Below are 115,343 nucleotides of genomic sequence, written 5' to 3'. Positions count from 1 at the left end.
TAATCATAATAGCTTTTGACAACATCGCACCTTTTTGCTCGATGTCTTTACGCTGCATACAGGCAATCGCACTATGACATGCAGAAATAGCGCCATCGTAGAGCATCACAATTAATTTAACCGGACTCGCCGCCAGCACGCCAGTTTCCACACCAACTTTAGCGTATCCGTTAACACCTTTTTGGTTTAGTCCAAACATAACGACAACCTCTTCTGTTGATTATTTTGCATTAAGTGCTGCTATTTGCTGTGTAAGGAAAGTGCTGGTAGACGACATACTTGTGAGTAGAACATCCAACCTAGCGTACTGTGCTCTGTAACGATCTTCAATTGCCGTCAAACGGGAAGTAATGCGCTCAGTTTGCGTGTCTAAACGTTTTATCGAGCTATTAATACCGTCAGTTCTCGCAGCCAAGATGCCATCGTCACTCAGCAAGCTATCTAATAGCGTACTCAACTTGGAAGCGTATCCTTGGCTAAAATTAACAGTGCCGCGTGCACCTAATGCACCACCGGCCACATTAATGGTTAAGCCTTCACTATCATCACCTAATGCGCCTCGCAACGTGGTGGTGCTACCTGTAGCAGTTGCACCGTTAATTGTCCCTTGCGCATTCAGTAAAGTAGTCCCAAGTTGCGTTACTGAAATAGCATAAGTACCCTCTTTTGTTTTAGAGGTGCTACTTACAAAACTCACTTGAGGATCTGTCGCCCTAGCGGTAGCAGCAAACAAGCTTGCAATATCATTAAAGTTGCTGCTTACAGCACTAGCGAATTTAGTGCTGTCTAAACTCAATTTACCATCGCGCTGAAAGGTCACACCAATCTGTGTCAGTGAATTGATCGAACTGCCGTTAGCCACTGCCGTATTCATCACAGCACGGATCTGATTAATCACAGAACGTGCAGTAGAGTCACCCAATAAAGCACCATTCGCCTGACCAGTTTCATCAAACTTTGTCAGGTTACGTAATGTGGTGTCTAACTTATTGAAAGCGTCTACAAAAGAAGTCACTGACGTTTTAATCGCATCTTGATTCGTTGCGACAGATAAATTCAATGCGCTGCCAGAGGTCAATCCAACTAGATTCAGGGTCACACCCTCAATTGCGTCAGTGATTGAGTTGCTGGACTTTACAATATCAATGCCATCAATTTTTAAAATAGCATTCTTAGCATCTTGCAATACGGATAAATTTTTACCGCTGCCGGCAGTTGCCTGCGGGTCATATGCCAGTTTAGATAAACCTGATGCGTCAAGATTATTTCCATCGCCATCAGTGACAGCAATTTTAAGGCTGTTAACCTCGCCGGTATCTTTTGAAGTAATCACCAAGCGATTGGTGGTGCCATCATTCACAATAGTAGCAGTCACACTAGCGTCAGCTGCGTTAATCGCATCACGTACGCCAGCCAATGTGTTGTTAGAACTATCAATTGTGATATTAAGGTCTGCTTTAGCCGCGTTCGGTGTAAAAGAACTCGCAGTAAACGGAACAGCTACTTCAGGTGTAAACGTACCGAACGAAATGGTAAGACTGCCGGTGCCAACCACATCAGAAACACTGGAAAAACCGCCAACACTTAATTTCTGGGACTTTGCTAACTGACTGACGCTGATGTCATAACTACCAACTGTTGCACTGCCACTTGAGGTAGCGGTCAGTACGCTGGTGTTACTCGATGTTACGCTCTGTGCATTGAATTTAGACAGGCTTGAAAGTGCGTTTACAGAGGTTTGGAACGTAGACAATGCACTTTTAAGCGTACCGTATGCTGAAATTTGTGATTGATATGCCGTTTTTTGTGTAGCAACTTTCGTTAAAGGAGCCTTTTCAACATTCATCAAGCTAGTAACGATGCCATTAACATCAAGGACAGAACCTATTCCTGAAGTTGTAGCCATATTGATTCTCCTCGTTAAAATTACTCGTTAAATGTTTGTCACATTTCGCACACTAAACAACACAAATACATTTAATTTAACAAGCATAGTTTATAAACAATAATTCATTTACCTAATAAAGCATCAAAATAAGCTTCTTATTACAAATTAGGCTTGTTCTCTCACTACTAGACCTTGCAATCTACCTAAAGTTTTAGAAAACGCTAAGACTTCTTCATTTGGTATTTGCCTTAATACTTTATCGGTTGCAGTATCAACAACTTGAACAATCACACGATCTGATTCTTCATCCATTTTAAACTGAACCGTTTGCAATGCTGGCGCAACAAGCTCATTCAGCTTATTGACGGCATTTGATAATGCTGTTTTGTCAACTTCCGCTGACTGCTTGATTTCTGGTTTGACACTTCCAGCTGCCTTAGCACCTGTCACCCCTGAAATGGCATTTTGGCCCCCGGCAATATTTTGCACGGCGGCCTGATTTTTTACTGCACCATAACCATCTATTGGTGTACTAAACATGATTTATCCTCCTAAAAATCCCACAGGATGATCAGTCCTGTGGGTGATAAGGGCTTTTACGCTACTAAAACTTAACCTCTTAACAGTGATAACACGTTGTTAGGTAGTGAGTTTGCTTGGGCTAACATCGCTGTACCTGCTTGTTGCAAGATTTGACCACGTGTCAAGTTAGCTGTTTCTGCCGCAAAGTCAGCATCCATGATGCGTGATTTAGCTGAAGATTGGTTTTCTACTGAAATTTGTAGGTTGCTTACTACAGATTCAAAGCGGTTTTGAATCGCACCCAGTGTTGCACGGCTAGTATTTGCAGCAGTTAGCGCAGCATCAATCGCGGTAATCGCAGTAGATGCAGAAGCCACTGATGAAACGTTACCTGTGATGGTAGCTGCAGATACAGATGCAGTAGTAATCGTATCGCCAGCATCAGCACCAACTTGGAAAGTTTGAGCAGCACCGAATACTGAAGTACCGTTGAATTTTGTAGCTGTTGAAAGACGTGAAACCTCAGCTGACAACTGTGTAAACTCAGCATCTAAGTTTGCACGGTCTGTACTTGTGTTTGTACCGTTGATTGATTGAACAGCTAGTTCACGCATACGTTGCAATGCGTCAGTTTGTTTTGACAAACCACCCTCAGCAACTTGTGCAAAAGAGATCGCGTCATTCGCGTTACGGATCGCTACTTGTTGACCACGTACTTGTGAATCCATACGTGTAGCAATTGCCAAGCCAGCAGCATCATCTTTAGAGCTGTTGATACGCAAGCCTGATGACAAACGTTGTAATGATGTGTTTAATGAACTTTGTGAAGCTGATAAGTTACGTTGTGTGTTTAATGACGCAAGGTTTGTATTGATAACTGAAGCCATGTTAATTCTCCTAATATTTAGTTAATTACAACTACATCTTATTGCCGTTAGCTTTGCAGATTCAGTTCAATTTGCGCTGCTGTTACTTCTTTTATCGGACAGTTTTTTAGAAAGTTTAGGGTCAGATTTAAATATTTTTTAAACTCTGAATTTCCTTAATTACACTTTCTTTATCAGCTGTTGAATAAGCAATCCTGATGTTTAGGATATCGGTTCAATTAGAAAAATCTTTAATATGGATTTAACTAGAATATAAATTACCATGGGAAAAATGACACATTAGATACATTTAAAATGTTGATTATTAATGTTAAATAAATAAATTTAGTCTTGACTAATCTGGCGTTCTGAATGAGATAGCAGGTTGATTATTGCACCACCTAGCCCACATAGAGCGTAGCGCTAAGGTTAAATTATCACTGATAAGCTTGGGCTGATTGAGTGCAGAATCATTAAATTTCTTGCGCAAAGCTACACGAATCTCAGATAAATATTGCAAATGTTCTGCCAAATAAATGCCTTTACTAATGAAATCGTCATGCGATTTCACTACAAACTCAGGCAAACCTAAATGCAACATCACAGCCATTGCGCCACGACTCATCAAACTCTGCCCCTCCATGCACAAAGTTGGCACCCCCATCCATGCAGCGTGGCAGGTCGTGGTCACCCCGTTGGATGGAAATGTATCTAAGCAAACATCAACTAACTCATGTAGCTTTAGATAATTCTCCATATTGCTGCGATGGTGAATAATTAGCCTATCCACACCAACTGAAAGGCTGGCAAGCTGTTTAATCACACCGTCGTAACTACCATCTTTAGGCATTGCGCCCAATAAGAGTTTTGAATTTGGTACTGCATTTAATAAACTTGCCCATAACTTAATGACACTGGGTGTGATTTTCTCCACGCGATTAAAACAGCCAAAGGTGGTAAATCCGTTATCAAGTGCAGGCAGAGCTTGTACTTCCGGTGATAATGCGAACGGAGTGAACGGTGCATTTGCTGGCAGCTGGACAATATTTTCCGTAAACTGCCGATCAAACATGCCTGACGGCAGAAGGTGCGCATCCGCCAAATAATAATCCATTGCCGTTAAACCTGTGGTGGCGAGATAGCCAAGCCAGCTAATTTGGATGGGTGCGGGTTTCATCGCAAAGCTAATTAGCCTATTGCCTGAGGTATGCCCGTCCAAATCTACGAGAATATCAATTTGATCTGCTCTAACCTTTTCAGCGAGTGCAGCATCTGTTAGTGCATCAATTTTATTCCAGTGTTTAAATTTAGGTTTAAGTCGATGCGTTACTTCATCTTCAATCGCATTGTTTGCATAAGCATGCAATACAATATCTGCCACTTGTGACAGGTGCTCAAGCACAGGCTCAAAGAAGTTTGCTAGAGAGTGCTCCCTAAAATCCGCGGATACAAAACCAACGTTCAGGCACTTAGTTAAATCAAATTGATGCGAGTGTTTTGGCCACGCCGATTTATACACAGCTTCGTACTGAGACCCAAACTTGCGGTGCTCGGCAAACAGGTCTGTAGCACTCACGATATCAGTATGTGCAAGACAAAATAATAAATTACTGTAACAGCTAGCGTAACCAGGGTTGATTTCCAATGCTTTACGGTAATAAACCACAGCCGTCGCCACATCACCCATATCTTTAGTGACGATGCCTAAATTGTTATAAGCCGCAGCGTAATCGGGCTGAAGTTTGATTGCATGCTTAAAAGCAGTTGCGGCATTCACTAAGTCGCCCTGCCCTTTCAACACCAAACCGTAATAGCAATACTCTTGCGCATCATCTTGGTTTAATGCCAAGGCATTACTCGCAGCTAACCTGGCATCCTTTTTTTGCACCAGCAGTATGTCGCTCATCATTTTCCAGCCAATGAGCCACTTTGGGTAAGTTTGCAGTAACTGTTGCAATGCCGCCTCAGCTGCTTGATAACGCTTATTTAAAAACAGTTGAATCAGCTTTTCTTGTATATGTGCAGCCGGCACTTGTTCACCGGCAACGGACGCTAATTGCAAGCTCTCGGCTTGCCGCACTGCTAGCAACTGCTCTAAATGCTGGACTGACTCGCTACCAAGACCAGCATCACGCCCATAGGTAAGTACCAGCTTGGCATCTTCATAATGGCTAGCATCAATCAAGGCGCCGATATAGCTCACCCAGTGCTGTGCTTGCTGAGGGTCATGCTCTAGTGCCGCATTAAAATAGGGTAAGCTTTCTGACGCTCGCAAGCTTTCCAGTAATAGCGACCCTAAATGGTAATTGGCTTGGGTTTGCTGAGGGTTTACCGCCAATATCGTGCGTAATAACTGCTCAGCTTCAAGCAAATCACCGGACTCGTGCAGTTGCGCCGCGCGCTGCAGGCTGTGGGTAATATCTTCAGTGTTTTGAATCATATCAATACATCCATCAGATATTACCATGCGTAGAAATTACTTAGACTTGAGTAGCTCAGCTAGCTCATTCGCTAATACCTGAGCAGTTTCTGGTTGCAGCCCATGTTGCTGACCTAGCGTTAATACATCAGAAATGGAGTGCGTAATACCGGAAAGCATCAAGGCATCGACATAGGATACCCAGTATTGCTCGACGGCTGGGTTGGACTCTACGGCAATCTCCAAACGGGGTAATGCGTCTGCCGCACTTTTCAGATTTGCCTCTATCAAGCCCAAGCCATAGTTGGCTTCCGCATGCCGCGGTTCAATATTTAATATTTCCAAATACAAGGTTTGCGCCTCTGCCAAATTGCCATTTTGCTGATGCGACTGTGCAAGGGTTAACACATCCTGAATTGCCTGCTGCATATCCTGCGTTGCCTGCTCACTTTGGTCTGTAGCAGCAGGCTGTTCTGGCAGGTATTGCCTTGCCAGACTTAACAACTGATCATCACCAATATCTGACACGCAAGCAAGTGCCCATAGATCAAAATAATCTGGCCTACAGGTGCCAACTACTTTGGCAAAGCCTGATGACTCTAAAGTGCCCAGTAACACGTTGAGTATAAAACCGCAGCGGTGTGACATGTAAAGGTTACCCTGGCTCATCGGCGGGCGGTGACCATATAAAATATCTAAGGGTGCAATTGGCCCCGCAGCAGAAATATAAGCAGGTTCAGTTAATTTACCCTGCGCCACTAACGCACAGACTGATTGCAAATCTGGGCAAGTAATCACCACAAAGCCATCAGGGCGGAGCACGCGTTTAAACTCAGCCAAAGCAATTGGCACTTCATGCGGATATAAATGCTCGATGTTATGCGATGAAAAAATAGCATCTACACTGCCTGATGGCACTGCAGACATATCAGTCATGGTACCAACTACATCCGGATTTACGGCCGGGTTAATGTCTAAACGCAATTCATTCCAACTATTGAGATCAAATCCCTGTGGGCGACTAGGCTGCTGCGTCACTGGGTCACGATAAAGAGGACCACAGCCCACATGTAAAAACGTTTTCATTCAAAAATTCTCTTTTTTAAAATTACTGCTATATAAATGGGATTAATAAAAAATTATGATTGGTTTAAGGCAGGACAAGCTGATGTTAATGCCGAGAGCACATGCTCAACATCACCCGCAGCTAAATGCGGCCCCATGGGTAAACTCAGCACTTGCTGTGCTAACCGTTCAGCAACAGGCAAGCTACCGACTTTTATATCAAGTACTTGGTAGGCCTTTTGCAAATGTGGTGGGACTGGGTAATGAATCAAGGTCTGTATGCCAGCTGACGTCAATTGCGATTGCAATGCATCACGCTCAGACGTAGTCACCACATATAAGTGCCACACCGGATCTGCCCACGTTGGCACTTGAGGCAACCCTAATGCTAAACCACCCAAGGCTTGGCTATAAGTTTTTGCGATCGCCTGACGACGTTGATTCCATACATCAAGATGCTTGAGTTTCACCGAAAGCGCTGCCGCCTGAATTGGATCCAATCGGCTATTGACGCCACGCTCTTCATTGTAATATTTAACAGCCGAGCCATAATTACCTAACTCGCGCACCCTTGATGCAATGGCTTCGTTATTGGTAGTAATGGCGCCACCATCACCCAATGCACCTAAATTTTTCCCCGGGTAAAAACTCCAAGCAACAACATCACCATGGCTACCAATTTTTTTGCCGCGTACTTTAGCACCGTGTGCTTGTGCCGCATCTTCAACCACGGCTATGCCATGTTTTTTAGCCAACGCACAAATCGCATCCATATCTACAGGCATGCCATATAAATGCACCGGCATGATAGCCTTGGTACGAGGTGTAATAAAACGCTCGATGCTAGCAACGTCAATGTTATAGCTACCTTCTGCCGGCTCAACAGAAATCGGTTTAGCGCCCACAGCGCTCACAGCTAGCCATGTAGCAATAAAGGTGTGCGAAGGAACAATCACCTCATCACCCGCGCCTATATCTAACGCACGCAATGCCAGCGTTAAGGCGTCTAAGCCATTACCTACACCTACACAGTATTGGGCTTCAGTATAAGCAGCGAAATCTGCTTCAAAGCATTCTACTTCACTGCCGCCTATATACCAGCCGGAGCGGCTAGCTCTAAGCACGGCAGCATCTAGTTCATGCCCCAACTCACTATAAGCGGCTTTAAGATCTAAAAATGGTACACGCATCTCGCTCAATTACTTTACCCATCTGGCTTTCATAAAGTCATCATAATTACGATAGTAGTCGTCTTCACTATATTTATTAGAAGCTAAGACCATCAACACCGAGCCTGATGAAAAATTATCCATTTCTCGCCAAATCATGGGGCATACATATAAGCCGTAATAAGAGCGTGCTAGGTGAAATTTCTTTTTATCTTTACCGTCATCCAGCGTAATGTCAAAACTACCGGACATTGCAATAATCAACTGATGCAACCCTTTATGCGCATGCCCACCGCGGTCTGAGCCACCAGGCACATCATAAACATAATACACGCGCTCTATACCAAAAGGGATGTGGTTATTACTTTCCACAAAAGACAAATTACCACGTGGCTCGTGGATTTTGGGAAGTTCAATGATTCTGCAGTCTTCTAATGGCATAATAATCTCATACTTCTTTATAATTTTTTTAAACACCTGATTAATCGAGTTTTAACTTAATCACTCACTTTTGATACCACACGCTGTTAACCAAACTCAACATTGCAACTAAACATTCGACCTCGCCGTACAGAGTGCATCAACGATTAAAAAGCGGCACTGTAGAATCATACGACATAACGACAGAATATCTTTTTATACCTATTGAATATTTCTAACGTTAAGTCTGAACTTGATATATTTCCAAGTCATCTGCTGAATCAACCTCGCCCCATGGCAGTTCATAAGGAACAGCATCAACAGCAACACGCCCTGCCTGAATGACCATTTGCAAAGTACCTGTCATATGCATACGGTCGCGCTCTGGTTGCGTTAAACCATCGCGAATTCTAACAACCTCACCCCATCCTTCCGGCGTGAAACGTAAAAGCCCCATATACTGCCCCTGCACTTCATCTACAGACTTTGGCTTTTCACCGATTTCAGCCAGCGTATTATCAGGGTTCAGCTTAAATGTTTCAGCATCCACCAGAGGGTCATCAAAGCGTTGCTGCCAGAGCTTTAACCACCCTGGGTCGTAAGTCACTGCCAAACGATGATTCACATCTATCAGAGACTTTACGGCAGAGGCCTCATAAAAAATATCAGAATAACTAACAATACAGGGTTCATTCTTTAGCCATTCATCGGCACTTGTTAATGACGAAACCATATTAGTTTCAGCCCAGCGAGGGTTGTGGAACTCGACTAGACCGTAAGATGCCAATAGCTCGCGTCTGTAGCCAGTAACGATAGCTATTTCACTAACGCCTGCTTTCCGCAATGCTTGCAACTGCCATTCCAGCAGCGTCTTGCCACGCAGCTCAACTAAACATTTTGGCCTCTGATCTGTCAGGTCTTTCATGCGGCTACCACGGCCAGCGGCTAGGATAATGGCTTTCATTTAAACAATGCTTTCAAACAATCAATATCAATAGTATTAAATGGTGCTTCCCGCTCAGGATGCCACATCCAGCCTTCCCATTGTAGGGCGGTATGCTTAATTGCTTCAATTTCACCATCTTCGGCATACGCTGTCACCACAAAATCTTGAGGACACTCAGCCAAACTATACCGGTGGAAGCTATTTACCTCATGTGTAAAGTCCCCTTGCAGTGCATGCCGTTGACGTACATGTCCATCCACAAGCTTCAAGCTGATACCCTTATGTGCAGCCATCATTTGCATGCCTCTACATACACCAAGTACAGGTATCTTGTATTCTGCCGCCCATGCCAAAAGCTGATGCTCTGTTTCATCTCGCATAGGTGACACGCCAAAATCCTCACCGCCAGAAAGAATCAATCGGTTAATGCCCCATTGCTCGCAGTAAGACTTGATTGAATCTCTCCCGACATTTGGCAATGGCATCCAAATCGCTTCTGGCAATGCTGTATTAAGAAAACTCGCCCAAACACTAGCTAAAGCATCTCGCGGCTCATCATAGCCTTCAGCCTGCAGTATGCGCATTGTGATGCCAATACGAAGCTTACTAGTTGACATACAACGGCCTTAATATTTTATCTGCACAGTTCAATTCAACACTTTCTGCTTGCAACACACGTTGAAAGATTTGATCGCCACAACCAATCGCTGCCGGCAAACCTAATTCAGCACAGCGAACTGCCATATGAGAATTTGCCCCGCCAAAACGTGTGATTAATGCCATAGGCTCTTTCGTAAATATCCAATCGAATCCTGGGTCTGCATTTTCAATACAAATAATGCAGTTCTTGATATTAACGGTTGTTGGTGTATTCGCCTCAAGTTGAAAAACACGTCCAGATGCTGCGCCTAGCCCAATAAAGTTTGGAACACTACGATTAAGTGTCGCTACATAAATATCCTGCACACCATAGACGATATGACCCAGTCGGAACGCATGTGCTGCAGACATAGTGCCACGTGCGGATTCTGCAATATCAAGATAATATCTATCGACATCATCCATCACTGGCTGAGTAAGACTTTTCACGATTTGTGGCCATTCCAAATAGGAAATATCATCTCGCGATAAACCATATGACTCACCCCATCGTACGATTTCAGATAAGGCATCAGACAAACTTCTAGTAAACACAAATTTTACATACTCACGTGCAGCAATCGCTTTTTCTGCGTACCTCAATAACATCTCGGGATTAAGCGAGCCAAAACCAGCCTCATGCAGTAACGAATCTATACGCGTACTTTCTGTATCAGATAACTTAAACTCTGGACGAGATATGCTCACAGGCATCGCCATTGCATCTACAAACAAATCATCACGCTCATCATATCTTAGCGAAGTCACCTCATAGGTTCCTGGGCGTAAATGGCCATATTTATTAAAGAATGAAAGCCGAGAGAACTGACCATTACAAACCTGAGCATATTCATCAAGCATACTGCCTGTAATGGTCTGGATACTGCGCTTAAACTCGGTTAATCGTTGATCACTCAGTGCTCCTCGTCTCACTGCTGAGCGCAATAACGCCTCTGCAATAAAAGCATGACGAGCAACTACGGCAAAAGAAGATGTACCAAACTCCTTACATTTTGTTAGCAGAAACTCAGCTCTAGCAAGATGCACATAGCCTTCATCATTTACTCTTCCCATCTCCAGACGCTCTAGCTGTTCTGTAGACCTCAGAGCCAAATATAAAGTATTGTCCGGATGACTCGCTAAACACTGATGAGTAAGCTCGGTTAACGCTTTCCGATACTCCTCAAATTCATCATCATTGAGCAATGCTGGATACCTTGCCTTAAAGTCTTCAGTAAAAAAGAAATCAAGGCAAGTGGGGACTATTTCGAACTCCACCTTGTCATGAAACTCAGGAAATGCTTCCAACCTATCAAGCCATGCATTAACAAGCTTCTCCCCTACCGCCTCAGAGATACTTGCAGGTAAGAAAGAATTAAAACTGTTACGCACATCTATATAAGGGTGGCTGTTGATGAGCAACATCAATTCGGCAGAATCTAGTGCTCTGTACCCCATGCTAGCTCGTGCATTACGCCAAACCGACTTGGTAATCAACTCTCGATATAACGATGCTGCCAAGGGCTTGGGGGTCGTACCAATAATCTCAGCGGGGTTCCAGTCTGGCATCACAGCAAGAATAGTGCGTTCGCCCAAAATGCCATCGCGCCGCTTTGATAAATTTCTTACATAATCTTCAACATGTGCTAATTGCCTTTTCACACGACGCTCAGTCACTGGGTGCCAATGTCGCGCAAGGGCGATTCGCCTCACTTGAAAAAGAAACAGTTGCCCAGCCTTATTCATACCAAACTCAATATCTAAAGCTGCACACTTACAAATAGCTTCTAGCTCTCTAGCCAGGCTTAAAAATTGTGCGATTCTAGGTGACCTAATTAAACTGCTATGGGCATCGCGATAAACAAATAAGCTTTTATGAATTCCGTTTCCACTGGTAACAACATCGGTACGTCCGCTCTCATCATCAAAATCAATACAGAAGTAAGGCGCACCATTCACCATGTCAAATGTCATGATGACGCCGCTTACTTCAATATCACTAATCATTGGCTGTACAAGCACCTGATCGCGAGGGTTGCCTGACATGGACTGCAATACTTGCTCAATGGCCAATGTCAGCTCATCACAATCTCCACTATGTACATTTAGGTTACTTAAAAACGCACCCGCCATTGAACTATTAGCGCCATCTTCATTTAACCCACTAGACCTCACGGCCAAAGTACTATTGCCAAATTGTTGATGAATCTCATCTAGGATGGCTAATTTTGCTGTTGACCATTGATCTCGCGTGAAGAAATATATCTCTGGAACTAACGCTTCAGTGACCAAATCTTTAAGATTCCACAGCGTTTCCGCTTTGGTACCAAATTTAAACGCCTGAGATACCTCTATTTTGTTCATGATGCATTATCTTTCTTCAACGACAATATCGCTAGGTGCTTCAGAATGGGATGAATAACATAGTATGTATCACCTTCATCTAGATGCTGGTCAAAAAGTGAAGGAAACTCACCAGCACTAATATAATTACGCAAAACTTCCACCAATAAATCCGCACGTATCGCTGCATCATAAACACGATCAACATCCATACTAAAAGGCGGGATAGGATAATGTTTCTGTGCCACTACTGGCCCTGTATCAATCATACGATCAAGAAATAATGCCGTCACGCCCGGTTGCTCTTTTTTTAGCAACGCATAATAAAGGGTGGTACTGCCCCGATACTGCGGCAGCCAACCGGAATGCATATGCAGGAACTTTGGCGCCAATGCCAGCGTATGTTCAGACACAATCTGGCCACCAACACCTGAATAAATAATAACAGAAGGCTCGGCATCCAAGATGCAGCTTGCACACTCTTCTGAGTTTACATCGACTGAACTGCATCGGCTTATCTCTATATTTGCTCGATCGCATGTTTGGCTAATAGATTCAGAGAGATTCGGTAACAAAACCCCATGCCAACTAGTATTGGCTAAGCTCTGCTGCTCTAATGAAGGCGTTTCACCCAGTAAAATAACCTTTTCAGGATACAAGCCATTAGCAATCAACGCTTGAATATAAGCCTGAGAACGTGCTGTCTGCGCGGCTAATAACAAAATGCCTTTAAGTTTTATAGGCACAGGTTCAGCTAAAGCTAGGCCACTCTGTCCAATGGCGGCACTTTCCTCGATAGGCTGCCTCTCTAACTTTAAACAAAGCTCATCAACATGCCCTCGCTCTGATACAGCTAAGCTTTGCACGCGACTGCTTTGCGACTCACTTAATTGCCCATACGCAGCCGTCAAGGTATCCATGATCTTAAGCAAGGCGTTTAAATAGGGTAACGACAAAGTAATGGCGTAGGCCAAATTCAAGACTTCTGCAAACCGAACGTAACGGCTCCAGTTTTTATAGTCCGTTGCGTCAACAGGCCTCCAATTAAAATTGTAACGACTATGAAGCCGTTTACTCACCTCAAAGCGCTGTACTAGCCTATTTAAGGTTTGAATGGTTTGATGACCAGTATGATGTTCTGACATTTTTTTGTGCAGCACGTCGATCATGTGCATGGTAGGAGAGCTATCTAAATCACTCGCAGCAGTATCAATAGCGTGCTTTTCAGCAAGCGCCTGCTCACGCTGCGTATGCCATGCTGTTAGAAATGCTTTGTCATGAAACTTTGTATAAAAATAGGTGTTCCTATTTTCCAATAAATCGCCTGAGGCGTAGTCATAAGAAACTGTGTGATTCAAATCAACCCCGCTTGCTCAAGAATGCTTGAGGCTAACTCTTTAATAGTGGCATCATTTTTTGAGGTGTCTATCGTCATGTCTGAGCCAACCGGACGCTCATGGGGAATGTCGATACCCACAACATTCTTTACCTCACCTCTTGCCGCTGACGCATACATCCCTTTTACATCACGCGTCATCAAAACCTCTAAGGGGGCGTCCATAAAAATCTCAAAATATTGACTAAAACGCTTTCTATTTTCTAAGCGCATATCCGGGAAAATCGACAAAATACAACACACGACATGAATACCCTGACTATCCAACATTTCGCATAATGCTACAATTCTTTCAGCATTAATGCGGCGCCCTTGAACCGTGTATGGCTCGTCACCTCGATCATGTGCAAATACCTTACGGATCTCATCGCCATCCAGCAACACAGTATTTGGTTTAATCTCGCGCAGTTGCCTTGCTACCTCATTTCCCAATGTACTTTTACCAGACCCCGAAAGACCTATTAACCAAATTACCATCAGTGGCTTCCGCCTTTCTCAACCATGTGTTTCAAATTAAGTAATGCATTTGCAGCCACGCTGGAAGAAAAGCCATAATAAGGTGCAAAATAACGTTTTCTTAATACATGTCGCATAGACCGCTGCTGCTCCCAAATTGAAGGGTCCGCTAACAGTTTAGCAATAGCTACATCTGCAGGGTTCACATTGACAAGATGTTTCCTGATCGTAATATCAGGTGAGTCTTTACCGGTTAACTCATCATCAATTGCTCCTTCTACATTTAGCAATATAAAGTTTTTATCAGCATAGATTCCTGCTAGAGGCGGCCCACCGTAATCAAACAACATAAAATCAGCAAGCTGATACAGTGGTAAATTGTCACTGCTGTCTGTAATTACATGTGTAAAGTAATGCTGCTGCAGAGCAGCCACCCGCTCTGGCTCACTCTCTGGCATTAATGGATGCAATTTTATAATGACATTATATTGATCAGTAAGCGCACTGATTTCTGCATCAAAATGCGTGACAGAAGACAATGTTTTCCATGTTGGCAACCAAACCACAGTTTTTTTCAACGGGTCGCAACCGTATCTTGAATGCAAGTCAGCTTTGTCTAATTGCTGCGTAAAATATCGATCAAACCTTGGATACCCCATTTGCACCACTACAGCGTCAGTACTCTCTGAAAATATGCCCGCATGATATGGCCCAAAACATAAAATTACATCGTAAAGACTGTTCCATTCTGATAAATTCCAGCCAGACTTTCCTGCTGCATACATAAATCGAACGTTAATATTCGCTAATTGCTTTATTAAAGGTGAGCCAGATAAATTAATTGGGTGATTGGAAACTAAATACTGATATTTGGAGTTTGCATGGATAACCTCATTAGCTTTTACTACATGACATTTCCATGGAGCAAAGAAAGCTAAGTCCGTCGTCTCTGCATCACCGCACAGCACAACATCAAAACTACCTTCTGGCATTAAATCCCATACACAAGCATAGTGATTAACCAGTTCAAGTGTATGCACTAAAAACCCAATACGATTTATATCAAAACTACGCGTAAATTCTGCCGCTAACTTTTTGGCCATGCCAGCGCTAAGACCATACTTCATACCCAACTCCAAAGCATCCACTGCACTATCAATTGCACCTGACTGCATGAGTGTTGTGATATAACTTACCCAATATTGCTCTTGCTCAGGCTTTGCCATCACCGCACGCTCAAATCTAGCCAAAGCAATAGATGCATTTTGAGTGTGCGCTTCAATGACACCTAAACCGTAATTAGCTTCAGCATGTTCGGGCTCTATTTCTAGCACCTCTAAATACAAGCCTACAGCCTGCTTGATACGCCCAGCTTGGTAGTGCTCTTTTGCAGTGGTTAACGCTTCCTCAAGCACAGGATTGATAATAGGCTGATGCTCTAGATACAACCCAAAGCTCTCAAGCGCTGACACAAGCGCCTGAAGGCTAATCTCGAAATCTGCATGGTTAATATCATTCCAATTGCCAGTATCAACGACCTTACCTAAGACATAAGCTAGCTGGTGTCCAACGGCAAAAGCAATATTACTGAAATACCAATAATTGACGACTTTAGCGTCATTCATTAATACAATAACTTTTGCGCCCTCTGGTGCCCAGATCATATTTAATAAGGCAGCACCTGATGCCGCCACAATATATTTTGCTTTACTAAAAGCTCTGATTTGTTCGGTAAAACTTAAAGTGCTAGGGTCAATGCTGACAAAACCCTCTGACTCTAATTTATGCTGAATTGCAGCTTCATTCACCACAGAGCGTGCGTGATATTGCCTACCTGAGAATCTCTTAATGAAAATTCTTTCTGGAGCCGATTCACATTTTTCTTGAGCCACTAATGTCAGAAAAGTATTTCTAGTTGCGACTAAAGCATCGGGGTGAAAAATGGCATGCTGTGGCTCAGCCAGTTGATATAGGGCATCCGAAGAGATAGCATTGGGTCGCTGAAATACGATATTTGCCACGGGGCTCACCCACAACCCTTCAGGGAAGGTATTTAACGACATGGCATCTACTTTAACGAGCTGGTCTTCTGTCACCCCCAATAAAAAAAGTGCCTCTAACATACTGGGGTATGATCTTAAGTCAACCACTATTTTATAGGCCGATAAGTCAAGACCTTGCTCTTTTAGCAATACAAGCTGAGGTAAAAATTCAGTCATCCAGTGGGCATAGTTATATGATCCATTGCCAACCAGATTGATAACGCTACATGTGTAATTGTGTCGCTCTTTTATATTGCGATAGCCGATCATATTTTGATCCTGCTTAATATAACAACTCAATGTAGCTTGTTCTGAGGTTTCCCAATATTCTGTAGAAAAATATTGATGGCAGATGCTTTTATTCTGAATAATGGGGAAAGCTGCGCCGCCTATCAGCTTAAAATCACTAACTACAGCACAATAAATTGCAGGATGCGTTAAGGCATGCGACTCAAATACATCTGCATTTGAGCACGCCTCTCCAAACATGGGAATCGCAGGCGTAACGTAGGTAACTTGCTCTTTTAACTTTATACCGCCAAATTTAGCAACAGTGTCATCAACAGTCCCCAGCTCAAAAATCTCAAATTTTGATTTATCTACATGATTACTCATTTAATGCTAGCCCTTCTTTGGCCTTGCTGGATTGCCGATAACAACCGCATGATCAGCAACATCTTTTGTCACCACTGAGCCCGCACCGACTACTGCGCCGACGCCAATTCGAATGCCGGGCAACAATACGGCACCACCGCCGATAGAGGCGCCTTTGCAAACAGTAGTCTTTTCTAATTTAAATGCGGTGTTTTTCGATTTTGGGTACCTGTCATTAGTGAAGGTGACATTAGGGCCGATGAATGCATCATCTTCTATGGTAATGCCGTCCCATATATAGTTACCACACTTAACTGTAACGTTATTGCCAATCACCACATCATTTTCGATAAAGCAATGCGCGTTAATATTGCAGTTATCACCGATTCTTGCATTAGCTAAAACCACGGTGAACTGCCATATTTGCGTACCAGCGCCGACATGTTCAGATTGGCAGTCGGCGAGCGGATGAATATTTTTCGACATTAATAATCCTAATCACTACTACACATTGTCACTGATATAAATCAATTATAAGAGACAGCTAGTTAAGCCGCATCGCAAAGCTGTATTAACTTTTGCTTAAACATGCCACTGGAGCAATTTGATACATAAAACTGCCTAGATTGCTGAGAGAACCGCGCATGCTCTGCCATGATTGTCCTTAAACCCAAGCTCAGTGTATTTAGCGTAGACCACGTTAAACCAATTTGCGCTTCTGCACCTACATACAGATAACGTGGTGCATCCGCTGGGACATAAGCAAGTAAGGGATACGCAGCACCTGAGGCTTCTAAGTTGGACTTTCCACCAGGCGTTGGTGCAGAACCTAAGAAAATATGCGCATCAATCGCCAGCAAACTCTCCCAGAGAGAGGGTACGTTACCCATGTATACAAATAACGTAGGGTCTATCGATGCTTGTGCCAAGCTAACCTGAATCAGTTGTACTTGCTCAGCAGAAAGCTCACCAAAGTGGTAATGTTTGCCGCCGCAAGTTTTTAAGGACTCTTGAATAATTCCACTCAAACTAAGGTCACCATTCATAGCAAACTTGCCAGCGGAGCCGGCGGTGACAGTAGAAAATTGTTGGATAGGTTGATTAAACGTCTTTGCACCTAAATCATGGGAGGATGTTGGTAAGAAAATCACTGATTTATTTAGATCTTCTGCACACAATTTAGCCATAGGCTCAAATAAATCTACATGGTTAAAATGTGCAATCGTATTACCTAATGCGGGGTTATGGTCTGCATGGTGCACAAAGTAATATTTGGCATCCAATGTCTTCTGGCACGCTGCGATTGCCACGGCATCTTCATGATGCGTTAGTACAAATACATTTTTTGCACAACTATTGATAAAAGCAGCTAACCTTTTTGCCTTGTCTAAATAGGCCTCACTTGGCAAGATCATGACAGGACATGTAAATGACGAGGCAACTTTTTCAAATAAATGATTTTTTGCAAACCGGTCATAGATATCGGTAATGATTAAAATGGGATTATCAACCGATACCAGAATCTCTTGAATTACTTTGGTGTGACCTCCGTAGTCGTACACCTCAGAAGCAATCACGATATTAGCCAGTTTGCGCTCTCTAGCTACTATGTTGCCAAACGCAAAATCTATACTTTCTAATATCTGATCGAAATATGGCGTAAAAACCTTGGTACCGATAAATTCCGGCTGTAGCTTAATGGCACTAATAGACTTATAAATTAGCGACAGAATTTCGTTATGCTGATTATCGCTGAGTAGTGCATTAAATGTGGGCTCGAAAGCAGACAAATCTAAATGTGGAGAAATACTGCTTTTAGTCGATGCGGCATTAATCGCGTTGATATTGGCACTTAATACTTCCATCAGGCACTGCTTGATAACTTCATTTGAGCCTAAAGGGTTAGTTGCAGTGGGCTGTGTTTTGGCATCAACTTGCGCCAGAAAATCCTCAGCAATCAGTTGCGCGGTTTCTGTTGTTAAACCAAACTTCTGCCCCAGCTCCAAAGCCTCTAATACCGTTGCCACATCTGCAGTCTGCATAAGCGCATCAATGTAAGTAACCCAATACTGCTCGTCTTCTGGTTTAGATTGTACGGCTTTTTCAAGTAGCGGTATTGCTTCATTAACTCCCTGTAGGTTAAACGCTACGATACCTAGACGATAATTTGCCTCTGTATTATCCGGTTGAATGTTTAGCACTTCTTGGTATAGAGTTGCCGCTTGCTCTAACTGGCCGTCTGCTTCGTGCTGTTGAGCCATCTGCATCACGCCGTTCATAGCTTCATATAGCGCCTGCTGTTGGGGCGTATTGCTTTCCCACTTATTAAAATATAGCTGGCACTTCTGTGCCCAATGCGGCGAACCAAAGGCGCCTTTACTCTGATGCGTCAACTTGATCGCCCATGTACCCAAACTTAAACCCGCTACTCTGGCACTCCGGCAAAAATCTATATCATATAGGTGAAAGTCAAACTGTGGATCAAATCTCACATGCGCAGCATTGAGTACCGACTTTCTTACAGCAAGAAACACACCGTCTAGTAACTCACATGCGGCCGGCACTTCTCCATAAAATTTATCTTCACCAAAAGCATGTGGCCCATGCCATACCTTGCCACTCAAATACTCATCATCATCCCAAGTGAGTGCGGTATCGGTAAATAACCAAGCTGGCTGGTTGGGCAGTCTACGCTTATTGCCTGCCACTCCAATCACATCAAAATGTGCCAGCCCGGCAATCAGCGTATCAACAAAGTTAGCTTCATCAATCCACACATCGTCATGCACAAATACCAGAATAGCGCGATCATCCGCCTGCCCTATCGCCTGGTTAAACACTGTAGAAAGCCCTAGCGTGTTATTAAAAGCCACTTTTGCAGTAATTCCGCTCTCTTGTTTTAAATGCCTATGTAGGGAAAGACCAAGCGCAGACTTGCTCCAAAAGTCCTGTTCTGAATAGCGGGTAGCACTAATAATTTGCACATAACGCTCTTGTTGCGCTTCCAGTTCTTGAGTTTTCTGTACTTGCGGCACGGTACCACCATGGTCGACTTTATTGATATACGCATGCCACATTTCCAGCATGGCAGTTTCCATATTCATTGCAAAGCGTTCTGCATCAAACAAAGGCGAAGCAAGTACTTGTACTCTAAGCCCTGCTCTTAAATCAGACAGTTTATTCAAGTCACTGCAATGTGCCAACGCTTTATGCAGATACTCAGTTTTAGTCTCCGTTACCCAATCTGCAAGGCCAGCAGCTGTGAGCATACTAGCCCCCTGTCTTGCAATTAGGCTATCGCCCGCCAGTGTCAAGGTGGGCACGCCCATCCATAGTGCCTCACAAGTGGTAGTGCCGCCTGGGTACGGGAAAGTATCCAAAATCAGATCAACATCGTGGTGCGAAACAAAATAAGCCTCACGTGATACCGAGCCTAGCAATGTCAGCCTGTCCGAACCAACGCCTAATTTGGTAAATTTGGCGACCATATTAGCCACCACATCCGCATCTCCAAACGATTTACACTGCCAGCGCAACCTGGAGCTAGGTATAGCACGCATGACCTCTGCCCATAGCGCCAACACTTCGTCGCCGGCTTTTGCTAAGGTTTGAAAGCTGGCAAAAGTAATATAACCACGTGCAAGTGCGGGCAAAGTGGAAACCTCCACCGCAACATGCGGTGCGGTAAAACACAATCTAGTATCAGTCACGTATTTTATTTTTTCAGCAAAGTGCTTTTGATGAGCTGGCGGCACGCCAACTTCATCTGCAATAAAATAATCTACCGCTTTCATTCCTGTCGTTGCAAAGTAACCCAGCCAACTCACTTGAATCGGCGCCGGCTTCCAGGCAAGTATCTGCATACGATTACCTGAGGTATGCCCTGAAAGGTCAAATAAAATATCGATGCCATCTTCATGAATTAACTCAGCAGCGGCCTGATCCGTCATGCCCACTAACGATTTCCAATACGCGAAATTAGGTTTAAGGCGGCCGGTAAACGCATCCTCTCGAATATCTGTCAAATAGGCAGCAAGCTCAAATTTGGAGAAATCAATATTTTTTACCCAATGCTCCAGGAAGTAGGCCACTGGATGCTGACGTAAATCGCCAGACATCAAACCTATGCGTAAGCGCTTAGCTTGAGTATTGGTATGCCAAGCGGTGAACACTTGCTCCACCTTACCGGTAACCATCTTGTCGAACTCAAGCGCCTGCTGTAGACGATACTCGGCACTATGATGCCCAGAATAATTCATGGCGAACAATAAATTACTTCTGGCTTTATTGGAGGCAGGGTCATATTTAAGCGCTTCAAAGCACTCTTGTTCAGCCTCATCCAAACGGCCTTGCGCAATATAATTGGTGCACAAGTTAATATGCGCGTTTACATATTCCGGCAAAATTTCAATCGCTTTAATTAGCGATGCCTCCGCCTTTTTAATTTGCCCAAGTGCAGCTAGCGTTAACCCTAAGTTACTGTAAAGTAAAGCCTCTTCTGGATGCAACGCGATGGCCTGATCAAAAGCCAGCTCTGCTTCCTGATACCTCTCCATACGGTGTAAAGCTAAGCCTAAATTGTTATATGCCAGCCAATAATCTGGAGCTAACTCAATGGCACGGCGGTAACATACCTCAGCTTCTGAGAAGAAACCTTGCTCAGCCTTTGCCAAACCAAGGTCAACATGCACGTCTTTACGTGTTGGATCAATAGACAATGCTTGAATAAAGTATGGAATAGACTCTGGCACTCGGCCCAGCGTCCTTAAGAACACCGCCATTTTGACGTATGCATCAACTGATTGAGGGTGTGCCAGGATTGCCGCATGTATGCAGGCCTCGGCCTCTGCAAGCCGCCCATCAGCATGTAACAGGTCTGCTAGATTGCTATACGCCTCAAATTCGGCACCAATTGCAATCGCCTTATTAAAACCGTCTTCTGCATCTTGCAACTGCCCTAAAGCCTTAGCTACGGCAGCTAAGCCAATATGTGCCGCAACAAAATCCGGTTGTATGGCTAATGCTTTATCGTAATAAGCTTTTGCCTCAGCAAAGCGGCCCTGCTCGTAAAGAACATGCGCTAAATTATCAAAAATCCAAATGTTATTAGCATCAAAACGCAAAGCATTTTTATAGCTTAGTTCTGCCTGCTCTAATAACTCTTGTTTTTTAAATGCGTTGCCTAGATTGTAATGTGCTTGTGCAAAACTAGGGTTAAGCTGAATCGCTTTTTGGTAACAGTTAACTGCCTCATCTAACTGCTGCTGGTCATAAAAGCAATTACCTAGATTGTATTGTGCCTCATAGTCATCTACTAAAAATAACACTGCATTTTTTAATGCCTGCAGCGCTAAATCCACCTCACCCTGATTTTGATAGATAGCACCCAGCACCTTCCAAACAAAACCATGCTTAGGGTACTGTTTCACCATGGATAAAGCTAATGCCAGCGCTTCAGGGAGTTTTCTTTGATTAAACAACGCCAGCAAGGCGTTCATTTCATCTAAAGCAGGATTTGTATTATTTTTAGTTTTAACCATTACCCTAATTCAGCCATAGTTTTAACGAGCAAATAGCAATATAACATGTGATTGCCGCTAATTTTAGATAATGACATTATTCTGAAACTGCTACACGTTTGATACCCGAAACAAATATATAAAAGCAGCTCACTTTGACTAGTTTTGGATTAGTTTCGCATCAACCACATCACCACATCAAGTCAATAAGCGCTAGCCCTAGCTAACCAGATTATGCTTAAAAGCATAATGCGTTAATTCTGCATTGTGTTTAAGTTGCATTTTTTCTAGTAAGCGTGCGCGATACATACTGACCGTTTTCACTGAAAGCGAAAGCTTGTTCGCCACATCCGTCACAGATAAACCGGAAGCAATCATGATAAAGGTCTGGTACTCACGATCGGAGAGTAACTCATGTGGCGCCTTTTGATCATCTCGGCCGACCTGATTAGCCAAGATTTCCGCCACCTCTGGGGTAATGTATTTTTTTCCTCTAGCCACCGTCTGAATAGCATTTACTAATTCTGATGAAGCACTTTGCTTACATAAATAACCCGCAGCGCCGGACTTTAGAGCGCGAATCGCGTATTCATCCTCTCTGTGCATAGAGAGCATCAACACGGCAATATGGCTGTTTTCACGCTTGATATACTTGAGCGCCTCCATGCCGCTTCTATCTGGCAGCGAAATATCCAGCAATAACACATCCGCATCGGGCTGCGAGCCCAGCTTGATGGCTTCGTTTGCATTTTGCGCTTCTGCAATCACCAATATATCATCGGTTTCAGACAGAATTTGCTTGAGGCCAGCCCTTAAAATGGCATGATCATCTGCGATAATGACTTTTATTTTAGGTTTTTTACTCATCATTCACACCATCATTTCCTTCTATGAACAGCAACCCTACTCTATTGGCAAAGTGACCGCAACAACTGTACCTTGATCAGCTAACTGGTCAATGTCAAAACTACCATATAGAGCGGAAACTCGTTCCTGCATACCTCTTAAACCAAAAGAATTAGGCTTGTAAGTATCGGCAGTATTGATACCAATACCATTATCACTAATTTTCATGATTATTTCACCATAATGTAAATTCAAATCTACATGCACTGAGGTCGCATTCGCATGCTTAGCAATATTGGACATCGATTCCTGACATATTCTAAATAAAGTGATGGCCTGATCCGGCGTCACCACGATATCAGCTTGATTCGTAGTGAAAGTGCACGATATTCCCACCTGCTTTTCAAACTCTTTAGCCTGCCATTCAAGCGCCGCCACAATCCCTAAATCTAGTATATTCGGCCTTAAATCACTGGATATTTTATGTATAGCCTCAAATGTGTTGTCTACAATTGATTCCAAGCCTTTGGCCTGCTCAACAGAGACAGGCAGACCAGTAGCCAAGCGATTAATAATGGAGGTTAAGCCAATTTTAATTGCGGTTAAATTCCCACCCAAATCATCGTGTATTTCTCGTGCTATCCGAGTACGCTCTAACTCTTTGATTTGGTTCATATGCGCGGTTAATTGCGCTAACTCATGGCGAGATTCCTGCAATTCAAGCTTTTCATTCTTGCTTTGGGTAATATTAATCATAATACCAACCCATTGAATCACACCATCATTCAACACCTTAGGAATTGCACGCAGATTTATCCACTTATTATCCTGCCAGTCATTAATCCACACCCTTCCCTCCCAATCCAACTGGGTGAGCGCGTCCGCAGACTGGACTAAGCGCTTTCTTAATGATGCTTTATCCCTTGGGTTCATCATCGCAAAAAACAGCTTTGATTCCTGCATCAAGTCAGCGGCATTAAAGCCTAACAAAGCCTTACAGCCCTCACTAAGGTAAGTAAAAACAATATCACCCCGCGGATCGAGCTGTAACTGAAACACCAGCCCCGGTGTATTGGAGATAATCGCCTCTACCCTAGACTCACTATCCATCAGCACCTGATTGAACGTTTGTGCACAATCATGACAATCACTGCCTGAAATGGGTGAAAGATCACTTTTAATCAATAACAAAAATGGAGATTGCTCTGAGGCAATGATTTTAACGCGCAATTGTTCATGGCTAACACGCCCGACCACGGGCGCCTGATCCTGCATTAACCGTAAAAACTTAGCCTCGCCGGCATGTGCCTGTAAATGCGATTGCAGTTTGGTTTTGGAAACACCTAGTACATCGGATAATGGCAGCTTTTGTAGGCAGACCAAGTCATAGCCGGTATTGCTTAATACACTTGCATTTGCGTATACCAACTTCATATCTGGGGCAGCTAGTAGGTAAAATTCATCTGCAACAGTGTGCAGCAACTCATTCAATAACGGCGAACCTTCACTTAAAAATGACGGTAGTGCGATAAGAGGCGGGTTGGCTGAAACAGTCATTTGATTAAACCTTATCTTTTCAATAAGTTATATAAATACAACATCACAACAATAGCCTGCAACAGATAAGTTCATTATACATTTAAGTGCCTATGTAAAAGGGCTAATCCCACACTTAACTTGCTACCACTCAAGCCCAGCTTTATTTTTACATAAATGGCACTTATTCAAAATAGTCCCAATATTCTGTTCTACCGACCCTATTTTAAGACATAATTGCAGGGTGCTTTAATCAATGGCTAATGAAAGAACATGCGCATATTATTAATTGACAACACCGAACTCAATATCACTTTACTAAAGCATCTTATTAAAAAGATCCCAGAATATGAGGCAATCGCATTTACCAATCCGGTTAAGGCGCTGCTATGGTGTAGAGATAATGAGCCAGATTTGGTTGTAGTAGATTATGCCATGCGTGAAATGGACGGCATTCAATTCACCCAGCAATTTAGAGGCTTTGTTAACTACGAAGATATTCCCGTATTGATGGTGACCGCCAATAACGATACATCTATCCGCCAAAAAGCTCTTGGTAGCGGAGTCACCGACTTTTTAAATAAGCCTTTAGATAATATTGAATTCATCACCCGTGCCAGAAACATGCTGGCATTACGCCAAAACCAAAAGAAGCTAATTGACCGTGCAGCATGGTTAACAGACGAAATACGTAAAGCAACCAGAAAAGTTAAAGATCAAGAACGCGAAACTATATTCTGTCTAGCAAAGGCGGTGGAGTATCGCAACCCGGAAACAGGCGCCCATATTCAGCGCATGGCGCATTATTCTAAGCATATCGCACATGTGCTGGGGCTTTCGGTGCAAGAACAGGAGCTATTACTAGAAGCCGCCCCTATGCACGACATAGGCAAAGTGGGCATTCCTGATGCTATTTTACTAAAGCCTGGCCGCCTCACCCCGGCGGAGTTTGCAATTATGCAGCGTCACGCAGAAATTGGTTATGAGCTACTTAGCGCTAGCAGTTCCCCTTTACTGCAGGTTGCAGCCGAAATCGCACTGACTCATCATGAAAAGTATGATGGTAACGGCTATCCGCATGGTCTATCTGGCGAAAATATCCCACTGTTTGGCCGCATTGTTGCAGTAGCAGATGTATTTGACGCACTGACCTCGGAGCGCCCTTACAAAAAGGCTTGGTCTATTGAAGAGGCATGCCAACTTCTTCGCGATGGCAGTGGCAAGCATTTTGACCCAGCCTGCGTGGAAGCATTTTTGAGTGACCTTGGTGAAGTCATCGCCATCAAAAATGCATTTTTGGACACCTCGGACGAAGAAGAAAATCCTGTGCAATTCGAGGCTTAAGCAATTAAGCGGAAATAGTTATCAGCTCCAAATCCTAACAAGCCTCACAAATATCAACAAAGCACTAACGTAAATCCGGCAAAGTATTGTAAAATTATGTCCGGCGGGCCTCCCCGCATTGTGAAGTAGCCAACCTGGTCAGGTGCGGAAGCAAGCAGCCACAACTATTAAGCAAGTGCCGGGGTCAAGGCTCGCCTCTTCTTTTCTTTAGCTAAAGCACATTTTGAAAGCCAAAGAACCTCCTAATAATTTAAAGACGAAAATACAATTTTCAGCTAAAGTTTAGGTTATGTCATATCAAGTGCTAGCGCGTAAATGGCGCCCAAAATCGTTTGAAACGTTGGTCGGTCAAGATCACGTCGTACGTGCGCTCACCAATGCCCTTGAACAAAATCGCTTACATCATGCTTACTTATTTACCGGCACACGCGGTGTTGGTAAAACTACTCTAGCACGCATACTGGCAAAATCTCTCAACTGCGAGACCGGCATCACTGCAAAGCCATGTGGCGTTTGCAATGCCTGTACTGAGATTGATAAAGGTCGCTTTGTTGATTTAATTGAGGTGGATGCGGCAAGTAACACGCAGGTAGATGCCATGCGTGATTTACTGGATAACGCACAATATGCGCCAACTGCTGGCCGCTTCAAGGTTTACATCATCGATGAAGTGCACATGCTGTCAAAAAGTGCATTTAATGCCATGTTAAAAACGCTGGAAGAACCACCAGCGCATGTCAAATTTATCCTGGCAACCACAGACCCACAAAAAGTACCGGTAACCGTATTATCGCGTTGCTTACAGTTTAACTTGCGCCAAATGGCTGGCACTTCTATTACCAGCCACCTGCAAAACATTTTGACGCAAGAAAACATTGCATTTGAGCCAACCGCCTTGCACTTAATCTCGCGCGCCGCAGCGGGCAGCATGCGTGATGCACTCTCGCTCACCGACCAGGCCATTGCCTACGGCGGCCAAACGGTACACGAGTCAGAAGTCCGCTCAATGCTGGGTGCTATTGATCAAAGCTACTTATACCAATTATTGGATGCACTACTGGCCAATGACGGCAACAGCCTGATTAACCAGGCCAAGGCAATGGAAGAGCGCAGCATATCATTTGATGCTGCCTTAAATGACTTTGCACAACTACTACACCAAATTGCTGTTGCGCAGACAGTGCCAGAGAGTGTTGCGAACGACCTGCCGGAACGCGAAGTCCTGCTGAGTCTGGCGCAAAGAATCCAAGCTGAAACCTTGCAGCTGTATTATCAAATCGCCCTATTAGGCCGCCGTGACATAGGCTTGGCGCCTGATGAGTTTGCTGGCTTTACCATGAGCCTGCTACGCATGTTAGCATTTACGCCAAGTGAGAACAGTGTTCAGAAAGCTAAAGTACCAAGCCAGATAAACAGTGTACGTCCTACAGTAGTGCCTAGCGCACCTGCTGAAAAACCAATTAAACCTGAAGCCGTTGCAGTAGTTGAAACAACACCTACTGCCAACATTGTGGAAGATACCGCTGACACAGCACCAGTTGCAGACGCGGCAGACGTACCACGCATCGGCAGCACTAGCTTTAATGGAAACTGGCGCGCACTGGTAGATGCACTAAAACTTGGGCTTGCCAGAGAGTTAGCTAAGCACTGTGAACTGGTTGCATATGACGCAGACAGTATCTCACTGAGCGTACCAGAGAGCCAAAAGCACTTGGTCTCAGCTAATTATCAAGAAAAGTTAACGACCGCTATTACTCAGCACTTTGATAGAAAAATTAGGCTGCAATTTAGCATAGGTGGCACCGGCAATACCCCTGCTAAGCAAATTTCTCAAGAAAAAGCACAAGCACAAGCCAACGCAGAAAACGCAATTGAGGAAGATAGCTTTGTGCAAGCGTTGATTGATGACTTCGGCGCGACAATCATTCCGAATAGTATCAAACCAATTTAATCAAATTAAGGAGAACAATATGATGAAAGGTGGCATGGGCAATTTAATGAAACAAGCCCAGCAAATGCAAGCTAACATGCAAAAAGCGCAAGAAGAGCTGGCTAACATTGACGTTGAAGGTATTGCGGCCAACGGTTTGGTTAAAGTACAAATGTCCTGTAAAAATGAGGTAAAACGCGTCACTTTAGATGACAGCGTGATGGATGATAAAGAAACCTTAGAAGACTTATTAGTCATCGCCTTAAAAGACGCAACAGCAAAAGCTGAAGCTACTTCATCTGCGCGCCTATCAAGCTTCATGCCTGCCGGCATGAAACTGCCATTCTAAATTAAGCCTAGTTTAATATTGCAATGAAAAACCCGCCTGCTCTTGAACAACTCATTGATAGCTTACGTTGTTTACCAGGCGTGGGGCCAAAATCGGCGCAACGTATGGCCTACTATCTGCTGCAGCGGGACAGGCAAGGCGCAAGCTGCCTGGCTTTAGCATTAAATAATGCGTTACAAGTGGTTGACCATTGCAGGTTATGCAACACGTTTAGTGAACAACCCATCTGCCCGTTATGTGAATCAGCACAGCGAGACAAAACTGTGCTGTGCGTGGTTGAAATGCCGACCGACCTGATTATGCTGGAGAATACACGCGCTTACACTGGTATGTATTTTGTGTTGATGGGTAGGCTATCTCCGCTTGATGGGATAGGCCCTAAGGAAATTCATCTAGATAAGCTTATTAAGCGCGCAAATGATGGCGTTGTTACCGAGGTCATTCTTGCAACCAATTACACGGTAGAAGGCGATGCAACTGCTCATTATATTAGTGAACTGTTACGTGCCCGCGGCATTAAAGTGAGCCGTATTGCACGTGGTATGCCGATGGGTGGTGAAATTGAATACGTTGATACCGGAACACTTGCACAAGCCATGCTGGAGCGCAGAAGCGTATTTAAATAAGCGCCGTGCCGTTTGATACGGTTATCACAGCGCCCCTACTGTAAGCCAGTTCCACTTTTCAATCAGGCGCTACAGCACTTATCACCGCCACGCGGCGCACCCAGTTTACGCAAGCAAAGACAATCACCCCGTAACTTAATCAGCAAACCGCCGAGAGCTTAAGGTTAACAAATGCCAATAAGTCTAAAGGCGCTTGTATTGCTTGATCTGCGCCCCATGCCTCCGGCTGGTCAGTTTCAGACAAATAACCATACAAGGCCACTACAGTTTGCATGCCTGCGGCTTTACCGGCTTGGATGTCACGCTCTGCATCCCCCACATACCAGCACTGTTGCGGATCCACGCCAACTTGTTCGCAAGCCATCAATAATGTATCAGGGAACGGTTTAGGCCGCGCGGCATCATCACCACTCACCACGCATGCCGCACGCGTTAACAGGCCAATGCTTTGCATTAATGGCTGTGTGAAGCGTCGCGGTTTATTTGTGACTACACCCCAAGGTATATTATTCGCTTCCAATCTAGCCAGTAGCTCAGAAACACCATCAAACAGAATTGGTTTGCGTGTTAACACTTCGTCGTAGATAGCGAGATACTCATCGCGCATAGTGGCAAACGTATCATCTGTATCACTTAAATCAAACCCAATTGCCAATAGGCCTTTAGAGCCGTGCGAGGCATAAGGTCTGATCACATCAAGCGGCAATTCGGCAAGACCGTGCCGCACCCGTTGTAAATTAAGCGCATAGGCAAGGTCATGTGCGGTATCAACCAACGTGCCGTCTAAATCAAATAAGATCATGATTAATAATCACTAAGTTCGGTGTGTAAAAGATAGTTCACAGAAACATCATCGCTTAGCGAATAGTGCTGTGTCAGTGGCTGGTAGTTCATGCCACGCATGCCAGAAACATTCAATCCGGATTGACGCACCCAGTTAGAAAGTTCAGATGGCTTAATAAACTTTGCGTAATCATGTGTGCCTTTAGGCAACATATTTAAAATATACTCGGCGCCCAGCACCGCAAACAAATACGCTTTAGGATTACGATTGATGGTAGAGAAAAATACAGAGCCGCCAGGTTTTACCAGACGCGCACATGCCGCCACGATGGATGCAGGGTAAGGCACATGTTCTAGCATCTCCATACAGGTCACCACATCAAAAGTTGCAGGCTGCTCCAGCGCTAACTGCTCAACAGAAATGAGCTCATAGTTTACCTTAGCCCCACTTTCTAACTGATGAAGCTTTGCAACATTGAGCGCTTGCTCACCCAAGTCAATGCCGGTTACATCAGCACCTTTAAAGTACATAGATTCAGACAAGATACCGCCACCACAGCCGACATCTAGCACACGCTTGCCACTTAAACTGGCTAAACTATCGATATAGTTTAAACGTAATGGGTTAATCTCATGCAGTGGTTTAAATTCGCTATTTTTATCCCACCACTTATGTGCGAGTTCGCCAAATTTTTGCAACTCCAGCACATCTGCGTTTAATGTTTGTATTGTCTTAGCTTCGGTTGCCATATTTGGATAATTTCCTTTAACTCTACTGGTTCTATATTCGCATAAGTACCATGACTGTAACGCAGTTCACCTGCTACCCAAGTGTGTGTCACATGCTCGCGGCCACAGCTATACACCAAATGTGAAACTGGGTCATAACAAGGCGATATTGCAAAGTCACTCAACTTCACAGCTACCAAATCTGCTTGTTTTCCTACTTCGATACTACCAATCTTATGATCTAGCCCTATCGCTTTGGCTGCATTAATTGTCGCCATTTTCAGCGCCTGATACGCAGGCAATGCCGAAGCATCTTCACTAACCCCTTTGCACAACAAGGCCGCAAGACGCATTTCACTAAACATATCTAAACGATTGTTACTCGCTGCGCCATCTGTACCTACACATACATTGACATTACTTTTCAATAAAGCATGCACCGGTGCAATACCACTACCCAATTTCAAATTAGAAGCTGGGCAATGCGCAATATGGCACCCATACTCAGCCAACATATCAATCTCATGCGGCAATAAGTGCACGCCATGTGCTGCAATAAAACCTGGCCCAAGTAAACCAAGCTCAGCAATTCTTTGTATAGGCCTTACACCATAAGTCGCTTCACTCTGACTAATTTCATCACGCGTTTCATGCAAATGCGTATGGATACCTAAGCCCAATTGCTCTGCGTAAGTCAGTACTTTTTCAAACGTAGAGTTAGAAATTGTATATGGTGCATGCGGCGCCAATGCTGAGCTTATTAATGGATTGCCACGCCAGCTATCATGCGCTTCAAAACCTTTTTGTAAATAATCATCGGCATCAGCCGCATAATTGGTTGGGAACTCAAGCACAGTAAGACCCAAATGCGCACGCATACCGGCTTTATTGGCGGCCAGCGCAGTTGCCTGTGGGTAAAAGTACATATCATTAAAACAAGTCGTACCACCACTTAACATTTCAGCACAGGCAAGCAAAGATGCATCTTCTACATAGCGCTCTGTCACAACCGCGCGCTCTGCCGGCCAAATATGCGAATTAAGCCAAACCATCAAAGGCTGATCATCCGCAATCCCTCGCATCAAGGTCATTGCCGCATGTGTGTGCGCATTAACCAAGCCCGGCATCAACACATGCTCATCGGCCACAACAACTTCGGCTGCAGCATATTTCACTCGCGCCTGATCTGTTGGCAACACGTCAACAATCACTTGATGATCAATCACTACTGAGTAGAACTCATGTAAAGAGTTATCTGAGTCGGCAGGTACAACCCAGCGCGATTCAATCACTAATTCGACATGGGTTGCTTGCGTTTCCAATTGATCAGATTTTGTCATAGAGGCTTATTTTACCAATAAAAAAGCCCCGCAAGCGGGGCTTTTTACAATCAAGGAAATTATTTGCAACCTTTTTCCATTGAGCGTGTAGCTTCAATCTCTACACGACGGTTTGGTGCCAAGCACTCGATTAATGCTTTACGGCCTTTTACGCCGTCGCAACTAACCACTGGCACTAACTCGCCTTTACCAACAGCAACTAAACGATCAGCTTCGATACCTTGGCTAATCAAATAATCACGCACTTGGTTAGCACGCTTTTCTGATAGTTTTTGGTTGTAAGCTTCACTACCAAGTTTGTCTGTATGGCCAGTTACTTTTACGCTTGCGAAAATTTTGTTTTCTTTCATTTTCGGCACAACTTCGTTATCAAGAACGCTAGTGTCTTTCAACTTAGCTTCATCAAACGCAAACAATTTAGATGCTTCAATTGTGATTGTTTCGTATTGTGGCACGCATGCAGCTGGTGCTGGAGCTGGCTCTGGAGTTGGTGCAACAGCTGCTGGTGCTACTGGTGCTGGCTCTGGCTCAACTGCAGCTACTGGCATTGGAGCTGGAGCGCCAAAACGGAAGATACCGCCTAAGCTTAACAGTGTGTTACCAATGGTGTCAGTTTCGCTAGCTGTAGTTACGCCGTCGCTCACTTTAACTGATGCACGGCTCCATTGGTGACGCAAGTCAGCTTGCAAACCGAATGTATCGTTAAACAGGTACTGTGCACCTAAACCAACGTTAGCTAACCATGAAGTTTTTTTGCCATCAACGTCTAATGTAGCATGTGTGTAATCAACATCATTACGTGCTACGCCTAAACCTGCTAGTAAGAATGGACGGAATTTATCACGGCTGAACATGTATAGCGCATCAACGCCTAATGTTGTTTGTTTGTAACGGCCACCTACACCAGCAATTCCAGTATCTTCACTTGCACGGTTGTAACCTAAGCCACCTTGAATGTCCCAGTGCTCAGACAACTCTTTACCAAGCTTTAGAAATGCGCCGCCGCCGTTGTTAGCTTCTAGATCACTGTCTGTATTCATATAGCTAACACCTGGTACTGCATACCAAGCACCACGGTACATATCTTCTGCAGTTGCTGATAACGCTGCTAAACCTAATGTGGCTGCTACAGCGAAAGTTAACATGTTCTTTTTCATTCTTATTACTCCTTGTTAATGAATCTTTATGCGCCAATAATACGCACATACATAAGCTAACGCAACTCATAACATCATGTGGATATTAGCTAATAGCGACTTTTGTTGCAAAATTACAACAAAACTACAGCATTGCACGAATTGCTTCTATTTTAGTTGCATCCAAACTCAATTTGCGCTGATTGGACTCACTAACGCCTCCCCGAAAACCAATATAGGTTGGGGTATAGACGTTTATTTTCTCTATATGCTGTATGTTGAGCGAGCCAGCCAGACCAAAGGCCATCTCATGACTTTTAACACGTGCTGCGAACAACGTCATTTGCTCATGCGTGTAATAATCCATGAACGTGCCTCCGTTTTTTTTAGCAGTATCCAACATCAAGCCATAAAAACCGGCCGCTTTAATATCATCGATCAAGTGCTCTGGATATTGAAGCTCTGCAAACAGCACAGCTATTAACTTAACACCATGTTGTGCAATATCTTTGAGCGCATCCAAACATAGCTGATAGTCTTCCGATTCAAAAAAACCAATTTTGACGAAATCAACATTCGTACTCGCAATTGCCAACACTTGCTGCGCAATTAAATCCGCTTCCATTGGTAAGTCACCAACTGTGGCACTAGTGCGTTGCTCAGGGTCAGTACGATTGATACTAACGAAATTGACCACGTCTTGAATGGTATTGACAGGCAGCGCACCGAGCGCACCCTGATGAGGGTCTTTTAAATCAATTAAATCTGCACCGTGCGTCAGAGCAATCTTTGCTTCGTTAACATCGGTAACGCTAATCAATAATTGTGTCATGCGAATACTACGCTTAAACCAGTATCGTTCATAAATTAAGCCAGACGCTCCAGCTAAGCCAAGTTCTCAAGATTAAGGGCAGCTTTATGATTTTCCACCATCTCAATCAGCCAACCCCAAGCCTCCAGTTCGCGCGGCCCAGCTGTTTTATCAATCGCAATCGTTAAATAATCAATTTCTTGGCAGATTTTCTCTAGTGGCAGCCTTTTTAGTCGACTCACCAAAACCGCCAGCTCAATTACTGCCGCCTGTGCCCGATTAAAACCCTGAAATGGTTGGTGCTGTGCTTCATGCACAATTTCTAGAAACAGCTGCGGGCGTACATCATCGTCTTCAAACTTAACCAACTTAAGCTCTTTATGCGCTAACACCTCGGTTAACCTAAACCCATTGACTTTGGTTGCTGGTGTCAGGTTCGCAAAAGGCTTTGAAGCCAAAGCGGCAGCAAACACCCGTACATCATCAGTTAAATTGACGACTGCATGACCTGTAGCCAAGATATTGGCTAATGTGGTGGATGGTTTAAACGGGGCAATCACCACTAAACCATCTTGCATGCGTATACCAAAAGGCGTGACGTGCGCAACACCTTCAGCATCGACAGAACTAACTATGGTTTCATAAATCATGCATTCACTTTCATTTCGTTGGGAGTTTTAACTGTTTTAACCCCACGACACATTTCACATAAAAACTTACTGTGCGTCTTTTTTTGCACGCTTTTCTTTGATAGACGCTTCTCGATGTGCGGCTTTACCACCAACATCAGTGCGCTTAGTGCTAACACCCCACTCCAGTTCCTGGTCTTGCGCGTAACGCTTTCCTAGCTGCCATGCAATTTGCGCACGCGCCAACTCCACGCCTAAATAAAAAGCATGTGAGGCATCATCGTCCACTTTTAAATGCGGGTACAACACGAAGGGATCTAACGCTTCATATATGCCATCCCGATTGTATATATGCAAACCTTGCTCGCTGACCTGAATACGAAAGCTTGGGTCTTTAATCTGTGATGCGATTTCATTAATTTCTTCAGCACTATAGGTAAACGGCCGCTTATCATGCAACCCTAACAAACCGTTGCTGTAGCCGCGCGGCAAACGCTCATCTCGCTTAGCAGCAAACATGGTACGTCTAGCAATATCGGCTTCTGCAATTGCATTCACAGCATGGGTACTGACTGAGGTTGCCAACACCGCATTGATATTGAGTTCACTAATCATGCCAAACAACAACGCATTGATGCCTGTGGTATCTGCATCAGTAAGCTCTGTTAGATTGCCAATGCCCATCATAATTTCAATATCTGGGTATTTTTTACGTAAGCGATGATAACGCACGATGGAGTCAGTCAATCCAAAATGGATAGGATCCAAAATTGCATCTGCCAAAAAAGGCTTACCTAACTTAATACAGCCTTCAATCGCTCGATATAACGAAGGCAAACTATGCGGTTTTGCCGGAATTAATACAGGAGTTGAAGCTACCTCTTGCGCAATCCAAAGTGTTTTCTCGGTAAGGCTTAACAGATAGTCAGCGCCCGCATGCCCTGCCGCCAGTAGGTCATCGGTATTCAAGGAGTCAACACTGACACTTAACCCTTGCTGCTTAAGCGCTTGGATACTTTCCGCCAAGTGAGGGAAAGGCACGGCAGGCAAGCAGCCAAGGTCTATCACATTGGCACCTTGTGCCTGATACTGCAAGGCTTTATTCAGGATGCCTTCTACACTGAGGAATGGCGCATCAACAATTTCTGCAAATATTTTAACTTGATACTGGCTTATATCCGGCGCAATACCCTGATGCCCGAAGTATTGCGGCAGATCTTTTAGGTCTGCTGGACCCCGCTCCACAGGTACCCCATATTTGGCTTCTAGCATGGTTAAATCACCTTGGCATAAACCGGGCACAATGACCTTATCTGCATCGCCAGTTTCCTTTACTCTGCGCGCAATTAAATCAGGCGTCATCAAAGCTGCAACAGAAACCCCAATCTGCTCCACACGGTACTTAAAAGGCTGTGTCTTTGGGTTACTTTGCACTTCGCTTAGTACTTTGTTCAAACTTTTTTCGGCAAGCTTACCCGTTAAAAAAAGTAGATTTTTTGTCATACTAGTCAGTGATTTTTAGCGACTGCAAATGCTGCTGGATGCAGGTGGTTAAGCTATCCATATCCTCTACCACACTCGTCATCTCAAACGATTTGAGCTTGGCAATATTATCTAAGTCAATCCTACGCGGGTAAACTTTAACCATATTATCGCGCGGTGCTTCAGACTCTAGCTCAGGCGCGGTATCGCACGCAAATACTATACTAGGCACTCGTGTTTTACCGGCCTGTGCATATAAATTAGTCACTAAGCTATCAGAAAAGCCGTACGCCATTTTCGCAATAGTATTTGAGGTTGCTGGTGCAATGACCAAGCCGTGGTATTTACCTTTGTAAAACATACCCACAGGCACACTGCTAGCTGTTTTATCTTGATAAACGCGATGGCCAGCAGCGTTTAGCGCTTGCTGAAAGCCGTATTGCTGAATAATTTCCGCACCGGCACTACTTAGAAAAATATCAACATTTTCTAATGTATTCAGAATCTCAATAGACTCACGTAAATAATGACCAGAGCCGGTAATCGCCCATGCCAAACGCTGACTTTTTTTATCTATCATTTTTAACCAAACCTGTACTAAAAAACACACCTTAGCCACTAAATGCCTAGCCCAGCGCCATACCTAAAACACAAGGCTTAGCACTAGGCACGTCAGCATTGACTAGCGCACATGCTTGGCGCTAGTCACCTTTAATGCTTACGGATTAAAGTAATGATTTAAGCGAAAGGATGCTCAATCACGATAGTTTCATCACGCTCTGGGCCTGTAGAAACAATAGCAATTGGCACACCGCATAATGCCTCTAGGCGTTTTAAGTAGTTTTGTGCATTTTTAGGTAAGCCATCCCAAGTTTTTACGCCAAACGTAGTTTCAGACCAACCAGGTACAGTTTCATAAATAGGTTTACATCCAGCCACATCGTCTGCACCGATAGGTAGCAAATCAATTTTTTTGCCGTCTAGCTCATAGCCTGTACAGATATTGAGCTCTTTAATGCCGTCTAATACATCTAACTTAGTAATACACAAACCGGTTAAACCGTTAATCATGGCAGAGCGGCGCAATGCAGCGGCATCAAACCAGCCACAACGACGTTTACGCTTAGTCACAGTACCAATCTCTTGGCCTTTATTTGACATTTGGTAGCCTGGCAAACCTTGTGTTTCGATATCCAACTCGCTCGGGAATGGGCCGCCGCCAACGCGTGTTGTGTAAGCTTTAGTGATACCCAACACATAGTGCAGCATATTCGCGCCCACACCAGTACCCGCTGACGCTTGACCAGCGATACAGTTACTTGAAGTCACATATGGGTAAGTACCGTGATCGATATCTAACAATGTGCCTTGTGCACCTTCAAACAGTAAACTCTCACCTTTAGCATTCGCTGCGTAGATTTCTGCAGAAACGTCCGCAATCATCGGCTTCAACGCGATTGCCTGCTGCATGCTGGCATCGAATTGCTGATTAAAATCTACCGGTTTAGCATCTAGATAATTTGTTAACACGAAGTTATGGTAATCCATGACTTCGCGTAACTTTTCTGAGAAACGCTCAGGATAGAATAAGTCATACACACGCAAAGCACGACGCGCTACTTTGTCTTCATAGGTTGGGCCAATGCCTTTACCTGTAGTGCCGATTTTTTTCTCTGCACTACGTTTTGCTTCACGCGCTACGTCTACTGCCACATGGTGGCTCATAATAAGTGGGCAACCAGGGCTAACTTTTAAACGATTACTAACTTCAAGACCATCTTTTTCCAAAGCTGCAATTTCTTTGAGCAAATGTCCAGCATCTAACACTACGCCATTACCAATATAGCAATTAACGCCAGCACGTACGATACCAGAGGGCACAAGATTGAGTTTATAAACACGCTGCGCATCACCCTGACCAACCACTAATGTGTGACCAGCATTGTGACCGCCCTGAAAACGCACCACACCTTGCGCATGATCGGTTAACCAATCAACAATTTTACCTTTGCCTTCATCGCCCCACTGCGTACCAATGACGACCACATTTTTTGCTGCTTTATTTGCCATAACGTTTACTTTGATTAAATATTAATTTTTTGGAGTAGTGATTTTGCTTAAAGCAAAATTACGTACAACTTTTAGTTTTTTACTACATCAACTACATGCCAGCCAGAGTTGTAATGCTCCAGTTTCTGATTACAATTGAGTTCATTCAAATCTGCATCTGCTTCATCTAAGGCTTCAATCACCACACGGCCTTCGTTACGCAGGCTTGCAATTTTTGTTACTAGCGCCGGATCTGCTGACACTGGCGCATAAATAGCCATATTAGATTGGGCTGGAGCTAAGGCACTCACTACCCCACGTAAATCAAGGCTAAAACCTGTCGCTGGACGTGCACGACCAAACGACTGACCGACTTCATCATAGCGGCCACCCAATGCCAGCGGACCTTTGTAGCCTTTTGCATATGCCGCAAACACAATACCGCTGTGGTAATGGTAACCGCGCAACTCACTTAAATCAAAACTAACACTAGCTCCTAGTTGATCAATCGCATGGCTGACCTGTTGCAAACTATCTAATGCCTTCTTAATCGAAGGCGTGGCTGGCAATACTTTGAATGCCTTAGCCAAAATAGACTTATCACCATTAAGTTCTGTTAAGTGCAACAATGCCTCGCGCGTGGTGTGATCTAACGCTTTAGTAAGTGCCGCCACCGCAGGCTGGTCTTTGCTTTGTAAAGCTGCGTATAAATCTTGCTCTAACTGGGCATCTACTTGGCTTGCTTCAATCAAATTGCCAAACACGTTGACATGACTAAAATCCAGATGAATTTCATCAATACCAATAGCTTGCAATGCTTTAATCAATAAACGTTGAATCTCAATATCGCTTTCGATACCGGCATGCCCATAAAGCTCAGCACCAATTTGTAGAGGCTCTCGCGTCAACGCCAAGCCATCAGGCTTAGTACGCAACACACTACCGGCGTAGCATAAACGGGTCACGCCTTGATGATTCAACAAGTGCGCGTCGATTCTGGCAGCCTGCGGAGTCATATCCGCACGTACACCCATGAGTCGACCGGTGAGTTGATCAACCACTTTAAATGTGGCTAAATCCAAATCATGTCCTGCCCCAGTAATTAAAGACTCCATGTATTCCAACATCGGTGGAATAACATACTGATAACCATGCACTTTAAACAGGTCTAGCAATTTGCGACGCAAGACTTCAATTCTTAAAGCCTCTGCAGGCAATACATCTTCAATATATTCGGGTAACAACCAATTACGCATATTTATCAATCATTTACTTAACAAAATTAAGAGCAATCCGCCGATTATGGATATCAAGCCAACAAAGCGGAGTTGCCCATCTTTTAATGCCACCATCTTCATAAAAGTTTCTCGCCAGGCTTGAGGCATCAGCAACGGTAGCAACCCCTCAAATACCAGCATCAAACCTAAAGCAGTTAACACATAGTCACTCACCACAAGTACTATTTTCTGTTAGGGCTGCGCATGTATTTAAAGAACTCTGAATTAGGATCCAGCACCATTACGTCACTCTTGCTTTTGAAACTATTTTTATATGCTTCTTGGCTGCGATAAAACGCATAGAACTCTGGGTTACGGCTATAAGACTGATTATAAATCTCACCAGCTTTTGCATCACCCTCACCCTTAGTTTTTTGGGCTTCACTGTAAGCTTCGGCAATAATCACTTCACGTTGCTTATCAGCATCGGCACGAATTTTTTCTGATGCAGCAGCGCCTTCTGAACGTAATTGATTTGCTAAACGTTTACGCTCTGCAATCATACGATCAAATACTGACTTGCTGATTTCCTCAGCATAGTCAACGCGTTTTAGGCGCACATCAACTACAGCAATACCCATTTGACGCGCTTCCGCATCGGCAGTCTTACGCAAGTTATCCATCACAGCACCACGTTCGCCAGCAATCACGTCGCGTACAGTGCGCTTACCAAATTCGGTACGTAATACGGCATTCACCACTTTAGATAATCTATCTTCAGCAGCAGCCTCGCCACCCTCTTTAATTGATACGTAATATTTAACGGGATCAATAATGCGCCATTTGACGAAAGAATCCACCATCATGTATTTGTTTTCGCTAGTAATAAACTTAGCAGGCTGCTCCCAATCTAGAGTCAGAATACGGTTATCAAAATACTTTAAGTTATCCACGAATGGCATTTTAAAGTAAAGACCTGGCTCTTTTTTCACAGAGACGATCTCACCTAATCTTTGCACAACCACATACTGAGTTTGTTTCACAGTGAAAGCAGAGGCTGATAGCAACATCAAACCTATGATCCCTACGAAAATAATATTTTTTGCCTTATTCATTATTTTTCCTTATCTACTTTCTCTATCACGGCTGCGAAAAGCATCTCTCGAGCGCTCTGTAGTAGCTGTGGCTGAATCAAAAGCTGCACCTGATTCAGTTTGCGGATTTAATGACTGTACGGATTGAGATTGCGCTGTAGCAGATGGTGCACCAGTTGCATTAATCAATTTATCTAGCGGCAAATATAACAAACTGTTACCAGCTTTTTGATCAACAATCACTTTGCTTGTAGCTGATAGGATCTGCTCTTGCGCATCTAGGTATAAACGCTGGCGCGTCACCTCTGGCGCATTATTGTACTGCGCTAAAATCTGATCAAAACGACTTGCATTACCTCTAGCTTCACTTTCAACCTTCAACTTATAACCAGCTGCTTCAGATAGCAAACGCGAAGCCGTACCACGCGCTTTTGGTATCACATCATTAGCGTAGGCCTGACCTTCGTTGATTTGGCGTTGATTATCCTGATTAGCACGGTTGACGTCTTCAAAGGCCTCTTGCACCTGCTCTGGCGGCTGAGCGCTCTGTAACGATACACTAATAATTTTCACACCGGTTTTGTAGCTATCTAAGATCACCTGCATGCGCTCAGACGTGTCAGCCAAACCTTTTTGCAATAGATCGTCCAGCTTATTCTTGCCAACCACTTCACGAATCGCAGATTCAGCTGCAGACATTACTGCCGTGTCAGTAGAGCGGTTATTAAATAGGTAATATTTTGCGTTATTCAGGTTATATTGCACGGCAAATTGCAGGTCGATAATATTTTCATCCTCAGTCAGCATTAACGCCTCTTTAGGCAATTTAGTCTTACCGCCGCCAGAACCCTCTGCACTGCTTCTATAACCAACTTCTAGCCTGCGCACCTGCTCCATATTCACAACTTCTACTGATTCTATCGGATATGGTAAATGCCAGCGCGGACCAGGCTCAGTGGTCTCATCTAAGGCTTTACCAAAGCGCATCACTACGCCTGTAGAGCCCTGATCAACAATGTAGAATCCAGAGCCGAGCCAAATAAGAAACACCAAGCCCATAATTGGCAGAATTGGCAAATTAATATCGCCAGATGATGGACGTCTTGGCTGGGAGTTAGATTGATTACCGCCGCCATTCTTGCCAAACATTGCATTAATTTTGCGGCTCAAATCACGCATCACCTCATCAAGATCAGGCGGCCCTTCATTATTTTGCTGTCTCCAACCAGGGAATTTAATCATTCATCACTCCAACACTAAAAATTGAATTACATTAACGCTTGATTCAGGTTATGCAACGATTAGAAATCAAGTACACCAAACTTCTATACTGCGTAATTTAATTGCACTTAAACAAATGCACTCTCTTCAGTACTTTGCTTTTGTACATACTGATAGTGTTCCGCCATTGCTAATCTCAGAAAATCAAGTCCTTCACCTGTTTTTGCTGACACATGCAAGCTCGTAATTCTACCATATTCATCACGACCAATCGCAGGCTCCAAACCCACGCGGTCTATTTGGTTATACACGACGATCTGCGGCACCTCTGAGGCGCCTATTTCATGTAGCACTTTATTCACTTGTGCAATCTGCTCATCGCGATTGGTGCTGGCCGTATCAACAATATGCAACAGCAAATCAGCTTGCACCGCTTCTTCCAATGTGGCACCAAACGCTTCCACCAACGCATGAGGAAGGTGCTTAATAAAACCAACGGTATCTGAAAGTACCACCGAACCGCAACCTGCAATATAAATCTTATGGGTGGTCGTGTCTAAAGTTGCAAACAGTTGATCGGCAGCATAGATATTGGCTTTAGTCAGTCGATTAAAAATCGTAGACTTACCAGCATTGGTATAGCCAACCAGAGACACAGTCATGACATTAGAGCGTTTACGCGCTCTACGTTGCATACCACGTTGCGCCTTGAGTTTAAGCAATTTCTCACGCAACTGTTTAACTCGAATACGTAACATACGCCTATCTAGCTCAAGCTGCGTTTCACCAGGGCCGCCACGCACACCAATACCGCCTTTTTGGCGCTCTAAGTGAGTCCAGCCACGCACTAGACGCGTAGACAGATGTTCAAGCTGCGCTAGCTCAACCTGCAATTTACCTTCATGCGTTTGAGCTCGCTGGCTGAATATATCCAGAATTAAGCCTGTTCTATCCACGACACGTGCCTGCAACAAACGCTCAAGGTTGCGCTGCTGCGATGGCGTTAAATCATGATTAAAGACGGCAACATGGGATTCAGTCGCTTGCATCATCTGCGCTAATTCATCAGCCTTACCACTGCCAATAAACAACTTAGCGTCCGGGACAGACCGCTTACCCTCCACCTTACCCAGCACAGCCAAGCCCGCACTCAAGCTCAGTTGACGAAGCTCCTCCAAGCTTTCTTGGTAGTCATTTTCGCCAAAATCAACACTTACCAATATAGCAGCATCACCACCACTTGGCCTTTCAAACAAATCTTTCAACGCTTAATCATCACCTTCAGACATATTAATATTGACCGCACGCGCTGGCACTATTGTTGAAATAGCATGCTTATACACCATTTGCGTCACAGTATTTTTGAGCAGAATCACGTACTGATCAAACGAATCCACCTGCCCTTGCAATTTGATACCATTCACGAGATAAATAGATACAGCAACATGTTCTTTGCGTAGTGCGTTGAGAAATGGGTCTTGTAACATTTGCCCTTTTTGATTCATGATGTCTCCTATTGTTTGGAGTTAAATAAAGTTGACTATATGTCGCCGTTTAGAGCCACATACAAATATCTTACTCTCGTTAAGATATAGAACAACCAAATTCGTTCTTTAATTAAAATTAAAATTTAACTTCGTTCATTCTCGCAATAACTTCATCCCTGCCAAGCAGCACCATCACCTGATCGATGCTTGGAGATTGTGCAATACCTGTCAGCATCACACGCAAAGGCATAGCCACTTTGGGAAACTTCAACTGGAACTCTGTCACCACATCATTTAACACATGATGAATAGCTTCAGCCTGCCACTCAACTGCAGCCAAGGCTTGCGTAAGCTTCTGCATCGCAGGCTTGATTTCAGCCGTCAAATGCTTCTCAGCTGCAGCTTGGTCAATCACTGGCTTTTGGTAAAAGTATGCAATGCTGCTGGCAAGCTCATTTAACGTATGCGCACGCTCTTTGTACAAATCAATGACGGCCACCAGATTTGGCGCTGCAACGACCTGGACACCAAGCTTAGCAAGGCGCTTAGTCACATCATTCACTAGATAATCCAAGCTTGCCTGTTTAATGTAATGTGCATTTAACCAGCGGAGCTTTTCAGTATTGAATTGCGCGGCAGATGGAGTAATGTGGTCCAAATCGAACCAGTCGCAGAACTGCTGCATACTAAAAATTTCTTCATCACCATGACTCCAACCCAAGCGCGCTAAATAATTGAGTACGGCTTCTGGTAGATATCCATCATCATCATACTGCATGACGCTGACAGCACCATGACGCTTAGATAGCTTCTGGCCATCATCACCTAAAATCATAGACAAATGCGCGTACTGCGGAATAGTTGCACCAAGCGCCATCAGCATATTGATTTGGCGTGGGGTATTATTCACATGATCATCACCACGAATCACTTGCGTGATACCCATTTCCCAGTCATCCACCACCACACAGAAGTTATAAGTAGGCGTGCCATCAGCACGCGCGATGATTAAGTCATCTAACTCCTGATTAGCAATACTGATTTCGCCTTTAACCAAATCATTCCATACTACATTGCCATCTTTAGGGTTCTTAAAGCGGATCACTGGCGGAACGCCTTGTGGTGGCGTTGGTAGCACCTTACCCTCCTCCGGGCGCCAACGACCATCATAACGCGGCTTAACGCCTTGCTGCATTTGCTTTTCACGCAAAGCTTCCAGCTCTTCTTTACTGCAATAGCAATAGTACGCACTTCCTTGTGCCAGCATAGTTTGAATCACTTCTTTATAGCGATCCATGCGCTGCATTTGGTAAAAAGGACCTTCATCATGTTGCAAGCCTAACCAATGCATACCATCTAGAATAGCCTGTACAGCTTCCGGGGTACTGCGGGCAACATCAGTGTCTTCAATTCGCAGAATAAAATCGCCTTTGTGCTTTTTAGCAAAGGCCCACGAAAATAAAGCGGTACGGGCACCACCTATATGAAGGAATCCGGTTGGACTAGGGGCAAAACGTGTGCGAACTGTCATATCTGTCGAATTTTTTACTATCTATATTGTTAGGCCGACATTTTATCACGCTCGCCTAAAGTCTAAAAAATTAAAAGCAGATTAATGCGCAAACTCTATACAGCATACCTAGTAGCACGGCAGCTGATGTAATCACCGATCGCGCTTGGATTAAAAAGCAATCTGGCATACTACTTGCTTTTTAGACTATACCGAATGAAAGAATGTAGCTAACCATGGAATTTCTCCACAACCTGTTCAAGAATGTAGCCGCGCCAAAGATGAAAACATCTATGGCTTGGACGCATCAAATCAAAGGCATGGATGATATCTCTGCCATTGAGTTTGCGACAGTAAAGTTAGGGGATGAGTTTAAAACCAATGCGTTTAGCGACCCCGCTCATCTGCAAGCACTTTTTAGCATCGACGAAAACACACACATCACTGTCGAAAGAATCACAACGCATTTCATTCACATCGAGCATATCAGCGCAGAGCTAGAAGAGCGCGTCACGAACGCTGTATTTTTCTACCACCGTCAGCTTTTCTTGATTTACTTTTCGCTGATTGATCATTTTTCAGAGCAATATCAAAAACATATCCATGTATTTTTAGCGCGCGCAATCAGAAATGCTACACAAATGATTAAATGGCGTTATTACAGCTACCAAAGTGCGCCTGCCAATGTATGGATGCAAATATCCCAGCTGTATTTATTTGCGGAAAATCTATCTTTATTAAATGCAAAAATTCAGCCTTATGCTGACCTTGAGCCAATCTCACTCTCTAATGCTTATATCCATATTTGCATGCTAGGCACACTAGAAAGCCTGAGCTTAAAATGTGAGCAAATTGAGTTTGTGAGCAAAATGCTGACAAACTGGACCTCCAAAACAACGGTAGACCGTGTGTTTGATGAGAGTCAGCATTTATTCTATGTAGACACTACCGGCAACAAACCCGCTAAACGTATACGCACTTTCAAACCTGCCAGCACATATCGCTACTGGAATCTGGACAGTGTTATTTCTAAAGTACAGCTTTGCATTTCATTGATTGAATTCAATATTTCGCCCAAACAGCCTTTTATGAAAGAATTGATCTCACATAAGGATGCCTCCAGCACTTTTGAAATACTCAATAGCGAGTGGTCTCGTGTTGATTACCACCGCCAACGCAGGCTAGAGGAACGAAACAAAAACGTATCTCAGGCAACGACCAGCTTGGGCTTCAAAGAAGTATGTGATCAAATCAAGCAATATGAAAACATCAAGATGCAGCGTGGAGAGCGTGGCTACCAAGGTGAAAAATCTTTTGAAGAAAGATTGGCAACACACAATATCAATCGGAGTGAGCCTAATATCATTCATATGAACTTGAGCGCTGACCGCTCCAGTATTATTGATCAGTCGAGCAAAGGCTTGGGCTTACATGTGAGCAGACATGCGCATGATGTAAGCGTAGGGATGTTAATTGGCATTTCTACTAAAGAACTAAGAAACAATACCAAATTGGGGATTATCAAGAATATACGACCGATTGCGCAAGGCGAGTTACACCTAGGAGTTGAACTACTCAGCAATATTGGATTTTACTCTCAAGCAGAGAATATAAGTTTAAAAACGCCTAAAGTTGCTATATCCATAGGCGCGCATGATAATAAAGACAACTATTTTGCCAATACCGTATTTGCCAACACTACCAGCTTTTTGGACAGTAGCTTTGGCACCGACCCAAGCAACTTCATGTGTCTGTACTTACCTAAAGAACAATCGCTATCGAAACAAGAAACACTGATTATTCCTAAGCTGCAATACAATAAAAACGACATCTTCAAAGTACTGGTATTAGGTGAAGAAATATTAGTCAGATTTACAAAATCGTTCGAACGTCACGGCAACTGGGTGCGTGTAACGTTTACTACCAACATTAACTAGTAAACATTACACCCCCCATCACCTTATCGCTATTTGGTAGGCTCAGGCTCCCAGCCACCACCCAGCACTTTAAACAAATCTACCGTTGCAACTAATCTTGCCTGACGTGCCTGAACAAAAGCTAAGCTCGCTTCATTATAGGTGCGTTGCGCATCTAATACTTCAATATACGCGGAGTAGCCTGACTGGTATCTATTTTCAGACAAAGTCAGCATTTTCTGTGCTGAAGTTTGGCTAGTCAGCAAAGATTGCTCGCGTTCAGTTTGTTGACGCAAACTGACCAATGCATCATTTACCTCAGTAAAGGCGGTTTGAATCGTACGCTCATAAGTTGCAAGCGTCTTTTTCTGTTTAGCTGCTTCCTGATCAACTCGGGCATTTAGCCTGCCGCCATTAAATATTGGCAAGCTCAAACTAAGCCCACCAGTCCAAATACGGGCTGCAGAGCTTAAGATGTCTTTTAATTCAAGACTTTCCCCACCCCAGTTTGCAGTCAGTGAAATACTTGGATATAAGGCCGCCTTTGCCACCGCAATATTGGCATTAGCCGCAATCATTTGCTGCTCTGCCTGGCGCACATCAGGACGTGACTCCAGTAAGCTTGAAGGCAGCCCTAGTGGTGGCACCGGCGGAATCGGTAGCGCCATAATGTCAGACTGAGTCGGCCCCAAACCACGTACGGCCAAATCCAAGTCCCCAGTTAGCAGTGCCAATTGGTTCAGGCTCAAAGACTGCTGACGTTTCAACTCTGATATCTGTGCGCGCAAATTAGTGTTAGCGACCTCAGCTTGATATACATCTAATGCCGACACAATACCGCCTTCCAAGCGGCGCTTGGTAAGCGCAAGACTAGCATCACGACTGACCAGGTTTTGCTCTGCAATCTGGATTTGTTTGTCCAAACTACGCAATGTTAAATACTGGCTGGCAACCAGACCAGTGAGTGATAAGGTCACCGTATCTTTAGCATAGCGGCTAGATAATGCAGACGCCCGTGCAGACTCTTTAGCGCGGCCTAACTTACCCCAAAAATCCAGCTCAAAATTAGTCCCTAGCTTAATATTGAAATTATTACGCGGGTTAGCTGAAAACACAGGGAAAGCACCAGCCTCAGTCACACGAGAGCGAGTACCGGCTGCATCCAGATTAACCGAAGGAATCAAGAAAGTACCGGCCTCTTTCATTACTGCATCAGCCTGCTCAATATTAGCAACGGCTACTTTGATGTCGGTATTATGTTTTAACGCACTAGCGATTAATTTGTTCAGCGTTTCATCTTGATAAAGCGTCCACCAGTCTTTTGCAATCTGGCTTTGCGCTGCATTTTGACTCAACTCAACATAACGATCTGGTGTTTCCACTTTTGGTCTTAAGTAGTCTGGCCAAACCATAGACTGACAACCAGACAACGCTATGCTCGCTACCAGATAAAAAACTGGTTTTATTAGAAATTTATTTTGTTTCATACCGCACCTTTATTCTCAGTATTTACTGAAGTCTCGACTAGCGGCGCATCGTCAGGCACTTCATGGTGTTTTCTATGTACATTTTTATTACTCAACCATGTAAAGAAGAGTGGAATAAAAATCGTGGCTACAAAAGTCGCTAGCAACATACCGCCAAACACCCCAGTACCCATTGAGCGCCTTGCTGCTGCACCTGCACCTGTTGCAATTACCAATGGCACAATACCTAATACAAACGCCATTGAAGTCATCACAATCGGTCTAAAGCGCAACCTTGCTGCCTCTAGTGCGGCTTCAGCAATCGGCATACCCTCTTCCATTTTCTGGCTTGCAAACTCTACAATCAAAATCGCATTTTTTGCCGCCAAACCAACCAGCGTAATCAAGCCGATCTGGAAGTAAATATCATTTGGCATACCTCTGAACAACACAGCAATCAGCGCACCAGCCAAAGCAAAAGGTACCGCCATAATCACTGCAAGTGGCAAGGCCCATGTTTCAAACTGCGCAGCCAAAATCAAGAACACCATAATAATGGCAAAGCCAAACGCGATTACCGCAGCTGAACCTGTACGTTTTTCTTGATACGCTTGTCCAGTCCATGCAATTTGGTAACCATCTGGCAAGTTTTGTGCGGCAATTTTTTCAACCATTTTAATGGCATCACCTGAGCTCACACCCAATGCACCTTTACCTAGCACCTTGGCTGACAGCAAGCCGTTGTAGCGCTCTAATTGCTCAGCACCTACAATGTCTTTCACTTTGCTCAGTGCTGACAATGGCACCATCAGGCCTTTATCAGAACGCACGTAAACCTTACCTAAATCTTCCGCCTTCATACGGTAATCAGCTTCAGCCTGCAATTGCACTCGATAAGTACGGCCAGACTTATTAAAGTCATTGACGTACAACGAACCCATAGTACTTTGCAATGTATCGTAAATACTAGATACCGGCACACCTTGCGACAAGGCCTTGGCCTCATCCACCTCTAAAAACAACTGCGGCACAGTTGGTCGGAAGAAGGTGTTGATTTCTGTTAATCTAGGCTCTTGTTTAAGTGCGTCAATCAAGTTGTTTACCACGGCAGCCAAACGTGCAGGATCAGAGTCGCCACGTGTTTGTACATACAACTCAAAACCGCCAGAACTACCCAAACCGCGAATCGCCGGTGGATTAAATGCAATCGCCATACCATCCGGCTGCTGCATGCCAATACCAAACAATTTTTTAACAATATCGTCTGCTGTTGTTTTACGTTCAGACCAATCTTTCAAACGTACAAACATGGTAGCTGCACTGGTTTTATTCCCGCCGCCAATCAAGTCAAAACCATTTACCGCAAACTCATGCGCTACCGCAGGGTCTTGTGCAATTGCTGCACGCACATTTTCTGTGGTTTTGCTGGTACGGCTTAAGGTTGCACCGTCAGGCATAATCACAGCTGAAATCACATAACCTTGATCCTCTGGTGGTACAAAGCTGCCAGGAATTACTCTCAACAATACAACCACGGCAGCAATGATTGCCGCAAATACAAACGTACCGATGATTCTATGATGCAAGGTTAAATTCACCACCCCTGTGTATATATGGGTGATACGCGCAAACATACGGTTAAATGCTTTAAAGAAAGCAGACTCGCCGTGTGTTTTCTTTAACAATATTGCGCACAACGCTGGGGTCAGAGTTAGTGCAACTACGCCAGAAATCACCACAGCCACCGCAACGGTCACCGCAAACTGTTTATACATTTCACCGGCAATACCGCCTAAGAACGCAACTGGCACAAACACCGCGCACAGCACTAGTACAATCGCAACTACTGCCGCTGACACTTGCTCCATCGATTTCACTGCAGCTTTAATTGCAGACAGCTTTTCTTCTTCCATCAAGCGCTCTACGTTTTCTAACACCACGATCGCATCATCCACCACGATGCCGATAGAAAGCACCATCGCAAACAATGTAAGCGTATTAATAGAGAAGCCAAACATCCATAAACCGGCAAAAGTACCAATTAAAGAAATAGGCACCGCGATCATAGGAATCAATGTTGCACGGAAGCTTTGCAAGAACAAGAACACCACAAGTACCACAAGCACCATTGCCTCGCCCAGTGTTTTCAATACCTCTAAAATAGAAGCCTTCACAAAGTCACTAGTATCGTATGGCACTTCCCAATCAACACCTTCTGGGAAACGAACTTTTAATTCAGCCATTTTCGCTTTAACCGCAGCCGCTGTATCTAAGGCATTGGCACCGGTTTGTAAGAAAATAGGAATACCCACACCTGGTGTGCCATCTAAAGCAGTGCGCACGTTGTAGCTTTGTGAGCCCAACTCAATACGTGCAACATCTTTTAAATGTAGTACGCCGCGCTGACCATTGGCACGAATAATAATATTGCCGAATTCTGATGGGTCAATTAGTCGACCCTTAGCCGTTACCGTGTATACCAACTGCTGATCAGATGGCGCTGGATCTTGACCAATTTTACCTGCTGCATATTGTGCATTTTGTGCACGAATCGCATTTGCAATATCTGTGGTTGTTACCCCTAATTGCGCCATGCGGTCAGGACGTAACCAAATACGCATAGAATAATCTTGCGCACCAAAAATAACAGAATCACCCACACCTTTAATACGCTTAATCTCATCAAGCACGTTCAAGGTAGCGTAATTACTTAAAAACAGCGTGTCATACTTTTTCTGTTTATCAGTCAGCATCACAACTAACAGAATATCGTTAGATCGTTTTTGCACGACTAAGCCAGTACGTCTAACCTCATCCGGCAGGCGAGGCAAAGCAATATTGACGCGGTTACTTACGTTAAATGTGGCCTGATCAACATTAGTACCTACTTCAAACGTAGCAGTAATGGTTAATGTGCCGCTAGAGTCAGCACTGGAGTTGAAATACAGCAGGCCTTCAACACCGCTCAACTGCTCTTCAATCGGCGCAGCCACTGTTTTAGAAAGTGTATCAGCACTTGCACCAGGGTAAGTTGCTGTAATTAATACGGTAGGTGGCGCAATTTGCGGGTACTGTGCAATCGGCAATTTAAAGGCAGCAGCTAAGCCTGCCAGCACGATAATGATTGACAGTACACTTGCAAAAATAGGCCGTGTAATAAAAAATTTACTCATAAGGGTTCTCGATTAAGCCTGACGATTTAGCATTGGGTGATGATCTTATTTTGCTGAACCAGCTGATTCATGTTTTGCCGATGCTGCACCAGCATCAGTCTCACCCACAGGATGCGGCGCGACAACTGCACCAGGACGTAGCTTAATAATGTTGTCGGTAATCACTTTGTCGCCTGCCTCCAAGCCACTTAGGATGACCCAGTTTTTACCAACCCAGTTACCTGGCACAACTGGCTTAACCACCACCTCATTTTTATCATTAGCTACATATACAAACTTACCTTGATCACTATTTAATACTGAGGTTTGAGGCACCACAAAAACGCCATCTTTTTGCCCGGTAATCACTCGAATTCTGGCAAATTGACCTGGCAACAAACGTTTATCAGCATTATCAAAAGTTGCGCGCAGTTGCTGAGTACCTAATTGCGGATCAATACCACTTGCAGCAAAGTTAAGCTGACCTGATTTTGAATACTCTTCACCGTTAGGCAATATCAACCTTACTTCTTTTACACTTTTTTGCGTTAATGGGCCGCCTAACTGCGCCAACTCTGCATCAGATAAGCTAAAGCGTACCCAGATTGGACTAATCTGACTCACGGTGCTTAATAAACTAGTATTAGCGCTCACCAAAGCACCTTCTGACAACTCGAATCGACCTGCTACACCAGACAAAGGAGATGTCACAGTGGTGTAAGATAAATTCAGCTCAGCTTCACGCACTGCTGCTTCATATTGTGCCAAGCTAGCCGTTGCTAATGCGTTATCAGAGTTTGCATTATCTGCCTCACGTTGACTCACTGACTGCGTTGCTACCAAGGCCTGCAAGCGTTGCGCTTCGCGCTTGGCTTGATCAAAACGTGCTTTTTGCTGTGCCAATTGTGCTTTTGCATTTGCAAGCGCAATTTGATAAGGCACAGGGTCAATTAAAAACATTGCCTGTCCAGCTTTTACTGGCTCGCCTTCTTCAAACAGTTTTTTGAGTAAAATACCGCCAACACGCGGTCTAATTTCAACTTCTTTTGCGCCTTCAGTTTGCGCCACGGCCTCAGCACTTAACGGCACACTGCTTGGAGCCATTGTAATTACACCTACAGGCATAGGCGGCATCCCTTGAGCCTGCGCGCCATTTTCTTGCTTACCACATCCTGCCAACATAGAACCGACAAGGACGCCAATCAGCGCCAACATCATGCCTGATGTCATCAAGGTTCGTTTCGCATGCACAGCCTGTGCGCTAAACGACTGTATCTGAATATGTTGTTGATTCTGCCTTACGGTCTTGTTTGCCATTAAAAACTCCACGGTTGTTTTTATAACTTGCTAATTATTCTACGCTTTTATTAAAAATATAAGCAATCCGCACTTGTAAACATACAGATTTGTATGTATATTATATACAAACAGGAATGTATGTAAAGAGCAATTGATTTAAAATACGAGTCAATTAAGTTTTAAATAAAGTTTTATCAGTGAGATTAATATGGTCAGAAAAACCAAAGAAGATGCAGAACTTACCCGGCAAAAAATAGTAGACGCGGCGCGTACGGTATTCCTTGCTCGCGGGGTAAGCAGATCAACCTTGGAGCATATTGCCTCACAAGCCGACGTAACGCGTGGCGCAGTTTACTGGCACTTTAAAAACAAAACAGAAATCTTTCATGCCATTCGCGAGCAAGTGTTTTTACCTCTAATTGACCGTATGGACGACACACTAGCAATCTCCGCTGAAAACTCACAAAACCCGCTGGATCAAATTGAAGCCAGCATGTGCCACACTATACAAGAGCTAAATGACAATATTGAGATGCGTGAAATCTACGAAATCATGATGATTAAATGTGAATACGTGGATGAGTTCGCATTAGTGCTGCATCAAATCATGAACAACTGCTCTAGCCTGGTAGAAAAAATTGAAGCCGCTTATGAGCGTGCGCAGTCACTAAACCTATTAGGTAGCACACTCACTCCTGGCGCACTCGCTCTAGACACACACTTGTTTTTTGGTGGGTTACTGCATATGTGGGTAAAAGATGCAGATGGCAGCAAATTCAGGTATCAGGCGGTTGATCTGATTAAATCTCACATCAAATTACGTAGAAAATAGATAGTAAAATAAATCTTGTAGATCAGTTACTGTAGAGATACCATACGCAGATATTAAGCGTTGGAGGCATTGTGGCTATTTATACTGGTGAAATTTACGGTAAACAAACCGCAAGCAAATTTGTGATGTACAACGTGCTGAAAGTTAGCAAGCAAGTTGTTACGCTGCAGAATATAGACAACCCTTTGAGCTTGTTTGAAACCACCGAACAAAAACTAAATGCTTCTGGTTATATCCGCGTTAGCCAGACTCCATTTATCGACTTAGAATCAACCACCCCAAAACGTCGCAAAGCTGCAAAGAAACCGATGCGCTGCCCACTTACCTTTGATTTCTTAGAAGAGCGTGCTGACAGTGAGCGTCCTGCACCCATCATGCAGGACTTATTTAGCTGATACTTACCTCTTTACTCGCTACGTGGCGGGCCACCACGCAAGTCATGCCCATCAGCGCTGTAAATTTCCACCTCAACAAAGTCGCCCGGCGTTAAGCCTTCAGCATCTTCTAAATAGACAACGCCATCAATCTCAGGCGCATCCGCTTTAGTACGGCCAATCGCTTCGATATTGCCTTCAACATCGGTCACGATTTCATCCACCAGTACGGTTTGAATGCTGCCAATTTTAGCGTGTACTTTGGCAGCACCGATACGTTCCTGCACTTCCATAAAGCGGCTTAAGCGTTCTTGTTTCACTTCTTCCGGCACTTGATCCGGCAAGGCATTGGCTGCCGCGCCATCTACTGCTGAATAAGCAAAACAGCCTACTCTGTCTAACTGTGCTTCTTCCATGAAGTCTAGCAGTTGTTTAAAGTCATCTTCGGTTTCCCCAGGGAAACCGGCAATAAATGTACTACGAATCGTGATATCTGGACAGATATCACGCCATGCTTTAATGCGTGCCAAGTTATTTTCACTGCTTGCCGGACGCTTCATCGCCTTTAATATACGTGGGCTAGCATGCTGGAATGGCACGTCAAGGTAAGGCAGAATCAGACCATCCGCCATCAATGGAATCACTTCATCCACATGCGGATATGGATACACATAGTGCAAGCGTGTCCAAACACCAAGCTCGCTTAACGCTTGTGTTAATTCTGTCATGCGGGTTTTAACCGGGCGACCGTTCCAGAAGCCTGGACGATATTTAACATCAACACCATAAGCTGAAGTATCTTGTGAAATCACTAAAATTTCACTCACGCCAGCATTCACTAGGTTCTCAGCTTCGTTAAGCACTTCACCAATCGGGCGACTAACCAAGTCACCACGCATGCTAGGAATAATACAGAAGCTGCAACGATGGTTACAGCCTTCAGAAATTTTAAGGTAAGCGTAATGCTTAGGAGTCAGCCTTACGCCTTGTGGTGGCACTAAATCAATAAATGGCTCATGCGGCTTAGGTAGATTTGCATGTACGGCTGTCATCACCTCCTCTAACGCATGTGGGCCTGTTACAGCCAACACGCTTGGATGCGCAGCTTCAACCACACCCTTCTTAGCACCTAAACAGCCTGTAACAATTACTTTACCGTTTTTATTAATCGCTTCACCAATCGCATCCAAAGACTCTTCAACAGCACTATCAATAAAACCACAGGTATTCACTACTACCAAGTCGGCTTCGCCGTAACTTCCGGAAATTTCATAGCCTTCTGCCCGTAATTGGGTGAGAATACGCTCTGCGTCTGAACCTGCTTTAGGGCAGCCTAACGATACAAAGCCTACTTTAGGCGTGGAGTTTTTGCTTGTAGTGCTCATTGTCATAAAAACCTATAAATCTTAAAAATTAATTCAAATGTATATTATTGCGATTGCCTGGATGTATGTTGTTGTACTCATGGCTGCCACTGAAAAATCGGTGACTGCGGGGCTACTCACGTTTATCTTTTACGGCTTACTGCCATGCGCCCTACTCTTGTGGCTACTCGGTGTCAAACATAGACGTCACCAACAAAACAAACAATCAGTGGATAAAGTATCCGACCAAGAAGATGGAACTGACACCCAAGGCGATGAGTAGCACCTGACTTAAAGTTGCTTTTAATTCCGTGCGTTTATGCAAACTAGGAATTAAATCAGCCACGGCTACATACAGCATGCTTGCTGCTGCCAATCCTAAAATATAGGGCACCCAGCTCATCACATATTGCAAAGCATAATAAGCCAGAAGGCCACCCACCAAGGTTGCCAAACTAGACACTAAATTAAACACCAGTGCTTGTTTTTTGCTATAACCCGAGTGTAGCAATATTAAAAAGTCACCCACTTCTTGTGGGATTTCGTGCGAAATAATGGCTAGAGCGGTGACCACACCCAATTTCACGTCTACTAAAAACGCCGCTGCGATTAAAACCCCATCAACAAAATTATGAAAAGTATCACCAATCATAATCATCATGCCGCTACGGCCACTATCATGGTGATGCGCATGTGCATGGCTGTGTACTTGTGTTAAGGATGGCGCTTTTGTAGCAGTCACCGCTTTATATTTAACACCGTCCACCGCAAGCTCAGACCTAGGATGTGTTAACGGGCAATCTTCCTCAGTATGAATCGCATGCACTTCACAGTGGTCGCCATGGCAATGCCGCCAAATTACCAACTTCTCAAGTACAAAAAATAATAACAACCCGAATAACAGGGTTGCAGAGATACTTTCTATACTACTCGCTTCACTAAAAGCATGGGGAAGTATTTCTAAAAACACTGCACCTAACATAGCACCGATTGCATAGCTAACTAGCATAGGAATCCATGCCGTGCGTAGATTAAGTGCAAACAACGCAGCTAAAGATACACTTAACACCCCGCCAGTAAAGCTAGCGATAATAATCCATGCAAGAATAGGTAACTCGGGAATCGTCATGCAATACTTTTGATCAGTAATAAAGAGCGATATTATAACTGAGCAACTGCCACATCTCTATGTGATTCCAACCAAATCATACTTGCCATACGTCCGGTGATGTTATCGCGCCTAAAGGAGAAAAAGCGCGTTTGATCCGTATAAGTGCAAAAGTCTTCATTCACCCCAGCACCATATATTGCAGTCACGCCAATACTGTTAAGGCGCTGCTGTGCTATCAAGTATAAATTACACAGCCATTTATCGCCTGATGCTGATGGCTCTAACAATTTAAATGCCTGGCTCGCTTGACTATCTTTTGCAATAAACTGGTCACGTACATCCCCACCCACTTCAAAGGCATTGGGGCCGATGGCAGGACCTAACCACACCAATACTTCGCTAGGCGACACTTGTATCTTCTGCACAGCGGCTTCTATCACACCGTCACATAAACCTCTCCAACCGGCATGCACTGCTGCAACAACACTACCTTTTTTATCGCAAAGCAAAACCGGCAGACAATCCGCCGTCATCGTCACACACACAACATTAGGTTTGCTGGTAAAAGATGCATCAGCATTTTGCAGGCAAGTGCTAGTAGCTGCGTCAATCACATCAATGCCATGCACCTGATTTACCCAGACTGGCTCACTGGGTAAATATGGGCTTAATAATTGACGATTTTTCGCAACTGCAATTGGATTATCCTGCACATGCGCGCCCAAATTCAAGCTAGTATAAGGCGCGACACTCACGCCACCAACACGTGTAGTTTGCAATGCTTTCACATGGTGAGGCGCAGGCCAATTAGGGATAATAAATGTAATAGGTTCAGCGTTAGTCATCATGATTCCATTCGTTCAGACTAAACTTCTTCCTCATCATCGAAATCGGCATCATCTTCGTCTTCGTCAAACAGGTCGTCATCGTCATACTCATAGTCCTCATCAGCTAAATAAGGCTCCATGCTTAGCTCAAAGTCCTCTTCATCATCACGTACATCTTCATGACGCATTGCTTCCAACAACACCTTCATATCGTCAGCCAGCTCAATCTGCCACTCCATAAACTCATTGGTGGCCGGGTGTACCAAGCCCAGCTTGATTGCATGCAAAGCTTGGCGGTGAAACTGACTGACGGCGTCACGCAGCGTTTGCGTCATCGCACGAATCGGCACAATGCCACGGAAGCCATAAACCGGGTCACCAACTAAAGGTGCTTTAAGGTGCTGCATGTGTACGCGAATCTGGTGAGTACGACCAGTTTCCAAGTTGCATCGCAAATAAGTTTGCACAGAAAAACGCTCTAATATCTCGTAACGTGTAACGGCTGGCTTACCCATGCGGTTAATTGCCATTTTAGTACGGGAGCGCGGGTCGCGCCCCAACGGCTGGTCAACCACGCCATTACGCCAGAGTTGACCCCATACAATGGCTCGATACTCACGCTTTACGGTACGCGCTTGCAACTGACGTACTAAATTCGTTTGTGCACTCAAGGTTTTGGCAACAACAAGCAGGCCGCTGGTTTCTTTATCTAAACGATGCACTATACCCGCACGCGGTACATCATGTAGTTGCGGCGCGTGAAACAGCAAGGCATTGAGTAAAGTACCCTCCCAATTACCGGCTGCAGGATGCACCACCATGCCAGCAGGTTTATTCACAACCAGAATGTGGTCATCTTCATACACAATATCCAGTGGGATATCTTGCGCAGTAAATGCATAGGTCTCAGGTTTCACCTGTACATCAACTGACACTTTCTCCCCACCCCACACTTTTGTTTTTGCAGTACTGGCCTTACCGTCAACGGTCACCAAGCCAGATTTTATCCATGCCTGCAGTCTTGAGCGTGAATGTTCAGGCAGTAAGCGTTGCAAAGCAACATCAAGGCGCAAGCCGCCCAAATCCGATGAAATTGTGAGGTGAATTAGGTTGTTAAGAGATTGTTGAGTAGCGTCTGTCATCGGTTATAATCGTGAGAAATTCTTAAAGGTGGTTTTGCATGAAGTATATCTCAATTTTGGCTTTTACCTTCTTACTCGGTGGATGTGCGATTTTTGGCGCACCGACTGAGATTGATGATACGAAAGGCTGGACAGCTGAACGCATCTATAAAGAAGGTGCGGCAAAAATGCAAGATCGCGACTACGATAAAGCCATTGTTTACTTTCAAAAGCTGGAGTCGCGCTATCCGCATGGCAAATATGCTACTCAAGCTCAACTTGAAACGGCCTACGCTCACTATAAAAAGCAAGACCCGGTATCAGCAGTTGCTGCAGCCGACCGCTTTATTAAACTGCATCCCGACCACCCTAACGTAGATTACGCTTATTACCTAAAGGGCTTAGCAGTATTTAACGAGCGAGGCATTGTAGAAAAGCTCACAAAGCAACAAGTAAGTGACCGCGACCCACGCGCATTAAAAGACTCTTTCGCTACATTTAAAGAGTTGGTGACACGCTACCCAAAAAGCCGCTATGTAAAAGATGCCACACAGCGCATGATTTACTTGGCAAACAGTCTGTCAGAACATGAGCTACATGTTGCACGCTATTACATGAAACGTAAAGCTTATGTTGCCGCGATTAACCGTACAAAATATGTGATTGAATACTACCCACAATCCCCACATGTAGAAGAAGCACTGGTCATTATGATTAGCGCTTACGACTTAATGGGCTTGGATGATCTCAAAAATGACACCTTGCGCATTTTGAAAACCAATTATCCAGATAGTGCGATTTTAAATAAAAATGCCCCTGAAGATGAACGTGTATGGTGGAAGTTCTGGGAAAGCCTATACTAAATGAACTAAACAGCATTAAATGCATCCATAATTTTAATGAAGTACTTGAACAAATTACCGGGTTTCATTAAAACGCCATCAGGGCTAGAGTGGATTTTGTTCAAAAAAATACCTCTGATATTTAGCATTGGAACAGCTGTGCCATGCATTTCAATGCTAGTGATATATCTAGGTAATGAAACGCTAAGTCGAGAGCAGCAGCAAGTTATCTATCAATTACTAGGTGTGCTTTTTAGTGTCTGGTTTCTTGTTGGTGCTATCGCAATCGGTTGCATTGTGGTCACCATCATGAAAGGGCCTGCTTATGTTGCAGACCCTTACGAATTGCCCAAAGAAAACAAAAAACTAGAGCAATATCCAAATTTGTAGCTCTAGCGCCCGGTTCTTATATCTCCCCAGCAATACAAATCATACTGACGCCCTTATCGCCAAGCACCCATGCTTACTGAACACACAAAACACCCCTAGACCTAGATCAAAACTCAATATTGCAGCGCTTGCTGAATAAATTATGTTTAATTTATTTAATTCCCATATTAAACTATACAAACTAATCGTGACTTTCACGCTTAGACAATGTGGCGGCGACGCCAGTACTAAAATTAACAAAATTGTTGTCTACAACATAATTAACAAGACGCTAATATTTGTGCTATTTGCAACGACGCACTCAAGTGCAGGATTAACGTCATGACAACAATGCATTAAGTAATTAGTTTTCAATCCGCTCCTCAACGCAGGGGAGTTTGGGCCGATGTTATAGAGCCATATAGCACTAGCCAAATTTATTCCAACGTGGGAATAAGTCTAAATGACGCACAACACATAACCCTAAAAGTTATGCAGTGCCCCCGTGTAAGCTATCAATTAAGCGCGAACGATACTGTTGCAGCGCGATAGTTTGTGAATATATTTAGGTTAGGAAAGAACTATGAGCAAAGTGAGCTTCTGGAAGTTTGGTCACTTATTAAACAATCTGAGCTATAAAAAGAAATTTACCTTACTTGGCACAGTGGCACTGGTACCTTTATTGATTCTACTGTTTTTCAATATCCAGCTACTAAACTCAGACCAAAAGATCACCAGAATTGAACGCCAGGGCATTACCTATTTAGTCCCACTGCGTCATTTTATTGAGAGCGTTCAAGCACATCGGGGTATGACTAATTCCTACTTGTCAGGAAACGATGATTTTGCAGAAAAGATTGATGCCAATGAAAAGAAGTCCAGCGCGCTCATTTTAAATATTGACCAAATTGATACAGAGCTTGGTCAGCAATTCCGCTCTACAGAAGACTGGAATAAGATTAAAAAGAACTGGAACAAGCTCAAAGCCGATTGGGCGCAAATTAAGTCAAAATCAGGCGATATCACCCCGCAGCAAAGTTTTGCAAATCACAGCGACCTAATCAACCAGTTGCTTGAGTTTTCATTGAAACTCACCGACGCCAGCACACTCACGCTAGACCCGCAAATGGACACATATTACCTAATGGATATTGTCTATTTAAGAACTATCAATGTCGTTGAAATCACGGCACAGATTCGTGGTTTAGGGGCAGGCATTACCTCTAGGCAATTTGTCACCAACCAAGAAAAACTGAAACTTTCAGCGCTCACCAACCAAGTTGAAGCATCGCTCAAAAGCTACGAGCATGTGATGTCTGTGCTTAAAAACTATGAAAGCACTTACACACAAGTAAAACCGGTGATGAGTGCACTACAGAAATCGATTGATGAACTAAACACGTTAGTAAAAACATCAATAATTGATGCAGAAACGATTGATTTAGATACAGAGAAATATTTTAACTTTGCTACTCAGTCCATTACCAAAGGCTACCAAGCCTATGACGAGATTAGCAAGTTACTAGACCAATCACTAGAAAAGCGTTTACTACAACAGCAACAGCAATTTTGGCTGGTCGTTTCCATCACCATTTTAACGATTTTAATCGTTAGCCTTATGCTGTTTTCAGTAGCTAGAAACATTATTCGAGCAACTAGCGAGACTAAGGAGTTAATGAACAATCTCGCTCAAGGCAATGTTGTACATCATGATGAGAATAAGGTTTTCAGTCGTGATGAAATGGGCGACGTAATGCGCTCATCTTACAGCTTGCAGCAAACCATTAAAAACCTGATTGATGCGCTGCAGAAAGTTAGCCACCAACACTCTATCGGCGACATAGACGCTACTTTAAATGCACAGCAGTTCAATGGTGTCTATGCCGAAATGGCGACTGGCATTAATAAAATGGTGGCTGACCATATTGAAATGAACCAAAAAGCGATTGCCGTGGTGCAAGCCTTTGGTGACGGTGACTTAACACCGGAACTGGAAAAATTTCCGGGCAAAAAAGCATTTGTGAATACAGCTATTGAGCAAGTACGCGCCAATATTCAAGCGCTGGTGGTGGATACCAATATGCTGGTCAACGCCACAATTCTGGGCAAACTTTCCAGACGTGCAGACTCCAGACGTCATCATGGTGAGTTCCGTAAAATTGTGCAAGGTATCAACGATACGTTGGATGCGGTGGTAAACCCATTAAACATGGCTGCTAAATATGTGGACGATATCGCCAAAGGTATTATCCCTGCCAAAATTACTGACACCTACAATGGCGATTTTAATGCTATTAAAAACAACCTGAATCAATGTATTGATGCTGTGAATACCATGATTGCAGATACAGCCTTATTAGCTGATGCTACTGAAAAAGGCCAACTCTCAACGCGAGCAGACGCAAGTCAGCACTTGGGAGATTTCCGCAAAATCATTGAAGGTATGAACAACACCTTAGACTACGTGGTTAACCCCTTGAATACGGCTGCACAGTACGTAGAGCGTATATCTAAAGGCGACATCCCTCCTCATATTACACAAGCATACAACGGTGATTTTAACGTTATCAAAAACAACTTGAACACCTGTATTGATGCTATCAACCGCCTGGTGAGCGACACCAATATGCTGTCACAAGCAGCCACCGACGGACGCATCAGCACCCGTGCCGACACCAGCCAGCATCAGGGTGACTTCCGCAAAGTGGTAGAAGGCGTCAATGCAACGCTGGAGACGATTGTCGCGCCTATCATTGCCGTGAAAGACGCTGTTGATACCATTACAACCGCAGCGAACGAAATATCCTCCGGCAACAATGACCTTTCAAGTCGGACTGAACAACAGGCATCCAGCCTGGAAGAAACTGCAGCCAGCATGGAACAATTAGCAAGTACGGTTAAGCACAATGCGGAAAATGCAAAACAAGCAAATCAGCTAGCGCTCAGTGCCTCAGATATCGCAGTTAAAGGCGGTAATGTGGTTTCAGATGTCGTCACCACAATGATTGCCATTAACGATAGCTCACGCAAAATTGAAGACATTATTTCCGTGATTGATGGCATCGCCTTCCAAACCAATATTCTTGCATTGAATGCAGCGGTTGAGGCGGCAAGAGCTGGTGAGCAAGGTCGGGGCTTTGCAGTAGTTGCCGGTGAGGTACGTAACTTAGCACAGCGCTCAGCCAGCGCGGCCAAGGAAATCAAAGAGCTAATTACCGACTCAGTGAGTAAAACCACTGAAGGTACTACATTGGTGCAAAATGCCGGGCAAACCATGGAAGAAGTGGTGGTATCGGTGAAACATGTTGCTGACATTATCGGGGAGATTGCCGCGGCCTCTATTGAACAAGCAGCAGGCATCGATCTGGTGAATGAAGCGGTGACTAGCATGGACGAATCTACGCAGCAAAATGCAGCATTAGTAGAACAGGCAGCCGCCGCAGCTGAATCACTGGTAGAGCAAGCTAACCAACTAGCCAGTGCAATTAGTGCCTTTAAGCTGGATAGCGGTAAGGAAAGCTCAAGCGCACATCAATCATTAAAACCAAGTCAGCAGCATGTGTCATTGTCGGTAGTGAAAAACCGCACAGAGCCAGAACCGCTGCGTAAGGTTGCAATCAAGCAGGCTAATGGCAATGGCGACTGGGAAGAATTTTAGTCATAGCTAGCGTGCCATAAAATAAAAAGGCTGACACCATCAAGGTTTCAGCCTTTTTTATTTAAACAGTAGTTTTATTCGTATTGTAAAACTAGCGTATCACTCCAAGCTGCTGGACATATTGCATGCCCAGCAGATAATGCCAGAATTTTTAGTGCTTTTTAGCGCGGCGATCTTTGTCTTCAACCTCTTTTTTCGCTTTTAACTCAGCTCGTTGCGCAGTTTTACGGCGGCGCATACTTACAATACCCTCACCTGGTTTACGCTTATCTTCATCTTCTGCAAACGGGTTATGCCCTTGCTTATACTCTACTCGTAATGGCGTACCTGAAAGTTGGAAAGTTCTACGGAAAGTTTTTTCTAAAAAGCGTGTATAAGCATCTTTAACACCATCCACATGGCTACCGTGAATTACCACAATAGGCGGATTGCTACCACCTTGGTGTGCGTAGCGTAGTTTTGGACGGATACCTTTACTGATAGGTGGCTGATGCTGTTGCAATGCATCAATCAGCACGCGTGTCAGCTGCGGTGTTGCGAGTTTAGCAAAAGCAGCCTTGTACGCCACATCAACTGATTTAAACAGTTCTGGCAGGCCTTTTTTACGCAATGCTGAAATGTAATGGAACTCAGCAAAATCTAAGAACTGTAGCTTACGGTCGATTTCACGTTTAATCCAATCACGCTCATCCTCTTTTAAGCCATCCCATTTATTGATAGCCACCACTAAAGCGCGACCCGCATCTAAAATATAAGCAGCCACGTGCGCATCTTGCTCGGTAATGCCCTCTTGCGCATCCACCACAAGAATTACCACATTCGCTTCTTCAATAGCCTGTATGGTTTTAATAACGGAGAACTTTTCAATCGCTTCAAATACACGGCCACGCTTACGCACACCAGCCGTATCAATCAGTGTGTAATGCTTACCGTTCTTTTCTAGATCGATATGGATAGAGTCACGGGTCGTACCTGGCTCATCATAAGCAATCACACGCTCTTCCCCTAGCAAAGCATTCACTAGAGTTGATTTACCCACATTAGGGCGGCCTACAATCGCCACTTTAGGAATTCTGTCGCCGGTATAGTCAGTCACCGGCTCATCTTCAGTGACTGTGAAGTTTTCTAAAGCAAGCTCAATAATATCGCGCACGCCTTCGCCATGCGCTGAAGAAATTGAAAGTGGGTAACCTAAACCCAACTCATGGAAGTCTGCACTGACCACTGCTTTTTGCATGCCTTCAGTTTTGTTCACCGCCAACAATACCGGACATTTGGTTCTTCTTAAACGGTTGGCAATTTCCATATCCTGCGGTGAAACGCCTTGGCGACCATCCACCAAAAAGATAATCGCATCAGCTTCATCAATCGCTTGCAAGGTTTGCTTTGCCATGGCTTTAAGAATGCCACTGTCTGTATTTGGCTCAAAGCCACCGGTATCCACAACCAGATACGGCTGGCTAGCTCCTATGCCTCGCCCATAATGTCGATCACGGGTTAAACCAGGGAGGTCAGCGACTAGCGCATCACGACTTTTGGTTAAACGGTTAAATAATGTTGATTTGCCGACGTTAGGTCGGCCAACCAAAACAATGGTAGGTATCATGTGAGCCTTCTATAAAGCATTGAAGCTAATTGATAATTTAGTCATCAATTAGCCCAATTAATTTTTAATTCTAATAATAAGCGGTTAAAACAAACTAAACATTTTATTTAATTTGAATCGCGTACAAATTGCCGCCGCGTGACTGTGCCAGCAATGTATCACTGCTAATCATAGCCATTTGTGGCAAGATTGCTGAGTTGTCTGTTTTCACTCTGGCTGAGAATGCACCATCTTCACGCTTAAGAAAATGTACATAGCCTTCTACATCACCAACAGCAACTCTGTCACCCATGGGTAAAGGTGCTGTAGGCTGCCTATTTTTAAGTGCTGCCTGACGCCAAAAGGTTTTACCCGTAGTGTAATCAAGCGCATAGATAGAACCGATTGCATGCGAAACATAAATACGGGCATCTTCGTGGCTTAAACCAGTTAGACTTGAAATATCACGGTTCCAAACCACACGCCCAGATGCACGGTCAACCGCAGCAATACGTCCCTGATAAGCCACTGCATATACTAAAGGGCCATCCACCATAGGTAAGCTGGTAATGTCTGCAATACGCTCAATCTCGGTAACGCCTTTAGGTTGTGCCACAGAAGCTTCCCACAGCAATTTACCGTTATCAGCGCGAATTGCTGCGAGTTTACCGCCAGCAAAACCAGCATATACCGCACCACCATCTACCACCACGCCTGCACTACTGCGTACTGTGAGCGCAGGGCTAGTACGGTCATAAACCCATTTTCGACTGCCGTCATCTGCGTTAATACCATAAATACGGCTATCACCGGTACGCACGATAACCATCCCATCGTAGTATCTAGGTGCGCTTAGTATCTCGCTACTAAGTCTAGACATCCATTGCAACTTACCTGATAAATCATAAGCGTAAAGTACACCTTTTTGCGAGCCAACCAACACTAAGCTACCACCAACCCCTACCCCACCAGTAAGCTTCTCGGTAATTTTTGCATGCCAAAGCTGTTTACCGTTAACTGCATCTAACTTAACTAAATCACCATCAGCGCTAGCGGCATAAGCAAAACCTGCTTCTACTACTGGTGCTAGGTCATAATTACCGGTGATGCCAAGTTTAGTCTGCCACACAACTTTGGCGGTTGCGTTCGCCTCAAACTCAGTCAATGGCTCCATATCTACCACCTCACGCCCGAAGACACGTTCTGATAAATCGGTTTTCAGGTCGGTAATAGAGGTACAGGCAGAAAGCAGCGTAAAGCCACATACAGCCAATAATGCAGTAGATTGTTTAATAAAACGCATTAAGTATTAGCCTAGTGAGTCAATTTTTTGTTGCGTCAAATGACGATAGCGACCTTGGGCATCAAGCTTAGTAAGCGCAAGTTCGTAAGCTGCTTTAGCCTCGTCACGTTTACCTAAACCAAGCAATACGTCACCTTTAAGATCAAGGAACAAACCATCAAAACCAGCATCATGCTTTGCTTCCAGCACTTTTAAAGCGGCGTCGAAATTGTTTTCTTCAGCCAAAATGTTGGCTAACTGCAAACTTGCAATCGCACTCACAGAAGTTTCTTTAGCATTGCTAATCGCCCATTCCAACTGTGCTTTAGCACTTTTGGTATCTTTTGCTTCGTAATTTGCTTTAGCCGCCAATACTGCAGCACGGCCAGCATATGGTGTCGCGCTATATTTTTCCATTAACACCGCAGCTTTTGCTTGTATTGATTTGGTGTCATTAGCATCAACCACTTGTAACGCCTGATACTCTGTAGAAGCATTTACAGCCTGTTTGGTTTGATAGTATGTCCAGCCTTGGTATGCAGCATAAGCAACTAACAACCCTATGACCAAATTACTGACTAATTTTCCGTAGGTTTTCCACCACGCTTTTAACTCATCTAACTGTTCTTGCTCTTCTAAATCGTATGCCATTCTTAGTCCTAATATATTTAATTCAAAAACTTACGCTACGCCTATCATCCGTTTGCGACTTTCTTACCCGGAATCGCTGCCAATAAACTCTGTGTGTAGGCATGTTGAGGTTGCTCGTAAATGTCAGCAACTTTTCCTAACTCCACAACTCGTCCTTGATGCATCACCACAATATCATCTGCAATATGACGCACTACACGTAAATCATGGCTAATAAAAATATAACTCAACGCCATTTCCTGTTGTAACTCTTTAAGCAGCAGCAGTATTTGTGCCTGTATCGATACATCTAATGCCGACACAGGTTCATCGCACACCACAACTTTTGGTTGCAACACTAGCGCTCTAGCAATGCCAATCCGCTGTCTTTGTCCGCCAGAAAACTCATGCGGATATTTTTGCATATCAGCCTCAGTTAAGCCAACACGCTTTAACATGGCAATCACTTTGTTTTTACGTTCAGCCGCATCACCCAAGCCATGTATCAGCAAGCCTTCGCCAACCAAATCACCAATACGCATCCGTGGATTAAGCGAAGCAAACGGATCCTGAAACACCATTTGCAGGTCTTTACGCATTGACCTGAGCGCCTCTGCATTGAGTTTAGCTAAATCTTTCCCTGCAAAAATCACTTCGCCACTGTCAATCGACTGCAATTGTAACAGACATCTTGCCAAGGTGGATTTACCACTACCAGATTCGCCAACCACAGCAAGGGTTTTGCCAGCACGTAGATTGATGCTGACATCGTTCAATGCCTTTACCAAGGTTTTACCAAAACCAAACTTGCCACTACGCTGCGTGTAGGTTTTGGTTAAATGCTTAGCTTGTAGAATATATTCACTCATATTGCCGCACCCGTAGATTGAAGATTGCGGTCTGGCAACCAAGCGTAATCAATCGGTTTTAAATCTTTTTTACCTTCCGCGTCAGGTACACAGGCCAGCAATGCCTTGGTATATGGATGCTGCGGGTTATTGAGCACCTGTTGCTTAGCGCCCGCCTCCACGATCTCACCTCTAAACATTACCACGACATTGTCCGCAATATCTGCAACCACACCAAAATCATGCGTAATAAACAGCATGCCCATATTCATGCGAGTTTTGAGGTCGTCCAGCAATTTTAAAATTTGCGCCTGCACCGTGACATCCAGTGCAGTAGTAGGCTCGTCGGCAATCAGCAACCGTGGTTCACAAGCAATGCTCATTGCGATCATCACACGCTGACGCTGCCCACCAGACAGCTCATCAGGGTAACTATCCGCACGGTTAGGCGGAATACCGACCATTTCCAGCAAGCTAGCTATCTTGTTTTTTAAGGCATGATTCTTTAGCCCCAGGTGCGTAGTCAAACTTTCGCCAATTTGATAACCAATCGTCAGCACCGGGTTAAGCGAAGTCATCGGCTCTTGAAAAATCATGGCGATTTTAGCGCCACGGATTTTTTGCAGCGCTTTCTCACTCAGCAAACTAATATCCTGCACACCGGTTTCATGATCATTAAATAATACCTTACCAGTATTGAGCTGTAGCTGCTGTGACAACAAACCCATTACCGATAATGCTGTCAAGCTTTTACCACTGCCAGATTCGCCAACGACACAAGTGGTTTTACCTGCTTCAATGGTAAAACTCACATCATTTACCAATAAACGTGATGGCGTACTTTTGGGTGAGATAGTGACATGTTGCAACTGCAATAACGGCTGGACTGTATCAGTAGGTGCGCTCATCATTTACTCAATACTATAAACAATAGTCACTACAACGCGAGCTGTTTTATCGATAGTTGATTTATCATAAACACCGCCATAGCTGTCATCACCTGCATCACCGCTCACAGGCAGAATATAAAATGCACCTTGTGAAGCAGATTTCATCACGCCGACCTTTACCCCGTCTTGCTTTACAAACTCGGTGGCTCGGCTGCGTGCATTTTTTGTAGCCGCAGCAATTAAAGACATTTTGATATTTTCCAAATCACTCACTAAGTAAGATGGTGCTCTGGCGGCTACAGGGTGATTTTCTGCACGTAGCTGTAATAAAGCTTTATTGGCATTGGTCACTTTATTTAAATCTTTAGTCACAACACGAATCGTTTGATAGGCATCAAAACCGTGCTGCACCTGTCGTGGCGTATCTTTAATAAACTCTTCATCGAAATGCGGATTTAGAGTTTCAACATCCACACTCCAATTCTTTGCCTCAAAGCCTTGCACTAACAAAAACTCTTCCACCACTTTACGTTCCACAGCCAGCTTTTCCAAAGCTTCAGCTTGCGTAGGCTGAGTAACACTAACACTTAGTTCCCATTCGGCACTATCTGCCTTAATTGGCTTTTCTGCCAAGCCTTTCACCGTGATAGATTGTTGGCCAGACATGGCGCGCTTACCCTGCACGCCTAGTATAAATGCAGCCGCAGACATACCGATTGCGAAAAAGATACCCAATGCAACCATAGCTTTAAATAGATTATTTTGCTCGTTCATTGCACATACCTTTTAACTTTAAGTGTTAGGTCTGGTTACTAATTGATTTAATTACCTGTTAAGTACGCAACCGCCGCTTCAACGCTCAGTTTCTGTTGCTCACCTTTTACTGTCGCCAACATCGGTTTCAGTGCCACTTCGTTGTTTGCCACTTCATCATCGCCTAATATCAACGCATATTTGGCACGGCTTCTGTCTGCTTTTTTCATCTGCGATTTAAAGCTGCCGCCACCAGCGTGTAGCACCACTTGAATATTCGCATTGCGTAAACGTTCAGCAATGCCAAACGCGGCGCTCTCGGCTTGTTCACCTACGTTAACCAAGTACACATCCGGCGCATCATCTGCTTCAATCTCGTATTCTTGCATAAGTAAAAATACACGCTCTAAACCAATACCAAAGCCACATGCTGGCGTGGCGTCGCCACCTAGCCGTTCAACCAAACTATCATAACGCCCACCGCCGGCAATGGTACCCTGTGCGCCAAGCTTGGTAGTCACCCACTCAAATACCGTGCGGTTGTAGTAATCCAAGCCGCGCACCAAGCGCGGATTAACCGTATAAGCCACACCGGCATCATTCAGCCTTTTACACAGACCTTCAAAGTGGGTACGAGTTTCAGCACCTAAGCAGTCAAGTAACTTTGGCGCAGCCTCACACATAGCTTGCATACGCGGGTTTTTAGTATCCAAAATACGTAGTGGATTGGTATGCAAACGGCGCTTAGCGTCTTCATCCAGCAACTCTGCATGCTGCTCGAAGTATGCAATCAACACATTGCGATATTCAGCACGCTCATGCGCGTCACCAATGCTATTAATTTGCAGCTCAACATCCTGAATGCCAAGCTCACGCCATAGCCTTGCCAGCAACACAATTTGCTCCGCATCAACTTCTGGCGTATCAAAGCCAAAAGCCTCTACACCAATTTGGTGGAACTGACGCTGACGGCCTTTTTGTACATTTTCATGGCGGAACATTGCACCGCTGTACCACAAACGCACTGGGCCATTATAGGTAAGATTATTTTCAACCACAGCACGCACACAACCAGCGGTGCCTTCAGGGCGCAAGGTAAGTTTGTCGCCGTTGAGCGCATCTTCCCACGCGTACATTTCTTTTTCTACGATATCAGTATGCTCGCCTACGCTACGCACAAACAAATCTGTAGATTCAACCAATGGCATACGGATATTTTTATAGCCGTACTGTGCGAGCACGCGGCGCGCTGTGTCTTCTAGCTTGAACCATAGAGGCGTAGCCTCTGGCAGAATGTCGTAAAAACCTTTAATACTTTGAAATTTGTTACTCATGAACTTTTGAATTGCCTATTATGAATTGACTGCTTGTATTGGAATTATTTTTTGTGCGGGTACTGGACGTAACTTACCACCTTCGGCATAGTTTTTTTGCACATACGCTTCAACAATTGCCTGAAACTCCTCGGCAATATGATCACCTTTTAGTGTGACGGTTTTTTCGCCATCTACGAACACTGGCGCCACTGGCACTTCACCCGTACCAGGCAAGCTAATACCAACATTGGCTAATTTAGACTCACCGGGGCCGTTCACCACACAGCCCATCACTGCCACGCTCATGTTCTCAACCCCTGCATACGCATCGCGCCAAATCGGCATTTGATTGCGCAAGTAAGTTTGAATTTGCATAGCAAGTTCTTGGAAATAGGTTGAAGTAGTACGGCCACAGCCTGGGCAAGCGGTCACCAATGGGGTAAATGAACGAATCCCCATGGTTTGCAGAATCTCCTGCGCCACTACCACTTCTTTGGTGCGTGACTCATTCGGCTCTGGCGTGAGCGAGACTCGGATCGTGTTGCCGATACCCTGCTGCAACAATAAAGCCAACGCAGCGGTTGAAGCAACAATACCTTTAGAGCCCATGCCAGCTTCGGTTAAACCTAGATGTAGCGGATAATCGCTACGGCTTGCTAGCTCGGTATAGACTTTGACTAAGTCCTGCACATCGCTCACTTTACATGAAATGATGATTTGATTTGGCGACAAACCTAAGGCTACCGCCTGCTCCGCGCTCTCAAGCGCAGACTGTATTAAAGCCTCGCGCATTAACGCATCGGCTGTTAAGGGCTCCGCCAACTTTGCGTTATCGTCCATCATCTGCGCCATTTTGGCTTGGTCCAAACTGCCCCAGTTAACACCAATGCGCACAGCTTTTTTGTACTGAATTGCAGCCTCAATCATCGCGGCGAACTGTTCATCGCGCTTTGAGCCTTTACCTACATTACCTGGGTTAATGCGATATTTTGCTAATGACTCAGCACAATCAGGGTATTGCGCCAGTAATTTATGGCCGTTGTAATGAAAATCGCCAACCAATGGAACATTACAACCCAGCTTATCTAAACCACGGCGAATATTGCCGACTTGCGCAGCAGCTTCTGGAGAGTTAACTGTAATACGCACCACCTCAGACCCAGCCTGCCACAACTCATACACTTGCTTTATCGTAGCTTCAGCGTCAGCTGTATCTGTATTGGTCATACTTTGTACCACCACCGGCGCTGGCAAAGTATCTAATAAGCCACCACCCACTGGCACGTGCCCGACCATCACTTGCAAAGTATTACGGGCTTTATTTTGCATAAACAAACTCAATGATTACTCCAAATTGATACGTGCAACATTGCTCCGAGTATAGCTAGCTAAATCGAGAGCTTGCCCAGAAACATTGACTGTGGCGGCCTTAGCATTACCAATCACCACATTAAACGGTGCTTGAAAGCTAAGTGATTGCGTATCGCCTGCATTCAAAGTCGCTTCATAAAGTATTTGCCCGGCCTTATCACTCACACGCACCCAAGTTTTATCTGTCACCGACAGGTTTACTTTTTTCAAAGCGCCAGTTGGTGCTTGAGGTTCTGGTTTAGCTTGAGGTTCTGGTTTGGCTGGCGCTGACGGTGCCACGGCAGCGGCTGGCGGCACAGGCGTATTGGCTTGCACGGCAGGCTGCGTATTGCTTGCAGGCTGAGTAGCTCCGGCATCCTGGCGTGAAACTGCGTCTTCAGCAAATTGACGTTCAGCGGCTGGCAAAGCCGGCTCAGGTAAAGTCGCCTCGGGTAACGCCACTTCGGCAGACTCTTGCGTATCGGCTGGCGCCTCCACCACAGGGGCTGCTACCTGCTGCGCTGCTTCATCTTGCTCTTTGGACTGCTGAGGCAAGTATTCAATGTACACAAACCATGCGAGTAAAAAGAATAAAACCAAAATACTACCTAAAATATAGGTAAGCCACGGTTTATCATCTTTGGTTAGCTGCACCGGCTGCATCGAAGGATTAACGGCCAGCAGACTAGGTGACTGCGCTGGTGACAGCTGACGATAAATATCCAGCAATGGCGCAGCATCGATCTCTAATAAACGTGCATAGTTACGGATAAAACCACGAGTAATCATCGCATCTGGCAGTAACTCAAATGCATCGCGCTCTAACGCATCCACTTGCTTAACGCTGTAACGCAAGTGGTCTGACACATCTTGCTGCGATAATTTTTTCGCCTCTCTCGCTGCCTGTAACAATGCACCTAGCGATGCAGTCACAGAAACCTCTTCGACTATCTCTTCAACCTGTTGTGTATCTGTCATTGTTAATTTCCACTCTGTAACAACTTAGCTTGTTCTGAATCAGGATATTGACGTCTTAACTCAAGTGCATAACTTGATTCATCATCTCGGTTACCTAACAATCGCGCAATTCTGACTGACAACCATAGCAACTCAGGGCCTGGTCGGCTTAGCATTGCATTTTGCAGGGTGTTTTTAGCGCTAGCCACATCATTCCGGTTAAATTGAATGAGCGCCAGCTGGTAAGCGGCAGAATGAAACAGCGGCTCTAACTGCAAAGCGCGCTGAAAGTAAACTTCCGCATTACGTGTATCCTGCTTGCGTAATGAGCAGACGCCAGCATTGGTATAAGCCATTGCTGGCGTAGCATATAATGGATTTTTCACCGCAGCCATAAACTCTTTGATTGACTCATCAGCACGGCCACGTGAGCACAAAAAGTTTCCATAATTATTATGCGCTTCTGAATTATTAGGCTCAATTTGTATGGCTTGCTTAAAGTTCATTTCTGCCAAAGCATCTTGCGAAAGTGCAGCGTGCACCATACCTAAGCCGTTGTAAGCCATTGCAAAGGTAGGGTCAATTTTAGTAGCTATCGAAAACTCATCCAAGGCGACTTCCAAATTTCGCTGCTGCAAATAAACTGACCCTAAATCTGAGTGCGCACGCGCACGTGCTTTTAAAACACCTGCATCATAGGTTTGTTGCTGCTGAGTAGCACAAGCAGCAACAACTAAAGTGAGTGTGGCGACAAAACCCAACTGCCGCGCATAAGATTTAACTGACTCAAACTGCTGAGTTAGTAACTGGATCAAATTCATTTAACATTCACCTCGTTTAATCAACGGACTCTATAGGAATATGCCTAGCAGTACGTTTCGTTTTATCTAGCACTTTACCTGCTAATTGACCGCAAGCCGCATCAATATCGTCACCGCGTGTTTTACGCACAGTCACAACATAGCCAGCCTGCATCAAGATATCACGGAAAACACGTACATGATTTGGTTTAGACGTATCATAACCGCTATTAGGGAATGGGTTAAATGGGATTAAATTAAATTTACAAGAAACGTTCTTCACTAACGCCAGAAGCTGGTTTGCGTGCTCAACGGTATCATTCACGCCATCCAACATCACGTATTCAAAAGTGACGAAGTCGCGCGGCGCTTTTTCTAGGTAGCGATTACACGCCGCCATTAATTCTTTAAGTGGGTATTTTTTATTGATTGGTACGATCACATCGCGCAGCGCATCATTTGGTGCGTGCAGAGACACCGCCAATGCAACCGGACAATCTTCTTTCAAGCGATCCATCGCTGGCACCATGCCGCTGGTGGACAAAGTCACACGGCGGCGACTTAAGCCGTACGCGGAATCATCCAGCATAATTTGCATTGCAGTGACTACGTTATCGTAATTAGCCAAAGGCTCACCCATGCCCATCATCACCACATTACTAATAATGCGGTCACCGGCAGGTAACATGTCGTAGCCTGGCTCTTGGCGTAACGTTTGGTTGGCGATGGCCACCTGACCAATAATTTCGGCAACGCTTAGGTTGCGATTAAAACCTTGACGCCCAGTAGAGCAGAAGGTGCATTCCAGTGCACAGCCTACCTGGCTAGAAACACATAAAGTACCGCGATCATCCTCAGGGATAAATACGGTCTCAATACTATTTGCAGTATCTGTCCCGATCAGCCACTTACGTGTGCCGTCGTTAGATACCTGAGCTAACTGCACTGTCGGCAAAATAATCTCTGCATCGACAGCGAGTTTTTCGCGCAGGTTTTTGGCAATATCAGTCATCTGCTCAAAATCATGCACACCAAAGTGATGCATCCAGCGCATTAGCTGTTTGGCACGAAAAGGCTTCTCACCTCTGTCAGCAAACCATTGAGCGAGCTGTTTTTGATTGTAATTGAGCAGATTGACCAAAATTGTTTACACCTTAATATTAACGATTAACTATTCGTTGAGTTGCAAGGCAACCCTATGCAACCTAAATAATTAAATTACTTACCGAAGAAGTAAGCGATTTCGATTGCTGCATTTTCAGCAGAATCAGAACCGTGCACTGCGTTTGCATCGATGCTTTCAGCAAAGTCAGCACGGATAGTACCAGCAGCAGCTTCTTTAGGGTTAGTAGCACCCATCAAGTCACGGTTAACTTGCACTGCGTTTTCGCCTTCTAACGCTTGAATCATCACTGGACCTGAAATCATGAATTTTACAAGGTCAGCAAAGAATGGACGCTCTTTATGTACTGCGTAGAAACCTTCAGCATCTGCTTGTGTTAATTGTGCCATTTTAGCTTCAACAATTTTCAAGCCAGCGTTTTCAAAACGTGTGTAGATTTTACCGATTACGTTTTTTGCAACTGCATCTGGTTTGATGATAGAAAGCGTGCGTTGAACTGCCATAATTACTCCATTAAATTAACTTATTGAAAAGACCGTTAAAATACCATTTTTAGTACTTAAAATAAACCAACATTTTATGTTATGGTGTTAATTAAATGAGTTTTAGAATCACTCTTGATGTGTCAAAATTGGCGTTATTATGAAAAACAATTTAAATCCAACCCTCCCCGCTTCCATTACCTGCCCTGCCTGTGGCATGCTTTGTGATGATTTGGTGTTAACAAGTACAGCACCTTTATCCATTAAAAATGCATGTGCCAAAAGCATTACTTTTTTTGAGCAATCGTTTCATTCAAGTAACTCAAACACAGCACCTAGCGTATCAGGCAAAGCAACTGATCTGGAAACTGCTATTAAAGCTGCTGCTGCCATACTAGCGAAAAGCAAAGCACCATTGATTGCAGGTCTGGGCACTGAAGTACAAGGGATGCGTTCCATCATGCGCCTAGCCGCAGCAAGTAATGCAGCTTTAGACCACATGCACAGCGAATCGTCCGTACGCAACACGCTCACCATGCAAAATGGCGGCTGGCTCACCACCACCCTGTCAGAGGTTAAAAACCGTGCTGACTTGATTTTAGCCATTGGCACAGATATTGGTAATAGTCATCCTCGCTTCTTTGAAAAACTGGTTTGGGACTCTGCCAGCCTGTTTGATAAACCAAGCCCTGAGGTAGTTTACCTAGGTGTTTCTGCAGAAAAAACCAAATCAGCCACATCGCCAGAAGGCAAACTAGCCAGCACCGTAGGCGACGACCCAACGCAAGTACCTGAGATTGTGAATGCCCTTAACGCATTGTTAATCAATAAAAAAATCAATGCAGAAACCGTGGGCGGTGTTGCAGTTTCAGCATTACAAGCCTTGGTAGAAAAATTAAAAGCGGCCAAATATGCTGTAGTTGTGTGGTCTGCCAGCAGCTTTAAATTCAGCCACGCAGAACTCACCATCCAAAGCATCGTGCAACTGGTGAACCAACTGAATGAAACCACGCGCGCTGCAGGTTTACCACTCAATTCAGGCGATGGCGACTCTTCAGTCAATAACACCAGCACCTGGTTAAGTGGTTACCCAACCAGAAACCGCTTCGTGAATGGCAAACCTGAATATGACAACTACCATTTCAGCACAAAAAAACAATTGCAAAACAGCGATGCACTTCTTTGGGTCAGCACTTTTAACTCAATCAGCGCACCGCAAACTGCACTACCTACTATCGTGATTGGGCACCCCGACACCAAACTTGATCGCACACCGGATGTGTTTATTCCGGTTGGCATACCCGGTGTTGACCATGCAGGCTCAATGTTCCGCATGGATAGCTCGATTACGCTACCACTAAAAAAATTACGCGATAATGAATTACCCAACTTGAGCGAGGTAATAAATAGAATTGAGGCAGAATTAGCATGATCACTTTACTCAAGAACGGCAGACTATACGACCCAGCACACAACAAAAATGGTGTAGTGGAAGATATTTACATTTATCAAGGCCGTATCGTACCGAAACCGCTAGATAACGCAAAAATCAGCCAAACCTACGATTTAAGCGGCAAAGTAGTGATGGCGGGCGCTATCGACATGCACAGCCATATCGGCGGCGGCAAGGTTAATATTGCACGCATGATGCTGCCGGAATACCAACAAAAACAGATGCAGGAAATCAAAAACCTGAGTGAGCCTGAAGCACACATCTGTACGCCATATTGCAGCCATCACGCCACACCAACTGCGACTGATACCGGTTTTAGATACATTGAAATGGGCTATACCGCTGCGTTTGAGCCTGCTATTTCACCGATCAACGCACGCCAAGCTCACTTAGAAATGGGCGACACCCCAATGATCGACAAGGGTGGCTATGCAATGCTGGGTAATGATGATTACTTTTTGCGTATGCTAACCGCGAAAAAAGATCAAAAAGCGATTAACGACTACGTTGCCTGGATTTTGCACGCGACACAGACTATCGGCATTAAAGTGGTGAATCCGGGTGGCATTAGTGCATTCAAATTCAATCAACGCCGACTAAATTTGGACGAAAACCACCAGCATTACCAAGTAAGCCCGCGTGAAGTGCTGCAAAGCCTAAGCCGTGCCGTGCACGAACTTGGCATTGCTAAACCGCTGCATGTGCACTGTAACAACTTGGGCGCGGCTGGTAACTTTGAAACCACGCTCAACACCATGACCGCAAGCAATGGCCTGCCTATGCACTTAACGCATATTCAGTTCCATAGCTACGGTACAGAAGGTGACAAGAAGTTCTCGTCAGCGGCTGCACAAATTGCAGAAGCCATTAACAAAAACAAAAACATCACCGCCGATGTTGGCCAAATCTTGTTTAATCAAACCGTCACCGCCTCTGGTGACTCAATGATGCAGCATTTAAACGCCAAGCATGCAAATCCTAAAAAATCAGTGATTATGGATATCGAGTGCGATGCTGGCTGTGGTGTATTGCCGTTTAAATATCGCGACCAAAACTACGTAAACGCACTGCAATGGGCTATCGGCTTGGAGATTTTCTTATCGGTGGAAGATCCGTGGCGTATTTTCTTAACCACAGACCATCCGAACGGCGCACCGTTTACCAGCTACCCACACTTGATTCGCTTGTTGATGGATAAATCTTTCAGAAACGAAGCGTTTGCCAAGCTCAACCTAGATGCGCAATCTATGAGCAATCTCACCAGCTTAGACCGCGAATACAGCCTGTATGACATTGCAATCATGACGCGTGCTGGCGCAAGTAAGCTGATTGGCATGAATGACCGTGGGCACTTGGGCGTGGGCGCTAACGCAGACATCACGGTTTATACCGACCAAGAAAACCGCGAAGCCATGTTTGCTAAGCCTGACTATGTATTTAAAAATGGCGAGTTAGTGGTTAAAGACGGCGCCGTGGTTAAAGTGGTTTGGGGTGCTACCCATACCGCAAAACCTGCTTTTGATATTGGTGTAGAAAAAGAGCTGAAAGAATACTTTGACCGCTACCAAACCATAGGCTTAGATAACTTTAAGATTAGCGATGCTGAGATTTTTGATGACGGCAGAGGCAGTGTTGTTGTCAATAAAAACTAGCAGTCTCAACGACTGAAAGGAAACGATATGAGTAGATTGTATGGCGAACAACACCGTCAACTGCAGGATGAATTTGCGACACGCAAAATGGCAGACCGCGTTGAAGAGTTAGCTTGTAAAACTGAGTTTGATGATGAGTCAAAAGGGTTTATCGAGCATATGGATATGTTTTTCCTATCTACAGTAGACCATCAAGGCCGCCCTACCGTGTCTTACAAAGGCGGCGATGCTGGCTTTGTTAAAGTGATTGATAGCAAAACTTTGGCGTTTCCAAGCTACGACGGTAACGGCATGTTCTTTTCTATGGGCAACATCACCACACAGCCGCAAGTGGGTTTACTGTTTATCTCATTTGAAACACCGCATCGTATCCGTGTACAAGGTACTGCAACGATCTCGCGCGATGACCCACTGATGAGCGAATATAAAGAGGCGGACTTTATTGTGCGCGTGACCTTATCGGAGTTATGGCAAAACTGCCCCCGTTACGTCCACCAGCGCACCAAAGTACGCGACTCACGCTACGTACCGCGTGAGCATTGTGAGACACCGCTTGCCGAGTGGAAGCGTCTGGATTTAGTGCAGGATGTACTGCCGGAAACAGACGTTAACAAAGTAAAAGAACTAGGTACCATTCAAATTGAAGAGTGGATTGATAAAATTAAAACTGCAGACCCAACGGCCTAAATAATGTTGCTAAATAATATACAAATTGATGATACCTTTGCCGAAGCATTTAATATGCGCGGCACTCGCGTGATTATTACCGCGCAAAACCTGAAATGGGCATACCATGCCGCTAATGCCATGACCGGCTTTGCAACCTCAGTGATTGGCTGTGGCGTGGAAGCCGGTATTGAGTGCGAGCTTACTACAGAAGAAACCCCGGACGGCAGACCTGGCGTCAGCATCTTAATGTTTGCCATGGGCAGCAAAGTGCTCATGCAGCAATTAGAAACCCGCATGGGGCAATGTATTCTGACTTGCCCGACTGCTGCCGCTTTCTCCGGCATTGATGGTGAAGATAAAATCAGCCTGGGTAAACACCTGCGTTATTTTGGTGATGGCTTCCAAACCTCTAAACTGATTGATGGCAAACGCTACTGGCGTATTCCGGTGATGGACGGCGAGTTTATTACTGAAGAAACCACAGGCATGGTGCGTGCAATTGGTGGCGGCAACTTTTTGATTTTGGCTACATCACAGCCAGCAGCACTAGCTGCGGCAGAAGTTGCGATTGAAGCCATGAAGAAAGTGCCTAACGTGATAATGCCGTTCCCAGGCGGTGTAGTACGTTCTGGCTCTAAAGTGGGCAGTAAATATAAAACCATGTTTGCCTCAACCAATGATGCATTCTGCCCTACACTAAAAGGTGCAACCAATACTGAGCTTTCACCTGAAATTGAAAGCGTGATGGAGATTGTGATTGACGGCTTAACCTTTGAGGACATCGCACTTTCCATGAAAGTAGGCATCGAAGCGATTTGCAACCTAGGTGCTGACAGTGGCGTAAAGCGCATTTCAGCAGGTAACTATGGCGGCAAGCTTGGCCCTCACCTTTTCAAATTACATGATATTTTAAACGGCAGCAACTCATGAACGCGCTAACTCTCACTCTAAAGAATCCACTCCAATTTTCGGTTAATTGTGGTGCTTTAACGCCAGATAATTTAGCTAACAAATCAGCCGCTGAGATTGCCAGTATTAAACTAATTTACGGCAACAGCACAGTATTGGCTGGCGACTTGTTTGAAATCAGTGGTAATGATACTAAGCATATCGTGTTTAAAAATGCATCGAACAAGCTGGATTATATTGGTGCACATATGTCTACCGGCAAAATCACCATTGAAGGCAATGCTGGCGCCTATTTGGGCTTTACTATGAAAAATGGTGAAATTCATTGCACAGGCAGTGCTGAAGGCTATGCCGCATGCAATATGGTAAATGGCCTGTTGAAAATTGATGCGAACGTAGGTGACTTTGTAGGCGCAGGCTCTGAAGGCCTACGCAAAGGCATGCGCGGTGGCGCTGTCATCATCAAAGGTAATGCAGGTGACCGTGTGGGCGACCAGATGCGTAGAGGCTTGATTTTGATTGAAGGCAACGTTGGTGACTACTGCGGCAGCCGTATGGTTGCAGGCACAATTGGTGTACTAGGCAATGTAGGTGCCTACACCGCATTTAATATGCACCGTGGCACCTTATTACTAAAAAATGCACCAGCCCAACATGCAACAGTGCAAAACTGTGGCACTCACACCTTGCCATATCTGAGCTTATTATTTAAATCGTTTAAAAAATACAACACACAATTTAGCCAATTAAGCTCACAGCGTGTACAGCGCTTTGTAGGCGATGCAGCTTATAAAGGTAATGGTGAAGTGCTTATTCTGAATGCTTAAGCACTAAGTTTAAGGACATTGGTCAGGTAATTACATAGAACCACAAGTTAATGTATAGCGAATAGCTAGCTTTTTGAGATAAGCATCGATTTATAAAATCATCTGTTAAAATAGCGTATTACATTAAAATTTTGCTGTTATGCCTAAGTATCTGACCGCCGCCCTTTATAAATTTGTTAGCCTGCCTGAATACAAAGCACTGCAAGTGCCTATTCTGGAGGCGTGCAAGACACATCAGATTAAAGGTACTTTACTGCTTGCAGAAGAAGGCATCAATGGCACCATCGCAGGCCTGCCGGACGACATTCATCAGGTGCTTAACTATTTGCGCACTGACCCGCTATTTGCCGGTAAATTTGCAGATTTAGAGCACAAAGAATCTTTTGCCGATGAGCATCCGTTTTACCGCATGAAGGTAAAGCTCAAAAAAGAAATCGTGACCCTTGGTGTGCCTGGAGTAAGCCCTACTAAAAAGGTAGGTACTTATGTGAAGCCAGAAGACTGGAATGCGCTAATTTCTGACCCTGATGTAGTGCTTATTGATACGCGAAATGACTACGAGGTAGACATTGGCACATTCAAAGGCGCAATCGACCCAAGAACAACCACGTTCCGCGAGTTTCCAGAGTATGTGGCAAAACACTTTGATAAAACCAAACATAAAAAAGTGGCGATGTTTTGCACTGGCGGCATTCGCTGCGAAAAAGCATCGTCTTACATGCTGGACCAAGGCTTTGATGAAGTGTTTCACTTACAGGGTGGTATATTAAAATACCTGGAAACCGTACCTGAAGAGCAAAGCATGTGGGAAGGCGAATGCTTTGTATTTGACCAGCGCGTTGCGGTTAAACACAATTTAGAAGTTGGGGAGTTTGATCAGTGCTATGCATGCAGGCACCCACTATCACCCGCAGAAATGCAGAGCGAACAATATGTTGCTGGCATCTCCTGCCCTCATTGTTACGATAAAGTCTCGGAAGAAAAACGCGCTAGATTGCTAGAGAGACAAAAACAAGTGACACTAGCAAAGCAGCGCGGAGAAACACATATTGGTGAAAAACAAAAATAAATGACCTACACCCGCGAACAAGAAGCCATCAGCGCCTATTTCAAGTTACTTGAAAAAAAAGGCGCGAAAAGTGGCATGCTTTATAAACGCTCGTTGTTTTTAGATCAATTTATACCGCTGTTACAAAACCAAGCCTTAGAGCGTTCGACCTACAGCAAAGCCATAGAAAAAGTCATTAAAACCATTCCAGCCGACATTTGGCATGATAGTCTGAATACCGCAAGAGAGTTTTATCCGTTTTGGATGCAAGATATCAAAGCTATCGCTGCGTTTAGCAGGCAAGGTGGTTTTGATATCCAGCCATTAAAGTGGCAACCTGAACCGACAACGCTTAAAGCGCTGACCGATCGTTTACATACTGCAAAATTTAACGTTACCGAAACCAGGCTTCTAGCCGCTTACACCAAAGCACTAAAAGACAAAGGGGCAAACCCTCAGTTGCTCGATAACCGTGTTAATCTTGCAAAGATACTGCTGTTACAATTAAAAGGCGCACCTACTGACGATGCCAGAGTGTATCGGGTTGGCGTAGATATGACGTTGCCTTTGTTTAAAATTGATGAAAACAAACAGTTGTTTTTGCTAGTGATACGCGAATTTTATCAATACTGGATAGATAACCCTGATAAAAACCTAGGCTCGGATCAAGGTATTGAAGTAACCTTTATTGAATAGACCTCTTATCAAGTAAAATTAACGTGCACAACACACTCCGTATTGCCACTTTTAATATCCATAAAGGGCTAACGCACTTTAACACTCACTTATCACTACACCAGCAGCGTGACCTACTTAGAAAGCTGCATGCCGATGTAGTGTTTCTACAAGAGGTACGTGACGTTCATCACGAACACAGCAAGCGCTTTGACAGTTGGCCAATGGCAGGGCAAATGGAGTTTTTAGCCGACACGATATGGAAAGATTATGCCTACGGCAAGAATGCGGTATATCCTGCAGGCCACCACGGCAACGCTTTGCTATCTAAATTTCCCATTATAAAAACAACGAACATTGATATTTCTGCACATAGCAGCGAAGAGCGCGGTATGCTGCATACCGAAATCAACATCCCCAATTGGGATGCACCGTTACATACCATATGTGTACATCTAGGTCTGTTTGCACGTTGGCGCAAACAGCAACTGATATTAATTCAAGACTATATTCAACGACATATTCCAGCCAATTCACCCCTGATTGTGGCTGGTGACTTTAACGACTGGGGCATGCGCTCTGGCAGGAATTTTTCGCATCAAGTTGGCTTACAAGAAGTGTTTGCTCATCATACAGGTAAGCCTGCGCGCAGTTTCCCTTCATGGCTGCCAATTTTAAGATTGGATCGCATTTACACACGCGGATTTAAAATCCAGCACGTAGAGGTACACTCAGGTGCGCGCTTTTTAAAACTGTCCGACCACGCCATGCTGTCTGCAACACTCACCAAAGGGCATTGAGGCATTATGCACTTCATCAATGGAAATCATATCCAGCTATTACGCAGTGGTGCTGAATACTTTCCTGCGCTAGAACAAGCAATTGACCATGCACGACATGAAGTGTATCTGCAAAGCTATATCTACGAAGCCGATAAAGTTGGTACCCTTATTGGCGAAGCTATGATTCGAGCGGTGAAGCGCGGGGTTTCCGTGTATTTACTGATTGATGGCTTTGGCTCCAAGACTTTGCCAGAAACTTACATTGAATTCCTGCGAGCAGCAGGGATTCATGTCATGATTTATCGCCAGAAAATATCACCGTGGACATTTAAAAAAAATCGGTTACGCAGACTACATCAAAAAGTGGCACTGATTGATGATGTAACTGCTTTTGTTGGTGGCATAAATATCATTGATGACAATAATGTGCCGCATCAGATTGCGCCTAGAGTTGATTACGCGGTACGCGTGCAAGGGGCATTGCTACCTGTTATCGCGAATAGTGTAAAAAAACTGTGGCAGCATCTGGCTTGGCTGCATTTTCACAGTAAACCGTTGCCTAAAACCAGCTCGCAGGCACCGGCACATTACACAAGGGGAAGCATTAAGGCTGCTTTTGTCACGCGTGACAACATATTGCACAGAAGAGATATTGAAGCGGCGTATCTAAAAGCGATTCATCGCGCCAAACATGAAATCATTATCGCTAACGCTTACTTCATTCCCGGTAGAAGATTTCGCAAAGCGCTCATCAATGCTGCTGCACGCGGCGTTAAAGTCAAACTGCTGCTGCAGGGACGTAAAGAGTATTTCTTAATGTTTGCAACTCATGCTTTTTATAATATTTTCTTGAAGAACGGTATTGAAATTTACGAATATCGTAAAAGCTTTATGCACAGCAAGGTTGCCGTCATCGACCAAGAATGGGCCACGGTCGGGTCATCTAACATTGACCCATTTAGCTTGTTTTTAGCACGTGAGGCTAATATTTTCTTAAAAAATAAGCACTTTGCCGCCACCTTGCACCAAGATATTACCGCTGCTATCAATAATGGTGCTTACCAGATTAAAGCGAATGACTGGGCGAAGGGTCACAGCGTAAAACGTTTTCTATCCTGGATAGCATATGGCCTAGTACGTCTATTTTTAGGCATCATTGGTTACGCAGATAAGCACTAAAGTTAGCCTTCTTGCCAAGCACTTATCCTCCCGCCATCCTCTGCTTTAACTAAGCACTTAAGTTGCATTGAACTTAAATCAACCACTTAGGACAAACACTGCTCTAGTGTTTGTAAAACAAAGCGCATTCACTTTGTTAACAATCCCATACAGCGAATTTAATAACATGTAACTTTTTGCAAAAATAAAACAAAGAAAGACATCTATGCAGCTTACTAACCTAGCGATTAATCTTGCTGAAAATGGAAAGTTTCCAGATTATTTAATCCGATATGGCATTAGACATCTTTCAAAACAACGCTTAGCTGAAATTAAAGCTAGTGACTGTGAGAAGTCTACTGAGTTACAAACTAAGTTTATCGAAGCAATGAATGCAGCTCCTGCTGCACTTGTGCCAGAGCTTGCTAATGCACAGCACTATGAAGTGCCAGCGGAGTTTTTCTCGCTGTGCCTAGGTACACACAAAAAATACAGCAGCTGTTTTTGGCTGCCAGAAACAAAAAATCTGGATGAAGCAGAAGCCAATGCTTTAGATTTAACTTGCACTCACGCAGACTTAAAAAATGGGCAAGCGATACTAGAATTAGGCTGCGGTTGGGGCTCGCTCACTTTGTGGATGGCAGCGCGTTATCCTGACAGTAAAGTGACAGCGGTATCCAACTCAAACTCTCAGCGCGAATATATTACCGCACGTGCGAAAGAAAGAGGACTGAACAATATTCGTGTCATTACTTGTGATATGAATCGTTTTGACCCATCAGATTACGTTAATGAGCAGTTTCATCCTGCAGCTGGGTTTGACCGCGTGGTTTCAGTAGAGATGTTTGAGCATATGCGTAACCATAAACTGCTATACAAGAAAATTCATGACTGGCTCATCCCCGGCGGTAAGTTCTTTATGCATATTTTTGTACATAGAAGCACCCCCTACTTATTTGAAGTTCAGAGCGATGATGACTGGATGAGCCAATTCTTCTTCTCTGGCGGCATGATGCCTAGCGACGACCTGCCACTCAACTTTCAATCAGACCTTAAATTAGTGAATCGCTGGCGTTGGGATGGCACACATTATGAAAAAACCGCCAATGCCTGGCTGCAGAACATGGATAAGCATCATGAAGAAATGACTGCTATTCTGGGTAAAACCTACGGTTTAGAACAGATAGAACAATGGCGTAACCGTTGGCGTATCTTTTTCATGGCTTGTGCTGAGTTGTTTGGGTATAAAAATGGCCAAGAGTGGTGGGTTTCACATTACCTGTTTAAACGCCAATCTTGATACCCCAATAAATAAGCTATGCTACTGCTCAATTTTGCTCTGTTTCAGGTTTCATGGTTTGCCTGTGTGATGGGTGCGGCTAACTCACAGCCATGGTTAGGCGTAATCGTCACTACAATGGTATTGGCTTGGCACTTATATCAAACAAATCAAGCACATCGTGAATTGAAAGTCCTGGTGAGCACAATGCTGATTGGCGCTTTGTTAGATCAAACACTGTTGTCATTAAATCTGATTGATTATCAGCATCATGGCTGGAGCATATCTATTGTACCTGTATGGATTCTAGCGTTATGGTTAGCGTTTGCCACCACGCTCAATATGAGCCTGGCGTGGATGCATAAACGTTATTGGATAAGCTTTATTTTTGGCATGATAGGTGGCCCATTAGCTTACCTAGCTGCCGAAAAACTCGGTGCAGTTGTCGTAGCGGGTCAGCTTGCTTATGTTGCACTCGCCGTAGGCTGGGCAATCCTTACGCCCTTATTACTTTTGATTGCTCGTCATATAAATAGCGTAGAGAGTGTGTGACATGCCAGTTTTAGACCTTTACCTAAACGGAGTTTACGTAATGCTGGCATTTGCTCTAGTGGGCTGGATACTGAGTGTGTTCAGGCAAAACGTTACACACGTAGATAGTATGTGGAGCTTATTTTTCTTACTGGCAAGTTTCGCGTATGTTGATTCTTTTAGCGCTATCCATGCAAGAGGCCTAATCGCGCTATCTTTACTAACAATCTGGTCTTTACGTTTATCTATTTACTTAACACATCGCAACTGGGGTCCGCATGAAGACCATCGCTATGTCGCGATACGCAAAAACAATGCACCACACTTTAAGTGGTCCAGCCTATACATCGTATTTGGCTTACAAGCCTTATTAGCCTGGATAATTTCATTACCAATATTAGGCAGCATCAACACTACCTCACCTTTAAACATCATTGATATCTTCGGTATATTGCTGACTCTATTTGGCATAACATGGGAATCAATAGCAGACTGGCAACTGACCAAATTTAAGCGCGTTAACGCTAATCGACATAAAGTTCTAAATACCGGAGTTTGGCGTTATTCGCGCCACCCTAACTACTTTGGTGAGTGCTGTGTATGGTGGGGATTTTTCTTAATCGCACTGGCAGGCGGCGCTTGGTGGTCATTGCCTTCAGTCATATTAATGACATTGTTACTACTCAAAGTAAGCGGCGTTGCGCTGTTAGAAAAAGATATTGCTGAGCGTCGCCCAGAGTATTTGCACTATATTAAAACCACTAACGCGTTTATACCCGGCAAACCTAAACGTTAATATTAAACCCTGAGCACATATCTCTATGAAACTGCCCCGCCTGTTCAGCAATGTGCTGTTTACTCTGTTGCTAGGATTAGCATCTGGTAATGCCTATACAAAAGAGTGGGCGTTTGATGTGTACTTGGATAAAACTAAAATCGGCGAACATACATTCACCTTGAATGAAAACGACACGCTAATTAGCCGAGCTAAATTTAATGTCAAGTTACTGTTTATCAACGCTTATCAATACGACCACCAAGCAACAGAAAACTGGGATAAAAACTGCCTTAAAAGCTTAGCCTCAGAAACATTAGAAAACAAGACAAAAACCATTGTGAAAGGTCAGCGCCAAGCAGACAATTTTGAGGTGAGAAACGGCAATGAAGTACAAAATCTGCCGGCTTGTACCATGACGTTTGCCTATTGGAACCAAAAAATATTGGAGCAATCCAAATTGCTGAATCCGCAAAATGCTGAATTTTTAGACACCACAATCAAGCAGTTAGGCAAAGTCATGCTAGAGGTAAAAGGTAAGGCGATAGAGACGCTGCACTACAAGCTTGATGCAAGTTTGCAGGGGAAACAAAAATTAAACATTGAGCTATGGTACTCAGCAGACAAGCAAGAATGGGTTGGATTAAAGTCCATCACCCCTGAGGGCTATCATATTTATTACAAATTAAAATGATTAACCACATGATGAATATCACTAAAAGGCTTATATTGATGACTTTACTAGCAACGCTAATACCTGCATGCGCCAGCAAACAAGTGGCGAACATTCAGACTGTACCGCATGTAGATTTGCCTAAGTTCATGGGTGATTGGTATGTGATTGCTGCTATTCCAACTGCCATTGAAACTGAGTCTTACAATGCGATTGAAAACTATAGCCTCAAAGATGATGGCACTATCGCCACCACCTTTACCTTTAATAAGGGTAGTTTGAACGGCCCTAAAAAAAGATATGAACCGCATGGTTTTGTCGTAAAAAACTCTGGCAATGCAACATGGGGCATGCAGTTTATATGGCCAATTAAGGCGGAGTACCTTATTGCTTACCTTGACGAAAATTACACACAAACCGTGATTGCCCGCAATGCCAGAGATTACGTATGGATTATGGCAAGGTCTCCCAAAATTAGTGAGGATGACTACAAAAAGCTGACGACACTTGTTAAGAGTTTAGGTTATGACACAAGTAAACTGCGCGATGTACCTCATCATCAATAAGCGCATTTAAACACTCACAGCAAACTATCATCAAAAAAGTTTACGAGAACTCAATAAACATTATGTTTAATAAATTGCTTTCATGGTTTGATAATCATGCCGTCAACCTTAATTCCAGTGCTGTTATTTCAGAAAATCAATGGCATAGCATCGATTGGCTACGCGTTGTGCCGTTTACCTTGATACATATCGCCTGTTTTGCTGTAATTTTCGTAGGGTTTAGCTGGTTTGCATTGGCATTTGCTATTGCACTTTATTTGATAAGAATGTTCGCGATTACCGCGTTTTATCATCGCTACTTTTCACACAGGGCATTTCGTACCAGTCGCGCTTTTCAATTTATATTAGCCTTAATTGGTGCCACAGCAGTGCAACGTGGCCCAATCTGGTGGGCATCTCATCACCGTCACCATCATTTATACTCTGATGAAACCGAAGACGCACACTCCCCTGTTCAGCATGGTTTTTTATGGAGCCACTTTGGATGGTTTCTATCATCTAAACACTTTACCGGGCATACAGAGAATATTAAGGAGCTCTCTAAATTTGCTGAGCTCCGTTTTTTAGATCGTTTTGATGCCATCGTTCCCATATTGTTAGCCATCAGCATTTATGTGCTAGGCGATTGGCTAGGTGACCATTACCCAGCGCTCAACACAAACGGAATGCAGTTACTTGTTTGGGGATTTGCAATTTCCACTGTAGTGCTTTATCACGCAACATTTACGGTCAACTCACTCGCCCATGTGTGGGGTCAGCGTCGCTATGCCACTACAGATCAAAGTCGAAATAACTTTTGGATCGCTTTAGCAACACTAGGCGAAGGCTGGCATAACAATCATCACCATTATCCCGGCTCTGCCAAACAAGGTTTTTACTGGTGGGAGGTCGATTTAACTTATTACGGGTTAAAGTTGCTGGAAATGTGTGGGCTCATTTGGGATTTACGTACAGTACCAGTATCAATTAGGGAGTCCCGTAAAATCAAACCTGAATCCAGCAAACTAAACCTAAGCTAGATAAATACGATGAGTCAGATGATGCATATAGTGGTTGGGTGATATGTCAACGTAGTAAACATGGTATTTTTTGTTTTAATACATTTGAAAGAGTTCAGTTTGAAAATTGCGATTATTGGAAGTGGGATTGCGGGTAATACCATAGCGCATCATCTGCATGCAACACACGACATCACCGTATTTGAGGCTGAAAGCCATATTGGCGGCCACACCCACACACACCAAATACAACATGAGGGTAAAACATTTAATGTAGACACCGGTTTTATTGTATTTAATGACCGCACTTATCCAAACTTTATCAAGCTGTTGAACGAGCTCAAAGTGGCATGGCAACCTAGTAGCATGAGCTTTAGTGTGCGATGCGAAAAAACAGGTTTAGAGTACAACGGTACTAGCCTAAATAGCCTATTTGCACAAAGACTTAATCTATTTAAGCCTTCATTCCATCGCATGATTCGAGATATTTTGCGTTTTAATCAAGCATCACTAGCGCTACTTGAAGATGGCAATGAAATAAAGCTTGGAGATTACTTAAGGCAAGGCAACTACAGCCAACAATTTATAAACCATTACATCGTGCCAATGGGCGCTGCGATTTGGTCAACCGATGCTGAGCAGATGCTTGCATTTCCTGCCAGATTCTTTGTAAGGTTTTTTCACCATCACGGTATGTTATCCGTCAATGACAGGCCCGAATGGCGCACGATTAAAGGTGGCTCGGCCAGCTACGTACAGGCACTCACAGCACCTTTCAAACATAAGGTGAGAATAAACACCCCTATTGAAAGCGTGCGTCGTCTGAAGCAGTCTGTTCGCATCAAACCTATGAATGGCGATGAGGAAAAGTTTGATTTTGTATTTTTCGCATGTCACAGTGACCAAGCGCTTCATTTATTAAAAGACAAAACAGAAGCTGAGGCTGAAGTTCTTGGTGCAATTCCGTATCAAGAAAACACAATTTTCTTACACCATGACAGCAAGCTCTTACCTAAGAAAAAGTTAGCTTGGGCTGCATGGAACTACCATGTCACGACTCCACCTGCTAACAAGGTTGCCGTGACCTATAACATGAACATCTTGCAAAACCTGAAATCAACAGAACCGTTGTTGGTGACACTTAACCATACGCACGACATTAATCCTGACAAAGTAATTAAGCGTCTTAGCTATATGCACCCTCTTTACACTTTAGCTGGTACTGCCGCCCAAGCAAGACACCACGAAATCAGCGGCGTTAATCGCACGGCTTACGCTGGCGCTTACTGGCGTAACGGTTTTCATGAAGACGGCGTAGTAAGTGCTTTAGCAGCACTTAAACATTTTGAGCAGTACTTAAATGCATCAAAATAAATTATCTAGTAGCGCGATATATCAGGGCTGGGTATCTCACCAGCGAATAGAGCCGCAGCCACACCAGTTTAGCTATCAAGTATTCATGATGTACTTAAATTTGGATGAATTGCCTACGCTGTTTCATTCCAACCTTTTTTGGTCTTATGCTTCTAGAAATATTGCATGGTTTAGACGTGCCGACTATTTTGGCGATTGCAAAAAAGCGCTAAAAGATGAAATTAGCCAATTGATTGAGCAGTCTACGGGTCAAAAACCACGCGGCCCGATCTGCATGCTCACCAATATGCGTTACTTTGGTTATTGCTTTAACCCAGTAACCTTTTATTACTGTTTTGAAGAAGATGGCAAAACTTTACAGGCTATGGTCAGCCACATTACCAACACCCCTTGGAATGAAACCTTTGCTTACGTGCATGATTTTTCCAAAAACGTATCTATCGGCTCTACTAATCATGATGCCAACGCTGTTTTTAGCTTTAGCAAACAATTTCATGTATCTCCGTTTATGCCAATGAATATTGACTATGAATGGGCATTTCAATTGGGAGCGCAGAAACTGCATACCCACATGAAAAACATGCAAGATAGCCGTGAAATCTTTAATGCAACACTTACATTGAAGCGCAGTGAAATTAATAACGCCTCGCTCTATGCAGCGTTGCTGAAATACCCCTTTATGACGCTTAAAGTCATGCTCGCGATTTACTGGAATGCCTTAAAACTCTGGTTTAAAAAAGTACCGTTTCACTCACACCCTACCTCTACAACCAAGCCCTGATTGACATATCGCCATTATGATGACACCTACTGCAGCACAAGAGCAATTAACTCGTAACCTACGCAAAAAGAATCGTGCCAAATGGGTTGAGGATTTGGCAAAACATAAAATTCTGGCACGATTAAACCATCTGCATACTGGCCAGCTAACCTTGATAGACGGCGATGACAAGCACGTCTTTGGTCAGCCATCATCTGAGCTTAATGCAGTGATTCATATTCATGACAGCCGCTTTTATGGGGAAATTGCATTTGGCGGCAGTATTGGGGCTGGCGAAGCTTATATGCTAGGTTATTGGACTACAGACCACCTCACTGCATTAATCAGGATGATGTGTATCAACCAATCTGTGATGGACGCACTAGAGGGTGGCTATCAATGGCTCACCAAACCAATTCTGAAAGTATTACATTGGCTAAATAGCAACACCACTGAGGGAAGCCGTAAAAATATTGCAGCCCATTACGACTTGGGTAACCCGCTGTTCCAGCTTTTTTTGGATCCAACACTAATGTACTCCAGCGCAATATTTAATTCTGAAACAAAAACGCTGCAAGAAGCTTCCGAGCTAAAGCTAAAAGTAATATGCGAGAAACTCGATTTAAAGCCAACAGACAAAGTAGTGGAAATTGGCACCGGCTGGGGTGGTTTTGCAATTTATGCGGCTAAAAATTATGGTTGTCACGTAACCACCACCACTATTTCCAAGCAGCAATATGCATTAGCAAAACAACTGGTAGAAACCGCCGGTCTCAGCGATAAAGTCACATTATTGCTTGAGGATTATCGTCATTTAGATGGTCAGTTTGATAAATTGGTCTCGATTGAAATGGTAGAAGCAGTAGGACACCAGTTTTATGATACTTATTTTGCAAAACTAGGCACATTACTCAAGCCGGATGGGCTGGCATTGATTCAAGCTATCACGATTACAGACCAGCGTTATGAGTCTGCTAAATCTTCGGTGGACTTCATTCAACGCTACATTTTCCCTGGGTCTTGTATTCCGTCCAATACTGCAATGCTCAACAGCATTACACGGATGAGCGATATGCGACTGATTGATCTAGAAGATATTGGTATTCACTACGCAACTACCCTGAGGATGTGGCGTGAAAACTTTTTTAATCACCTCCAACAAGTACGCGCATTGGGCTACTCGGATGAGTTTATAAAAATGTGGGAGTTCTACCTATGCTATTGTGAAGGTGGCTTTATAGAGCGAGCGCTAGGTGATGTTCACTTACTGTTAGCAAAACCAAACAATAGAAGAGGTGCACTCAGAACTGGCAATGCGTCTTAATGCTAAATTCAATAAGATTTAAGTTATTGATGAGCTGATACAGGGTGTTATCGTTTAAAATCGTTTCGGTTTAGCCTAGAACTTTACCAGCCTCGATCTTATTTGATAATGAAATCATGTTAGAGCGCAACAACACAATATTGCCAGATGAAACAAACGCCAACGCCAGAAAGTTGGCATGGCGAGATGGCTTACCCTACTGCGTAGAGTTTCAAGATGTTTACTTCTCCACTGACAATGGTTTACTAGAAACCGAATATGTATTTTTGCAAGGCAATGATTTACCAGCGCGTTGGCAACACCCTGGCTTATCAAACTTCACCATTATTGAAACTGGGTTTGGCACAGGGCTAAATTTCTTATGCGCGGCTAAACTATGGCTAGAACATGCACCAGAACATGCGGTATTGCATTTTGTTAGTGTAGAAAAATATCCGCTGACATTAAATGACACCACAGCTGCATTAGCATTGTGGCCTCAACTCAATGCATTAAGCACTCCGCTATTGCATCAATACCAAGCTTTAATTAATGAGCAAACGATTAATCTTTATGACGATAGAGTTCAATTATCTGTACATATTGGGGATGCAACAGAACAATTAGCACGTATCACCAGCATGGCAGACGCATGGTTCTTAGATGGATTTTCCCCCGCCAAAAATCCAGAAATGTGGCATGCCGGATTATTTTGCGAGATGGCAAAACATGCCCAAGCATCAACCACCTTTGCCACATTTACGAGCGCAGGTGATGTGAGACGGGGTTTAATCGCAGCAGGCTTCAAAGTCAACAAGCGTCCCGGTTTTGGTAAAAAACGTGAAATGCTGTGTGGAGAATTTATAGGCTTTGACAATGGTTAACACGGCAATTGTCATCGGAGCAGGTATTGCTGGCTGCACTAGCGCTTACGCATTGGCAAAACGCGGGGTTAAAGTCACACTGATAGAGCGCAACGCAGAAATTGCCAATGAGGCATCGGGCAATCCGCTCGCGATGTTGTACCCACGCTTGAGCGGCGATGATTTAAGCAGCCAATTTGCACTAGCTAGTTATGTATTTAGTTTAGAGTTTTATCAATCGCTACAACTCGCCCCGGCTGATTACTCTGCTTGTGGCATGCTGCAACTGGGCTTTAATGCTAGAGAGCTCGCCCGCATTCAAAAGGTTGCGGCGCAGAATCACCCTGCCGGCATAGTAAGCTATGTAGCGCAGCATGAAGCAAGCACGATTGCCGGCATCACAATTGACCATGATGCCTTGTACTTCCCAACAGCAGGCTGGGTGCACCCGCAACACCTATGTAAGCATTTAACACAGCACCCCAATATTAGCGTGCTAAAAACGCAGCAAGTGACCAGATTCAGCAAAGAAACTCATGGCTTCGAGGTTTACAATCATGAACAATTACTTGCAACGGCACAGGTACTGATTATTGCTAACGCTAACGATGCGCAGCAGCTATTACCTCACCTGCCACTGCAAACCAAGGCCGTGCGTGGTCAAGTCAGCGTAGTGGACTCAACAGCGATCAGCCGTAACGTTAAAACCATACTTTGTAGCGATGGCTACCTGAGTCCGCATGCTGTTTCACAACAAGCACATTGTTTAGGGGCTTCATTTGCCAACATAGATACGCCATCTATAGCCGCAATCGATTTAACCCCTACGCAGCAAGACCATGCGGACAACCTCAGTAAACTAAACAATATCTCCACAGCGCTACACCAAGACTTACAATCCAATATCATAGGCGGACGTGTATCTTACCGCTGCACCACCAGTGATTACTGGCCATTGGTGGGTGAGCTTGTTAATAGCGCTGCACTAAAAGCAAAACCGGTAAGGCCCAGTGCAGCGTCAACCACACTGCCGTGGATATCCGGCTTATATATCAATGCCGCACATGGCAGCAAAGGCTTCACCAGTGCACCACTATGTGCAGAGATATTGGCAACCATGATTCATCATGAACAGCTGCCCTTGAGCCCTGAACTAGCATGCCTGCTTAACCCTAATCGCTTCTTATTACGTGAAATGGGTTTAAAACAATTAGCAAAAACGATAGCCTCTACCCATAAAATTTCAGGTTAAAATGAGCTTATGGCGCAATCTCAGTATTTAACAGCAGTTCAATATCATCGTGCAGGTCAGTACACAGAGGCAGAAGCGCTCTACCAACAGGTGCTCGCCGCACAACCTAAGCTAGCCGACGCACATCACATGCTTGGTCTTGTGTATTATCAAACCAATCGCAATGCGCTTGCAGTGATGCAACTTGAGCAAGCCTTAGCCATTAATCCCAAAGAAGTCGATTACTTAAATCATTACGGATTAGCACTACGCGCTGCTGGCAACATAGAGGCTAGCATCAAGAGCTTTCAACAGGCGATTTTATTGCAGCCTAAAGACTTAGACGTACAAGTTAACCTTGGCAACACGCTACTAGCCGCTAACAGATTTGAAGAGGCAGCAGGTTACTATAGGCGCGTGCTTAGAGTAAGGCCAAAAGCTGACGACATACGTGAAGCACTGTGCCACTGTTTATCATCAATGGGCAATCAAGCACATCTGCTTGGCAATTTTATTCAGGCTGAAGGCTGCTTTCAGGAAGCCTTGCAATTTAACCCACATGACGCAACGTTGCTGTACAACCTAGGCAACGCCCAGCGCGAACTAGGTAAACCGCATGAAGCGGTAAAACAGTACAAAAAGGCGATTCAGCTCAACCCTAGCGATGCAGATACGCATAACAACTTAGGCAATGTACAACGCGAATTAGGCCAGTTAGATTTGGCGGTAGCAAGTTATCAAACCGCGCTCAACCTCAACCCAAAGCTATATCACGCCAAAGTACATTTGGTGCACCAAAAGCAGCATATGTGTAATTGGGATGGCCTAGAACATGACATTGAGCAAATTCGCCACTGGGTCACACAGGAGCCCAGCGCTCAAATATCGCCTTTTGCTTTTTTAGCAATGCCTTTTACTACAGCTGAAGAGCAAAAAATTTGCGCCACTAATTGGGCCAACAATCGCTACGCACAATTGATTCAACATGGTAAACAATTGCAATTTGCACAAGCAGCCACCCCTAACAAAAAAATAAAAGTCGCTTATCTATCTGCAGACTTCAGGTTGCACCCGCTCGCTTTTCTCATCAGTGAGTTGATTGAGCTGCATGATAAAAACCGATTTGAGACTTATGCGTTTTCTTATGGGGTTAATGACAAAACCAGTGCCAGAGCCAGGTTAGAAAAAGCGTTTGACCAGTTTCACGATATACGTACGCTCTCTGAAATAGACGCCGCAAAAAAAATACATAGCTGCAATATCGATATATTGGTGGATTTAACCGGCTTTACCCAAACCAGCCGCACTGGCATAGCCGCCCTACGCCCAGCCAAAATCAATGTTAGCTGGCTCGGCTTTCCCGGCACTATGGGTGAAATTCGCCATCACGATGCGCCCAGCACTCCCCTGTTCGACTATCTGTTAACAGACGCCTTTATTACGCCAGTTGACACAGCAAAGCACTACGCAGAAAAGCTAGCGCTATTACCACACAGCTACCAGCCTAATGATCGCAAACGCCCGATTGGGCAAGCGTTTAGCCGTGAGGCATACAAACTACCTGATGACGCTTTCGTATTTTGTAGTTTCAATCAGTCATTCAAAATCACACCGGATGTGTTTAGCGTTTGGATGCGCCTATTAGCCAAGCTTCCCAATAGTGTGCTTTGGTTGCTCGACTGCAATACTTGGGCCAAGCAAAATTTATGGCGTGAAGCAGAACTCAGAGGCATTACCGCTGAACGTATTATTTTTGCACCACGCGTCAACATTGCTGACCACCTTGCACGCCATGCGCATGCCGATTTATTTTTAGACACGAAGCCATATAACGCCCACACCACTTGTAGCGATGCACTGTGGATGGGCTTGCCGGTACTCACCTGCGTAGGTGATACATTTGCATCGCGCGTTGCAGGCAGCTTGTTGCAAGCTGCAGGCCTCACACAACTGATTAGCAGCTCATTAGCCGAGTATGAGGAAATTGCAATTAATCTTGCTCAAAACCAAAGTGCACTGGCGGCTATAAAACAAAAACTACAGGATGAAAACATGACATCTGCCTTATTTGATACAGTGCAATTCACCCAATCACTGGAGAAAATCTATGTAGAAATGATGGCAAACCTTAGATAGTGGCACACATCATCACGCCAAGCAGAACTGACGAGTTCAATTAAAATTATGCTAAAGTCATTCATGTGCAAATGCACTGAATTATAAAAAACAAAACACATTTAAGAATGTTCAGGACACAATCATGGCAGCAATTGACATCACCCCTGTATTAAAATTTATGCTGGACAAAGGTGGTTCAGATTTATTTTTTAGCTCAGGTACCAGTATCCACATAGAAGTTGAAGGGGAAACCACTCCCATTAACGCACAGGTGATGCAGCCTGGCATGATTAAAGAAATTGCTTACTCACTCATGAGTGCAGACCAAATCAAAGAATTTGAATCAACACTGGAATGTAACTTTGCATTGGGTAAAAAAGATATTGGTCGCTTCCGCGTTAATGTGTTCAGACAGCGCGGTGAAGTGGGTATGGTGATTCGGCATATCAAGACTGACATCCCATCATTAGAGAGCTTAGGCCTGCCGCCAGTACTTAAAGATTTAATCTCTCGCAAACGCGGGCTGATTTTGGTAGTTGGTGCGACAGGTTCTGGCAAATCAACCACGCTGGCATCTATGATTGATTATCGCAATGAAACCAGCAATGGCCATATTCTTACACTGGAAGACCCTATTGAGTTTATTCACCCGCATAAAAAGTCTGTCGTGGACCAACGTGAAATTGGTATCGACACATTGTCATTTGAGAATGGACTTAAAAATGCCATGCGCCAAGCACCTGATGTGATTCTAATTGGTGAGGTACGCGACATGGACGGCATGAAAAACGCTCTAGCCTATGCTGAAACCGGGCATTTATGTTTAGCTACACTGCATGCAAACAACGCTAACCAAGCGCTAGAACGTATTATTTCATTCTTCCCAGAAGATGGCAGAAATGGTTTGTTGCTAGGCATCTCTATGAATCTGGTAAGCATCATATCGCAGCGTTTAATCCCTGGTAAGCAAAGTAAGCGTGTGGCCGCTACAGAAGTGATGATTAACACGCCTTACATGAGCGAGCTAATCCAGAAACAAAAAATGGGAGAAATTAAAGAAATCATGGCCGAGAATACCGATATTGGCATGCATACCTTTGATCAATCTCTATTCAAGCTATATTCAAACGACAAAATAGACGAAGAAAACGCCTTGGCTTATGCTGACTCGCGCAATGACTTGTCGTTAAAAATACGCTTCTCTGCTGAGGGATCACGTAATGGCGGCAGTGGCCTAGGCATCTGACAGATAGATTATTGAGCACAAAACTACATATCGCATCCAGATGCTATTTAGCTAACACGCAATCATTAGTGAACAAACAGGACATAACGCCTACTACATGTTGAGTAAGCGTTATGTCCTGATTAGATACTAGCTACATTTACTGTTGCTTTACTGGGTCAAACGGATTGGTCAGCATTCTTAACAAGAAATCCACATCCACGCATTGAATAAACAGATTACCGTCATTGGCTTTAATAATCCATTTAATCAGGTTTCCTCTTTTGTCATTCGCTAACGGTGTCGTGCTAATTTGGTTTTCACTGAACTGCGCAACTGAATGTAGAGCGCCCACTAGCAAACCAACTTTATGCTCGCCGCACATAATGACAATTACCTGACTATTACTATCCACTACTGAAGGTACACCGCTTAGCAGATAACTAAAATCGTACACCCAAACATAATGCGAGCCCTTGGTTTCATGCTGCACCGAAACCACCCCTACTCGCTCGGAGCGGCTACCGATAGATACCGAAGAAATCTCGGATGCCGGCAATGCCTCTAAAACAATTTCAGCTTCCAACGCAAACAGTGTTTCGTCCACAAAGAAGGTAGCAAACTCAGGGTCAGATGACTGGGTAGGGGAGCTATGAATAATCGAGGCGGAGTCATTACCAGAACTGAAGTGGTTACGCACCTCACCAAATGCATCATAAACTACCGCAATCACGTCCTCTTTATAGCCATCTGAAACTTTAAACTCACGGTAACCGTTAGAGACACTGCAGCCAAGAATACAATAATGCCCATCACGGATCACAATACGGGACGCGCTTTTCCCATTAGACATACTCAGTAAATCTGGGTCAATATCTAAGGTGGAACCCACTGGTCGACTAGGGTCGGTGCTAGAAATAATCTTAGCTTGCCTATCAATATAAAAAGCCTTAATAGACTCGCTCTCGGCAATACCACCTAGCAACATGGCATTAAATTCAGGCGTGGCATCAAACACAATACCAATCCCGCCCACTACGTCCGTGCCATCAGGCGCCATAATTGCAGCATGATAGATATAGGTAGGCTTATCACTGTAAAGTGAACTCGCCTCAAAAGGTGAAACATAGTATTGCTGCTCATTATATAAAGACAGCACACCATCTAAGGTAGCATCGTCCACAGTGGTGCCGATGATAGAGCCTTTTTCATCGATGGGGTTGGTACTGGCGATAATAACGCCTTGTTTATCGTAAACAAAAATACGTGTGTATACGGTATAGAGTTGATTAATATAGTTCAGTATCTCTGTAATACGCGACACACTTGCTGCATCCACACGCCCGGAAGCCAGCGCCACCCTCAGCTCCGGCGTCACTGCCCACCAGCGGCAATCGTCAGAACGCTCATATAAGTTACGGTCTAATAAATCCACCAGCAAATGTGATAAAAACTCAGAATCCTGCAATCTAGAAGCAAGCACCGTCTCGTAGAGATCATTGATAGATTGTGCAAATAGCTCATTACTGCGCGTCCCGGTCTCACTAATCTGGTCCAAGATGGTTTTCAGTTTAAACAGTTCACCAGTCTGACCTACCGTCATGACTTGCCCATTCCATACCACCCTGCGTATGGTGGAGGCAGCCGTCATCACCTCGTAAAGCGGTGGGCAGAAAGACTGCGCATGCGAGAGCAAACCTCTGGCAACTTTGGCATCCAGAGATTTTAATGCGCTAGTCTCCTGGCCAGTAAATGCAATATCCACAGGCGTCATCACCTGCCCTTGCCATCCCTTCGGCCCCATATAACCTTGATAACCATTAGCTTTAAAGGTAGCAACCAGATACTCACGCCCACCATAAATCATTAAGCTTGATTTAGCATCATGATTCACTGGCACCACTGCGCCCACTGGCACCCAGCGGGCATCGCTGGTTTCTATCACATGCTGATTTTGATCTAGCAGCAACATTACTGAACGCATGCTGGGGTCGCGATGAGAGTGGAAAATCCCGGCCATTTCTTCCACAAAATTAAAACACAAACATAAAATACCAATCACCGCACCCGTTTCAGGATGCAGCATGCGCTTAGAGTAAATCAGCGCTTTATCCTTATTAGGGCGCAAATCAGTATGACGATAAGTTTCTACATAATCTTCTGAATGCAGTGTTTCATAGATCAACGGATCTAAACTGCCCTCAATCGGTGTTTCCTGGTTAATCTGCACCAAAACGTTACCAGAAACATCAAGCAAGATAATTTCGTCATACACCGTATATTTGCTTCTATAAGCGCGCAAACGTAAACGTATATCATCCACGCTACCGCTAAGCCCTGCCACAAAACTACATAACTCACGATCTGTGGCTAAAAACCCAACATCTGCTGTACGTTCATAAAGGTTACGCACCAAGATATCAATCACATACTTAGCCTTAGTGCCTATCTCGTTAAACACAGTGGCTACCTTTTCCTGGACTAAGCTTAGGACAAGTTCTTTCTCCAGACGGTTAAACCCGGCACGAGTAGCTGCCATCGTTGGCAGTATGCTCTTTGCCTCGACTGGGCAGTTCATTTTTGCGGATGACTCAATAATTCTCCACATTAAATTTAACTCATGTAACGACTGCTCACAACGCACCACGTCGCGCATAAATGGCAGGTAATTATCGATTTGAAACGAAGAAATCTGATTCATTATTTACTCACATCATTATGATATTTATTTTATGCACCGTTGCATGTTTACCAATGAAGCAAAATACAAGCCAACCGGCAATATCCATCCATCTGGGTTGAATATGTATAGAAATACTAACTACTTACTACATTGACGACTAAACTCAAGATGGTGCAAAACGTGATGTCACGCACTTTATCGGTGCAACAAATTGGTGCATGAAATTAAGCATCAGTTATCACTCTCAAAAGTCTCCTGTCAAAAAGCGGCGTTTGCATGACTTCGCAATGGGTCTATCAACTAGCACAAGGTGGCACAGTTAATGCTTATTCAGACAAGGCACTAACTTTGGCACGGCAAACACTCAATGAAACTAGCGTCTTCACCACATCAATCTGGGGCACCCATGGTCGCATTTAAGAATGATAAGCACATGCATGATGCACTGATGCATAATCTTGAAGGGATGCTGTATTGCTGTTTGTATGACAAAGACTGGACCATGGTGTTTGTAAGTAATGGCTGCAAAGAACTGACTGGCTATGCTCCTGACGATCTACTTCATAACAAATACATTTCCTATGAAGTCATGACGTTTGAGGAAGATAGAGAGGTGGTACGAGAAACCATCAAAAACGCGCTCGCTGAAGGTAACCGCTACGAAGTTGAATACCGCATCAACCATGCAGATGGGCGTGTGATCTGGGTATTGGAACGCGGCAACCCGATTTATAACGATGCTGGTGCAGTCATCGCTCTAGAGGGCTATATCCAGAACATTGCAAAACGCAAAGATATTGAACAGTCACTACTAGCCGCAGAACTTAAATACCGCTCCATCTTTGAGAACACGCTGGAAGGCATTTTTCAGACTACTGCGGATGGTCATTATTTAATTGTTAATCAATCACTTGCCCGTATGTATGGTTACAGCTCACCCCAAGAGCTTATCCACGCATTCAACAATATACAAGAGCAGCTCTATGTAAAACCGGGGCGTCGTGAAGAGTTTGTACAGTTATTGAAAGAAAACGACAGCGTAGAAAAGTTTGAGTCATTAGTTTACCGAAAAGATAAAAGTACAATCTGGATCTCTGAAAACGCACGCGTCGTCAATGATGAGTCAGGCAACATCCTCTATTATGAAGGCACGGTTGAAGACATCACCGCTCGCAAGAGTTACGAAGAAAAGCTCGAATATCAAGCCATGCATGACAGCTTAACCGGCTTACCAAACCGTAACATGCTCAACGACAGACTACAGTTGTGCATTAACTTTGCTAATCGCTATAAAAACAAAATGGCGGTGGCATTTTTAGATTTAGACCAGTTCAAACTGATTAACGACAGCATGGGGCATGAGGTGGGCGACCAACTGCTTGTTATCATGGCAAAAAGGTTAACCAGTGCAATACGTGAAATAGATACCGTAGTAAGGCTAGGTGGTGATGAGTTTGTTATCCTGCTCACCAATATTGATGACACCAATGATATTTTCCTGAGCATGAATCGGTTACTTGAAGCGGTTGCAGTTCCCTTAACCATTAACAATCTGGATTACTTAGTCACCTGCAGCATTGGCGTCAGCATCTATCCAGATGATGGATTGGATGCCAATGTATTACTGCGTAATGCTGACACCGCAATGTACAAGGCAAAAAAGGCAGGCAGAAATAATTTCCAGATTTACACTCACGCACTGAATGCAGCACTCACCGAGCGTGTAACGCTAGAATACAACCTACGCCAAGCCATTGAACTAGAAGAGTTTATATTGCATTACCAGCCTAAAATAGATTTTACAACTGGTAAAGTATGTGGCGCTGAAGCACTGATTAGATGGCAACCCGAGGGGCAAGACCTGATATCTCCCTTAAAATTTATCACCATTGCAGAAGAAACTGGCTTAATTGAAACCATAGGCGAATGGGTAATCGCTACAGCCTGCTATAAAGCCAAAGCCTTGCAGCAGAAAACTGGCCAATATGTCCCTATCGCAGTCAATGTATCACCCAGGCAATTCAGGCAATCCAACTTAGCCAACACCATCAAAAAAATCTTAGCAGTTACCCAGCTAGACCCCAGCTACCTAGAACTTGAAATTACCGAAAACACACTGATCGATGATTCATCAAAGTTCATAGAAACCTTACATTCACTCAAGAAAATTGGGGTAAAACTAGCAATTGATGATTTTGGTACTGGTTATTCAAGTTTGGCGTATTTAAAAGACTTTCCAATTGACCGATTGAAAATCGATAAAGTCTTTGTTAGTAGCATAGAGGAAGACCCTAAAAACAAAGCCATCTTAAAAGCGATTGTCGTACTTGGTCAAAGCTTGGGCATAGAAGTGATTGCCGAAGGCGTAGAGACACAGTATCAATATGACTATCTCAAGTCTATAGGTTGCGACCAACTACAGGGCTACTATTACAGCAAACCACTACCCGAGCAGCAGTTTGAACAGTTTTTGCTAAATCAGGTAGAGAACTAAACATTCCAAACGACCACAAGCACCGCCATTTTCAATCACGCCAGACCACCCCCGGCACACCGCAGCTCGGTCATCACTGATTCACGCCGGTTAAACAGCATCCTGATGTTGAATCGCCGCAAATATTGCCGCAATCACAATCAGGCTTCCGCCCAGCCACTCATTTAGCTCCATGGTTTCATGTGCTAAATAATACGAGGCGACAGCAGCCACCACTAGTTCAAACAGAAACAGCACAGATGCTCGTGTTGCCTCAATTTTTGCCACACCATATTGCACAAAAAAAGTTGCCGCAATTAACAGTAAGGCGATTAATGACATCACGGCCCATTCCGTTAACGTAAATACAGTCGGGCTTGGTATGTTTGTTTGCATAATCGGCACAAACAACAGCGCAACCATCATCACACCAATCCAAATCGCATAGGACTTGGCCACTAAAGTTAAATGGCTAGACTTTCTCGTAATCACATTGGTTAAAGAAAAGCCTATGCCTGAAGACAATGCCAGCCACTCCGGCATATTTCTCGGTAGTGGCAATCCACCAAACTTAACGTCATACAGCATGATAAATGCGCCAACCAAGGAAGCCACTATCGCAATATAACCGGTGAATCGAGTTTTTTCTTTTAACCAAAAATGAGCGAGAATTAAGGTCCAGATAGGTGACAAATAAAACAGCAACATAACCCGCATCACCTCACCATCAATGATGGCCAGTACGTAGCTCAGATTTGTCCACCCTGCAACCACTCCCAGCCACACAATGCTTAATGGCAACTTGGCCGCGCCACGCCAATGCTTCCCTAATAAGACACTGGCAAAGACAATCGCAAGCGCGTAGGTATAAAAGCTGGACGCCACACCAGACACACCCGCCTCAGACATTAAGCGATATGGATACCAAATAATGCCCCAGCAGAATGCACCAAAAAGTAGGCCAAATACTGCAAAAAAGTTTTTATTATTGGCGTTGCTCACTATAATGTTACCTTATGAATCCAAATCTAAATTTATTACAGCCCTATCCGTTTCAACGTCTGCGCGATCTATTCAAAGGCATTACGCCTAATGCAGCTTTTAAGCCAATTAACCTATCAATTGGCGAGCCGAAACATGAAACACCCCCATTAATTAAAGATGCCTTAGTCAATAATTTAAGTGGTTTAGCTAATTATCCCACGACTATAGGCTCTATTGAGCTAAGAAGCACGATTTCCGATTGGATTTCACGTCGCTATCAAGTGCCAGTGCTTAATCCTGAAAAAGCCATTTTGCCGGTAACCGGCAGCCGCGAAGCCTTATTTGCTTTTGCACAGGTAATTATTGATCAAACTAAACCTGATCCTATCGTGATTTCACCAAATCCGTTCTATCAGATTTACGAAGGTGCTGCATTTTTAGCTGGTGCCACGCCCTACTTTATAAATACACTGCCGCATCAAGACCCAAACTATAACCACGTGATGGACTTTTCAAGCGTACCTGCTGATGTATTAGCACGTACACAACTGGTTTATATTTGCAGCCCAGGTAATCCATCCGGCAAGGTCATGAGCCTGGAGCAATGGCGCACTGTTTTTAGCTTATCAGACCAATACGGCTTTGTAATTGCCGCAGACGAATGCTACTCAGAAATCTACTTTGATGAGGCATCACCGCCACTAGGTGCATTACAAGCCGCGCATCTACTGGGTAGAGACTATAAAAATCTGGTTGTGTTCAGTTCACTCTCCAAGCGCTCCAACGTACCTGGCATGCGCTCAGGCTTTGTGGCTGGCGATGAAAAAATCATTGAATCATTTACGCTCTACCGCACATACCACGGTTGTGCCATGAACCCAGCTGTACAGGCTGCCTCTATAGCAGCGTGGAATGATGAAGCACATGTGATTGAAAACCGCAGGCTCTATGCAGCAAAATTTAAAGACGTTACCCCATTACTGAGCAATGTATTGGAGGTGGCCTTGCCAGATGCAGCATTTTACCTATGGGCAAAAATTAAAGACGCCAGCATTTCTGATACAGAATTTGCAGTAAAACTATACCGAGACCTCAATATTACTGTGCTTCCAGGCAGCCTGTTAGCGCGTGAAGCTCACGGTGTAAATCCGGGCAAGAACTTTATCCGTATGGCCTTAGTTGCCTCTTATGAAGAGTGTATCGAAGCAGCGCAGCGAATCAGCGCTCATTTCTAACCAGCTCACAGCAAGGCTAGTCTGTACTAAAACACACTAGCCTTGCTGCTATCAGTTTTATACCCACAAGCTACTTGATGTATTGATTATTTAAACGTACAGCAAGTCCACTTAAGCCTATCAAGGCAATACCAATAATCACCAAAGCAATTGGCCAGCCCACAGTGTTGGCAAAGTGTTCTGCCGTGTAATAGCCAATATAAATCAGCATCGCCAGCGTACCTACCAGCAATAGTGTTCTACTGCGCACATAGGTGCTTAAAAATATGATAAAAGCGCTAGCCCCAAGGTACACAGGCTCGAACAAGCTGTTTTCTACCGATTCAAATATTGACCACAGTAACGATACTGCACCTACAAAGTACCAGAACGGAGCAATCGCCACATGTTTGGATTGTTGCATTGCATAGGCGATGCACAGCAATGAACTGCCAATAACGATGCCAATCAGCTTTTCATCTACATCCCAAATATCAAAGAGATTGGCAAAAAAGATGCAACCAAACAGCACAGCACTAAACGCTAATACCGTGCGCTGCTTTGCCCAAAAGGTAGCTCCTTGCTGCACCAGCATATAGGCAGCCATAAACAGCAAACCGTGACGCACATCGCCACCTGAAGAGTACTCCTGCAACATCACCATGATGCCGGTGGGCTGCAATACCGAGGCCATTAAAAATAATGGCGTTGCCACACGCTCGTACTTTTGATCGCTCAAGCATACCAAGCCCATTACAAAGGCCGCTAGACCAGGCCCCAGCGTGATAATCACACGTGATGCAGAACCAAAATCATCCCAATACATTGAGATGAAAACACCTATGCCTGCAAACACAAATATCCCGCCTACATAACCAAACAACTTGGAAAGCACACTGGCGGGTGCAGCATTAGGCTGCCCTGAAGAAGCATCAAGCGCCTGCGCAATTTCTGCTAACGTGATCTGATTATGCTGCGATAATGCAACAATATCCTGCAAAGCATCATCTTTGAGCGACATAGCAACCCCTTATTTTTTGATGACCCATCCGACAAACTGCACTTGGTTGTAATAATAATGCTGCTGAGTATGCGGAATTTTGTATCCAATATTGCCTTTTTTCAGCCTAAAACCACTATCTCTATTGCCACCGCCAAACAACCCACCCATCAAACCGCCACCACCATAACTAGGGCCATCCAAGGTATAACCATCTGGTGAAACAATTGCCGTATCAATCAGCATATTTTCAGTTTCACGCAACACAGCAACACCATCTGTTGCTGTAGCAAGCACCTGTGGTATATCTATAGCAATTTCTCGCACAGTATCCGTCTTGGCATCGTAAGCCATTAGCCGCTTTAAATCGTAATTAAGATCTTTACCTTCATGTTTCTTTACTTTAGCCGTCAATTTCTGTTTTTTAACTGCGAAATCCAGCATATAGTCTACTGTATTTTGGTAATCATACGATCTCGTTGTAAATAACACTTCATATTGCGGCGGCTTACTCATCAACTTGGGAATCACCGTCGATGCAAAGAAAATGAGAATCAGCAATAAGGGAAAGGTGAGGCCGACAACTAAAACCAAGTTTTCTTTAATAAAGTTTTTCATGATTGTCCCTTACTTATTGTTTCTTGAAATTATTAGGTCTTTAAATTACTGATTATTTAATAAACGCAGCTACGGTACTGAACACGTTTTCCTGCATCTGCGGATCTAGACAATCCACTTGCTGCAAGCCTTGCATACTACGTAACCAAGTCAACTGACGCTTTGCCAGCTGTCTAGTCGCAAAAATGCCTCTATCACGTAGTTCAGCCTCATCATACTCTCCTGCCAAATACTCCAGCGCCTGCCGGTAACCCACGCAGCGCATAGAGGTACTGTCTGATGTTAACGCAGGATATTTATGCACCAAGGTTTTAACTTCATTTACAAAGCCATTAGTTAACATTTGATCAAACCTTAAAGCGATTCGTGCATGCAACACTTTACGGTCACTCGGCACTAAAGCGATTTTAAGCAAACGGTATGGCAAAACATCACTACTGGTTGCCTGATGTAGCGCAGTCATTGATTTACCGGTAATGCGGTAAACCTCTAAAGCACGTTCAATTCTTTGCACGTCATTAGGCTGCAGGCGCGCGGCACTTTCCGGGTCTACTAACGCCAACTTGGCATGCATGGCAGGCCAACCCAGCTCTGATGCTTCATGTTCAATTTGCTGCCTAATTACAGGATCAGCTTCCGGCAACTGGCTTAACCCCTCTTCTAGCGCTTTAAAATAAAGCATAGTGCCACCTACCAGCAATGGCACCTTGCCGCGCGCTGTGATGTCAGCCATTAATTTAAGTGTGTCACTTCTAAAATGTGCCGCTGAATAAGCCTCAGTAGGCGGAATAATATCAATCAAGGCATGTGGCGCCTGCCCCAGCACCTCTGCACTAGGTTTGGCCGTACCAATATCCATGTCTTGGAAAACCAATGCAGAGTCCACACTAATCAGTTCAATCGGTAGTTTTTTGTACAAACTCACGGCCAAGTCAGTTTTACCGCTCGCGGTTGGACCCATAACAAAAATAGCTGGTGGTAGTGTGGTTAGATTCATTCAATACATTCTTAACTTAAGACACTATCCTAAGGTTGGATAATTGCCGATAACATCACAATGACCCTTTTGGGGCCCTACTTCTTACAATCAACAGCAAATGAAAGCTGTATAATATTGTTTAGCGTTGGTTTGCTGTAAACATACGATATTCGCTACAGATTACACCATAACATTTGCAGTTCATTTTTGTTGATTAGGATTATCCATGAATTTAGAAAAAGTTGTTTTTGGTTTTTTCATCGTTCTGGCAATGACACTGAATTTTGGATTCTTTATTGGCGACATTGATAATGCCAGCCATCATCATGCTTATGAGCTGTACGCGGCGATTATCGTCAGCCTGATTGCAACTGTACTTAAATTTGGTGACCGTACACACGTAGGGGCAATTTTACTTTCTACGAGTTTAGCAGCTGACTTACAACTGATTGCAGCGGCCATTTTATGGGCAGCGCTCAATGGCACCTATGACGAAGCCAGCTTAACGGTGTACATCGTTTCTCTGTCTGGCGGCGCACTCATGGCTAACATTATCTCGGTTGTACTGTTAATTTCTGAAACCATCAGCCAAAAACGCTAGGCACTTGATATCCCAAGTTGATCAGCATGGATAGCATACTGTTTCTGATACTGCGTCGCTTAAGGCGCCCGCTGATACTGATCATTGTTAGTTTTGCTATCGCCATTATAGGCTTAACCCTGATGCCAGGGCATGATGACCAAGGTCACCCTTGGAAAATGAGTATTTTTGATGCGCTATATGTCATCAGCTATACGGCAACTACCATCGGCTTTGGCGAAATACCTTACGCTTACAGTAAAGCACAGCGCTTATGGTTAACCTTTTCAATTTACCTGACGGTGATCCCTTGGTTTTACGCTGTCGGTAAAATTATTACTTTGCTACAAGACACTGGGTTACGTCAGGCCGTGACCACAGAGCGCTTTGCCAATAAGGTACGTCAGCTGCAAGAGCCGTTTTATATACTTTGCAGCTATGGGCAGTCATCTAACCTACTAGCCAAAGCTTTAGATGAAAAAGGCATGCGCGTAGTCGTGATTGAGCCGCAGCAAGAACGACTCAACGAGCTGGAGCTGATAGACACCCGAAACATCATCCCCTACCTATGTGCAGATGCAATCTTGCCAGAAAACCTGGAAAGAGCCGGCGTACTCCACCCGCTATGCAGCGGTGTAATTGCACTGACAGATGACGACAATGTTAACTTAGCAGTAGCGGTTGCAGTCAAGCTTATGAACCCAGATTTACTGGTAATTGCACGTGCAGAGCGTGATGACATTGCGGCAAATATGGCGTCTTTCGGCACCGACCATATCATCAACCCTTACACCCTATTCGGCGATCAACTAGCAATGCGCGTACATGCACTAGGCACCTATCTGCTGCATGAATGGCTGACAGGCGTACCTGGAGATACGCTACCACCACCAGAAAATCCGCCTAAAGGCAGATGGGTGGTCTGTGGCTATGGTCGTTTTGGTAAATCTGTAGTAGAAAACCTCGAGCGTGAGCAGATCACCACCACCATTATTGAAGCCATGCCGGAAATGACAGGCTGTGATCACTGTATTGTAGGTAGTGGCACCGAGGCAAAAACCCTACTCGAAGCAGATATCACTAATGCCGTAGGTATCGTTGCCGGCACGGATAATGACACAAACAACTTATCCATTGTGATGACAGCCTTCGAGCTCAATCCCAAGTTATTTGTAGTGATTCGTAAAAACAGGCGCCACAATGGGCGGTTATTTAAGCAGTTTAACGCAGACATTACCATGCAGCCAACTGAGATTATTGCCCACGAGTGTTTGGCACACATGATATCTCCTTTACTGGCACAGTTTTTAAGTTTAGCGCGCGGCCAAACCAATGACTGGGCCAATAAATTAATTAGTCAACTAGTGATGACGATGGGCGAAACGGTACCGGAAACCTGGGCAATTAGAATTGACAATGAGGATACGCCGGCAGTCATTGAGCTAATGGAGGCTGGGTTAAATGTCAGCGTGCAACATCTAATGCAAGATCCTGCCAATAGAGAGGTGCAACTGGAGCTGGTACCTATTCTGCTACTGCGCAACAACATACCTAGCCTAGTACCCGACCCTAACACCCGCCTAAAAGCTGGAGATAGAATCTTATTCTGCGGCAGCCCAGCGACTAAATCCACCCTACCGTCTATCCTCAATAATACTAAAACACTTACCTATATTATTGATGGGATAGAAGTACCAAACAGCTTAGTATGGCGTTGGCTTGAAAGTAAATTTAAAAGCAAAAGTTAATCACGCTAAATTGTGAACAAGCATTCAGGTACACATTAAGGCGAACAGCTTATTTACCGCGCATAAACATCTTGTCTAAATCCGTCATGCTGACTTGAAACCAAGTCGGGCGACCATGATTACACTGCCCTGAACGTTCAGTTGCTTCCATATCACGCAACAGAGCGTTCATCTCAGGGATACTCAGACTACGATTTGCACGCACGGCGGCATGGCAGGCCATCGTACCAAGCAGCTCATTTCTACGCTCAGTCAGCACACGGCTCGCGCCATACTCTCGTAAATCACGCAATACATCTCGCGCCAAAGTCACGGCATCCGCATCTTGCAACATGGTTGGCACTGCACGTACTGCCAACGTGGTGGGTGACAGGATTGCGATATCAAACCCCAGTTGCTGCAGCGTTGCCTGATTACCAGCCAAGGCCTCCTGTACTGTTGCCACTTCTAGCTTATCTGCATTAAAACTGACAGGCAGCAACAGAGGCTGCATTTGCACAGTTTTGCTATCCAGCGCATTTTTTAACTTCTCATACATAATGCGCTCATGTGCCGCATGCATATCCACAACCACCAAACCCTCTTTATTTTGGGCTAGCACGTACACACCATGCACCTGCCCCACGGCAAACCCAAGCGGGTATTCATTGATGCTTTCGGTGCTGATAGCATGAGCCGCAAATACATCTGCCGGCAATGCAGTAGCGCTAGCCTGCTGGCTAACACTGCCACCAAACAATGACTGATAAAAACCTTGTGGCTCATGCGCACTCAAGTTGATTTGAGATTGCTGCGTTGGGTACAGCATGCCGCTATTCGCAGCAGGCGTATTGGAAATCTGCGGGCTAAACGGATTATATTGCGCCTGATTAGCAGTGACTGCATTGGAAACACCGGTAGGAATCGCCAATGCTTTATGCAGTGAATGAAAGATAAAGCGATGAATCGCCTGACTATCTCTAAACCTTACCTCCGTTTTAGCTGGATGCACATTCACATCCACTAAGTTTGGATCTAGCTCTAAAAACAACACAAAGGCCGGATGCCTCTCGTGGTGCAACACGTCCTGATACGCTTGCCTAATGGCATGCGAAATCACTTTATCCCGCACAAAGCGGCCATTCACATAGACATACTGTGTATCTCGGCTATTGCGATTAAAGGTAGGCTTCGCCGCCATCCCCCATAAGCGCAAGCCAGCAGCAGACTCATCAACAGCGATAGACTCAGCAACGAACTCGCTGCCTAACACCTCGGAGAATCTGCGCTCGGGCTGACCAATAGCAAAACGGCTTAGCGCACGTCCATTGTGTTGCAACATCAAACTAACATCTGGGCGTGATAATGCAATACGCGTAAATATTTCCTCACAATGCCCAAACTCTGTCGCCTCTGTTTTTAAAAATTTACGGCGCGCCGGCGTGTTGAAATATAAATCAGACACTTCTATCACGGTGCCTGCATCTAAAGCAGCAGGCTCTATGGCAGAAATATCACTGCCCTCAGAAGCGATACGCCACGCATGCTTGCTACCACTTTGGCGGCTTAACAGCTGCGTACGAGAGATAGAGGCAATACTTGCTAACGCCTCGCCCCTAAAGCCCAAGCTTGCTACAGACTCCAAATCTTCTAGGCTTGCAATTTTGCTAGTAGCATGGCGCGTCAACGCCAACATCAAATCCTCTTTTGCGACACCACCACCATTGTCGGTAACGCGCATTTGCTTAATACCGCCTTGCAGCAAAGATACCTGAATATCAGTACTACCTGCATCCAAGCTATTTTCCAATAACTCTTTCAAGGCCGATGCCGGACGTTCCACCACTTCGCCTGCGGCGATTTGGCTAATAAGCTGGTCAGGTAGTAAACGTATAGTTGCCATAAAGTTTTAGTATTTTTGAATGATGTTATTTTACCTTGCTTTGCGGCTAGCGAATTAACTATGAACATTTAACTAGTAAGCTGAGTGAATAATGCGCAAACTGGAATGAAATAAATCTTAGTATGTGTAAATATGGCTAGACTTGAGAGCTTATTAAGGGAGACTTTAGAGGAAAATATTAGTTGGCAGTAAAGCAACTTAGCCTCATAACGCAAGGCTTACAAACAGTAGTTACGCCTCAACAAACACAGACTTAACGCACTAAAATAGTGCCGTAGCACTTATCTGAAACTATTTGATTAGTGGTAGTGAACAGCTAATTAACTTTGCAATATTGTCAAAAGCTGTGAAATAAGACGTAGTCACGTGCCCCACTCTTAACATTGAGTGTGGAACACGCAACTAGCAAGGGAGATAAGTAGTATGTGGCAGTATCAAACCGCTACGTTACCTACAGCCACGCGCACCAACTCATCGATTTTGGCAGTAATATTTGTTAGTTCACCCGCCACTACGGCAAACTCACGCCCAACCTCACCGGCACGTGCGGCTACAATTTGCGCATTCACCGACACAATGCGTGCCTGCTTGGCAATATTCTGAATACTGCTCATTAACTCATGATGCTGCTTGCGCTGTACCTTGGCATGCTTTTTAGATTCATCTTCATAAACTACAGTAATCCGATTAAGCAGCGCAACGATAGGCGTGGCTTGCTTACCCAGCTCATTAAGCAGGTCAGGAGCTGTGCGGAAGCCTGACTCACAAGCGCTGATTGCCTTCTCTACCAAATTGGTAAACTCAGTAATTTTTCTGTCGGCTTCAATTTCGCCAAAATAAACCAATCGCAGCTCTTCAAAAAACACACCTGGTAACTCACTGTTACCTTGCACTAGCGCCGCATGGCTTACCTTAAACAAAGCCAAGGCTTCACGCGCAGTTTCTAATGCGGTTTCGTGACCCATCGTTGAAAGCACAGCATTGAGCACAATACGCTGCGATAGCATACGTTGGCGCCCAGCTAGATTAATTAATGCACCAAACGTTTCTGCGCTGACCTCTGAACTAGTAATCTTAAAATGGTGACCTTGTGCAACCGAATGATGTTTCACGGTTTGATGAGGCTTTAAATCTGCTAACAAGATATTCTCCCTTTTTTATATTATTCACAATCAACGTCATCAGCATAGATACGCAGTACCTAAAGCCATACACATTTCAGTTTCATATAAGCAATTTCTATTCCAACCAATCTTAGACAGATTAATCAGTATTGATATCGTAATAAATGCTTTAGTAACTATCTAACATAAATATTTGTATATTGGTGTTTTGCTGGTTTTGATATAAATTCTCATCAGCATGACACTTACCAATCAAGATTCAACGCCTAACAGTTATACAGATAGCTTTCATCTCGCACGCAAGCTTAATCGGCACCATCACTTCTACCTAGGCCCAACCAACTCGGGCAAAACTTACCAAGCGCTACTGGCATTGGAGCAAGCAAAGTCAGGTGTATATCTAGCACCACTTAGGTTGCTTGCTATGGAAATCCGAGACCGTTTGGTCGCATCAGGCGTACCATGCAACCTGATAACGGGTGAGGAGCGCGTTATCATGGAAAATGCCCAGCACACGGCGTCTACCATCGAAATGATGAACGTGCATAAAGAGGTGGAGGTTGCGGTGATTGATGAAATTCAAATGCTGCAAGATCCAGATCGAGGCTCAGCTTGGACCGCAGCATTGGTGGGCGTTCCCGCTTCAACCGTTTACATCTGCGGCTCAAACGCAGTTACCGCACCTTGCGTTGCAACCATTGAAGCACTCAATGAAAGCCATGACATCACGCAGCTCGCACGTAAAACACCGCTGGTTTTAGAGCAGGAAAGCTTGTGTGGAAAGCATTACAGTCGCCAAAAGCTAAAGCCAAAATTACAAAAGGGCGATGCAATCATTGCCTTTAGCCGCAAGGACGTACTCACGTTTGCTGCCAGATTCCGCCAGTGGGGCTTTAGCGTAGCTAGTATTTATGGCGCGCTTTCACCTGAAGTACGCAGAACAGAATCCGAACGCTTTAACTCGGGGCAGGCAGATATTTTAGTGGCAACCGATGCCATTGGCATGGGGTTAAACTTGCCAATTCGCCGCATCATATTTGCAAATATTCATAAATTTGATGGCGTGGCATCCAGACTGCTTAATATGACAGAAGTGAGGCAGATTGCAGGTCGTGCCGGTAGATTTGGCATTTATGCCACCGGTTATGTCAGCGTACTGGAAAATGATGAGCTGATACATATAGAGCACATGCTCTCAACGGACGACACCGCTGATTTAAATAAACTGCCAGTCAATATCAACTTACAGCAAGTGAATAATATTGCGTACGAAATGCACACCAACAGAATTGCCGAAGTGCTCAGCTATCATCAGGAAAGAACACGTTTTACACATCCGCTGTTTGAACAGGCATCTTTATCCACACAAATCATACAAGCACTTATCGTGGACGAATATGCACCTAAAATGTCGCTAAAAGATAAATACATCTTCGTATGTGCGCCCATTTCACTCAATGTCGCATTTGAAAAAGACTACTACCTGCTTTGTTTAAAGAGTGTTGCGGAGTCTACAGTTCGGCATTTACCACCGGCACCAAGCTGGCTGGATGCACAAAACCCAAAACATTTAGAAGATGCAGAACTGCTCAGCCACAACCTCAGCCTCTACGCATGGCTGAGCTTTAAGTTTCCACAGTATTTTGTGGATGGTGCGCACGTAAGTACCTTGCGCTCACAGGTCAGCCGTCACATAGAGCGCGCATTGCTCACGCAGGCTGGCTACGGCGACACCAGCAGAGAGTTGGATTACCTAAATACCAGAAGAAGATACTAAGCGCTTTATTACGCCAGCGCTACCGTCTGCATATACTCAGGCACTACTACCTGCCAATGCAACTTCTCTTCTATATGGCGTCGCATCGCATCGGCCGCAACTGGCTCTCCATGCACGATAAAGGTTTTTTTCGGTGCGGATTCAAAGCCTGCTAGCCAATTCAAAATCTCAGAATAATCAGCATGCGCTGAAAGGTTGGAAATTAATTCAATATGCGCACGCACCGGTATATATTCCCCATGAATCTTAATACTCTCAGCGCCATCTAACATCGAAGCACCACGTGTGCCCGCCGCCTGAAACCCGACGAATAAGATAGTGTTTTTGGGGTTAGTAGCAAAGGCTTTTAAATGATGCACCACTCGCCCACCAGAGGCCATACCGCTAGCGGATAAGATAATCATAGGGCCTTTGGCTTCATTCAGGGCTTTAGACTGCTCTATGCTATTCACCACATGTGCCGTACTAAATAGGGCACTGCATTGCTCGGCACTTAAACGATGCTCACCATGATAAAGATTAAAAATCTCGGTGGCATCTACCGCCATCGGGCTATTTAAATAAACTGGAATATCTGCCGCAATTGCACCGGACTCTTTTAGCAAATAAATGTAATACAGTAACTCTTGCGCCCTACCAACTGCAAATACCGGAATCACAAC

The 115,343-nt window shown here is 44.3% G+C and carries 98 protein-coding genes and 1 other RNA gene (2 of these 99 cut by a window edge); 38 read left to right on the top strand and 61 right to left on the bottom strand.

Annotated features, from left to right (window positions below):
* From fliS to VGD82_RS02515, 18 genes are all read right to left on the bottom strand, one after another.
* Positions 1-199 carry the 5' end (the start) of a flagellar export chaperone FliS gene (gene fliS / locus VGD82_RS02600; RefSeq protein WP_331018903.1) on the bottom strand. 281 nt of this gene lie to the left of the window's left edge, so 199 of the gene's 480 nt are visible here — the first part of the coding sequence; it begins with the start codon at positions 197-199; its stop codon lies off the left edge, out of view.
* Between the two features lie 21 nt (positions 200-220).
* Positions 221-1,906 carry a flagellar filament capping protein FliD gene (gene fliD, locus VGD82_RS02595; protein WP_331018902.1) on the bottom strand — a complete coding sequence of 562 codons (1,686 nt, stop codon included), beginning with the start codon at positions 1,904-1,906 and terminating at the stop codon, positions 221-223.
* A gap of 147 nt (positions 1,907-2,053) precedes the next feature.
* Positions 2,054-2,428 carry a flagellar protein FlaG gene (locus VGD82_RS02590; protein ID WP_331018901.1) on the bottom strand — a complete coding sequence of 125 codons (375 nt, stop codon included), beginning with the start codon at positions 2,426-2,428 and terminating at the stop codon, positions 2,054-2,056.
* 71 nt (positions 2,429-2,499) lie between these two features.
* Complete coding sequence (locus VGD82_RS02585) at positions 2,500-3,297, bottom strand: flagellin (RefSeq protein WP_135277445.1); 798 nt, start codon at positions 3,295-3,297, stop codon at positions 2,500-2,502.
* Between the two features lie 334 nt (positions 3,298-3,631).
* Positions 3,632-5,716 (bottom strand): tetratricopeptide repeat protein, encoded by a 2,085-nt coding sequence (locus VGD82_RS02580; RefSeq protein ID WP_331018900.1) that lies wholly within the window; start codon positions 5,714-5,716, stop codon positions 3,632-3,634.
* Between the two features lie 36 nt (positions 5,717-5,752).
* Positions 5,753-6,781, bottom strand: coding sequence for a methyltransferase domain-containing protein (locus VGD82_RS02575; RefSeq protein ID WP_331018899.1), 1,029 nt, complete (start codon positions 6,779-6,781; stop codon positions 5,753-5,755).
* 53 nt (positions 6,782-6,834) lie between these two features.
* The gene (locus VGD82_RS02570; RefSeq protein WP_331019273.1) at positions 6,835-7,950 is read right to left on the bottom strand and encodes a DegT/DnrJ/EryC1/StrS family aminotransferase; all 1,116 of its coding nucleotides are present in this window, start codon (positions 7,948-7,950) and stop codon (positions 6,835-6,837) included.
* A gap of 9 nt (positions 7,951-7,959) precedes the next feature.
* The gene (locus VGD82_RS02565) at positions 7,960-8,370 is read right to left on the bottom strand and encodes an FdtA/QdtA family cupin domain-containing protein (protein ID WP_331018898.1); all 411 of its coding nucleotides are present in this window, start codon (positions 8,368-8,370) and stop codon (positions 7,960-7,962) included.
* 220 nt (positions 8,371-8,590) lie between these two features.
* Entirely contained in the window at positions 8,591-9,313 is a 723-nt protein-coding gene (locus VGD82_RS02560) for a phosphocholine cytidylyltransferase family protein (RefSeq protein ID WP_331018897.1), read from the bottom strand.
* Positions 9,310-9,912 carry a gamma-glutamyl-gamma-aminobutyrate hydrolase family protein gene (locus VGD82_RS02555; RefSeq protein ID WP_331018896.1) on the bottom strand — a complete coding sequence of 201 codons (603 nt, stop codon included), beginning with the start codon at positions 9,910-9,912 and terminating at the stop codon, positions 9,310-9,312. The genes VGD82_RS02560 and VGD82_RS02555 overlap by 4 nt, the downstream gene beginning before the upstream one ends.
* A complete protein-coding gene (locus tag VGD82_RS02550; RefSeq protein ID WP_331018895.1) occupies positions 9,902-12,298 on the bottom strand; it encodes a PEP-utilizing enzyme in 2,397 nt (798 codons plus the stop codon). Before VGD82_RS02550 ends, VGD82_RS02555 begins: the two co-directional genes overlap by 11 nt.
* A complete protein-coding gene (locus VGD82_RS02545; RefSeq protein ID WP_331018894.1) occupies positions 12,295-13,635 on the bottom strand; it encodes a formyltransferase family protein in 1,341 nt (446 codons plus the stop codon). Before VGD82_RS02545 ends, VGD82_RS02550 begins: the two co-directional genes overlap by 4 nt.
* Positions 13,632-14,150, bottom strand: a complete 519-nt coding sequence (locus VGD82_RS02540) for an adenylyl-sulfate kinase (protein WP_331018893.1) — start codon at positions 14,148-14,150, stop codon at positions 13,632-13,634. Before VGD82_RS02540 ends, VGD82_RS02545 begins: the two co-directional genes overlap by 4 nt.
* The gene (locus tag VGD82_RS02535) at positions 14,150-16,786 is read right to left on the bottom strand and encodes a glycosyltransferase 61 family protein (protein ID WP_331018892.1); all 2,637 of its coding nucleotides are present in this window, start codon (positions 16,784-16,786) and stop codon (positions 14,150-14,152) included. The genes VGD82_RS02540 and VGD82_RS02535 overlap by 1 nt, the downstream gene beginning before the upstream one ends.
* A gap of 6 nt (positions 16,787-16,792) precedes the next feature.
* Entirely contained in the window at positions 16,793-17,251 is a 459-nt protein-coding gene (locus VGD82_RS02530) for an acyltransferase (protein ID WP_331018891.1), read from the bottom strand.
* 62 nt (positions 17,252-17,313) lie between these two features.
* On the bottom strand, positions 17,314-22,305 hold the full coding sequence (locus tag VGD82_RS02525; RefSeq protein ID WP_331018890.1) for a tetratricopeptide repeat protein: 4,992 nt from the start codon (positions 22,303-22,305) through the stop codon (positions 17,314-17,316).
* A 198-nt stretch (positions 22,306-22,503) separates the two neighbouring features.
* Positions 22,504-23,154: a response regulator transcription factor gene (locus VGD82_RS02520; RefSeq protein WP_331018889.1), complete on the bottom strand. Its 651-nt coding sequence runs from the start codon at positions 23,152-23,154 to the stop codon at positions 22,504-22,506.
* A gap of 33 nt (positions 23,155-23,187) precedes the next feature.
* Positions 23,188-24,687, bottom strand: coding sequence for a sensor histidine kinase (locus VGD82_RS02515; protein WP_331018888.1), 1,500 nt, complete (start codon positions 24,685-24,687; stop codon positions 23,188-23,190).
* A gap of 252 nt (positions 24,688-24,939) precedes the next feature.
* Here VGD82_RS02515 and VGD82_RS02510 point away from each other — a divergent pair, with 252 nt between their 5' ends.
* The 5 genes from VGD82_RS02510 (at position 24,940) to recR (ending at position 28,915) form a co-directional block, all read left to right on the top strand.
* Positions 24,940-26,010: an HD domain-containing phosphohydrolase gene (locus VGD82_RS02510; RefSeq protein ID WP_331018887.1), complete on the top strand. Its 1,071-nt coding sequence runs from the start codon at positions 24,940-24,942 to the stop codon at positions 26,008-26,010.
* 102 nt (positions 26,011-26,112) lie between these two features.
* Positions 26,113-26,209: signal recognition particle sRNA small type (gene ffs / locus VGD82_RS02505), an RNA gene on the top strand.
* Between the two features lie 90 nt (positions 26,210-26,299).
* Positions 26,300-27,961, top strand: coding sequence for a DNA polymerase III subunit gamma/tau (gene dnaX / locus VGD82_RS02500; RefSeq protein ID WP_331018886.1), 1,662 nt, complete (start codon positions 26,300-26,302; stop codon positions 27,959-27,961).
* Between the two features lie 19 nt (positions 27,962-27,980).
* On the top strand, positions 27,981-28,289 hold the full coding sequence (locus VGD82_RS02495) for a YbaB/EbfC family nucleoid-associated protein (protein ID WP_015831850.1): 309 nt from the start codon (positions 27,981-27,983) through the stop codon (positions 28,287-28,289).
* Positions 28,290-28,312: 23 nt separating this feature from the next.
* A complete protein-coding gene (gene recR, locus VGD82_RS02490; RefSeq protein WP_331018885.1) occupies positions 28,313-28,915 on the top strand; it encodes a recombination mediator RecR in 603 nt (200 codons plus the stop codon).
* A 139-nt stretch (positions 28,916-29,054) separates the two neighbouring features.
* On the opposite strand, the gene VGD82_RS02485 is transcribed toward recR, so the two are convergent.
* The 16 genes from VGD82_RS02485 to gltX all read right to left on the bottom strand — a co-directional run bounded on the left by VGD82_RS02485 (position 29,055) and on the right by gltX (position 44,424).
* The gene (locus tag VGD82_RS02485; protein ID WP_331018884.1) at positions 29,055-29,717 is read right to left on the bottom strand and encodes an HAD-IA family hydrolase; all 663 of its coding nucleotides are present in this window, start codon (positions 29,715-29,717) and stop codon (positions 29,055-29,057) included.
* A 2-nt stretch (positions 29,718-29,719) separates the two neighbouring features.
* Positions 29,720-30,448 (bottom strand): bifunctional 2-polyprenyl-6-hydroxyphenol methylase/3-demethylubiquinol 3-O-methyltransferase UbiG, encoded by a 729-nt coding sequence (ubiG, locus tag VGD82_RS02480; protein ID WP_331018883.1) that lies wholly within the window; start codon positions 30,446-30,448, stop codon positions 29,720-29,722.
* Positions 30,415-31,767, bottom strand: a complete 1,353-nt coding sequence (locus VGD82_RS02475) for a TRZ/ATZ family hydrolase (RefSeq protein WP_331018882.1) — start codon at positions 31,765-31,767, stop codon at positions 30,415-30,417. The genes ubiG and VGD82_RS02475 overlap by 34 nt, the downstream gene beginning before the upstream one ends.
* A gap of 59 nt (positions 31,768-31,826) precedes the next feature.
* Positions 31,827-32,924, bottom strand: a complete 1,098-nt coding sequence (locus VGD82_RS02470; protein WP_331018881.1) for an outer membrane beta-barrel protein — start codon at positions 32,922-32,924, stop codon at positions 31,827-31,829.
* Between the two features lie 124 nt (positions 32,925-33,048).
* The gene (locus tag VGD82_RS02465; protein WP_331018880.1) at positions 33,049-33,735 is read right to left on the bottom strand and encodes a (5-formylfuran-3-yl)methyl phosphate synthase; all 687 of its coding nucleotides are present in this window, start codon (positions 33,733-33,735) and stop codon (positions 33,049-33,051) included.
* 53 nt (positions 33,736-33,788) lie between these two features.
* Complete coding sequence (locus VGD82_RS02460) at positions 33,789-34,364, bottom strand: DUF447 domain-containing protein (RefSeq protein WP_331018879.1); 576 nt, start codon at positions 34,362-34,364, stop codon at positions 33,789-33,791.
* A gap of 66 nt (positions 34,365-34,430) precedes the next feature.
* Positions 34,431-35,846, bottom strand: a complete 1,416-nt coding sequence (locus VGD82_RS02455) for a DUF6513 domain-containing protein (RefSeq protein ID WP_331018878.1) — start codon at positions 35,844-35,846, stop codon at positions 34,431-34,433.
* A gap of 1 nt (position 35,847) precedes the next feature.
* Complete coding sequence (locus VGD82_RS02450; protein ID WP_331018877.1) at positions 35,848-36,405, bottom strand: flavoprotein; 558 nt, start codon at positions 36,403-36,405, stop codon at positions 35,848-35,850.
* A 158-nt stretch (positions 36,406-36,563) separates the two neighbouring features.
* Positions 36,564-37,895 carry an adenylosuccinate synthase gene (locus tag VGD82_RS02445; protein ID WP_331018876.1) on the bottom strand — a complete coding sequence of 444 codons (1,332 nt, stop codon included), beginning with the start codon at positions 37,893-37,895 and terminating at the stop codon, positions 36,564-36,566.
* Between the two features lie 71 nt (positions 37,896-37,966).
* Entirely contained in the window at positions 37,967-39,130 is a 1,164-nt protein-coding gene (locus VGD82_RS02440) for an ATP phosphoribosyltransferase regulatory subunit (RefSeq protein ID WP_331018875.1), read from the bottom strand.
* 9 nt (positions 39,131-39,139) lie between these two features.
* Entirely contained in the window at positions 39,140-39,313 is a 174-nt protein-coding gene (locus VGD82_RS02435; protein ID WP_414684451.1) for a DUF2065 domain-containing protein, read from the bottom strand.
* A 20-nt stretch (positions 39,314-39,333) separates the two neighbouring features.
* Positions 39,334-40,206 (bottom strand): protease modulator HflC, encoded by an 873-nt coding sequence (gene hflC, locus VGD82_RS02430; protein ID WP_331018873.1) that lies wholly within the window; start codon positions 40,204-40,206, stop codon positions 39,334-39,336.
* A 9-nt stretch (positions 40,207-40,215) separates the two neighbouring features.
* Positions 40,216-41,427 carry an FtsH protease activity modulator HflK gene (gene hflK / locus VGD82_RS02425; RefSeq protein WP_331018872.1) on the bottom strand — a complete coding sequence of 404 codons (1,212 nt, stop codon included), beginning with the start codon at positions 41,425-41,427 and terminating at the stop codon, positions 40,216-40,218.
* 107 nt (positions 41,428-41,534) lie between these two features.
* Complete coding sequence (gene hflX / locus VGD82_RS02420; RefSeq protein ID WP_135277773.1) at positions 41,535-42,662, bottom strand: GTPase HflX; 1,128 nt, start codon at positions 42,660-42,662, stop codon at positions 41,535-41,537.
* Positions 42,663-42,674: 12 nt separating this feature from the next.
* Positions 42,675-42,911, bottom strand: coding sequence for an RNA chaperone Hfq (hfq, locus tag VGD82_RS02415; RefSeq protein WP_135277501.1), 237 nt, complete (start codon positions 42,909-42,911; stop codon positions 42,675-42,677).
* A gap of 118 nt (positions 42,912-43,029) precedes the next feature.
* A complete protein-coding gene (gene gltX / locus VGD82_RS02410) occupies positions 43,030-44,424 on the bottom strand; it encodes a glutamate--tRNA ligase (RefSeq protein WP_331018871.1) in 1,395 nt (464 codons plus the stop codon).
* A gap of 215 nt (positions 44,425-44,639) precedes the next feature.
* Here gltX and VGD82_RS02405 point away from each other — a divergent pair, with 215 nt between their 5' ends.
* Positions 44,640-46,340 (top strand): hypothetical protein, encoded by a 1,701-nt coding sequence (locus VGD82_RS02405; RefSeq protein ID WP_331018870.1) that lies wholly within the window; start codon positions 44,640-44,642, stop codon positions 46,338-46,340.
* Between the two features lie 29 nt (positions 46,341-46,369).
* On the opposite strand, the gene VGD82_RS02400 is transcribed toward VGD82_RS02405, so the two are convergent.
* From VGD82_RS02400 to VGD82_RS02390, 3 genes are read right to left on the bottom strand one after another with little or no spacing between them, the layout of a single operon-like run.
* Positions 46,370-47,806, bottom strand: a complete 1,437-nt coding sequence (locus tag VGD82_RS02400; RefSeq protein WP_331018869.1) for an efflux transporter outer membrane subunit — start codon at positions 47,804-47,806, stop codon at positions 46,370-46,372.
* On the bottom strand, positions 47,803-50,958 hold the full coding sequence (locus tag VGD82_RS02395; protein WP_331018868.1) for a multidrug efflux RND transporter permease subunit: 3,156 nt from the start codon (positions 50,956-50,958) through the stop codon (positions 47,803-47,805). The genes VGD82_RS02400 and VGD82_RS02395 overlap by 4 nt, the downstream gene beginning before the upstream one ends.
* Before the next feature lie 45 nt (positions 50,959-51,003).
* Positions 51,004-52,254, bottom strand: coding sequence for an efflux RND transporter periplasmic adaptor subunit (locus VGD82_RS02390; RefSeq protein ID WP_331018867.1), 1,251 nt, complete (start codon positions 52,252-52,254; stop codon positions 51,004-51,006).
* Between the two features lie 190 nt (positions 52,255-52,444).
* Between VGD82_RS02390 and VGD82_RS02385 the strand changes: the two genes are divergently transcribed.
* Positions 52,445-53,068, top strand: a complete 624-nt coding sequence (locus VGD82_RS02385) for a TetR family transcriptional regulator (RefSeq protein ID WP_331018866.1) — start codon at positions 52,445-52,447, stop codon at positions 53,066-53,068.
* A 71-nt stretch (positions 53,069-53,139) separates the two neighbouring features.
* A complete protein-coding gene (locus VGD82_RS02380; RefSeq protein WP_331018865.1) occupies positions 53,140-53,463 on the top strand; it encodes a hypothetical protein in 324 nt (107 codons plus the stop codon).
* An 11-nt stretch (positions 53,464-53,474) separates the two neighbouring features.
* Here VGD82_RS02380 and rimO read toward each other — a convergent pair whose 3' ends face one another.
* The 4 genes from rimO to rluD form a co-directional block, all read right to left on the bottom strand.
* Positions 53,475-54,833: a 30S ribosomal protein S12 methylthiotransferase RimO gene (rimO, locus tag VGD82_RS02375; protein ID WP_331018864.1), complete on the bottom strand. Its 1,359-nt coding sequence runs from the start codon at positions 54,831-54,833 to the stop codon at positions 53,475-53,477.
* Positions 54,834-55,032: 199 nt separating this feature from the next.
* Positions 55,033-55,935 carry a ZIP family metal transporter gene (locus VGD82_RS02370; RefSeq protein WP_331018863.1) on the bottom strand — a complete coding sequence of 301 codons (903 nt, stop codon included), beginning with the start codon at positions 55,933-55,935 and terminating at the stop codon, positions 55,033-55,035.
* A gap of 32 nt (positions 55,936-55,967) precedes the next feature.
* Positions 55,968-56,765 carry a peptidoglycan editing factor PgeF gene (gene pgeF / locus VGD82_RS02365; protein WP_331018862.1) on the bottom strand — a complete coding sequence of 266 codons (798 nt, stop codon included), beginning with the start codon at positions 56,763-56,765 and terminating at the stop codon, positions 55,968-55,970.
* Between the two features lie 17 nt (positions 56,766-56,782).
* Complete coding sequence (gene rluD / locus VGD82_RS02360; RefSeq protein ID WP_331018861.1) at positions 56,783-57,886, bottom strand: 23S rRNA pseudouridine(1911/1915/1917) synthase RluD; 1,104 nt, start codon at positions 57,884-57,886, stop codon at positions 56,783-56,785.
* 38 nt (positions 57,887-57,924) lie between these two features.
* Between rluD and VGD82_RS02355 the strand changes: the two genes are divergently transcribed.
* The 3 genes from VGD82_RS02355 (at position 57,925) to VGD82_RS02345 (ending at position 62,734) form a co-directional block, all read left to right on the top strand.
* Positions 57,925-58,728 (top strand): outer membrane protein assembly factor BamD, encoded by an 804-nt coding sequence (locus VGD82_RS02355; RefSeq protein ID WP_331018860.1) that lies wholly within the window; start codon positions 57,925-57,927, stop codon positions 58,726-58,728.
* 153 nt (positions 58,729-58,881) lie between these two features.
* A complete protein-coding gene (locus VGD82_RS02350) occupies positions 58,882-59,097 on the top strand; it encodes a hypothetical protein (protein ID WP_331018859.1) in 216 nt (71 codons plus the stop codon).
* Positions 59,098-59,659: 562 nt separating this feature from the next.
* Entirely contained in the window at positions 59,660-62,734 is a 3,075-nt protein-coding gene (locus tag VGD82_RS02345; protein WP_331018858.1) for a methyl-accepting chemotaxis protein, read from the top strand.
* Positions 62,735-62,885: 151 nt separating this feature from the next.
* Here VGD82_RS02345 and der read toward each other — a convergent pair whose 3' ends face one another.
* The 12 genes from der to ndk form a co-directional block, all read right to left on the bottom strand.
* Entirely contained in the window at positions 62,886-64,340 is a 1,455-nt protein-coding gene (gene der, locus VGD82_RS02340; RefSeq protein WP_135277533.1) for a ribosome biogenesis GTPase Der, read from the bottom strand.
* A 103-nt stretch (positions 64,341-64,443) separates the two neighbouring features.
* Positions 64,444-65,622, bottom strand: coding sequence for an outer membrane protein assembly factor BamB (gene bamB / locus VGD82_RS02335; RefSeq protein ID WP_331018857.1), 1,179 nt, complete (start codon positions 65,620-65,622; stop codon positions 64,444-64,446).
* A gap of 6 nt (positions 65,623-65,628) precedes the next feature.
* The gene (locus tag VGD82_RS02330) at positions 65,629-66,252 is read right to left on the bottom strand and encodes a tetratricopeptide repeat protein (RefSeq protein ID WP_331018856.1); all 624 of its coding nucleotides are present in this window, start codon (positions 66,250-66,252) and stop codon (positions 65,629-65,631) included.
* A 44-nt stretch (positions 66,253-66,296) separates the two neighbouring features.
* Positions 66,297-67,100 (bottom strand): ATP-binding cassette domain-containing protein, encoded by an 804-nt coding sequence (locus VGD82_RS02325; RefSeq protein ID WP_331018855.1) that lies wholly within the window; start codon positions 67,098-67,100, stop codon positions 66,297-66,299.
* Entirely contained in the window at positions 67,097-67,987 is an 891-nt protein-coding gene (locus VGD82_RS02320; protein WP_331019272.1) for an ABC transporter ATP-binding protein, read from the bottom strand. Before VGD82_RS02320 ends, VGD82_RS02325 begins: the two co-directional genes overlap by 4 nt.
* A 3-nt stretch (positions 67,988-67,990) precedes the next feature.
* Positions 67,991-68,743: an SIMPL domain-containing protein gene (locus VGD82_RS02315; RefSeq protein WP_331018854.1), complete on the bottom strand. Its 753-nt coding sequence runs from the start codon at positions 68,741-68,743 to the stop codon at positions 67,991-67,993.
* A 47-nt stretch (positions 68,744-68,790) separates the two neighbouring features.
* Complete coding sequence (gene hisS, locus VGD82_RS02310) at positions 68,791-70,056, bottom strand: histidine--tRNA ligase (RefSeq protein ID WP_331018853.1); 1,266 nt, start codon at positions 70,054-70,056, stop codon at positions 68,791-68,793.
* 18 nt (positions 70,057-70,074) lie between these two features.
* A complete protein-coding gene (gene ispG / locus VGD82_RS02305; RefSeq protein WP_331018852.1) occupies positions 70,075-71,367 on the bottom strand; it encodes a flavodoxin-dependent (E)-4-hydroxy-3-methylbut-2-enyl-diphosphate synthase in 1,293 nt (430 codons plus the stop codon).
* A gap of 15 nt (positions 71,368-71,382) precedes the next feature.
* Entirely contained in the window at positions 71,383-72,366 is a 984-nt protein-coding gene (locus tag VGD82_RS02300) for a helix-turn-helix domain-containing protein (RefSeq protein WP_331018851.1), read from the bottom strand.
* Positions 72,367-72,368: 2 nt separating this feature from the next.
* Positions 72,369-73,166 (bottom strand): type IV pilus biogenesis/stability protein PilW, encoded by a 798-nt coding sequence (gene pilW / locus VGD82_RS02295; RefSeq protein WP_331018850.1) that lies wholly within the window; start codon positions 73,164-73,166, stop codon positions 72,369-72,371.
* Between the two features lie 16 nt (positions 73,167-73,182).
* Positions 73,183-74,286 carry a 23S rRNA (adenine(2503)-C(2))-methyltransferase RlmN gene (gene rlmN, locus VGD82_RS02290; protein ID WP_331018849.1) on the bottom strand — a complete coding sequence of 368 codons (1,104 nt, stop codon included), beginning with the start codon at positions 74,284-74,286 and terminating at the stop codon, positions 73,183-73,185.
* A gap of 77 nt (positions 74,287-74,363) precedes the next feature.
* The gene (gene ndk / locus VGD82_RS02285; RefSeq protein WP_135277555.1) at positions 74,364-74,771 is read right to left on the bottom strand and encodes a nucleoside-diphosphate kinase; all 408 of its coding nucleotides are present in this window, start codon (positions 74,769-74,771) and stop codon (positions 74,364-74,366) included.
* A gap of 139 nt (positions 74,772-74,910) precedes the next feature.
* Here ndk and VGD82_RS02280 point away from each other — a divergent pair, with 139 nt between their 5' ends.
* From VGD82_RS02280 to VGD82_RS02175, 22 genes are all read left to right on the top strand, one after another.
* Entirely contained in the window at positions 74,911-76,182 is a 1,272-nt protein-coding gene (locus tag VGD82_RS02280; RefSeq protein ID WP_331018848.1) for a formylmethanofuran dehydrogenase, read from the top strand.
* Positions 76,179-77,855: a formylmethanofuran dehydrogenase subunit A gene (locus VGD82_RS02275; protein WP_331018847.1), complete on the top strand. Its 1,677-nt coding sequence runs from the start codon at positions 76,179-76,181 to the stop codon at positions 77,853-77,855. The genes VGD82_RS02280 and VGD82_RS02275 overlap by 4 nt, the downstream gene beginning before the upstream one ends.
* 27 nt (positions 77,856-77,882) lie before the next feature.
* The gene (locus VGD82_RS02270; RefSeq protein ID WP_331018846.1) at positions 77,883-78,542 is read left to right on the top strand and encodes a pyridoxamine 5'-phosphate oxidase family protein; all 660 of its coding nucleotides are present in this window, start codon (positions 77,883-77,885) and stop codon (positions 78,540-78,542) included.
* Between the two features lie 3 nt (positions 78,543-78,545).
* Positions 78,546-79,454: a formylmethanofuran--tetrahydromethanopterin N-formyltransferase gene (fhcD, locus tag VGD82_RS02265; protein ID WP_331018845.1), complete on the top strand. Its 909-nt coding sequence runs from the start codon at positions 78,546-78,548 to the stop codon at positions 79,452-79,454.
* The gene (locus VGD82_RS02260) at positions 79,451-80,260 is read left to right on the top strand and encodes a formylmethanofuran dehydrogenase subunit C (RefSeq protein WP_331018844.1); all 810 of its coding nucleotides are present in this window, start codon (positions 79,451-79,453) and stop codon (positions 80,258-80,260) included. The genes fhcD and VGD82_RS02260 overlap by 4 nt, the downstream gene beginning before the upstream one ends.
* A 139-nt stretch (positions 80,261-80,399) precedes the next feature.
* On the top strand, positions 80,400-81,329 hold the full coding sequence (locus VGD82_RS02255) for a rhodanese-related sulfurtransferase (protein WP_331018843.1): 930 nt from the start codon (positions 80,400-80,402) through the stop codon (positions 81,327-81,329).
* Complete coding sequence (locus VGD82_RS02250; RefSeq protein ID WP_331018842.1) at positions 81,330-82,004, top strand: hypothetical protein; 675 nt, start codon at positions 81,330-81,332, stop codon at positions 82,002-82,004. It abuts the gene before it with no gap.
* Between the two features lie 23 nt (positions 82,005-82,027).
* Positions 82,028-82,783 (top strand): endonuclease/exonuclease/phosphatase family protein, encoded by a 756-nt coding sequence (locus tag VGD82_RS02245; RefSeq protein WP_331018841.1) that lies wholly within the window; start codon positions 82,028-82,030, stop codon positions 82,781-82,783.
* A gap of 6 nt (positions 82,784-82,789) precedes the next feature.
* Positions 82,790-83,944 carry a cardiolipin synthase ClsB gene (clsB, locus tag VGD82_RS02240; RefSeq protein ID WP_331018840.1) on the top strand — a complete coding sequence of 385 codons (1,155 nt, stop codon included), beginning with the start codon at positions 82,790-82,792 and terminating at the stop codon, positions 83,942-83,944.
* A 205-nt stretch (positions 83,945-84,149) separates the two neighbouring features.
* Positions 84,150-85,223 carry a cyclopropane-fatty-acyl-phospholipid synthase family protein gene (locus VGD82_RS02235; RefSeq protein ID WP_331018839.1) on the top strand — a complete coding sequence of 358 codons (1,074 nt, stop codon included), beginning with the start codon at positions 84,150-84,152 and terminating at the stop codon, positions 85,221-85,223.
* Between the two features lie 18 nt (positions 85,224-85,241).
* Positions 85,242-85,754 carry a DUF2878 domain-containing protein gene (locus tag VGD82_RS02230; RefSeq protein WP_331018838.1) on the top strand — a complete coding sequence of 171 codons (513 nt, stop codon included), beginning with the start codon at positions 85,242-85,244 and terminating at the stop codon, positions 85,752-85,754.
* Position 85,755: 1 nt separating this feature from the next.
* Positions 85,756-86,529, top strand: a complete 774-nt coding sequence (locus tag VGD82_RS02225) for a DUF1295 domain-containing protein (protein ID WP_331018837.1) — start codon at positions 85,756-85,758, stop codon at positions 86,527-86,529.
* A gap of 25 nt (positions 86,530-86,554) precedes the next feature.
* A complete protein-coding gene (locus VGD82_RS02220; RefSeq protein ID WP_331018836.1) occupies positions 86,555-87,202 on the top strand; it encodes a DUF6134 family protein in 648 nt (215 codons plus the stop codon).
* 38 nt (positions 87,203-87,240) lie between these two features.
* Positions 87,241-87,747: a lipocalin family protein gene (locus VGD82_RS02215; protein ID WP_331018835.1), complete on the top strand. Its 507-nt coding sequence runs from the start codon at positions 87,241-87,243 to the stop codon at positions 87,745-87,747.
* Between the two features lie 62 nt (positions 87,748-87,809).
* A complete protein-coding gene (locus VGD82_RS02210) occupies positions 87,810-88,766 on the top strand; it encodes an acyl-CoA desaturase (RefSeq protein WP_331018834.1) in 957 nt (318 codons plus the stop codon).
* A 99-nt stretch (positions 88,767-88,865) separates the two neighbouring features.
* Complete coding sequence (locus tag VGD82_RS02205; protein WP_331018833.1) at positions 88,866-90,119, top strand: NAD(P)/FAD-dependent oxidoreductase; 1,254 nt, start codon at positions 88,866-88,868, stop codon at positions 90,117-90,119.
* The gene (locus VGD82_RS02200; protein ID WP_331018832.1) at positions 90,106-90,900 is read left to right on the top strand and encodes a DUF1365 domain-containing protein; all 795 of its coding nucleotides are present in this window, start codon (positions 90,106-90,108) and stop codon (positions 90,898-90,900) included. The genes VGD82_RS02205 and VGD82_RS02200 overlap by 14 nt, the downstream gene beginning before the upstream one ends.
* Positions 90,901-90,916: 16 nt before the next feature.
* On the top strand, positions 90,917-92,203 hold the full coding sequence (locus VGD82_RS02195) for a cyclopropane-fatty-acyl-phospholipid synthase family protein (RefSeq protein ID WP_331018831.1): 1,287 nt from the start codon (positions 90,917-90,919) through the stop codon (positions 92,201-92,203).
* Between the two features lie 116 nt (positions 92,204-92,319).
* Positions 92,320-93,066 carry a tRNA (5-methylaminomethyl-2-thiouridine)(34)-methyltransferase MnmD gene (gene mnmD / locus VGD82_RS02190; protein ID WP_331018830.1) on the top strand — a complete coding sequence of 249 codons (747 nt, stop codon included), beginning with the start codon at positions 92,320-92,322 and terminating at the stop codon, positions 93,064-93,066.
* Positions 93,059-94,297 carry an FAD-dependent 5-carboxymethylaminomethyl-2-thiouridine(34) oxidoreductase MnmC gene (gene mnmC / locus VGD82_RS02185; RefSeq protein WP_331018829.1) on the top strand — a complete coding sequence of 413 codons (1,239 nt, stop codon included), beginning with the start codon at positions 93,059-93,061 and terminating at the stop codon, positions 94,295-94,297. The genes mnmD and mnmC overlap by 8 nt, the downstream gene beginning before the upstream one ends.
* Before the next feature lie 9 nt (positions 94,298-94,306).
* Positions 94,307-96,412, top strand: a complete 2,106-nt coding sequence (locus VGD82_RS02180) for a tetratricopeptide repeat protein (protein ID WP_331018828.1) — start codon at positions 94,307-94,309, stop codon at positions 96,410-96,412.
* A 124-nt stretch (positions 96,413-96,536) separates the two neighbouring features.
* Positions 96,537-97,640: a PilT/PilU family type 4a pilus ATPase gene (locus VGD82_RS02175; protein WP_331018827.1), complete on the top strand. Its 1,104-nt coding sequence runs from the start codon at positions 96,537-96,539 to the stop codon at positions 97,638-97,640.
* Positions 97,641-97,779: 139 nt separating this feature from the next.
* Here VGD82_RS02175 and VGD82_RS02170 read toward each other — a convergent pair whose 3' ends face one another.
* Positions 97,780-100,320, bottom strand: a complete 2,541-nt coding sequence (locus tag VGD82_RS02170; protein WP_331018826.1) for a chemotaxis protein CheW — start codon at positions 100,318-100,320, stop codon at positions 97,780-97,782.
* A gap of 349 nt (positions 100,321-100,669) precedes the next feature.
* Here VGD82_RS02170 and VGD82_RS02165 point away from each other — a divergent pair, with 349 nt between their 5' ends.
* On the top strand, positions 100,670-102,796 hold the full coding sequence (locus tag VGD82_RS02165) for an EAL domain-containing protein (RefSeq protein ID WP_331018825.1): 2,127 nt from the start codon (positions 100,670-100,672) through the stop codon (positions 102,794-102,796).
* A gap of 90 nt (positions 102,797-102,886) precedes the next feature.
* Here VGD82_RS02165 and VGD82_RS02160 read toward each other — a convergent pair whose 3' ends face one another.
* Positions 102,887-103,777: a DMT family transporter gene (locus tag VGD82_RS02160; RefSeq protein ID WP_331018824.1), complete on the bottom strand. Its 891-nt coding sequence runs from the start codon at positions 103,775-103,777 to the stop codon at positions 102,887-102,889.
* A gap of 14 nt (positions 103,778-103,791) precedes the next feature.
* On the opposite strand from VGD82_RS02160, the gene dapC reads away from it, so the two are divergent.
* Positions 103,792-104,994: a succinyldiaminopimelate transaminase gene (dapC, locus tag VGD82_RS02155; protein WP_331018823.1), complete on the top strand. Its 1,203-nt coding sequence runs from the start codon at positions 103,792-103,794 to the stop codon at positions 104,992-104,994.
* Between the two features lie 70 nt (positions 104,995-105,064).
* On the opposite strand, the gene VGD82_RS02150 is transcribed toward dapC, so the two are convergent.
* The 3 genes from VGD82_RS02150 to miaA are packed head-to-tail and all read right to left on the bottom strand — an operon-like array spanning position 105,065 to position 107,588.
* A complete protein-coding gene (locus tag VGD82_RS02150; RefSeq protein WP_331018822.1) occupies positions 105,065-105,994 on the bottom strand; it encodes a DUF2157 domain-containing protein in 930 nt (309 codons plus the stop codon).
* Positions 105,995-106,003: 9 nt separating this feature from the next.
* Positions 106,004-106,591, bottom strand: coding sequence for a hypothetical protein (locus VGD82_RS02145; protein ID WP_331018821.1), 588 nt, complete (start codon positions 106,589-106,591; stop codon positions 106,004-106,006).
* Between the two features lie 52 nt (positions 106,592-106,643).
* A complete protein-coding gene (gene miaA / locus VGD82_RS02140) occupies positions 106,644-107,588 on the bottom strand; it encodes a tRNA (adenosine(37)-N6)-dimethylallyltransferase MiaA (RefSeq protein WP_331018820.1) in 945 nt (314 codons plus the stop codon).
* 208 nt (positions 107,589-107,796) lie between these two features.
* On the opposite strand from miaA, the gene VGD82_RS02135 reads away from it, so the two are divergent.
* Together VGD82_RS02135 and VGD82_RS02130 are read left to right on the top strand one after the other, a co-directional pair.
* Positions 107,797-108,171, top strand: coding sequence for a DUF6394 family protein (locus tag VGD82_RS02135; protein ID WP_331018819.1), 375 nt, complete (start codon positions 107,797-107,799; stop codon positions 108,169-108,171).
* A gap of 26 nt (positions 108,172-108,197) precedes the next feature.
* Positions 108,198-109,898, top strand: a complete 1,701-nt coding sequence (locus tag VGD82_RS02130; RefSeq protein ID WP_331018818.1) for a potassium channel family protein — start codon at positions 108,198-108,200, stop codon at positions 109,896-109,898.
* A 49-nt stretch (positions 109,899-109,947) separates the two neighbouring features.
* Here VGD82_RS02130 and mutL read toward each other — a convergent pair whose 3' ends face one another.
* Positions 109,948-111,780 carry a DNA mismatch repair endonuclease MutL gene (gene mutL, locus VGD82_RS02125; RefSeq protein ID WP_331018817.1) on the bottom strand — a complete coding sequence of 611 codons (1,833 nt, stop codon included), beginning with the start codon at positions 111,778-111,780 and terminating at the stop codon, positions 109,948-109,950.
* 434 nt (positions 111,781-112,214) lie between these two features.
* The gene (locus tag VGD82_RS02120) at positions 112,215-112,922 is read right to left on the bottom strand and encodes a type IV pili methyl-accepting chemotaxis transducer N-terminal domain-containing protein (RefSeq protein ID WP_331018816.1); all 708 of its coding nucleotides are present in this window, start codon (positions 112,920-112,922) and stop codon (positions 112,215-112,217) included.
* Between the two features lie 220 nt (positions 112,923-113,142).
* Between VGD82_RS02120 and VGD82_RS02115 the strand changes: the two genes are divergently transcribed.
* Positions 113,143-114,681 (top strand): helicase-related protein, encoded by a 1,539-nt coding sequence (locus VGD82_RS02115; protein ID WP_331018815.1) that lies wholly within the window; start codon positions 113,143-113,145, stop codon positions 114,679-114,681.
* A gap of 8 nt (positions 114,682-114,689) precedes the next feature.
* Here VGD82_RS02115 and VGD82_RS02110 read toward each other — a convergent pair whose 3' ends face one another.
* A protein-coding gene (locus tag VGD82_RS02110; RefSeq protein WP_331018814.1) for an MBL fold metallo-hydrolase crosses the window boundary here: on the bottom strand, positions 114,690-115,343 show its 3' end. It continues 708 nt past the right edge of the window; 654 of the gene's 1,362 nt are visible here — the last part of the coding sequence; the start codon falls outside the window, past its right edge — the gene reads right to left on this strand; the stop codon is at positions 114,690-114,692.

This window comes from Methylotenera sp., assembly GCF_036401095.1.
Taxonomy (GTDB): domain Bacteria; phylum Pseudomonadota; class Gammaproteobacteria; order Burkholderiales; family Methylophilaceae; genus Methylotenera.
This window is presented reverse-complemented; position numbering and strand designations above follow the sequence as displayed.

Bases quoted from the DNA above. Each gene is read 5' to 3' on its own strand.
- VGD82_RS02495 (WP_015831850.1), top strand. From the start codon at position 27,981: ATGATGAAAGGTGGCATGGGCAATTTAATGAAACAAGCCCAGCAAATG.
- VGD82_RS02445 (WP_331018876.1), bottom strand. From the start codon at position 37,895: ATGGCAAATAAAGCAGCAAAAAATGTGGTCGTCATTGGTACGCAGTGG.
- VGD82_RS02275 (WP_331018847.1), top strand. From the start codon at position 76,179: ATGATCACTTTACTCAAGAACGGCAGACTATACGACCCAGCACACAAC.
- VGD82_RS02515 (WP_331018888.1), bottom strand. From the start codon at position 24,687: ATGACTGTTTCAGCCAACCCGCCTCTTATCGCACTACCGTCATTTTTA.
- VGD82_RS02350 (WP_331018859.1), top strand. From the start codon at position 58,882: ATGCTAGTGATATATCTAGGTAATGAAACGCTAAGTCGAGAGCAGCAG.
- VGD82_RS02390 (WP_331018867.1), bottom strand. From the start codon at position 52,254: ATGGCAAACAAGACCGTAAGGCAGAATCAACAACATATTCAGATACAG.
- VGD82_RS02560 (WP_331018897.1), bottom strand. From the start codon at position 9,313: ATGAAAGCCATTATCCTAGCCGCTGGCCGTGGTAGCCGCATGAAAGAC.
- VGD82_RS02315 (WP_331018854.1), bottom strand. From the start codon at position 68,743: ATGAACGAGCAAAATAATCTATTTAAAGCTATGGTTGCATTGGGTATC.
- VGD82_RS02355 (WP_331018860.1), top strand. From the start codon at position 57,925: ATGAAGTATATCTCAATTTTGGCTTTTACCTTCTTACTCGGTGGATGT.
- VGD82_RS02550 (WP_331018895.1), bottom strand. From the start codon at position 12,298: ATGAACAAAATAGAGGTATCTCAGGCGTTTAAATTTGGTACCAAAGCG.
- VGD82_RS02575 (WP_331018899.1), bottom strand. From the start codon at position 6,781: ATGAAAACGTTTTTACATGTGGGCTGTGGTCCTCTTTATCGTGACCCA.
- miaA (WP_331018820.1), bottom strand. From the start codon at position 107,588: ATGAATCTAACCACACTACCACCAGCTATTTTTGTTATGGGTCCAACC.
- VGD82_RS02520 (WP_331018889.1), bottom strand. From the start codon at position 23,154: ATGATGAGTAAAAAACCTAAAATAAAAGTCATTATCGCAGATGATCAT.
- VGD82_RS02220 (WP_331018836.1), top strand. From the start codon at position 86,555: ATGAAACTGCCCCGCCTGTTCAGCAATGTGCTGTTTACTCTGTTGCTA.
- hisS (WP_331018853.1), bottom strand. From the start codon at position 70,056: ATGAGTAACAAATTTCAAAGTATTAAAGGTTTTTACGACATTCTGCCA.
- fhcD (WP_331018845.1), top strand. From the start codon at position 78,546: ATGTTGCTAAATAATATACAAATTGATGATACCTTTGCCGAAGCATTT.
- VGD82_RS02585 (WP_135277445.1), bottom strand. From the start codon at position 3,297: ATGGCTTCAGTTATCAATACAAACCTTGCGTCATTAAACACACAACGT.
- hflC (WP_331018873.1), bottom strand. From the start codon at position 40,206: ATGAATAAGGCAAAAAATATTATTTTCGTAGGGATCATAGGTTTGATG.
- VGD82_RS02455 (WP_331018878.1), bottom strand. From the start codon at position 35,846: ATGACAAAAAATCTACTTTTTTTAACGGGTAAGCTTGCCGAAAAAAGT.
- VGD82_RS02565 (WP_331018898.1), bottom strand. From the start codon at position 8,370: ATGCCATTAGAAGACTGCAGAATCATTGAACTTCCCAAAATCCACGAG.
- VGD82_RS02470 (WP_331018881.1), bottom strand. From the start codon at position 32,924: ATGAAAAAGAACATGTTAACTTTCGCTGTAGCAGCCACATTAGGTTTA.
- rimO (WP_331018864.1), bottom strand. From the start codon at position 54,833: ATGACAATGAGCACTACAAGCAAAAACTCCACGCCTAAAGTAGGCTTT.
- VGD82_RS02175 (WP_331018827.1), top strand. From the start codon at position 96,537: ATGGCAGCAATTGACATCACCCCTGTATTAAAATTTATGCTGGACAAA.
- mutL (WP_331018817.1), bottom strand. From the start codon at position 111,780: ATGGCAACTATACGTTTACTACCTGACCAGCTTATTAGCCAAATCGCC.
- VGD82_RS02485 (WP_331018884.1), bottom strand. From the start codon at position 29,717: ATGATCTTATTTGATTTAGACGGCACGTTGGTTGATACCGCACATGAC.
- mnmD (WP_331018830.1), top strand. From the start codon at position 92,320: ATGTTAGAGCGCAACAACACAATATTGCCAGATGAAACAAACGCCAAC.
- dapC (WP_331018823.1), top strand. From the start codon at position 103,792: ATGAATCCAAATCTAAATTTATTACAGCCCTATCCGTTTCAACGTCTG.
- VGD82_RS02590 (WP_331018901.1), bottom strand. From the start codon at position 2,428: ATGTTTAGTACACCAATAGATGGTTATGGTGCAGTAAAAAATCAGGCC.
- ispG (WP_331018852.1), bottom strand. From the start codon at position 71,367: ATGCAAAATAAAGCCCGTAATACTTTGCAAGTGATGGTCGGGCACGTG.
- VGD82_RS02255 (WP_331018843.1), top strand. From the start codon at position 80,400: ATGCCTAAGTATCTGACCGCCGCCCTTTATAAATTTGTTAGCCTGCCT.
- VGD82_RS02525 (WP_331018890.1), bottom strand. From the start codon at position 22,305: ATGGTTAAAACTAAAAATAATACAAATCCTGCTTTAGATGAAATGAAC.
- VGD82_RS02440 (WP_331018875.1), bottom strand. From the start codon at position 39,130: ATGCGTAATTGGTTGTTACCCGAATATATTGAAGATGTATTGCCTGCA.
- dnaX (WP_331018886.1), top strand. From the start codon at position 26,300: ATGTCATATCAAGTGCTAGCGCGTAAATGGCGCCCAAAATCGTTTGAA.
- mnmC (WP_331018829.1), top strand. From the start codon at position 93,059: ATGGTTAACACGGCAATTGTCATCGGAGCAGGTATTGCTGGCTGCACT.
- VGD82_RS02330 (WP_331018856.1), bottom strand. From the start codon at position 66,252: ATGGCATACGATTTAGAAGAGCAAGAACAGTTAGATGAGTTAAAAGCG.
- VGD82_RS02260 (WP_331018844.1), top strand. From the start codon at position 79,451: ATGAACGCGCTAACTCTCACTCTAAAGAATCCACTCCAATTTTCGGTT.
- ubiG (WP_331018883.1), bottom strand. From the start codon at position 30,448: ATGGCAACCGAAGCTAAGACAATACAAACATTAAACGCAGATGTGCTG.
- VGD82_RS02460 (WP_331018879.1), bottom strand. From the start codon at position 34,364: ATGATTTATGAAACCATAGTTAGTTCTGTCGATGCTGAAGGTGTTGCG.
- VGD82_RS02555 (WP_331018896.1), bottom strand. From the start codon at position 9,912: ATGTCAACTAGTAAGCTTCGTATTGGCATCACAATGCGCATACTGCAG.
- VGD82_RS02210 (WP_331018834.1), top strand. From the start codon at position 87,810: ATGTTTAATAAATTGCTTTCATGGTTTGATAATCATGCCGTCAACCTT.
- pgeF (WP_331018862.1), bottom strand. From the start codon at position 56,765: ATGATGACTAACGCTGAACCTATTACATTTATTATCCCTAATTGGCCT.
- VGD82_RS02235 (WP_331018839.1), top strand. From the start codon at position 84,150: ATGCAGCTTACTAACCTAGCGATTAATCTTGCTGAAAATGGAAAGTTT.
- VGD82_RS02145 (WP_331018821.1), bottom strand. From the start codon at position 106,591: ATGAAAAACTTTATTAAAGAAAACTTGGTTTTAGTTGTCGGCCTCACC.
- VGD82_RS02195 (WP_331018831.1), top strand. From the start codon at position 90,917: ATGATGACACCTACTGCAGCACAAGAGCAATTAACTCGTAACCTACGC.
- VGD82_RS02215 (WP_331018835.1), top strand. From the start codon at position 87,241: ATGACTTTACTAGCAACGCTAATACCTGCATGCGCCAGCAAACAAGTG.
- rluD (WP_331018861.1), bottom strand. From the start codon at position 57,886: ATGACAGACGCTACTCAACAATCTCTTAACAACCTAATTCACCTCACA.
- VGD82_RS02450 (WP_331018877.1), bottom strand. From the start codon at position 36,405: ATGATAGATAAAAAAAGTCAGCGTTTGGCATGGGCGATTACCGGCTCT.
- VGD82_RS02345 (WP_331018858.1), top strand. From the start codon at position 59,660: ATGAGCAAAGTGAGCTTCTGGAAGTTTGGTCACTTATTAAACAATCTG.
- ndk (WP_135277555.1), bottom strand. From the start codon at position 74,771: ATGGCAGTTCAACGCACGCTTTCTATCATCAAACCAGATGCAGTTGCA.
- fliD (WP_331018902.1), bottom strand. From the start codon at position 1,906: ATGGCTACAACTTCAGGAATAGGTTCTGTCCTTGATGTTAATGGCATC.
- VGD82_RS02405 (WP_331018870.1), top strand. From the start codon at position 44,640: ATGGAATTTCTCCACAACCTGTTCAAGAATGTAGCCGCGCCAAAGATG.
- VGD82_RS02540 (WP_331018893.1), bottom strand. From the start codon at position 14,150: ATGGTAATTTGGTTAATAGGTCTTTCGGGGTCTGGTAAAAGTACATTG.
- clsB (WP_331018840.1), top strand. From the start codon at position 82,790: ATGCACTTCATCAATGGAAATCATATCCAGCTATTACGCAGTGGTGCT.
- VGD82_RS02570 (WP_331019273.1), bottom strand. From the start codon at position 7,950: ATGCGTGTACCATTTTTAGATCTTAAAGCCGCTTATAGTGAGTTGGGG.
- VGD82_RS02325 (WP_331018855.1), bottom strand. From the start codon at position 67,100: ATGAGTGAATATATTCTACAAGCTAAGCATTTAACCAAAACCTACACG.
- VGD82_RS02115 (WP_331018815.1), top strand. From the start codon at position 113,143: ATGACACTTACCAATCAAGATTCAACGCCTAACAGTTATACAGATAGC.
- VGD82_RS02300 (WP_331018851.1), bottom strand. From the start codon at position 72,366: ATGACAGATACACAACAGGTTGAAGAGATAGTCGAAGAGGTTTCTGTG.
- VGD82_RS02135 (WP_331018819.1), top strand. From the start codon at position 107,797: ATGAATTTAGAAAAAGTTGTTTTTGGTTTTTTCATCGTTCTGGCAATG.
- hflK (WP_331018872.1), bottom strand. From the start codon at position 41,427: ATGATTAAATTCCCTGGTTGGAGACAGCAAAATAATGAAGGGCCGCCT.
- VGD82_RS02400 (WP_331018869.1), bottom strand. From the start codon at position 47,806: ATGAAACAAAATAAATTTCTAATAAAACCAGTTTTTTATCTGGTAGCG.
- VGD82_RS02270 (WP_331018846.1), top strand. From the start codon at position 77,883: ATGAGTAGATTGTATGGCGAACAACACCGTCAACTGCAGGATGAATTT.
- gltX (WP_331018871.1), bottom strand. From the start codon at position 44,424: ATGACAGTTCGCACACGTTTTGCCCCTAGTCCAACCGGATTCCTTCAT.
- pilW (WP_331018850.1), bottom strand. From the start codon at position 73,166: ATGAATTTGATCCAGTTACTAACTCAGCAGTTTGAGTCAGTTAAATCT.
- VGD82_RS02225 (WP_331018837.1), top strand. From the start codon at position 85,756: ATGCCAGTTTTAGACCTTTACCTAAACGGAGTTTACGTAATGCTGGCA.
- VGD82_RS02580 (WP_331018900.1), bottom strand. From the start codon at position 5,716: ATGATTCAAAACACTGAAGATATTACCCACAGCCTGCAGCGCGCGGCG.
- VGD82_RS02230 (WP_331018838.1), top strand. From the start codon at position 85,242: ATGCTACTGCTCAATTTTGCTCTGTTTCAGGTTTCATGGTTTGCCTGT.
- VGD82_RS02280 (WP_331018848.1), top strand. From the start codon at position 74,911: ATGAAAAACAATTTAAATCCAACCCTCCCCGCTTCCATTACCTGCCCT.
- VGD82_RS02165 (WP_331018825.1), top strand. From the start codon at position 100,670: ATGAAACTAGCGTCTTCACCACATCAATCTGGGGCACCCATGGTCGCA.
- VGD82_RS02130 (WP_331018818.1), top strand. From the start codon at position 108,198: ATGGATAGCATACTGTTTCTGATACTGCGTCGCTTAAGGCGCCCGCTG.
- VGD82_RS02465 (WP_331018880.1), bottom strand. From the start codon at position 33,735: ATGACACAATTATTGATTAGCGTTACCGATGTTAACGAAGCAAAGATT.
- VGD82_RS02180 (WP_331018828.1), top strand. From the start codon at position 94,307: ATGGCGCAATCTCAGTATTTAACAGCAGTTCAATATCATCGTGCAGGT.
- VGD82_RS02370 (WP_331018863.1), bottom strand. From the start codon at position 55,935: ATGACGATTCCCGAGTTACCTATTCTTGCATGGATTATTATCGCTAGC.
- der (WP_135277533.1), bottom strand. From the start codon at position 64,340: ATGATACCTACCATTGTTTTGGTTGGCCGACCTAACGTCGGCAAATCA.
- VGD82_RS02385 (WP_331018866.1), top strand. From the start codon at position 52,445: ATGGTCAGAAAAACCAAAGAAGATGCAGAACTTACCCGGCAAAAAATA.
- bamB (WP_331018857.1), bottom strand. From the start codon at position 65,622: ATGCGTTTTATTAAACAATCTACTGCATTATTGGCTGTATGTGGCTTT.
- hfq (WP_135277501.1), bottom strand. From the start codon at position 42,911: ATGAATCAAAAAGGGCAAATGTTACAAGACCCATTTCTCAACGCACTA.
- VGD82_RS02170 (WP_331018826.1), bottom strand. From the start codon at position 100,320: ATGAATCAGATTTCTTCGTTTCAAATCGATAATTACCTGCCATTTATG.
- VGD82_RS02200 (WP_331018832.1), top strand. From the start codon at position 90,106: ATGCATCAAAATAAATTATCTAGTAGCGCGATATATCAGGGCTGGGTA.
- VGD82_RS02475 (WP_331018882.1), bottom strand. From the start codon at position 31,767: ATGACAAAATCTGATCAATTGGAAACGCAAGCAACCCATGTCGAATTA.
- VGD82_RS02395 (WP_331018868.1), bottom strand. From the start codon at position 50,958: ATGAGTAAATTTTTTATTACACGGCCTATTTTTGCAAGTGTACTGTCA.
- VGD82_RS02150 (WP_331018822.1), bottom strand. From the start codon at position 105,994: ATGTCGCTCAAAGATGATGCTTTGCAGGATATTGTTGCATTATCGCAG.
- VGD82_RS02510 (WP_331018887.1), top strand. From the start codon at position 24,940: ATGCGCATATTATTAATTGACAACACCGAACTCAATATCACTTTACTA.
- VGD82_RS02320 (WP_331019272.1), bottom strand. From the start codon at position 67,987: ATGAGCGCACCTACTGATACAGTCCAGCCGTTATTGCAGTTGCAACAT.
- VGD82_RS02535 (WP_331018892.1), bottom strand. From the start codon at position 16,786: ATGAGTAATCATGTAGATAAATCAAAATTTGAGATTTTTGAGCTGGGG.
- VGD82_RS02250 (WP_331018842.1), top strand. From the start codon at position 81,330: ATGACCTACACCCGCGAACAAGAAGCCATCAGCGCCTATTTCAAGTTA.
- recR (WP_331018885.1), top strand. From the start codon at position 28,313: ATGAAAAACCCGCCTGCTCTTGAACAACTCATTGATAGCTTACGTTGT.
- VGD82_RS02530 (WP_331018891.1), bottom strand. From the start codon at position 17,251: ATGTCGAAAAATATTCATCCGCTCGCCGACTGCCAATCTGAACATGTC.